Source organism: Haloarcula sp. CBA1131 (assembly GCF_008728975.1).
Lineage (GTDB): Archaea > Halobacteriota > Halobacteria > Halobacteriales > Haloarculaceae > Haloarcula > Haloarcula hispanica.
This window is the reverse complement of the sequence record NZ_RPCY01000001.1, coordinates 2,448,285-2,557,362: the sequence shown is the minus strand read 5'-3', so window position 1 is coordinate 2,557,362 and position 109,078 is coordinate 2,448,285. Positions and strand designations below refer to the sequence as shown.

Below are 109,078 nucleotides of genomic sequence, written 5' to 3'. Positions count from 1 at the left end.
CAATGGATGTCATCGTCATACAACGTATACGCGCGCCAAACCACCCTGAGTTGACTATTGGGGCCGTCGCGCCGGGCGGCTTCTCGTGGATTAACAGCCCGATGATGCGGTTCCTTGACGTGAACTGGGAGTACGTGCAGGAGGCGAAGACGCACGCGAGCGACACTGTTGAGTCACGAGCGGTCAACTACGGCGAGACGTGGGGGCCGCTTGACGTGGCCGGCAAACGGGTTCTGCTGGTCGATGACGGGATTCCGACGGGGGCGGCGATGCGTGTCGCAATTCAGCGTCTGCGAAAGGCAGGTGCGAACGAGGTTATCGCCGCTGCCCCCGTCGCACCGCCGGACGTGCTCGATGAGGTGCGGCGGTGGGCCGACGACGTCGTCGTCCCGCTAAAACCGGCGGCGTTTCAGGCGACTTCGGACTACTACGAGGAGTTCGACAGCGTGACAGACGAAGACGCAACCACAGCGCTCTCTGACCTCGTTCAGCGGCGGTCGGCGTAGGCCAGTCCGTCGGCGAGGCCGTGGCTTAGACCAGCCGTTCGACTGTCTCCCGCACAGCTCGTGCGGCGGTTCGAACTTCCGAGAGCCGGACGTACTCGCGTTTCGAGTGCGCGACAGCACCTGTTTCGTCGCTCAGGTCGCCGGGGCCGAACACCACGGTCGGCCCGTTGCTCGCGAAATACGAAGCTTCCGTCGCGGCCCCGAACTGCCGGACCCCGCCGCCACTTGCTTCCTGCAGCGTGCGGACCAGTTCTGCGTCGGTGTCGGTCGCGAACGCCTCGGGGAACGGCGTATCCGGGCGGATGAGGTCCACGGTGAGGTCCATCGACTCCGGGAGCCACTGTTCGAGGTGGGCCTGCAGGTCGGCACAGAACGATTCGCTCGTCTCCGGCGGGACGCTCCGCCGGTCGAACGTGATGATACACTCTGCCGGGACCTGATTGGTCGCCTCGCCGCCCTCCACCATCGACGGGGTGAGAATGGGGTAACCGAGCGTTTCGTGTTCGCCCGGCCCTTTCTTTTCCTCGTAACTCTCCATCGCCTGCAGTATCGGCGCGGCGGCTCGAATCGCGTTGTGGCCGCTGCCGGGGTCGGCGGCGTGGGCACTCTCGCCGTGGATGGTGACCGTCCCCTCGAACTGGCCGCGGGCGGCCGTACAGACGTCCAGGCCGGTCGGCTCGCCGACGATGTAGCCGTCGGCGTCGATGGTGTCCGCGAGGTGTGCGCCGCCGGTCTGTGTCGTCTCCTCGTCGGTGGAAATCGCCAGCGTGACGCGGCCGTCGTCGGGCGTCACGGTGAGGAACGCATCGAGGAGTGCCGCGAGCGGCCCTTTCGCATCGCAGGCTCCGCGGCCACAGACGATGTCGCCGTCCCCGTCACCGCCAGAGCCATCAATACTCTCGTCTGGCCCCGGCGGCTCCGTCCGCCGCTCGTAGGGCAAATGCGGCGGCACGGTGTCGATGTGCGTGTTGAGCAGGATATGGGTCCCGTCGGTATCGCCACGGGACGCGACGACGTTACCGAGGTCGTCTATCTCCGGGTACTCGCCGGCGTCTTCGAGCGTGTCGACCAGTAACGAGCGCATGTCGTCGACGCGCTCGTGTGACGGCGTCTCGACGGCCTGCCGGTGGAACGAGGGGATGTCGAACGCCATTACCGCTCCATGCGGGTCACGTCCGCCAGCGTCTCGCGCTCGCGGACGACTCGCGTCTCGCCGCCCTCGAAGGCGATCTCCGCCGGCCGCGGCTGGGAGTGGAATTGGTTGGCCAGCTCGTAGCCGTACGCGCCGGCGTTGCCGATGGCGAGCAGGTCAGTCCGCTCGGGTCGAGCGAGCGGTCGGTCAGTGCAGAACACGTCGGCGCTCGTACAGCAGGGACCGCCGACCGACACCGGTTCGGCCTCCCGCTCCGGCGCGGTGACGTTCCGGATCGGGTGGTAGGAGCCGAACATTGCCGGTCGGATGAGTGTTGCCAGCGAGGCGTCGACGCCGACGACAGTTGCCGCCGGCGTCTCCTTGACCGTGTTGACCTCAGTGAGGATGCACTCGGCGTCGGCGACAACGTACCGGCCGGGTTCGAGTTTGACCTGCGCGTCGAGGTCCCCGACCGCCTCGCGGACCTTCTCGCCGACAGTATCCATGTCCAGCGGCTCGATAGTCTCCCTGTAGGGAACGCCGAAGCCGCCGCCGAAGTCGACGAAGTCCAGTTCCGCGCCGTCGGCGATGACTTCTCGGCCCATGTCGGCGACCTTTCCGATGGCCCGACAGTGGTCGTCGAGGTCGTCGTGAAGGACGCCGCTGCCGGCGTGGGCGTGCAGGCCGACGAGGTCGAACCGCTCGCGCACGTCGGCCGCGACCTCGGGCACCTCGTCGTAGGGAATGCCGAACTTGGCGTCCTTGCCGGTGGCGACCTTCTCGTGGTGGCCCGTCCCGATACCGGGATTGATGCGGATGGCGACCCGGCCGTTGTAGCCCCGCTCTTCGAGGCGGTCGAAGGTGTCCCGCGCGCCCCCCGTAATCGTCAGCCCGGGGTGCTCTGCCGCCAGTTCGACGGCACGGTCGAGGTCGCGGTCCGGCGGATTGACGGCCGTGTACTGGAGCGTGTTCGGGTCCGCGCCGGCGTCGATAGCCCGCTGGAGTTCCCCCCAGGCGGCACACTCGATGTCAGCGCCTGTCTCAAGCAGTTTCGACAGGACGGCCTGACCGGTGTGGGCCTTCGCGGCGTACATGACGTGGGCGTCGGGAAACGCCGCGGCGAACCGCTCGTAGTTCTCGGCGACGCGGTCGAGATCAACGACGTACAGCGGCGTGCCGTGCTCGGCAGCCACCGCCTCCAGACGCTCGTGGTCCCAGTCCGCGAGGCGGCGGACCGGCGGCGAGTCGTGGCTCATTGGGGAAACCACGGTGTCGGCGGCTAACAAGGGTTCCGTTTCGATACACACAGCGCCCCAACTGGCCATCTCTCTATCGGGCGACGGTCGGATGCGGACGGTGCTGCGCAACAATCGTCTGTCGGCGCGTGAGGACACACCGGTATGTGAGCCGTGCCTGCCGATTCGAGCCAGCAGTACTGTTCCCGGTTACTCTGTGCGTTCTGCCGACCGTTCTCGAACGTGTACGACACCGTCGTTTGTCACATCAATGCGGAGTGGCACCTGCACCGTGTCCTGCTGAATCGCCCCATCGACGGCGTCATCGATGAGTTGCAACAGATTCGAGGAGCCGTAATTGACCTCCACACCGGCCTCATCACAGGCGGCATACACCGTCGGTGGAATATCGTAGATATCGGTCCCGGCCTCGATGTCAACACAAACGGGTGCGGTCAGGGTGTTTGCGAAGGCGACCGTCTGGCGTGCTTTTTCGACGTTTTCTCTCGCATTGCGCTCGATACTTGAAATATTCGCGCGTGACGTGCCGAGCAACTCCCCGATATCGCTCTGACGGACATCGTTTTCGCGGAGCGCAAGTACCTCCGCTTGCCGGCGCGTTAGCACGCTCTCGTCCGCATCAAAGCCGACAGCAGCGAGCAGTTCGTCCGGGTCGATTCGTTCATCCATAGCCACAGGTCGGTAGCTGGACTGAAAACAACGTTGTTGCCAGCCGCGAGCGGCCATCCCTGGCCGTACTAAGTAAGGTGGACTGACCCTGAGCGACAGCACAGACTGCTGACTGCCGAGTTCACTGTTCGGTAACGGACACAGCGCCTGGCGACTGCCAGCGGGTCACGTCGCCGCTTGGGTGGCGTGCCATGACAATCGACTCGGCGTCGTGTGACCGTGCGAACCGCTTTACCATGGCCGTTTCGGTGAAGTCATCCGGGGCATCGATATACACACGTCTGGTCAGCCCATCTGTATGCAGTGACACCCATCCGGCCAGCGCCAGTTCGGTTTTGGGGTCTCGTGTCCCCGCAGCAGCGTCGGGCACCACTGCCCGGAACAGCCGCTCGTGCATCCCTGACGGGACGACGTATTTCGTCCCGTCGGGGGCGATGGACACGTTGGCGGCTTCAATCTGTCCGGGAGGGACTTGCGGGAACGGGACGCTCACATCAATCGAGTGAAATATTCACCGTCTTCGTCTGCGTGTAATGTTCGATCGTTTCCTCGCCGATCTCTCGACCGATTCCCGACTGCTTGTATCCGCCGAACGGCTGGCCTGCCGGGAAGTCGTTGTAGGTGTTGACCCAGATGTTCCCCGCTTCGATGTCTTTTGCACACTGGTGCGCCTTCGAGAGGTCTTCTGTGAGGACTCCTGCTGCGAGACCGTAGTCGACATCGTTAGCCAGTTCCATCATCTCATCGTACTCGCTCCAGCTGAACACTTCCTGAACCGGGCCGAAGATTTCTTCCTGGACCGGTTTGCTGTCGTGGTCAATCTCGTCAATAAGTGTCGGCGCGACGAAGCAGCCATCCGAAAGGGCTTCGTCGTCCGGCTGACTCCCTCCGGTGACGAAAGCGGCTCCTTCCTGTTCTGCCTCCTCTATGTAGCCCAGCGTCCGCTCGACCTGCTCTGCGGTCACTTTCGGGCCGAGGTCTGTCGCCTCCAGCAGTGGGTCATCTACAGTTAGGTCCTCGGCTGCAGCCGCAAGCTCATTCAGGAACTCGTCTTTGATGTCTTCATGGACGAACAACCGTGACCCGGCACAGCAACACTCACCGGTGTTAAAGAAGATTGCCGTAATCGTCGTCTGGACAGCCTGTTCCAGGTCTGCATCGGGGAACACAATGAGTGGACTCTTTCCGCCCAGTTCCAGCGTCACGTCGGTGATGGTTTCGGCGGCGCTTTGCATCACTTTACTCCCGATTTCTGTCGATCCAGTGAACGCTAGCTTCCGGATGTCAGGGTGTTTCGAGAGCGGCTCCCCTGCCTCCGGACCGAACCCGGTGACGACGTTAACGACGCCGTCGGGAATCACATCTTCCGTAATTTCCATCAGTTTGAGAATACTCAGCGGCGTCTCCTCGGCAGGCTTCAGTACGACGGTGTTACCGGCCGACAGCGCCGGGGCGAGCTTCCAGGCCGCCATCAGCAACGGGAAGTTCCACGGGATTATCTGTCCAACAACCCCATACGGCTCCCGGAGCGTCTGGACGTGCCGGCTGTCGTCAGTTTCAATGGTCCGTCCCTCGCCCGACCGAGCGAGACCTGCGAAATACCGGAAGTGGTCGATAACGAGGTCAATATCGATCCGAGCCTCGCTAATCGGTTTCCCGTTATCTAAACTTTCGAGCTTCGCGAACTCCTCGCTGCGCTCCGCAATGGCATCTGCGATACTATCCAGCATTGCCTGGCGTGCGCCTGTAGACATATCGCTATATGTCTCGTCGTAGGCGTCCCACGCGGCTGCAACCGCGCTATCAATATCCTCGGCTGTGCCGGCTTGCACTTCCGCAAGCGGTTCACCGGTTGTCGGGTCTATCGTTTCGAATGTCTTCCCGGCGCTACTCTGGACCCATTCCCCACCGATGTACAGTTCCCGCCGATCCGGCAGCACCTCGTTTGCCGCCTGTTCGTGACGCTTCTTTATCGCTGACTTCCGCTCGGTTGCGCTCTGCTGCTTGCTGTCACTAGACATATCTACGGCAAATATTTCATGCTATCAATACTTAAAGTTTCAGGGTGGTGTAGCCAGTAGCGATTACAAAAACTCAGAATTCGGCCAAAAAGAAACCACTATAGGTTTCACCCCACCTAATACAGTCCTAATACACGCTCGATATGTCGCCTGTGAGACCGCTGGAGAGCGTCGTCAGGAACCGCTGTCGTCTTATAACTAAAATCACATACCGATACAGAAACGCTCGTTTCGGTCCAGTCCCAGAGGCCGATGTCCACGTTTCGAGGGCCGCTACTCCGCGCACCCCACTCTCTCTGCGTGCGTCTTCTGGCTCCATTGTTTTCAGTGTCTCCTCTCCATCGGCGACGACAACACCGCGGCGCGGACAGACCGCTCGGTCTGGACGAGTGCGGCCCGGCTCACACCGTTCGGGTGGCGTTCTCGCTGCCTGATAATGTTATCACACATTTATCATGTTCCCAATACAATCAAATCGCATGTCTTCCAGACTCGCCAGCGGCGGCCTCCGGGTCGCTACGCTCGCGCTCGTGTCGCTCGTTTTGCTATCGACTGTGGCCGGTACCGTTGCCGCGCAGTCGTATCAGGGAGCAAGCGGAACCATAATCATCGGACCTGACGAGACGTACGACAGCGTTGAGGGGGTCGCCGGGACGGTCATCGTTCGCGGGACGGTGACCGGAGACGTCGAAACCGCGGCAGGGACCGTCCACGTCACCGAGGCCGGTGAGGTGGGTGGGAACATCGAGGCTGCGGCGGGGACTGTCCGTATCGACGGCACTGTCGGCGGCAACGTGAGCGTCGCCGGCGGGACAGTCGAGATCGGCGAGACAGCCCAGATTGGCGGAAACCTCGAAGCAGGTGCTGGCTTCCTCGCGATTCATGGGACGGTCGACGGGACCGTCCGTGCTGGTGCAGAGGAGTTCGTCCTCGGGCCGACGGCGTCGGTCGGCGGCGACGTCCGCTACGACGCAGCCACGTTCACCCGCGATCCCGAGGCCACCGTCGGCGGGAGCGTCGTTCAGGACGAGAGCATCGGCGACAGCGCCGGGCCGGACTCCGGCGAGTTCGCGCTTCCGTCATGGATCGGTGTCGTCTACGGCCTGCTCGTAAACCTCCTGCTGGGTGCGATCCTACTGGCCGCCTTCCCGTCGTTTTCAGCGCGCGTCGCCGGACACGTCGCGGAGCGCCCGGCGAAGTCCGGGGGCGTCGGCCTGCTGACACTCGTCGCCGTGCCCGTCGTCCTCGTCGTTCTCCTGTTCACCATCGTCGGCATCCCGCTCTCGCTGGTCGGTGCCGTCGTTTTCGGCGTCGCGGTGTGGGTCGCCGTCGTCTACGGCCAGTTCGCCGCTGGGTCGTGGGCGCTCTCGCTCGCTGACCGGGAGAACCGCTGGCTCGCGTTGACCGTCGGCCTCATCGGGTTTGCAATTCTCGGTGCGATACCGGTTGTCGGGTGGGTGTTCGAACTGCTTGCGCTTTTACTCGGCCTCGGCGCACTGGCACTCACCCTCAGAGAGTCCTACCAGCGCCGTGGGAACGTCGCAGACGGGCGGCAAACGACGCTTGACGAGGTCGACAGCGATACCACCGCGGCCTGAAGTCCGAGCGACATGCCGCCGTTGGTTCCCCTCCAGTCACTCAGCTTCGATACTCAACAGCTCTTGACCGTGGCGTAGACTGTCTCAACTATCAGTCCGTCCACCAGATGCGCTCGCCGGACGAGGTGATGCCGAGAGCGCTCTCCACGGTCGAAACTCCATTGCTCGCGGGTCACTTCGCTCACCGTTCGCTTTACCGAGGGCCGCGCTTCGCGCGCCCTCGCTACTCCCGAAGCGCGTCTTCTCTCTCCGTCGCTTCCAGCGTCTCCTCCTCGACATCGGTCGCCACCACAGCGGGCTTGTACGCCCCGCCGGGAATCAGGTCGTTCTCGCCGACTGAAGAGTCGACGAAGCGCTGGAAGGCGCGCCGTTCCGGCGGCAGTTCGCCGTACAGTACCTCGTCCTTGACGAGATCGTAGACGGGAATCCGCGGCGTCAGGAGCGTGTTCTCACCGACAATCGAGCCTTCGCCAACGACGAAGCCGCTGGTGACGCGACAGCCAGCGCCCAGCGATACCTCGTCCTCAACGATGACTGGGGCGTTCTCGACCGGTTCGAGGACGCCGCCGATGAGCGTGTTCGCGCCGAGTTTGACGTTCTCGCCGATTTGCGCACAGGAGCCGACGGTGTCACAGGAGTCGACGAGCGTGCCGTCGCCGACGTACGCCCCGACGTTGACGAAGGATGGCGACATCATGATGCAGTCCTCGCCGAGGTACGCGCCGCGGCGGATGGTCGTGCCGTCCGGCGTGTTGCGGGTCCCGCGCTCGCCGAGGTCCGCCGTCTCCCGCAGCGGAAGTACGTCGTGGTAGTCGACGCCGCCGTACTCACGGGCGACGGTTTCGCGCAGGCCGAAGTTCAGTAGAATGCCCTGCTTGACCCAGGCGTTCGCCTCCCACTCGCCGCCGGACTGCTCCGCGGCGCGGACCTCCCCCGCTTCCAGCGCCGCGAGGAATTCATCGAGTACGGCGAGGTGGTCGTCGGTCGTGTCGGCCGCCGAGAGGCCGTCCTGTTTCCGTTGCCAGAGGTCGCCGATATCGGCTTTGAGGCTCATACTTCCCGGTTGCGACGCCGGGGGCTTACCTATCGGGGTTTCGGGATGGGTGTGCTACCATGCCGCATTTTCCGTCTGTCGTTCTCTCAGTCGGACCCGCGGCCGGGGATGTACCCGCATTCCCGGCACATACTGATGCGCGGTGCCGTCGCTTCGAATTCACTGGAACATCGTGGGCAATCGGTCGCTGGTAGTTGTACGTGCTGGTTCGTAGCCATAGACGATACGCGGCAACTCCGACATATAAGGCTGACCGTGGTATTGAGAGAGGTATTCGAGTGTGTATTATCACATATTCATATTTTCCGAATACCGGGTGTCAATATGGTCGCCGCTCACCGATCCGTCGATAGTAACAATTGAAACGATTTACACACTGATCGCACTACAGTCGTCCGATCAGGTGTGCATTGATTTTCAACGGCTACTATAGAACCGCAATCAATTACGGCGAGTAGACCGCTGAAAACCGTTCCGTGTTTCCCTCCGCTTTCCTTCAGGCGTCTACAACGTCGCCGAACTCGTACCAGCCGGCGTCGCGGCCGACGAGCCACGTCGCCGCGTCCAGTGCGCCGGCGGCGAACACACCGCGGTCCTCGGCCCGGTGGGAGAGCGAGAGGACTTCGTCGTTGCCGGCCAACACGAGTTCGTGCTCCCCGCGAATGTCACCGGCTCGCCTGGCGAACACGCCGATTTCGTCGTCATCGCGCGGTGCGTGCCCTTCCCGGCCGTACACCGGCTCTACGTCGCGCTCCTCTTGGATCACGTCGAGGATGCTGTTGGCCGTCCCCGACGGCGCGTCGACCTTGCGGTTGTGGTGGGTCTCCATGAGTTCGAGGTCGTAGTCGTCAAGCGTCCCGACGGCCTCGCTGACGAGGCGCTGGAGGACCTGAATTCCCTGCGAGAAGTTGGTCGCCTTCAGCAGCGGAACCTCCTCACTGGCGTCTCGCAGACTGGCCATCCCGTCCTCGTCGAAGCCGGTGGTTCCGACGACCATCGAGACGCCCGCTTCGACGCAGGCTTCGGCGACGGTCAGCGCGCCCTCGGGGACGGCGAAATCAACCACGACGTCCACGTCGTACTCCCGGAGCGCCTCGGCGGCATCGGCGAGGTCGACGACAGGGACGCCGTCGACCGCGTTGGTATCGCTGGTCGCAAAGCCGACCACGACCTCGCTGTCGGTGGCGGCCTCGATGACAGCGCCACCCATCTGGCCGGTGACGCCGTTGACCGCCACCCGCGTCATCGCTCGGCCTCCGCGTACTCGTCTTCGAGGTCTTCGGTTTCGAGCGTCGCGAGCACGTCACGCAGGTGGTCGAGGTGTTCGTCGGACAGGCGGGTTAGCGGCGAGCGGAGGTACGCCGGGCCGTAGCCTCTGATCCGCATTGCCTCCTTGACCGGGATGGGGTTCGTCTCGACGAACAGTGCGCGGAACAGCGGGCCGAGTTCGTGGTGAATCGCTCTCGCTCGCTCGAAATCGCCGGACAGCGCCGCACCGACCATCGCGCAGGTGCGCTCCGGTTCGATGTTGGCCGAGACGGAGATACAGCCGGTCCCGCCGACCGACAGCATCGGTAGCGTCATCCCGTCGTCGCCGGACAGCACCGCGAAGTCCTCGTCCCGCGTGCGTTCGATGATCTCTGAAATCTGTCCCATGTCGCCGCTCGCAGCCTTGTAGGCCTGGATGTTCGGGTGTGCGGCGAGTTCGACCGCCGTATCCGGGTCGATGTTCTGGCCCGTCCGCGAGGGGACGTTGTAGACGATCTGTGGCAGGTCGACGGCGTCAGCCAGCGTCGTGTAGTGGTCGAGGAACCCCTGCTGTTCGGGCTTGTTGTAGTACGGCGAGATGAGCAACAGCGCGTCAGCGCCGGCCTCGGCGGAGCGCCGGGACAGCTCCAGCGCTTCCTTGGTGTTGTTCGACCCCGAGCCGGCGATGACCGGCACGTCGTCGACGGCGTCGATGACCGCCTCGACGACCTCGATGTGTTCGTCGTGCGAGAGCGTCGCCGATTCACCGGTCGAGCCGACCGGAACGAGGCCGTCGACGCCGGCGGATTCGAGCCGCTGGGCGTCCTCTTGGAGTGTTTCGAAGTCGATACTGCCGTCCTGGTGGAACGGCGTGCACATAGCCGGGAACACGCCGCGGAAGTCGATAGCTGTCATTGCTGAGTGTGTGGTGTCGCTGTGGGTTCGGTTGTCCGGTCGGAAACGGTGCGATAGCCGGCCGATACCGCCGGCTGTTGTGTGTCAAACGTCCTGACCCGAGACGGAGTCGCCACGTCCGCCACGAGTCGCTAAAACGTCGGCTTGCGTTTCGCACGGACGACGCCCTCACCGGGGAGCCACGAGGCGGTTCCGGACTGACGGCGTCGTCGCATGGTCGAGTAACCAAGCGTGACCGACTTAGCTTTTGTGTTCTCGCTGTCGCCTTTCACAGTGCATTCGAAGCCTTATCGAGTCGTCGCATGGAGACGGCGGGACCCCCCATCGTGTGGCAGTACGCCAGCGTTTCCCTCGGCTTGTCTGGGAGACGCTGCTGGAGCAGGCCCGACTGCATTTTGGTATTTGCGTCCTGTCTGAAACAAGCGGTCAGAGGTGTACACATTACATTCTGACAATAACACATAAGTATCGGTCACAAAACACATACTGCAAGGTACATAATATCGGCAGGTATGCGTCGAAGACACTATCTTTTAGCCACCTCCAGCGTCTTCGGATTCGCCGGCTGTTCGAGTACCAGCAGTGATCCGACCGAGACAGCTGCAAAAACGGAAACCGAGAACACTGAGCAACAAACAGCTGGAAATACCGAAGAGATGACAGAGCGTCAACTCAGTGGTCACATTCGGCCAGCTGAGAGTCCTGAGTCCCCGGTAAAAGAACTCTCGTGTGAGAAGGGCAACTTCACTCGCCACCCGCCAATGTATGACGAAGGCTCCGTTCCGTGGGGAGATACCGGGTATGTATCACTACGGATTGATGGGACAGCGTTTGAATACGGTGACACAGCCCAAATTACGCTGACAAACACGTCTGATAGCACCCTCTCTCTGGGTCTTAAGTATCTGTACCAGATCGAACTGCTCACTGAAGATGGCTGGCAAGATGTCCGTGGACAGACCGGGGACGATGAGTTTCAATACGTGGATATGGGTACCGAGGCAGCGCCTGGGCAGGTATTTGAATGGTCGCTCCGTCTGACCGAAGAGGGGGTTGTTCCTGACGAGAAGGATTTTACTGTGTGTCCTGAACTCGTCTCCGGTCGGTATCGGTTCGTCTACTGGACAGTTACTCCGGTAGCAGTTGCGTTCGACCTCCAGAAGTAGGCTGTTTTGCGCTTGTCCGAGTGAAACACAGTGCTCACTAAGTTGACTGCACTCCTCGGTAGTAAGACCGTCTTATTGACATATTCTATCCACGGCTAGAGCTGCTGAAGCGACAACAACTGGTTAGTTGGGGCATAATTACGCCGTTCTTTCACGTTTGTATCCCGAAAGCATATTCGGGCCGATAGCCAATACCTGATATGACAGTTTCCCAGCCGGGACAGCGCGTGGCCGTACTGGCCGACGCGCAAAACCTCTATCACACTGCCCGGAGTCTTTACTCGCGGAACATCGACTACGAGGCACTACTGGAAGAGGCCGTTGACGGCCGCGAACTGACCCGCGCAATCGCCTACGTCATCCGCGCGGATTCGCCCGAAGAGGAGTCGTTTTTCGAAGCGCTCGTCGACATCGGCTTCGAGACGCGCATCAAGGACATCAAGACGTTCCAGGACGGATCGAAGAAGGCCGACTGGGATGTCGGGATGAGTCTCGACGCGGTCTCGCTAGCGAATCACGTCGATACGGTCGTGCTCTGTACCGGCGACGGGGACTTCGCTCGTGTGTGTCGGTATCTCCGCCACGAAGGCTGTCGCGTCGAAGCGATGGGCTTCGAAGAGTCGTCCTCCGAAGACCTCAAAGCGGCCGTTGATGGGTTCATCGACATGAGCGACGATTCCGACCGGTTCCTGCTATAGCCGACCCAGTGTGTGGGCGGTCGCTCCGGCGCTGTCTCCACCACTGGTCCAACCGTAACCGGAATAGCTTCCTGTGGCTCGACGGGCTCAGAGCTACTTGTGCTTGGGTTTCGAAGGAAAAGGCTCTCGGCGGTTAGACCGGGCGACCGTCTTCTGACGTTCCAACGAGGAGGGCTCCGGCGGCCAGCCCAAGTGCAGCCAGCGCTCCGGCAGCGGCCGGGATGCCGATGTCGATTGCCCCTGTACCAAGGATGAGCACGGTGCTGATCGCCAGCAGCGCAGCGCCCAGAATCACTTTTCGCGTGTCTGTAGCCATGTCACCCGTCACTTGGAAGTCATCCGGTATAAATTTCCCCAAAATCGACGGAGGAAAGTATGGTACTAGGAAGCAATGCCCACATCTTTCCTGAGAGACGCCACCGCTCCGGCCCGGCAGAACGGAAATTCCGGCCCACCTGCATAACTGAAGCAGCAAACACATCCCCGTGTAGTTCCCCCGACCAGTTGGGTCACAGAGACGGCGTGTTGCCACATGCTGAGGATAGTCGGTACACCCTCGCGCTCGTCACGGAACTGGCGCGAGATGGAGACCCACTGCAGTTCCAGGCGTCGTGGTCGGATCGCTGACCGCGGATCGGATACAGAGGCACACGCCCCGTGTACTCGGGCCGGGGCGACTGACGGAGCGAACCAATGGCATTCCGGTTCGGGACTCCGTCACCCATAGGGCCGGACCGGTGATTCGGAACGGATTGGGGGAGTGGCATTCACCATCGCCACACGATTTCGGTCGGCCGTGGTTCGGGCAGCCACGGTCGGGCAAACATTTCCTTTCGGACTGCGTCGAACAGTGGCACGGACAGAACCGAAAGGCGGTTTATCACCCGGCATCGAACACGGGCAATGAGTAACGACGAGTTCCGCGGACTCCGGCGCGCGGCCGACTACCAGTTCGGCGGTGGCGGCGGGACAGCGCTGTTCGCCGGCGCTGACGCCCTCGACGTAACACACACCAGCTCCGGCCGTCCGCGGCAGGTCCATGCCACGGATGGCCGGATCGCTACGTACGGCGACGACGGGCGCTTTCGGCTCGGACTCGCCGGCGGGAGCAGACTCCTCGATGCCTTCGACGGGCCGCGACACCGCGTGGTCGTCGGCGACGAGAGCGAGCCCTTCATCCGTGAGGGCCGCAACGCCTTCGCGAAGTTCGTCCAGTCCGCCGACAGCGCTCTCCGTCCGGGCGACGAAGCCCTCGTCGTCCACGAGGACGGCTATCTACTCGCCGTCGGTCGCGCGGAACTGCCCGGCAGCGGCATGGACGACTTCGAGACGGGCATGGCCGTGAAGGTCCGGCAGGGTGCAGAGGACTGACGGGTTTGTGGCGATCACCCGGGGCGTGCCGCCCTCGTGGGTTGGCACTATCCAGGATGGTCGACAAGGATTAGTATGACAGAAAGCATTTGCTGCTCCCTTCGAGACGAGCGATATGCGCCGCCGCACGCTCCTCGCCGCGCTTGCGCTCTCCCCAGTCGCCGGCTGCAGTGCGCCCGGTGACGACACGTCGACGGACGATTCGACACCATCGACAGCCACAACGACGCCACAGGAACAGCCGACAACAGCAGTGACCAGTACACCGCAGGACACGCCGACACCGACACCAACGCCCCCGCCAGACGATCCAATTCTGTTTGTCGTCGACAACGATACCGACAGCGAGCAGACTGTCACGCTCACCATCACGAGAAACGAAACGGCGGTACTGGACGAGACGGCGACGCTGGCTGCCGGCGAGTCGGTCGAGTATGACCCGATGATCGGTGCGACCGGCGAATACACGATCACTGTCGAGGTTCCTGGCGGCCCCAGCCGGACCATCGACCGGCCTATCGGCCGGTTCGCGGTCAGAAACGGCTCGAACCACTTCGTCGACATCACCGCCGAGGAGATACGGATATACTGGGAGGAGTAGTCACAGCACCAGTCCGGACTGCAGCAGCCACACGAGAACCGTCACCGTCACCGCGCTGACGACGGTCGTCAGGAACACGGTCGCGCTGACGAATTCGCCCGGCGAGCAGTCGCCAGTCTGATGGCTGAACGCGCCGACGAGGATGATGGTCGTCACGCCGGTCGGCGTCGCCAACAGGAGCACGACCACCCGCGCGACTGTCTGGTTCTGGAACCCGATTGCGAGCACCGCGGCAAACGCGAGCACTGGCGCCAGCAGGAGTTTCAACGCGCTGGCGATCCCGACCGACCGGAAATCGCTGTCCCCGTCGACGTTCGATAGCTGGATGCCGAGAATGAGCAACATCACCGGAATCGAGGCGTTGCCAAGCAGTTCGAGTGTCTGCATCACCGTCGAGTCTGTGGGCGGCACCGCACCGATCCATCGGAGCGCGAGCGCGACAACGACAGCGTAGACGAGTGGGACACCGAACACGCGGCGCATGTCCGCCAGCGGGCTGCTGCCACTGCCCCGGGCGGCAATGTAGATGCCGAGCGTGTAGAGCATCACGCCCTGCAGCGCGGTCACGAGGACGGCCGTGCTGCGCCCGGTCGCGCCGAAGGCGAAATCCGCCAGTGGAATGCCGTAGTTCCCGGTGTTGGGAAAGATAGACACGAGGACAAACGCGCCCAGCAAGGGTTCCGAGTGGCCCGTGAGGCGACCGACACCCTCTGCGAGGAGGACCATTGCGGCGGTGAACAGCACGACAGCGAGGACGACGCTCAGAATCGTATTGCCGGCCAGCGAGGACGTTGTCAGGCTGTGGACCACCAGCGCGGGCGCGAGAACGTACACCGTGATGGTGTTGAGCGCGTCGGGGTCGGTGCCTTTCACCCGGCCGAGGGCGAAGCCGGCCGCAGCGACGGCGACGACCGGGAGGATGGCCGTAGCGAAGATCGTCAGCAGTGACACGGCGGGGATGGACGGGCGAGCCTTAGAATCGTTACGAAGCCGCGGGAGCGTGCCGGTTTCGGCCGGTCGACAGAACGGTACCGCGACGAACTTCGGCCCGAGCCCGGGTCGCTACGCTTTTCTGCCCTGCCCCGCCAGTCCTACGTATGTTTGGCGGAGGCGGCGGGATGAACCCGCGCAAGATGAAGCAGATGATGGAACAGATGGGCATCGACATGGAGGACATCGATGCGCAGGAAGTAATTATCCGCACACCTGACGAGGAACTCGTCTTCGACGACGCGGAGGTCCAGCTCATGGAAGCGCAGGGCCAGAAAACGTACCAGGTCGTCGGCGAGCCTGAGAGCCGCGAACTCGGCTCCGGCGAGGGCTCGGCCGCGGCGGCTGCGGATGATGCCGACGAGAGCGGTAGCGACTCCGGCGTCGACGAGGACGACGTCGAACTCGTCGCGATGCGGGCGGGCGTCGACGAAGACACTGCGCGAGAAGCGCTGGAAGCCAACGACGGCGACCTCGCCGACGCGGTCGACGAACTGGAGTAACGTGGCGTATCTCTTCGTCCACGAAGACCGCGAGTACCTGCTGGACCCCGGCGAGCGCTTCGAGTCCGACCTCGGTATTCTGGAGGTCCCCGAGGACGTGGAACCGGGCGATGTCGTCGAGACGCATCTAGGCACCGGTTTCACCGTCCGCCGACTGCGCGGCCCGGACCTGTTCACCCACCTCGAACGCACCGGCGCGCCGATGATGCCCCGCGACGTGGGGCTGGTCGTCGGCAAGACCGGCGTGGCAGCGGCGGACCGCGTCCTCGACGCCGGCACCGGGACCGGCATCCTCAGCGCGTACATGGGCCGCATTGGCGCTGACGTGGTCACCTATGAGCAGGACCCGGAGTTCGCCGAGGTGGCGCGACAGAACATGGAGATCGCTGGCGTCGCGGACACCGTCGAGGTTCGGACCGGCGACATCACCGACGACCTCGACGACCTCTCGGGCTTTGACGTGTTGACGCTCGACACCGAGGACGCCCCGACTGTGGTCGAGCGAACGCCGACGCTGCTGGACCGTGGCGGATCGCTGGCGGTGTACTCCCCGTTCGTGGAAAACACGCGCGAGGTCGTGGCGACGGCCACCGAGGTCGGTCTTGACGGCGTCGAGACGCTCGACACCATCCAGCGGGAGATGGACTTCGACGACCGCGGCTCCCGCCCATCGACCGGTGGCGTCGGGCATACCGGCTACCTGACATTCGCGCGGCGGCCCTGACGGCTTCTGTCAGGCTACCCAAACCCCTGTCGTTGGGGTCGACTTTAAACATGTAGTAGCACGTACACTGTACTGCATGAGCGAATCAGAAACGCCGATGGAGACGACAACCTGGCCAGAGCTCGCAATCGGACTCTACGACCGCCTGACCGGGCGCAACGCGGAAATAACGTACGACTTCGACGACATGGAAGTCGACGTCCCGAGCAAGGCCGGCGAGGACGCCGAGCACGCTCGCTGGCGAGTCGATGGCACGCTGACTATCACGACACGCGATAACGACTGACAGTGGTCACCACGGCGAAGGCGGTCGGCGATCTGTTCGACCAGGTCGAGCGAAAGCCGGACCTGCTCGTCGACGCCGACCTGACCGTCGAGCGCGACGGGGTCGCGTTCAGCGTCCGCGGGTACGACGACCTCGTCGCCGTCGACCTACCGTCTTTCGGGGCGGCGCTCACCCTCTGGCGGGACCGACCGGTCGAGGGAAGGGACGCCGCCGCGGCGCTGACTGTGGCCGGACTGACGGCTGAAATCCGCGTTCGTGGTGCGCCCGTGGCCCGCCTCGGCGCGGACGCCGTTCCGAGCTCGCTCGCGAAACGACTCGGTCTCGGGCCGATAGAACTGTTCCTCGACGGCACGCTTCTGGCGCTTACGCCACGGCGCGGATGAGGTCAAGCAGTTCGGACCGGTAGTCCGACGGCGTCCGCCGGAGCGCTTCCGGCGGATTCTCAATATCCAGGAGTGTCGCCAGCGACCGGTCGGGGTACGCGCCGGCGGCGATACGGAACCCCTCGCCGTGCCAAACGCCGACCCAGCCGGTAATCGACAGCGTCGCGTCGGCCGTTTCGAGGTCGAGTTCGGCGCTGTAGGTCCGGAGCCGCGCCCGGTCGCCGCTGTCGACGCGAACCCGCTCGCTCCGCCCGCGTTCGACGGACTCGAACCCTCTGTCGGCCAGTTCGTCGGCGAAGGCCGACTGAGCCTCCGAGCGGACTGTCGGGAGAATCACCGCCTGGCCGATACCCGGCGCGAGCGGCGGGGTAAACGACAGTGCGGTCGCGAAGAAGAACCGCCACTGGTGGTCGAGCCCGACCGCGTCCCGGACGGCTTCGCGTGTCTCGGCGGCGTCGTACACCTTCGTTGCCCCCTCGACGCGGGCCGTCGGCAACTGAAAGACAGTTTCGACGCTCTCGTCGACGAGCTCCCAGCCGCCGTCGCGCAGCCGGTCCGCGGGAACGTCCGGGAACGCGGGGTCAGTGGGCACGGTCCGGCCTCAGTGGTCGTCCTCTCGCCACTTGTGTTCGCACTCGGTACAGGTGAAAAAGCGCGTCTCGGACTCGTCGGCCGCGCGGATCTGTTTCATCTCGTAGAAGGCTCGCTCGTTGCCACACTCGGGACAGCGAGCGCCCGTCGTCGGCCCCATGTCTTCGGCGTCGACCTCGGAGGTGTCGACGACTTCCGACTCCTCCTGGCCCTGCGTGGTGACGGCCATCTCCTGTTCGGTCTCGGCGTTTCGAGCCTTTTCGTAGCCGCAACTACCGCAGACCCAGCGCTCGTCGTCCGTTTTCATCATCGAACCGCATTCGTCGCAAAACTCCATTGTAGTACCACCGTTTGCCTGCCGACCGTGTTAAATACCCGGTTTCGCCCAGGCCGTTCTGTCGGTCCCCATCGCTGTGCAGTGCGGAAGCTTAGCAAAATCGGAGTGCCGACGGTATCAGTCGTTGCGAACCCACGCCGAACAGGGTTCCATGTCGTCCATGACCTCGCCGTGGAACGAACAGTACGGCTCGATATCGCCGTCCTGCATCACGTACTCGAAGTGCCGGCAGTTCCCGCAGTAGGTGTCCGGTTCGCCCTGGTGGACCGCCGTCTCGGTAATCGCGTCGTGCCCCGCCGTCGCCGTGCCACCGTCGGTCGATGTGGACCCTTCCGGGCCGGCCTCAGCTATTCTCGGGTCGAGCGCGTTCTCGGAAGGGCCGGTTCGGTTCGTCCCACGCGACGCGGTGTTTTGATGGCCGGTGTTCGAGCCAGTGGTCGCCCGACGGTCCGACCGTCGCTCTGTCGCTGTGCCGCTGTCCGACCGTCGCTTGGACCGCGTGCTGCGGTCAGACTGCGTGCCGCCCGTCGGCTGTCGACTGCGGCCGTTGGCCGTGCGCGTAGTGCCCGAGTGCTGTCCGGTCCCACCGTCACTGACAGCGCCCTCGTCGGTCGCACTCGCTCGGTTCGTCTGCGTCTCGACCGTGCCGTCCGGGTCCTGTCCGAAAAACCCGATGCCGCCCAGTCCCGGCAGCGTCCGGGCTTCCTCGACGAGACGGATCGTCCCTTCCTCGGTCACTTCCATGCGTGCCGTCCCACCGGGGTCGTTTCGCGTCTTGAACGTCGCAAGCGACGCGAACAGGCACCAGAACGTCGTCACGATACCGGCGAAGTAGACGACGCCGGTGAGCAGTGCCAGCAGCGGGTCGCTGCTGGTCCAGCTGTAGGGATACAGCGACCGGAACAGCACGACGCCGACTGTTGCGACGCCCGTGCCACCGAGGGCGGTCAGCCGGATTCGACGACTGGCCGGTAACACCGCGAACACGCCGAGGATGACCGACGGCAGCCCGAGCCCGGCGATGACGCCGGCGATCCGCCTGGCTGCGTAGGCGTCCAGCCCGTATCTGTTTCCGATGCCGGTCGTTGCGAGCGCGATTGCCCCGACGAGTCCGGCAACACCAACGAGAAACAGGGCTGTCCCGACGAGTTGCTGGCGGCGCGATGCGACGCGCCCAACCTCCCCTTCGTACACGTCGGTGAGACTAGTCATGCAGTATACTACTGCTACATCCGATAAAACTACCCGTCAGACAGATGCATGACGCGGGCACGCGCGTGATTCACCAAGTGCGCGAGCCGTTCCGAAAGCACTAATCGGACCCACGGGAACAGTTCGGGTATGAGCGACGACGAAAGCGAGGACGCGGAGGAGCCGGCTGTCGAACTCGGCGACGGACCCGACGTTGCCGGTGCGCCGCTGGCCCGCGTCTCGGCCCGGCTCACCTGGGGCATCGAACACAGCACTATCGTCGACCGCGAGGGGGACACGACGATTCGGACGCCGGACGGCCCGCAGGAACTCGCAACGGTGCTCGAGGACGTCGACGTTCCGTACTTCGCCGACCGCCAGGAGTTCGAGAACGCGGTCCGGGACGTCATCGGGACCGGCCCCATCCCGACCGAGTGAGGGCGGGAGCGGACTTCTGTGGCACCAGCACGACCCATCCCAGTTACAACTGCTGTGATCTGTGCGGCGTGTGTTATCACCCCCTTATACTCGCGGTCCGATATCGCGTCGAACCACAGGCTTTGATAGCGTCTGTTGCGGAGACAGCGTGTGTTCCACAGAAGTGGCCTCTCCTGGAAAGAGCGTGCCGCCTTCGCTGTCTGGGGACTCGGGGTATTCATCGTCCTCCGGACTCTGTACGACGTATTCGGCGTGGCAGGGCGAGAATTAGCTATCGCGGCTGGTGTCCTGGTTTTTGGCTCGTTCTACGGCGTCTTCATGCCAGTCTGGCGGCGGTTCTCAGCGGAATGACTCACACGAAGAACCGGCGGGACAGACACAGCGGCGTCACCGTTCCGACGCAGTTGGATCCACTATCGTAACGCCACAACGCAACAGTTTGCTACCTGTTACCGCATATTTTCGAGCGCATACACCGTGTCGGAGATGAGCCATTCCGTCTCACAATCGGCGTGCTCGATACTGAGCGCGTTGAAGGTCTCTCGTCCGTCATCAACCGTTATTTCGAACGCTCGGCTACGAAGCGACTCGGGATGGGGACTCGGTGGGGACACACATCTCCATCATAGAGTGGGACCGATAAACGAGTCGATTCGCCGCGACAGGCCCATTACGCGCCGATTGGCCGCCGTCTGGCGATTGGTTATGAATCGCCCGACTCGCTCACTTCGGCTCTGCCGCGGCGCTTGCCGAACAGGTACGCGGCCACGACGAGTGCGAGGGGAACGACGAGAAACATCCCCATCGTGACGAGCATGACGACCATTTCAGTAGTACCGGGCATCCCGGGAAACAGGAGGAGGGCCATACGCCCCGTACATCCGCCTGTCTCAAAAGTCCAACTCAGGGTCCACTGTTTAGCGTCGGGCACGCAGACCGGGAATCGCGTTCTACCACCGGCAGCCCCGCGTTAGACGTGTGGCTCCGGGAGCAGGTCGTCGAATGCCTGTCCGTCCAGCCATTCGCAGAGCCTGACGAGCTGTTCGGTCGCGGCCTCGAACATCTCCGCCCCCTTCTCGGCCGTGGCGTCGGTCTGGTCGCCGAGAACACCATTGCCGGTGTTATCAGCGGCATCGTAGAAGGTCCGCGAACCGTACTTCTTTGTCTCCGCCGCCTCGACGCTCGGAATCCCGCCGTCCCGTGCGTCTTCGAGGCGGTCGTCGTGAACCAGTTCGGCGCGCAAGTGTTGGATCATGGCCGTCTCCTTCGGCCCGCCGTGTGGCCCGTTCTGCTCGAACAGGTCGTCTACGAGGTCCGGAATGCTCTCGTCCCACATCCACTCGATGGCGTACAGCACTTCGTCGTCCCGGAGCCGCCGGCCGACCTCCCGGAGGTGCTCGACGTTCCCGCCGTGGGCGTTCACGTAGATGACCCGGTCGATGCCGTGGTACGCCAGGTTCCGGGTGAACGACTCGACGTAGTCGCGAAACACCGGCGCGTCGACCCACATCGTCCCGTTGAACTGTCTGTGATGGGGGCTCACGCCGACGTTGATGGTCGGGGTGCAGAGGTAGCCAGTCCTGTCGGCGGCTTCTCGGGCGAAGGCTTCCCCGATGAGATGGTCCGTCGCCAGCGGGAGATGCGGCCCATGTTGCTCTGTCGACCCGAGCGGGACGAGCGCGAGCGACTCCGTCTCGAAATAGTCGCCGAGGTCCGGCCAGGTCTCGTCGGCAAGGTACATACCACTGCTGGTGACGGACGCGTCTTGAATCTGTGCTTCGCCACGGCCCCGCGGCGGGATTCAGGTAGTACGAAGGACTCAGTCGAACAGCTCGTAGACGCGAGCCTCGTACGGCGCGAGCGTCACCGTTTCCGGGTTCTGGTCGTCGTGGTCGTAATTGCACTCTCGCAGCGTCGCATCGGCGTACTCGACCGGCAGGTCGAAGGTTTCCGTCGCGTCGTCGAAGTGCAGGACGACGAGGACTTTCTCGGTTCCCGAGTCCGTCGACAACGACCGCGTGAAGGCGAAGACGGTTTCGTGGTCGGGGAGCAGGTCGGTGTAGTCCCCGTACACGAGCACGTCTCTGTCGGAGCGTAACTGGATGAGCCGCTGGTAGTAGCTGTAAACGGAGTCCGGATCGGCCTGCTGGTCGGCCGCGTTGATCTCCCTGTCGTTCGAATTGACCTGAATCCAGGGGTCGCCGTCGGTGAAGCCGGCGTATTCCGAGTCGTCCCACTGCATCGGCGTCCGGGCGTTGTCGCGGGTCCGATAGCCGACCACGTCTTTCACGTCATCGTAGTCGTCGACGCCCTCCCGGTCGAGTAGCTCTCGCGCGTGGTTGATGGCGTCCACGTCGCGGAGGTCGTCCATCGTGTCCCAGTCGGCGTTGGTCATCCCGAGTTCCTGCCCCTGGTAGATGTAGGGCGTGCCACGGAGCGTGAGGAGGAACGTTCCGAGCAGCTTCGCGGATTCCCGGCGGTAGTTCTCGGGGTCGCCGTAGCGGGAGACGCTCCGCGGCTGGTCGTGGTTCTCCCAGTACAGCGTGTTCCAGCCGTCCGCCGCCAGCCCGTCCTGCCAGCGGTCGACGATACGCTTCAGTTCCGGCAGGCTCCAGTCGCCGACCGACCACCGCTCGCCGTCAGCGTAGTCGAGTTTCGTGTGCTGAAAGTGAAACGCCATGTCCAGCGGGCCGTCCGCGCCGGCGTACTCGCGGGCCGACTCGACGGTGAGCTGTGGCATCTCCCCGACGGTCATCACGTTGTAGTTCGACAGCACCTCGTCGTCCATTGCGTCGAGATACGACAGCATCTCCGGCCCGTCGATGAACTGTTCGGACCCGACCCACTCGCTGTCCGGATCGCCGTCGGGCAGCCCCTCGACTTTCGACAGGAGATTGATGACGTCCATCCGGAAGCCGTCGATGCCCTTCTCCAGCCACCACTCGATAGTGTCGAAGACGTCCTGTCGGACGGCGTCGTTGCGCCAGTTCAGGTCCGGCTGTGAGGTGTCGTACAGGTGGAGGAAGTACTCGCCGCGCTCCTCGTCGTACTCCCAGGCGGAGCCCCCGAAGAAGGACTCCCAGTTGTTCGGTGGCGCGGGCTCGCCGTCCTCGTCTGTTCCGCCCTCGCGCCAGATGTAGTAGTCGTCGTACTCCGGGTCGCGCTGGCGGGACTTCCGGAACCATTCGTGTTGGTCCGAGGTGTGATTGACGACGAGATCCATGACGAGCCGCATGTCCCGGTCGTGGACCTCCTCAAGTAGCGCTTCCCAGTCGGCCATCGTCCCGAACTCGTCGTAGATGGCCTGATAATCGCTGATGTCGTAACCGTTGTCCTTCTGCGGGGAGTCGTACACCGGGTTGAGCCAGATGACGTCGACGCCGAGGTCGGCGACGTAGTCCAGGCGCTCGATGATGCCCTGTAAGTCGCCGACGCCATCACCGTCGCTGTCGTTGAAGCTCCGGGGATAGATCTGGTAGACGACTGCCTCCTTCCACCAGGCGCGCTCTGCGGTCATACAGAGGGGTAGCCTGACGTGTTGCTTAAATCTACGGGTTCATACAACACCCGTTGTAAACTCTTAACTCGCCGGCTAGAGATGGCTGCAGTACCGCTACAGTTCCAGCACTGTATGTCGCGGCAGTTCGAGGTCGTAGCCGACTGCCGAGACCGTCTCGGTTGGCCAGTCGCCGGTCGCTGACAGCAGTTCGATGTCGTCGGCCGAGACGAGATAGGTATCCTCGCTCTTCGCGCCGTCGATAGTCGGGTTCCACGCGTACCCATGTGGCAACGCGACCTCGCCCTCGTGTCCGGGCGTGGCGATCCATTCCCGGCCGGCGAAGCCTGTCGCACCACCCTGGTGATGGTTCTGCCACTCGCCTTCCCAGCCGACCTCGGCGTAGGCGTTCTGGATAGCGTCGAACACGTCGCCCGCTGTGCCGCCACCCTGACCGGCCGCCTGTGTCGCGGCCAGCGCAGTGGTCTCGACGCGGGCGGCCTTGTGGGTTCGCTCCATGAGCCACTCCGGCGGGTCGAACGCGACCGCTCGGGTGGCGCTGACGTGGAGACCGTCCCGCTGGACGGTCACCGATATGAGCGCGTAGTCGCCGAGTTCAGTTTCGGTCGAGGTGTAATGGCGGTAGGATTGTGCCCGCTCGGCACTGCCGACGAGTACGACGGGCGTAGCGATGCCTCGGCCTTCGAGTTTCTGTCGGAGCACGGCGGTCACATCGAGTTCGGTGTGGGACGGCTCGACGTTCCGCGCGACTGCTTCGACTGCTTCAGCCGTGTCTCGCGCGAGGTCACGACACTGCTCTATCTGGGCCTCGGTCAGTGGCTGTCGGAGCTGTGTGGCGTCGACTGATTCGAAGCCGGGGACGTCGAAGTCCGCCGCCGCCGGGGTCGGGCTCGCTTCGGCGACAGCCTCGGCCAGCGACTGTGCGTGCCAGTCGAACGTTTCGACGGCCACATCGCTTTCGAGTTCCTCGTCACGTAGCCGCGGCGCTTCGATGTTGTCGGCAACGACCCGTACCTCGTCGCCGTCGTAGCCCGCGGCGGCGACGCCGATGTCGCCCTCCCGGTCGACGACGTTGTCGCCGCCTCCCGTAAGCCACGCGAAGGAGTTCGGTCGGGCGAACCAGACGGCTTCGAGTCCCGCTGCCCGGCGGTACTGGTCGAGACGGTCTGTAAGCGTCATACCCTGACATCCCTCCGGCCCCCAGTAAAAACCAGGGACAACACGCGGCGACAGGACCGGCGCCACAGGTCTCGCACAGCGGCAACTACGACACACACCGTTCGCTACTATCGCGCCCGACACCGCTCCTGATACTGCCGGCTGTAACTATTTCAAGAGATTCGCCACCCCGAAGTGGCGATATTCGTCACAGACGTACAGCCGGCAGTATGACTCACTCGGCGATGCCGCTGTCAGGGTCCCGGGACTGGAGCAGCGAGTACATGACCGACTGGAAGGCGTCGCTGTCGACGGACTCCACGACGTGGGTGTTCGGTTCGCCGTCAGTCACGCCGTTGACGTCGACGCTGGTGTACCCGCGGGTGAGTCCGTCGCGGTCGTCCACCGCGACGTGGTACGTCGACACCGCCTCGCGGAGTTCCGGATACGCCAGCAACGCGGCGGTGACGCTGTCCGGGAGTGCCGTCCATCCGGGATCGTCGGGGCCTTCGCTGTTGAACGCCCGGGCCTGCTCGGTTACCGACTCGAAGAACGACGCCAGTTCCGTATCGAACGCTGATACTGCTTCGAACTCGGAGGAGCCAAACACTGCGTCTCGAAGACACACGCCCCAGTCGACGAGCGTCACCTCGAAGGCGTCGAACACGCGTTTGGCAGCGTCGGGGTCGACCCACAGATTGAATTCCGCGGCAGGAGTGACGTTCCCCTCACAGTTGACGTTCCCGCCCATCACCCACACCTCATCGACAAGCTCCGGAAGTTCAGGCTCGCGGGCGTACGCCAGCGCCAGATTGGTCAGCGGGCCGATGCAGAGCAGCGTGATTTCGCCAGGGGCCGCCCGACAGCGGTCGACGATCTCGTCGGGGCCAAACCCTGCCGCCGACTCGATACCGGTGTCGGGGAACACGTCCCCGCCGAGGCCGTCCTCACCGTGAATGTACGTCGCGTGTTCGAATTCCTTGAGAAGCGGCTGTCTCGCCCCTTCGTAGACGGGCACGTCGAGGGAATCGGCGAGTTCGAGCGTGTACTTCGCGTTCTCGACCTCTCTGTCGAAGGGCACGTTGCCGGCGACGATTGTGACTGCCTCGACGGTAACTCGATCACTGAGACAGGACAGCAAAATTGCCTGTGTGTCGTCGCCCGCGGTGTCCGTATCGATGATGACGCGTCGCATACGCCCTCGTCGTATGGCACATATAAATCGTTCCGGGACACAACTGCGTGCCACAGTTGTCTGTGCGACACTCGATAGCGGTGGGTGAACGGCCAACTGCTACGATACTGCAGACCGCCGGGGTTACACCATTTCGAGGCGGTAGCCGCTGTCGTCACCGAGCGATTCGTACACGATGCGTGCGGCAGCGATGTCCTGAATCGCGAGCCCGGTCGAGTCGAAGACGGTAATCCCGGACAGGTCCTCGCGGCCCGGCGCGTTCCCGACGACGATCTCGCCGAGTTCGGCGTCGATATCCGACTCGTCGATTTCACCCGTGCTCCAGGGGACGTTTATCTCGCCGGAGTGGGTCGTCTGTTCGAAGTCGTCGATGACGAGGGTCGCCTCGCGGATGACCTCCGTGTGGAGTTCCTGCTTCCCTTCGGCGTCGGCACCCATGGCGTTGACGTGGGTGTGTTCCCCGAGGTCCTCAAGCGTGACGATGGGGTCTTCGACCGGCGTCACGGTCGAGAGAACATCACACTGGGCCGCCTCGGAAATCGTGCCGGCTCGCACGTCGAACTCGTCGCCGAAGGTGTCGATGAACCGCTGGACGCGGTCGTCGTCGAGGTCGCTGACGACGACGGATTCAATCGGTCGTACCTGCGAGATGGCCTCCAGTTGCGTGTAGGACTGGACGCCGGCACCGATGATGCCCAGCGAGGACGCGTCCTCGACGGCGAGGTGGTCCGTCGCCACGGCGGCGGCCGCGCCGGTTCGCTTCATCGTCAGCGTCGTGGCGTCCATCACGGCAAGCGGGAAGCCGCTCTCTGGGTCCGTGTACACGAGCGTCCCCATCACGGTCGGCAGGTCGAACTCGTCGGGGTTGTCCGGGTGAACATTCACCCACTTGATGCCCGACGCTTCCCAGTCGTCCGTTTCGAGGTAGGCCGGCATCGACCGGAAGTCACCGTTGTGCTGTGGCAGGTCGATGTAGGATTTCGGCGGCATCTGCGCCGTGTCGTTTTCGTATGCGGCGAACGCGGCCTCGATGGCCGGCACGAGGTCCGCCATCTCGACGGCCGCCTCGATGTCCGTACTGGGGACGATAGTCGTCTGGTTGTCCTGTCGTGCTGTCGAATATAGTGAGTTGCTCATAGTGGTTCGAATCTGTGATATCGGTTTATTCGATCGCGCTATACTGATTCAATGTCCGTCTCGGCGCTCGTTGGCAATCCTAGAACGACCCCTGAGACAGCGTTTTGAGGTGGGTGAGACGGCCGCGGTGCTCCGCGTCGTCGAACGACTCGACCTTCGCGAGGACGCGACAGCCGACGATGTCTGTCTCGCCGTTCTCGAAGTGGAGACGGGTTTCGCCGACCTGTGCGACCAGCTCGCCGGATTCCTCGTCGAGTTCCGTGACGTACACCTCGATCTCCTCGCCCGCCGCGAACGTCGGCGTGGTCGTCCTGAAGGACATCCCAGTGAGGAATTTACTGAATATGCTCATAGACGGGTCACATCCTTGGATTTGCGGTCAGTGGTGTATTCGAGCCCGAAGCCGGTCAGTGCGGAGAGCAGGAACACACCGAACAGGAACCAGCCGTGGAAGACGTACGGCCACACCTGCACGGGGTTGACGACCATCGCACTGGTGAACCACTCGTACTGGTTCGGGAGGCCTTGCAGCGTCGCGAAGCCGATGAGCACGCCGCCGCCCCACGGGAAGATGTACCCGAGCGCCGAGGTGTTCGCGTCGAGGATATTCGCTCGACGGTAGCTGTTGATGTTGTACCGCTGGCCGATGCGGGCGATGTACGGCGCGATCGCGATCTCTGCGGCCGTGTTGATCGTGATCATCGAGTTGACGAGGGCAGTGCCGACTACCATCGTCGTTTCGGCCTTGCGAACGCCCGTTGCGACGTTTTCGAGGAGCCACTCCTGGATCGCCTCGAAGCCACCGCCACGGATCATGATCTCTGACCCGGCGACGATGAGCAACACGAGAACGATTAGCGGGAAGAACCCGGCTGCACCGTTGTAGATCGACCCGGTGACGCCAGCGTTTTGCGGCGCGACCACTTCCGCGATGGGAAGTGAGCCAGCCCAGCTTGCGGCCGAAGACGTTTCCGGGACCTTGAACAGCAACACGGCACTCAGCGGTGCGAGACCGAAGACGATGTTGAAGGCAACGGCGACGACGAGGCCCCACGAGATCGCCTCGACGATGTGTCGGCCCATGACTGCCGTCACAATGACGACGAGCATGGAAATGAGATGCAACAGTCCCGCCGGCTCGCTGTTCTGGACGAACAGGTCCTGTGCCTGCTGGGAGATGTCCAGCCCGGGCATCGCGTTCCCGGCGAAAACGTACGCCGCGAGCGCCAACACCGCAGCGATGATGGCGTACTTGAACCGCGAGGCGACGACGCCGCCGATGTCGGCGTCCTGTGTCACCGCACTCACGATTGTCGTATCACTGACCGGTGCCAGGTTGTCGCCGAAGACAGCCCCTGAGAGAATTGCTCCGAACAACAACACCGGATTCGCACCGAGCAGGATGCCGGCCGGGAAGAACAGCGCCGAGAAGGCGACTGCCGCGCCGTACCCGGTGCCGATACCGGTCGTGAAAAGCGCAGCGAGGATGAAGGTGGCGGCGGGGAACAGCGCGCCCCCGACTTCGGCCGCGTTCGCTGCCCAGACGAGTCCGCCGACGAAGCCACCTGCCTGCAGCGTGTTCGAGAACATCCCTGCCCAGAGCCACGCGACGACTGCCGTCGCGGCGACCCGCTTTGTCATCCCATCGAAGATGGTGTTCGCGTAGTTCTTCCAGTCTCCCTTGGCGAAGAACATCCCGACGATGAGCGCCACGAGCATCCCTGCGACGAGTCCAGTCGTGTCCCCGATACCGAACAGGCCACTCTGGACAATTGCCCACAGGATAAACAACCCTATGGGAATGACGCTCATCCACCGTCCGCCGTAGAACTCGATTGCTTCGACGTCCGGACCAGAGATCTCCTCGATCTCTGTCCCATCGCCACTATCCGTGTCTGACATGCATTCTGTGCCTCGTCAGATACACACGCAAAAGATCATGATAATAACTATCTCTCCGGTAACAAATCACGGGAGCCGCCTCTGGTGAAGTCTTGTCTCGTTCCGGCCGCTGTAGCTATATAAAAGTCCACTTCTATTGGATCCGGGACAGCGTCCTGACCTTATATATCGCACAAATCCCGGAAGACGGACTAATTTCGGGCGTGAGATTGTAAAATATACCTATGGGTAATCACACTCTCAGTAGCTATCACATCTACACATAATATCCACCGAACCAGTTCCACTATGTCCGGACCTTTTTATATCACTATCAAGTCCACAGTGGTATGGACAGCTCTAGCGGTCGTCGTCTCCAGACGACCGAAACCTCCCTTGCGATCATCGATGCGGTAAACGAGCTGGGGGAGGCTCGAATGAGTGAGCTTGCGGACCGGCTGGACCTCTCGACGAGTACCATTCACGTTCACCTCAAGACACTCTTGGATCAGGAGTATCTGGTCAAACGGGGCGAGCAGTACCGACTCGGTATGAAGCTGTTCCACCTCGGAGAGGGCGCTCGGACCCGAAACGAGTGGTACGAGGTCGCCCGTCGCAAAACACACGAACTCGCCGATAGCTGTGGCGAGGAGGTCACGTTCGCCGTCGAGGAGTACGGGCGTGCGATAACGCTGTTCAACGTCGTCGCTAACGTCCCGTCGAAAGGGTTCCAGGTGGGCCGGTACTACTACCTGCACAACTCGGCAGTCGGCAAGGCGATTCTCGCCGCGTTGCCGGAGACCCGAGTCAACGAGATTCTCGACCGGTGGGGGCTGCCCGCCGAGACAGAGTATACAATCACCGACCGCGAAACCCTCATGGAAGACATCGAACGCACGAACGAGCGCGGCTATTCGGTGAACGATCAGGAAGCGGTCGAGGGGCTTCGCTCGGTCGGCGTACCGGTCACCGCCCCACACGGCGGCGTCCTCGGCGCACTGGACATCTCCGGCCCGCTGTATCGGCTGCCGCCGAACGAAGAACTCGCGTCGATGCTGCAAGACGTCGTCGAGGAGTTGGAGTCAGAACTCGGAGTCGAATAGGCATTCGGTTGCGCTCGCGGTCCAGGAGGCGTTCAGCCGCGCTTGGGGTCACAAATGCTGAACAGGGACCGGGACGCTGGCTCTGACAGTACGGACCCGGCAAGGCGAAGCATGGATCGACGCCGTACCGTCGTCAGTACCGGCCAGCGTCTCTCGGGCCGAGAAGCGTGGCCTCGACTTTCCGGAGGTGTTCATGGAACGTCGTCTTCGCGATATCGAGTTCGTCGGCCAACTCGCTCCCGCTTACCGCCCTCGGGTAGTCGTAATAGCCGCGTTTGCGGGCCAGTTCGAACACTTCGCGCTGCTTGTCGGAAAGCTGCCGGACAGCCAATCCATCGCGTTCTCTGCTTCCGGTGGTCGCCGACGTGATCTGTGTGATGGTGATTGTTGCGTCTTTCTGTGCACACACGGCGTCGAGTTTCTCCTGTATCGTCGCCCGCGATTCGTCGATGGCGACCGTCCAGTACTCGGTCCCGTTGCGGATTCGAATCGGCTCCTGGTTCATGAACCCGTGTGAGACCAGCGCGTCGTGGATGCTCTCCTCGGGGCCGTACTCGACGAGCAGCGTGCTCGTCGCTTTGTTTACCGGTGCGGATATGCCGCCGAAGCTGCGACGGGTATCCATCTCTGTGACTGTCTCGGTGTGGTCGGACGCCCGAGTCGCCGCGACGAGTGCGTCGACCGCGTCCGCCGACTCCGCGTATGCGACGACGTGGGCCTTGACCTTCTCGTCGACCAGATACGCGGCGTTGACCAGCAGTCTGGCCGAGGTGGCCGCCGTCACCTCCCGCATCCAGCAGTCGGGATGCTCCAGTTCGAGTGTCAGCTGGAGACCGCCACTGGCCGAGTTAGCGGTCGCATCGGAGCCGTCAGCGCCCATCGTTCTCTCCGGGTCCTGAGACGTGACTGTGCTTGGTTGCGTTTGCTTTCACCACGGGGAATCGTCCTCCAGTGGTCTCACTGAGTGCCACACATGTAAGGCTCTGGTTTGTCAGTCACGTCGGCGATGTACATCAGTATGGACTTGCGGCGAAAATACGACGAAGGCACGCCCGCCGTTGTGCTCGCAGAGGGCGAGTTCGGACAACCGGAAGGCAAGACGGCCAACGGAATCGTCATGCACGGAGAGCTGTTCGACGCGCAGGCCGTCGTGGACTCGACGTGTCCGAGCCCCAACGCCGGAGCGGCCCTCGATTGGCCGGCTGCCGACGACGTGCCGGTCGTCGAAACCGTCACCGAAGCGCTGAACCGAGCCCCGGACGCAGCCGTCCTCGTCATCGGCGTTGCGCCCGCTGGCGGTGACCTTCCGGCGGCCTGGGTCGAGGCTATCCAGCGTGCGATGGAACGGGGCTGTGACGTCGTCTCCGGCCTGCACGTCTTCTTGAGCGAGCGCCCAGCCTGGACCGAGCGCGCACAGCAACACGGTGTCGACCTCGTCGACGTCCGGAAACCGCCGTCCGTCGCCGACCTGACGCTCGGTGACGGCCGCGGGAGCGAAGCCGACGCGGACGTGGTCCTGACGATGGGGACCGACTGTGCGGTCGGGAAGCGAACGACGACCTTCGAACTGTACCGGGCAGCGGCCGACGCCGGGCTCGACGCCGGCTGGGTCGCGACTGGACAGACCGGCATCCTCGTCGGCGCGGACCGCGGTGTCGTCATCGACCGGGTTCCGGCCGACTTCGTTTCGGGCATCGTCGAGGACATGGTGCTCGACGTCGCAGCGGACCACGATATCGTGTTTGTCGAGGGGCAGGCCGCGCTCACGCACACCGCATACGGCGGGGTGACGCTCGGGCTGCTTCACGGGGCGGCCCCCGATGCAGTCGTGCTAGCCGACGACCCTTCTCGGGAGGCCCGGTCCCATTTCGACGACCTCACCGTGGCCGGCGTCGAAGCCGAACGTCGCGCGATTACCGACCTCGCGGATACGACAGTCGCCGCGCTCTCCACCTGGGGCGATCCGGAGGAAGAAGCCGCTCGGACAGGCCTGCCAGCGGCGAACACCTACGACGATGACGGCCCGGAGACACTCCTCACGGCCGTCCTGGAGGCGCTATGACCCGTATCGACCGCATCTCCGTCGAACCGCTCGATCACGAACTCCGCGAACCGTTCGAAATCTCGCTTGGCACTCGGGAGAAAGCGCGGAATCTGGTCGTTACAGTGGAGACAGATTCTGGCGTGGTCGGCCACGGTGAGGGGTCCCCGCTGCCGCCGGTGACCGGCGAGACGCAGGCGGCCGCCGTGGCGACCGCCCGGTCGGTTACATCGCTGCTTGAGGGAGCGTCTCTCGCCGATTACCGCGAACTCGTCAGTGACCTGCGGGCAGCCGTGCCCGGAGGGGTTTCAGCACTGTTCGCCGTCGAGACGGCACTGCTCGACGCCTACTGTCGCGACCGGGGCATCCCGCTCTCGGAGCTGTTCGGCGGAGCGCCGACCACAGTTACGACGGATATCACCGTTCCGATAGTCACGCCCGACGCGGCAGCCGAGCGAGCCACGCGCGCCGCAACTGCGGGCTTCGACCACATCAAGGTCAAAGCCGGCGGAGAGGTCGACGCCGACGTGGCCCGGACTGTCGCAGTCGCGGACGCCGCGCCCGACGCAACGATTACCGTGGACGCGAATCAGGGCTGGACGCCGAAGGCCGCAGCGACGTTTGTCGACGAGGTGACCGCGGCCGGGGTCGACCTCGCCCTGGTCGAACAGCCGACGCCGAAAGACGACATCTGCGGGCTTGCGAGGGCACGCGACAGACTCTCGGTCCCTGTCGCCGCGGACGAGGCCGTGTTCACGCCGGCAGACGCAACGGCCGTGGTTCGCGAAGGGGCTGCCGACGTGATCAACGTCAAACTCGGGAAATCGGGGCTCCTCGGGGCAGCGGCGATTGTGAACATCGCCGAGGCCGCCTCCCTCGACTGTATGCTCGGCTGTATGCTCGAAGGCGCAACCGGGATCGCGACGAGCGCCCACCTCGCCGCTGGGCTCGGTGCCTTCGATTACGTCGACCTGGACGGCCACCTGCTGTTTGACGAGTGTCCGCCGTCAATGTCGTTCGGCCCGCGTATCGATATCGACGGGCCGGGACACGGGGTTTCACCGCCGGCGGCTGTGTGTGACGCGACTGAACGCTGACGCTGTGTGGCGTTTCTCTACGCAAAATAGCGTCCGAGCGGTTACTCTGCCGACTCCGCCGCCTCTTCGACATCGGGACCGTCCTCGGAAGCATCGCTACCGGTTGTCGCTCCGTCTGCATCCCCGCCGTCGGTTGCCGCACTGTCCGCAGTGGCGGGGTCGTCGGCTGCTGCATCGGCCGCCGACTCGCTGTTGTCTGAATCGCTTCGTTCGTCAGCTGGCTCCGTAGTGTCAGTGTCAGCTTCGAGCGATTCGGCCATCTCAGCCATCGCTGCAGCGGATTCGTCCGGCCGGTCCAGCACCGCCTCGGTGTGCATCCGCATCTCCTCGCTGGTCCGGATCGTCCCGTCGACCGTCGCGTTCTCGTGGAGTTCGACGGTCGTCCCCGAGATGTCGCCCCAGATCTTCGCTCCCGGGCCGACACGGACGGTGCCGCTGCGAGTCGTTACGTCCCCTTTGATCTCCGTGCCCCGGCCGACCACGATATCGTCTTTCGCGCGGAGGCTCCCGAAGACGACCGTGTCACGGCCGACTTCGAGGGACTTCGCGCGGATGTTGCCGTGGAGCCGGCAGTCGTCGCCGACCGTTGCCGGCGTCGAGACGCGCCAGGCGTCGTCCGAGACGCTCGCACCGCGTGGAATCAGAACCGGGTCGTGCTCGTCACTGCCGTCGTCTAGCATCTCGTCGATTACTTCCTCGGCCGCGTCTTCCTCGCCGATGCGGAGGAGTTGCGAGAGGTAGACGAACAGGAAGACGATGGTCGGCATCGGATTGCGGATGACGATCCAGCCGTTCGCCTCGAACCCGTTCTCGATGTCCACGTCGTCGCCGATATCAAGGTCGCCCGCGACACGGAGTTCGCCGCCGATGTGTACCCGTTCGCCGATGTAGGCGTCTTCGCCGACGAGGACGTTGTCCGCGACGTCACACCACATGTCCAGCCGACAGTCACCTTCGGCTTCGATGTGGCCGCCAAAGCGGACCCGCTCGTCGGCGATGACTGTCCGCCCGCGTACGCCGAACTCCACGGTCGACTGGCCGCCGACGATGACGTCGCCGTCGGTCACCAGGTCGTGTTCCTCGACGGTCGTCCCGTCGGGAATGTCGAGTTCGGACAGCGGGTCGGAGCCGAGAGGCACGGTTACTATAGCGGTTCCGTTCGTATTAAACCCTCATGACGTGCATGACGGGCGTCTGACGCTGGTCCGACGGGAACGGCATTCCCCTCCGTAGTGCGCTGGTGACGGCGCAGTCAGTAACGGTCTGTTCGAACGTCGATAACAGCGAGAACGTGACAGCTGAACGGCCATAACGAACTAGTTCGCTGATACAGTGGCTCCGGTATGTTACTCGAACGCCGCCACCTCTCGCTTGCACTCGTAATGCTACTGACAGCGTCCGCCGGCTGTAGCGGGCTGCTGGGTACTGATTCGGGCACAGACGGTACGGACGCCGAAGTAACGGCGACGCAGATTGATGCCAACGGCCCCGCCCCCGGGTCGTCCGGGTTCGACGCGGCGGCCGTCGAACGCGGGCACTTCGAGACGCTGTCGAACTCGTCGTTCACCACCTCGCTGTCGTTCCAGCTCTCGACGGTCCGCGACGGCGAGAACCGGTCGGTGTTCATCAACCGGACCGTCGCTATCGACCGCGACAGCGACCGGTCGCTGGCGACGGGCGAACTGGTCCAGGCCAGCGGCGACACGCTGGCGACGACGACCTACACGGCTGACGGGACCACCGCCGAGCGTCGAGTCCTCACCCGCGGTGACGACACGAGGACGGACTACCGCTCGGCATCACCGCCGTACGATGGCCAGGTCCAGCCCGTCAACGAGAGCAGCGTCATCGACCGCTCGCTGCTGCAATCACTAGGGTCGGACATCAACTGGACCTACGCCGGTACCGAGACGGTCGACGGTGACAGCGTCTCGCGGTTCGAAGCAACCGGGAGCGACGTCACCGGCTTCGCTGCCGACGACGCCGTCTCGACGAACGTCTCGGCCAACGGGACGACACAGTCGGCCAGCGCGACCGTTCTCGTCGACGAGGACGGCGTCGTCCGAATGTTCGAGTACAGCGTGACAACTGAGCGGGACGGCCAGCCGGTGACGGTGACGCTGTCGCTCTCCGTCTCGCAGGTCGACGACACCATCGTCGCGGAACCGGACTGGCTGTCAAAGGCAGCGAACTGACGAACGACGGAAAAACTACAGGGACTGGCCGGCGCTGAACTGCCTGGCGACCCACTGTGAACTGTCGAGCGCCTCGACGCCGTCCTGAAGACGCGACAGCCGGTCCCTTGTTTCCGCTTCGTCCAGTTCAAACGCCCGCTCGATGGCGTCCGCAATCGCCTCGATGTCGTGCGGATTGACCGTCAGCGCGCCGTCGAGATGGGTCGCCGCGCCGGCCAGTTCGCTCAGCACGAGCGAGCCGTCGCCGTCGACACAGGCCGCTGGGTACTCGTGGGCGACGAGGTTCATGCCGTCGCGATGGGGCGTCACGACCGCGACTTCTGCGGCCCGGTACAGCCCGGCGAGCGTCTCGTTGTCGAGTTTGGCCTCGGTGTAGACGATGGGCTGCCAGTCGTCGGTCCCGAAGCGGTCGTTGACGCGCTCGACGGCATCGACGACGTCCGCTCTGTAGCGGCGGTAGGCGGCGATCCCCTCCCGGGTTCGGCTCGCCTTCTGGACGTACGTGAATTCTCTTCGCAGGTCCGGCCGCCGGTCCCAGAGGTGTGCCAGCGCCTCGATCCGTTCGGGGATGCCCTTCGAATAGTCGAGCCGTTCGACGCCGAGCGCGAGGCGAATCGACGTGTCCGAGCGGCTGCCGCCCAGCACAGTATCCCGGATACTGGTCACGTCAGCAGCCCGTGCTCGGTCCCGAACCCCCTCGACGTCGATTCCCAGCGGGTTCGCGACGGCTCGTGTCTTGTCACCGCTGCGGGTGACTATTCCGCCGTCCGTGTCGACGGTCGCCGCGGGGAACGCGCTGTCGACGCAGTGCAGGAACTGCTCGACGTACGCTGTCGTGTGAAAGCCGATGACGTCACAGGCCAGCAATCCGTCGAGGAGCGCGTCGCTGTGGGGGCAGTGCCGGAACACCGACGGCGCGGGCCAGGGGATGTGCCAGAACTGCAACAGCGTCGTATCCGGTCGCCGCTGTCGGACCAATCTGGGCGCGAGCGCCAGGTGGTAGTCCTGGAACCAGACCGACTGGTCCGCGTCGGCGACCGCATCGACGGCCTCGGCGAACTGCTCGTTGACGGCGCGGTACTGCTCCCAGTAGGCGGGCTCGGCCCACATTCGGCCCGTGTCTTCGTGACAGAGGGGCCAGAGAACCTGATTGGCGTAGCCGTAGTAGTAACCCTGAACTGCCGCGTCGGAGAGGGGAACGCGTTTCAGGTCGTATGTGGGGGCAGACGGCGGGACTTCGACGATGCCCTCCTCGGCAACGGCCATATCGGCGTCGCCGCTGCCCCAGGCGACCCAGGTGCCGCCCCGTGACTGCATCACCGGGTCGAGTGCGCTCGTCAGCCCACCCGCCGCGGACTGGACCCGTATCTCACCGTCGTCGTCCCGCTCGTGGCTATACGGTTCGCGGTTCGAGACGACCACCAGCGAGTCCGGAACTGCACCGTCTTGCGCGTTTACTGACAGTTCCGGGGCCATTTGCCTGCGGTAAGTGCTTCCCTGCCTTGAGACTGTCGTGGACTACTGACTCGTGTTTCCAACGTAACAAGTCCTCGGGCTTGTGACGCCTGTCCTCCATGTCTGACGGTAAGAGAAAACTTATACCGGAGGCCTCGAAAGAAAGGGGTGAAAGCCGAAAGGGCACCCGGGTAGGGGTACACGGACGTGCCATTTCGGCTCAACTCGGTTTATCTGGACACGAATTCGATAGCGACAGCTACGCTGTGGGACGTTGGTAGTGTGAAAGCGGTATGACTGGCTCGGTGAACAAGACAGAAGCACGTCCACTCCGTGGTGTCTGACAACAGATGGAATTTCACACCTGGGAACCGGTGTACGAGGATATCCTCGACGATTTCGGCTATCCTCGCGATGGCGACGAGCGTGCCCGCGACCGGTTCGGAGACCTGCTCGGCGACGACAGCACGTACGACCCGGCGCGACTCGAACTCGACGGCGCAATGGTTGCCGTCGCCGGGGCCGGCCCATCACTCGAAGCCGAGGCCGACCGGGCAGTCGATGCTGACGTGGTCTTCGCGGCCTCCACGGCCGCCGACCGCCTCCAGACGGAAGGTGTGGCCATCGACTGCATGGTCACAGACCTGGATAAGAACGCCGGTACCGGCCGAGAACTGACCGCCGACGGGACGCCGGTCGTCGCCCACGCCCACGGCGACAACATCCCCGCACTGGAGACACACATTCCGACTTACGACAGCGAGTTCGTCGTGCCGACGACACAGGCGGCCCCCGCCCCGCCGGTCCGCAACTACGGCGGTTTCACCGACGGCGACCGCGCCGCGTTCCTCGCGGACCACTTCGGCGCTGCCGCGCTGGTGTTCCCCGGCTGGGACTTCGACGACCCGTCCGTGACTGCGGAAAAGCGACAGAAACTCCGCTGGGCCGAGCGCCTGCTCCACTGGCTAGAACAGCGCCGCGGCGAGCGCTTCGACGTGCTCGACGGCCGACGTGACGACATTGAGCCAGTCGCTACCGACTGAAAACGACGCCCCGACTCAGGGCGCTAACACGTCGATGGTCGTGTCGATAGTGTCCGGTTCGGCAGCGCGGGGGAACGAGATGTTGATCGCGTCCACGCCATCGATGTCTTCGAACTGTGTGATGTGGTCGCGACAATCCTCGGGCGTACCGGCCACGGCGATGCTGTCCAGTAGCTCGTCGCTGATCGCGTCGACGGCAGCCGCTTTGTCGCCCGATCCCCACTGCTCGGCGATCTCGTAAGCGGTGTCCTCGTACCCCTGGCGGGCCAGCGCGTCGCGGTAGAACGTCCCCATACCGCCGATGTAGAACGCGACGTGCTGACGGGCCAGTTCGCGGGCCTGCTCCCGGTCGTCCATCGCACAGCACGTCAGCGACAGCGTCACCCGCTGGTCTGACCGGTCGCGGTCGCCGAGATCCGCTCCGCGCTCGAAGTCTTCCAGTCGGTCTCGGAGGCCGTCGGCGGTCAGCATCAGCGCGTGCCAGCCGTCGGCGAAGCGACCGGCGAGTTCGACCGATTTCGGGCCGAGGCCGCCGGCGTCTACGGGCGGCGCGGGTTCGGGCGGCTCACAGCGCAGTCGGAACCCGGACAGCGAAAAGATGTCCCCGTCGTAGTCGACGGTCTCCCCGGAGAGCACCAGTTTCATGATGTCGACGGTCTCCCGCGTGTACTTGAGCGGATTCTCGAATTCACGGCCGTGCCAGCCTTCGATGACGATAGGGCCCGACGGGCCGACACCGGCGCGGAAGCGGCCGTCCGAAACCTCCTGCAGCGTCGCCGCAGTCTGGCCGAGCAGCGCCGGCGACCGCGAGTACACGTTCAGAATCGAGGACCCGAGACCGACCGTCGACGTGTGCTCGGCGATGCTAGTCAGCGTCGTCACCGCGTCCCGCCCCCACGTCTCCGGGAGCCAGACCCGGTCGTAGCCACTGTCCTCGGCCTGCTGACTCATCTCGACCAGCGTGTCGACTGACGGCTGTGCCGCGACCGGGAGATACACGTCTCGCGCTGTCATCTGTCGCCCTCCACGCGTCGAGCGATGACTGGCTGGACGCCTGTCAGCGACTGGAACGTACGTACCTGAGACATGGCTCGCAGTGCGGCCGCACGGGAGATAAAGCCACATGAGAGGGGGAGTGTCGCCCGTTGTCCGCGGTTTATTCACGGGACGGTGACCGGGTCGCCACGCCTCAGGAGGGGCTACCCGGTGTCGTCGTCGGCTACGGCCTGGCTTTCTACTTGGTGTCGCTGACGCTCGAAGACCTCCCGGTGCCGTCGGCATCCTGCTCATCATCATCGCCGTGTACTGTGGCAGCGTCCTGTCCGAGATGTCCGTGCACTGAGCGGGGACCGGTCACGTCACATGTGAAGCTGTGAGTGGGCCCGTACCGGACGGCTGGACGCTCGACTCGGCGACCGGCTATATGAGGCCGCCGCTTCTACGGGTGCCTATGCCGTTCGACCCGGACCGCGTGACGACGATTACCTTTGACTCGTACAGCACCATCGTTGATGTCGAAGCGGCGCAAAAGGCCCTCGCCGACCGGGTGGACGACCCCCGGCCGGTGTCCCGGCTCTGGCGCTCCCGTTCGCTGGCGTACACCTTCCTCGCCAACCAGATCGACGCCTACAAGCCGTTCTACGAGATGAATCGCGATGCGCTCCAGTACGCGCTGGACGCCCACGGCGTCGACATCACGACGGAGGAGCGCGACGAGATTCTCGCGGTCTACCACGAACTCGACGTGTTCGACGACGTACGGGACGGCATGAACAGGCTCTACGACGCCGGCTACGACCTCTATGTCGTCTCGAACGGCAACCCCGAGATGCTCGAATCGATGGTCGACTTCGCCGGCATCGGCGGTCTGCTCGAAGACACCGTCAGCGCCGACGAGATCCAGACGTTCAAGCCGGCGGCCGAACTGTACCGTCATGCGGCAGAGAGAACGGGGACCGAAATCGAGGAAATCGCCCACGTCACCGCGGGCTATTTCGACGTGTACGGTGCGATGCACGCCGGGATGCAAGGCGTCTGGGTCAACCGCGATGACGGCCCGTGGGACGCCTTCGCCGGCGAGCCGGACCTGACCATCAGGTCGTTCCACGACCTCCACAACGAACTAGTCTGAGACGGGACAGTACCACTGTGGGGGTCTCTGTGTTGGTTCGCCGATAGAGCGTCAGTTTCCGTATATAACCAGGAAGACCTGAGCGGCGGCCTCTGACAACGTACTATGTTGCTACCCGCGCAGGAGATTCAACACTTCATCGACAACATCGGTTTCGACGGCGAGAATATAGTGCTCGTCAGGTTCCAAAACCGTCTCAGGTCCTGCCAGTTCCGTTCGGTCCGCCGTCGAAATCAGCAGGCTACCGGCCGGGAGAGCGATTTCATCGAGGCGACGCCCAGCAACGGGGGCCGACGGGGAGACGCTCACCTCAATGATATCGAGATCGGCAGTCGGATAGACAAGCGTCCGAATATCCTCGCCGGTCAGTATATCAGCCGCGTGGTCGCCACCGAGATACTCGGGTAGCAGCGTCGCATCCACCACCTCGTCGTACTCCTGCTCCGTCCCCGTCTCTGCCCTCGCAATGGTCCGAATCGACGGAACGTACTGTTGGGCCTCCATACAGATTGCGAGGTTCGTGCCTGGTTCGTCAGTGAGTGCAGCGATAGCGTCGGCATCGGCCAGGTCGGCCTGCTCAAGAATCGACGGGCGTGTGGCGTCGCCGTGGATAACGGGGCCGAGATACGCATCGGACAACGCCGCAACACGCTCCTCGTCAGACTCGATTAGCAGTACGTCGTGACCCTGGTCCGCGAGATTCTCAGCGGTCTGTTTCCCGACACGGCCGCCACCGGCGATGACGAATCGCTTTGTTCGGGTCATTGAGAGATTGTTTAAAACGCGTCATCTTCAATGCCCCGGCGGTTCTAATGGACCGGGAACACAACCTGTCGTGCCGGGGGACAGGCTATCATAAGCCTTTAAGAAATCCATTTACCGTTCTTACAATAGAAGAACTTACCCCGGTAATCAAATGGACCGAAAAGAGTGCATACGGCGTACGATGGATGGCACGCCGAATAAAAACAGGACGCAATGAGTAAGAGCCAGACTCGATCGCCCGAGGCTGAACTCGGGTTACTTGACGCGACGATGATTGGGATGGGAGCGATGATCGGGGCCGGTATCTTTGTGCTGACAGGACTGGCTGCCGAAATCGCTGGTCCGGCAGCGATTCTTGTCTTTGCGTTGAATGGCGTCGTCACAGCGTTCACAGGACTCTCGTATGCGGAACTTGCCGCCTCGATTCCGAAAAGCGGCGGTGGATACGCCTTCGTGCGAGAGATATTCGACGACTTCGCCTCGTTCATCATGGGCTGGATGCTCTGGTTTGCCTACATGATTGCGGGGGCGCTGTATGCGCTGGGTTTTGCACCGAACTTTCTCGAATTGCTGCACGTCTATGGTGTGGTCCCGCCACCGGATCAAGTGGGGGCTGTCGCGGTTCCAGTCATCGACGCGGCGCTCCCGCTGGCCTTCCTGCTGGCGTTCGTGGCGGTACTCGGTTTGGTGGCGCTCAACGCCGTCTCGACGGCCGCCAGCGGCAGTGTCGAGACGATTTTCACCATCATCAAAGTCTCCATTCTGGTGGTGTTCGTCGCGTTCGGACTCGCGTCTCCGATGTTCTCCGGGGCCGAATTCCAGCCGCTGTTTCCACAGAGCAGCGGGGCGGCCGCGGTTCTGCCGGCGATGGGGCTAACCTTCATCGCCTTCGAGGGGTACGACCTCATCACCACCGTCACCGAGGAGGTACAGAACCCGCGTGAAAACATCCCCAAGGCGATATTCATCAGTCTCGCTGTTACGGTTGTCGTCTATCTGGCAGTTGTGACCGTCGCCGTCGGCACGCTCGGGGCTCAAGGACTCGCCGACGCCGGCGAGGCGGGCATCGCCACGGCAGCCACATCGTTCATGCCGACCGGATTACCGATTATCCAGAACGGTGGTGCACTCATTGTTTTCGGGGCCGTGTTCTCGACACTCACCGCCCTCAACGCAGTCGTCATCGCGTCGTCACGCGTGGCGTTCTCGATGGGACGTGAGGGACAGTTGCTCCCGTCGATCGGTCAGATTCACCACCGCTACGGGACGCCGTTCGTCGCAATCCTCGCCAGCGCAGTCGTGATGCTCGGGTCAGTGGCACTGCCGACACAAAGTGCTGGCAACATGTCGAGCCTGTTTTTCCTGTTGTCGTTCGTCATCGTCAACGTCGCCGTCATCAGACTCCGCAGGGAGCGCCCGAACATGAACCGGCCGTACGAGATGCCGTTCTACCCGGCGCCGCCACTGATTGGTATCGCGCTCAATCTGCTTCTAACAGGGGTGCTCGTGGAGTACCTGCTCCGAACAGATCCATTGGCGTTGGCACTCAGCATGGCGTGGATTCTGCTCGGAGCCCTCGTGTATTTCGCGCTTAAACGTGTGAGAGAGCAATCGGACCGCGAACAGGCGGCTGCCGCCACTGAAATAACACCTGAAGCTGAAGACTAACCATGACTAGTGACCTCGACATTATCATCGCTGGCGGTGGACGTGTCGGTTTCCAAACAGCCGAGATACTCGCTGACCGCGGTCACGACGTGACGATAATCGAACGCGATGACCGGATTGTCTCGGATATCGCCGATCAATGGATAGCGACTGTTATCCAGGGTGACGCGACAAATCCGGATATCATCGAACAGGCAGGCCTTGAGCGAGCGGACGTAATTGCCGCGCTTACGGGTGAAACAGGGCTAAATCTCGCGGTCTGTTTAGCTGCTGCAGAGTTGACACCCGACATCCGAACGGTCGCCCGTATCGACCGCACTGGCGGGGAGTCATACACCCGATTTGTCGACGCGGTAGTCTTCCCGGAACGGGCCGGGTCGAGGGTGGCAGCCAACGAAATCATAGGGAGTGATGTCCAGACGCTCGCCGACGTGACTGGCAACCTCGATATCATGCTCATCCGCGTTGCTGACGACGCCCCGGCCGCCGGAAAACCCCTCTCAGATGTCCGCTTTCCCGAGGGAACCCTCGTCGTGTCCGACGCGAACGGTGAGCGAATCGCTCGTGCTGACACGACCCTGACACCGGGGAGCAGCTACGTCGTCGCTGTCGAACCTGCTGTGGTCGATGAGGTCATGCATTTGATGCGTGGCTAGTGACCCGTGGTCGGTCCTATTCCCTGATGGAGAGAGCCGCGTGATTTCCTCGTTCCGATGAACAGCCACCGACGGCCAGTATTGTTGCACCGGACTGTGTGGGCATCGCTGCAGTCGGCCCAGTCGCGCCACCTACACACGCCGCGATAGCGACGCTCGCAACTCGCCGGCGAGTTCGCGGTGGCCGTCTTCGGCGAGGCTGTCGGCGACCACTTTCAGTGCTACCGCGGCGCCGCCGACGTAGAGGCTGCCGCTGTCTTTCTCGACGACTACCACGTCGGTCACCTCAGCGACGGCCCGGAGACTTGCCCGTGCGTCGTCGGTCAGGTCACCGAGCAGGAACGTCAGCGTCGCGCCGTCGTCGGTGCCGCCGGCGACCGTCTCGCCGAGGGCCTGATGCCGGGCCACCTCCCGCAGCGTCACGTCGGTCAGTTCCGCCACGGTGGGGCCGGGCTCAGTTTCGGCACGCGTCGTCCGCTCGTCGCCGAGCGCGTCGGCCACCTTGACCACGTCGTGGGTCTCGCGTGTGTCGTGCGTGCGGATGATGTGCGCCCCGCGTTCGACTTCCATCGTCGCCGCGGCCAGTGACACGGCGAGTTGGTTCTCCGTCTCGGGCTGGTCGGCCAGGTCACCGAGGAAGTCCTCGCGGTTGGTCGCCGTGAGCATCGGCCGGTCGAAGGCGCGGAACTCCCGGAGGCGGCGGAACATCTCCCAGTTGTCCTCGAACTCCTTGCCGTCGTACCAGCCGCCGAATGCCGGGTCGATGATTGTCTTGTCCGTGAACCCGTCCCGCTGGAGCGCCTCGAAGATGTCGTCGATGCTCTTCAGCGCGCCGGGCCGGGCCAGGTCCGGCGGACTGGCCATCTTGACGACCGGCATGTCGTGGTCTTCGACGACACCTTTCATCTCCGGGTCGGCGAAGCCACACACGTCGTTGATAAGGTCAAACCCGTGGCCGATGGCCTCCTCGGCGACCTCTGCGTACCGAGTTTCGAGCGACAGCGGCACGTCGGCGTCGAGTTCGTCGACGAGCGGCGCGACCTCTTCGAGCCGGTCTTTCTCCATCTCGACCGGCTTGGACTCGTACTTGGGGTTGGCCGACTGGAGGCCGACGTCGATGATGTCTGCGCCGGCGGGGACGAGGTTCTCCTCGATTGCGTCGGCGGCTTCCGCGGGGTCCAGATACACGCTCGGCTTGTACCCGGAGTTCGAACTCATGTTCAACACGCTCATGACGCGTGTCGGGTGCCCATCACCCACCGGGAGGCCGTCGATTTCGACCGTTCGCATACCGCTCCCTGAGGACTGTGGATACAAAGGTCCCGCGACATCGGCGGACCGACGACGCTATGCTACGTATCACTGACACGAGATCACCGCGTTTTATATATACGGTTGCATGAATTATACGGGATGGGTGGGGAGTTAATGGTCGCATTCGATCTCGATTCGTTCGAGGCCGTAACACAGCAGTTGATGGCTGCGGAGTCCGAGCGTGAGATATGCGAGATCGCAATGTCGGGGATTTCGTCTGTGTTCGACGTGCCACTCGGAGCGCTGTGGCTGTATGACAGCGACGCATCGGAACTGCAGTTGGCGGCGTCGACGGAGCGGGCGGACGAGGTATTCGACTGGCCGGTCACCTACCGGCCCGGCAACAGTCTCTCGTGGGAGGCGTTCGAGCAGGACGAAGTTCGGACATACTCGGAACTCGACGACGAGCAGCGCCAGTACAACGAGAACTCGCCCGTCAGCAGCGAGATCATCCTGCCGCTTGCCGAGTACGGCGTTATCAACATCGGGTCCCTCGCCCCCGTTACGTTTGACGGCGAAACGCTTCGACTCGCCCGGATGTACGCGACGCACGTCCAGGCAGCACTGCAAAAAGCCGAGCGCGAGCACGACCTCCGCGTCCAGCGCGACCGGATGGAACAGTTCATCGGCGTCGTCTCCCACGACCTCAGAAATCCCCTCCACGTCGTCGAGGGGCGACTCGAACTCGTGCGAGAGACCGGCGACCTGTCCCATCTCGAAGATGCGGAGGAAGGTGTGGCTCGCATGGAAGCGCTCATCGACGACCTGCTGACCCTCGCAAAGAAGGGGTATGCGGTCGAAGACCGAACCGCCATTTCGCTCGATACCATTGTCGAACAGACCTGGGAGATGGCCAGAACGGCTGACGCAACGCTGCGGGTCGAAGGGTCCGCCCCGGTGTTCGGTGACCAGAACCGCCTCAAACAGGTGTTCGAGAACCTCTTTCGGAACGCGGCGGACCACGCGGGCGACGACGTGACCGTCTGGGTCGGTCCGATTCTCGACGACGGGACAGCCGAGATAGACACTGCAGACGAGCGAACCGAGGGCCGCGTGACCGGCTTCTACGTCGCTGATGACGGGCCCGGCATCCCCTCCGATGAACTAGACTCCCTTCTCTCGGTAGACAGCTTTTCAGGGAGTGACACCGGCCTTGGCCTGTCTATCGTAACGCAGATAATCGACGCCCACGGCTGGGACATCTCGGTGACAGAGAGCAGGGCCGGCGGCGCACGATTCGAAGTGACTGACGGGACGAAACCAGTCTCACCGTTCCACTCCTGGTAGCGCGGAGACGGCGACTGACAGCGTCCGAACCGGGTCGACCGACAACGCCCGAATCGGGTATCAGTGCTGTCCACGACGGGATTGACAGATTTATTTGCTCGCCCGCTATATGGTACGCCAGTGCAGACTCCGGAACAGGACATCGAAGCCGTGCTGACAGAGTCGGGCCCGGATTACGAGGGGTTTCAGTTCGAGACACCGGGTGGGGGCCACCAGAGCGATGTCTACATGGTAACGCTACGCCACAAGGGCGAGGCGTACGAGGTGGTCGTGAAATTCAAGCCACAGGGCGATGTCCCGTTCGCCGTCGAACCCTGTCTCCACGACTTCGTCGCCGCCCGGACCGACGTCCCTGTTCCACGCATCCTCGTCTACGAGGACGACCCCGACGCCGACGTGCCGCCGTATTTTGTCACCGAACGCATCCACGGCGAGAACCTGGCCGAAGAGTTCGCCGGGCTTTCGACCGAGGACCGACGGCGGGTGCTAGCCCAGTCCGGTCGGATTCTCGGCGATATGCACTCTGAGATCGGATTCGAGGCGTTCGGCCGACTCACGCTCCACGACGACCGGATCATCGTGAGTGACTGGATGGGTAACTGGCGGGAGTACTTCGAGAGTCTCACCAGATCCCACCTCTCTCATCTCGACGGGACGCCCTTCGAGGACATGACAGACCGGGCGTGGGACTGTATCGAACCGGCCCTGAGTATGGTGCCCGAGGACGGCGTTCCGCGGCTGGTACACGACGATTTCAGGCCGGCGAACCTGATGTTCGAACAGACGGAGGAATCGCCGATTACAGCTGTCCTCGACTGGCAGGACGTACTCGCAGCGCTGCCGGAGTACAACCTCGCACAGACCGAATTCCTCTTCATCGACTCGTCGTTTCAGGACCCGGAGCTGCGCGATTCGCTTCGGACGGTGTTCCACGAGGGGTATCAGGAGATGCGCCCGATGGAGTTCGACGAGGGCTACGAGCGGCGACGGCCCCTCTACCAGCTCTCGACGCTCCTGTGGCGGATGGCCGGCTTCGAGGCGGTCTTCGCCGACGAGTCCGGCCTCGCCGCCGCTCGTGCCGAAGCCCAGTACCGCCAGCAGTTCGAGCGGCTCGTCGAGGAGATACAGGCGGATTAGGCCGTCTCGGGCGATTGCCCGCTGTCGACAAGCTCCCACACAGACTCCCAGTCGAGTGTCGTCTGTGCGCCGGGTGACTGCGCTGCGAGCGCGCCACAGGCGTTGGCGACTGCGAGCGCCCGTTCCGGATTGGTCTCCTCTGCACTGGCGAGAAGGTACCCGGCGGCGAACGCGTCCCCCGCGCCTGCGGTGTCCACAGATTCTATGGGATACCCGGCGTTCGTGACTGTCCGGTCGTCGATATAGGCTGTCGCGCCGCAGTCCCCGTGTTTGACGACGACCGTCGGCACTGTGTCGAAAAGGCCGCTGTCCTCGGCGTGGTCGGCCTCCCGGTCGTTGCAAAACAGGAGATCCGCGTGTGAGAGCACCGCCGAGTAATCGCGGTATGGGAGCCGACGGCCGGGGTCGAAGCTCACCGGGACGTCCGCGGCCACGGCGTCGCGGGCGAGCGTCGCAGCCGTCGCGGGGTCCTGGCCGGTCAGATGGAGGTGGTCTGCCTCGGCCAGGGTCTCGGCCGGGAGATCCGACGCACAGAACGCCTCGTTGGCCCCGTCGTTTCCAAGCACCGCGACGCCGCCGTTCTCGTCCACGATGAGGTATTTCACCGCCGTCGGTTCGTCCGACTCGACCAGTAGCGTCTCGACGCCGGCCGCCGCCAGTTCGCGCCGAGCCATGGTACCGTGGTCATCCCGGCCGACGCTCCCGAGGACCAGCGGGTCCGCATCAAGCCCGGCGAGTGCGACGGCCGCATTCGACGCGCTCCCTCCGCTGGACTGTGACCGGTCGGTGATGCGCCCCTCGCCGTCGGGCTTCGGGAAGTGGTCGACGTGGAGCGTCACGTCCCAGTTGACGTGGCCGGCACAGATGACGCGCATGTCCACCGCTGGGGGTGGCGTTGTGATAGCAGTTTCCCACTGATACGGGCTGGTGTCGCCCCTTCCCACTCCCGGGAGGGACATAGCGACACCAGCCCGTACGAGAGATATGCAGCATATTTAACATCGACCGGAACAGACCGGCGCACATGGTAATGGTCCCCGATAGCATCCTCCCGAGGAGTGGTTGGACCGGCATACGACTACTGCAGGTAGAGGTGACTGCGTGATGCGCCACGGTGTGGCTGTACTCGCCTGCTTAGTCGTCGTCGGCTCGCTTCCGCTTTCAGTCGCCGGCGCGAGCGTCAACGCGTCGATATCGAACGTCGAGGTGTCGCCGTCGTCACCAGCACCGGGTGAAACCGTCACGTTCGACACGACTGTCCGAAACCTAGAGAGTAGCGACGCGCCCCTCGAAATCAACGACATCGCGATCCGGAAGTCGGGCGGCAGAGGAATCACAGAATACGAGCGCGTCTCGAATCTGGGCTCGATTGCGCCGGGCAGTACGCTGGAAGTACCCCTGACTGCATCGTTTGATTCGTCCGGCAGCAAAGACCTCCGCGTCATCGTGTACGGCCGTGACCGCGGGACGGGCGAGAACGTCGAACTCAGATACCCGGTGAAGCTAAACGTCAAAGAGCGTCACCCGCAGGTAGATATCACGGCCAACGACTCCGTCGCGGGCGTCGAATCGACCGGTGAAGTCACTGTCGCCAACGGGCTCGACACCCAGATAACGAACGTCGAAGTCGTCGTCGAGGGCGACGGCGTCGAGATGACAAAGAGCCGGACGGTCCGGTCCAGCGTCGCACAGAACGGGTCGATTACAGCCCCGTTCCGGTTCCGACCTGAATCCGCCGGCGAACACTCGCTGACTGCAACGATCAGCTACACCGTTGACGGGGATACCACTCGCAACACGACTCGGACGACAGTCATCGAGTCGGACCCGCTCCGGAACAGCGTGGAACTCGATACGACCGCGGTCGGTAGCGGCACCGACCGCGCGCTACGGGTCGCCGTCTCCAACGGGGGCAACGCTCCGCTCTCGGATGTCATGATCAGTGCAACGTCCGAGAACGCGTCGTTCCAGCGCGTGTTGCTTGAGAACATCTCGGCCAGTACGACCCGGCAGGTGCGACTGAACGCCACGATGGACGAGCCCCGGGCGGACGTCACCGTCACGGCCAACTACGAACTCGGAACCGAAACGGAGCAGACGACTACCGAAACGACGCTCCGGTCCGTCCCGGGAACGATAGATCTCACCGGTCTGGACGTGGTCAGACAGGGCGGTCGACTGCAGATTTCCGGAAGTGCAAGCAACGTCGGGTCGACGGATGCGGACAGCGTCCTCGTCAGTGTCGTCGATACTGAAAACGTCACTCCGGCGACGCCGAACCGCGACTACTTCGTTGGGACGGTCCCGGCCAGCGACTTCGTCTCCTTCGACGTGTACGCACGGACGGAGGGGAACGTCACGTCGGTGCCACTGGAAGTGACGTACCTCGTCGACGACACGCGGAAGCGACAGACGTTCGACGTCGATCTCGACCGGTTGGGCAGTATGGCACCACAGCCGGAGCAGGACGGTGACAGCGAAGGTGGTGACCAGAACAGCATGCTGCCGGTGTTCGTCGCCGGTGGTCTGGCGCTACTGGTCGTCGTCGGTGTCCTCGTGCGTCGCTACCGCCGCGGTGACGACGATATCGAGGTATGACGGTCATCGACGCACAGGGACTGGTCAAGCGCTACCGTACCGGCGGCCAGACCCTCTACGCACTGGCGGGTATCGACTTCGCCCTCGAAGCCGGCGAGTTCGTCTCGATTATGGGGCCCAGCGGCAGTGGCAAAACGACCCTACTGAACATCCTCGGACTACTTGATACGCCGACGGAAGGGACCGTCTTGCTGGAGGGGCAGGACGTGACCGGACTCGGCGACAGCAAGCGGACCGCGCTCCGCAAGCGAACGATCGGGTTCGTGTTCCAGCACTTCTATCTCCTACCGACGCTGACTGCCGTCGAGAACGTCGAGGTGCCCCTGCTGTTGGACAGCGACCCGAAAGTCACGAAACGGGCTAGAACCCTCCTGGAGCGGCTTGGACTCGGTGACCGACTCGACCACAAGCCCGACGAACTCTCCGGCGGCCAGAAACAACGCGTCGCCATCGCGCGCTCGCTCATCAACAGCCCAAAGGTCGTTCTCGCCGACGAACCGACGGGCAATCTCGACAGCGAAACCGGGCGACAGATACTCGACGAGTTCCGCCGCATCGCTGACGAGGACGACGTGGCAATCGTCGCAGTCACCCACGACGACCTGGTCAACGAATACGTCGACCGGACCGTCCATCTGGTCGACGGCACCATCGGGAGGGAACGGAAGAATGGCGGGTAGGTTCTTCCCGGCCGCGCTGATGGCGCGGCGCAACCTCACGCGGACGAAGATGCGGTCGTTGCTGGCGTCGCTGGGTATCGTCATCGGCGTCGTTGCCATCGCTTCGCTGGGGATGTTCGGCGTCGCGCTCCAGTACTCGTTTACCCAGAACCTCGGCAACGTCGGCAACCAGCTCACGGTGTACCCGAACTCAGGCGAAAACATCACTGAACTCACCGAACGCGATATCCGTACGATCCGCAGAGAGGCAAGCCCGACAGCGACTGTCTCGCCGGTAAAGACTCGCATTGAGCCGGTGTCGTACAACCGCGAGGACGCAGTCAGGGAACAAATATACGGCGTCGAGGACCCGGCGGCGTTGTACGAGGCCAAGGAGGGACGGGTCTCGCCGTTCCGGTCCGGTGCCCTCGTCGGGTCAGACGTCGCGGAGGAGCACGACCTGCATCCCGGGAGCCAGATCACTGTCAACGGGACCAGCGTCCGTATCCGGGCCGTGCTCGAAGAGGGCGACCCGTTCTCCTCGACGAACCCCGACAACCGAATCATCATGCCGGCTACGTCGTTCAGCCAGCGTGGCTACTCGGAAGTGTACGTTATCGAGTCCACTGGGACGCAGGCCAACGAAACAGCCATGGGGATACGTAACTCTCTCAACGACCGCGAGCAGCGGGTCTTCGTTCAGGAACTGGGCTCTCTCGTCGATACCATCGAGGAGCAGTTCCAGATAATCAACACCGTCCTCGCCGGCATCGCATCGATCTCGCTGCTCGTCGCCGGTATCTCGATTCTCAACGTCATGCTGATGTCCACCGTCGAACGCCGGGAGGAAATCGGCGTCCTCAGAGCGGTCGGCTACCAGAAGCGGGACGTCCTCAAAGTGATGTTGATGGAAGCGACGCTGCTCGGATTCTTCGGTGGCGTCGCTGGCGTCATTCTGAGTGTCGGAGCCGGGCTGGCGATAAACCACTACGCCGTCGGCGACGCGATGGCCGTCTTCAGGCTGCCAAACGCGTGGTACGTCGGCGCAGCGTTCACCTTTGGGGTGCTGACGAGCATCGTCAGCGGCCTGTATCCGGCCTGGAAAGCAGCGAGCGAAGAACCGGTCGACGCGCTACGCGGTTAAATCGTCGCGTCGACACCCGGTTCCAGCAACGGGTCGGTTCGGTCGACCGACAGCGAGTCGAACTGTGCAAGCCAGTGCTCGTCGCCGCGCTCGAAGGCCTCCAGCGCGTCACCGACGGTGTAGGTCCGTTCGTTGTCCGAACACGGGAACACGCCCTCCAGGTCGTCGCCGTCGTAGATCGCCAGCGAGACGACTGGGAACACGACGACGTCGTCGACGCGGTCCATCCCGACGTAGCTCCGATTCCGTCGTTCGAAGGCCGGTTCGAGCGAGTGGCCGTTCTGGCCTGCCCAGTCTGTGAACTCCTCGTAAGTCTGGATGGCTTCCGACCGCTTGTCCTCCGCCATCGTCCTGATCCGCTGCCACTCACCGGCGACCATCGACTCGCTGAACACGCCATTGGCCTCCAGTCGCTTGACCCGATTGAGCACCTGCTGTTGAGCGTCGAACGTGCCGTAGGTATCTCCACGAAGATACAGTTCCGCCCGAAGATGTGTGTCCCCTGTCATAGCTTTCACATCGCTAGCTTCTCCAGAGACCCTCAAAACTCTTTCCCAGACTTACATGCTAGCATATAACATAATCTTGGAATAGAGAATCAGTGGTATGAGTGTCTCTATATACATAATATGGGGTATCTACCTGAATACGGAAGCCCCTTATATTATTAGTACGTCAACAATTATTTTCCTCTTAGGTCGATGTTAGTTTCGATATCTGTCGAACAAATTAGTGGCCTGTTCCTTTCAGTTGTGACGATCAATTCACAAATTTATAAGGAATCGTATACTTGTCTATTCGGGACTTTGGTGTTCAAGCATTCCCGTGATGACCTGTTCGAGGGCTCGCTGGCCAGAGGTTCCACATGTCTTGCTCGATCCCGCACCGGGGATGGTCGCATACGTGTCCGCTACATTTGCCGGTTCCGTGACCGGTGCGCCTGAGAATATTCGATAGCTGCCGAAATCGCAGCCCACCTTCGTCGAAAATACGGGTAGTCGCGTCCACGCCGCATTTGGACTCCTGTTGACCGCTCCAACCGCGCTGCTCGCGGGTCGCTACGTTCACGGCTCCGCCGTTCATTTTCGAGGCGCAGTGCGCCTCGCTCTCCCCGCTCGCTATTCGAGAGCCCTCACTACGTTCGGCCTCTCGCTGTTCGCGGCTCACCCCGTTCGCCGCTCACGTCTCGCAGTTTTCGCTTCCGCTGGTCGCTCAAACCGCGCTGCTCGCGGTTTCACCGCTCGCTATCCGAGATTCTCGCTCCGCTCGAATCTCGCTAGTCGTCAGCGTGCGCTTCCGCACCACTCGCAACGACCTCTAGCTCGCCGGCGTCCAGCTCTTCTTCGATTTCGCGAGCCGCCTGCACCATGTTCTCCATCTTGCCGCGGGCGACCTCGCGGGGCAGGAGCTTCACGCCGCAGTCCGGCGAAACGGTGAGTCGCTCCGGCGGGACGACCTCCAGCCCCTTCTTGATGTTCTCCTTGATCTCCTCGACGGACTCTACTTCGGCGGTGTGTGCGTCTAGGACGCCCATCGCGAAGTCCTTCGTGAACTCGTGCTCTTTGAACACGTCGAGCTGGTCGTAGTCGCCGTTGGCGAGTTCCAGGTCGTACTCGTGGACCGGGTAGTCCAGAATCTCGGGGTAGATGCGCGAGTAGTCGCCGTAACAGACGTGCAGGCCCAGCCGCACATCGTCGGGGATCTCGTCGACGATGCGCTCCAGACACTCGCCGACGATAGCGTGGTCGTCCGGCGTCGTGGCCAGTGCGGGCTCGTCGATCTGGATGTAGCGAGCGCCGGCTTCGACCAGCGCCTCGATCTCCTCGTTGACGAGGTCAGCCAGTTCGTAGGCCAGCTGTTCCTCGCTGTCGTACACTTCGTTGAACGACCAGTTCGCAAGGGTGTACGGGCCCGTAATCGGAACCTTGACGGGGCGTTCGGCGACCTCGTCGGTGAACTCGAATTCCTCGACGAGCCACTGCTCGCCGTACTCGACCTCGTCGGCGACGCTTGGCTTGTCGAAGTAGTTGTGGCCCCACACTTTCACGCGGCCGTTAAACTCGTAGCCGTCGATACGGTGGGCGAAGTACTCTACCATCTCGTTGCGGCGCATCTCGCCGTCACAGATGACGTCGAGACCCGCGCGCTCGTGTTCGTGGGTGATGAGCCGCGAGGCGTCGTCTTTCGATTCCTCCCACTCGTCCTCGCCGAAGTCGGCGTCCTCGTCCTCGAACAGCTCGCGGGCACGGTCGTGCCACTTGGGTTTGGGGTAGGAGCCGACGACGGTCGTCAGCAGGAAGTGGTCGTTCGGGTGGTCCGCCGGTTTGAACTGGTCTCGTGGTCCTGTCATCGTTTTATGCCTCCGCCGCCTCCAGATCCGCGGCGTTTGCGAGCGCTTCGAGCTTATCTTCGAACTTGTTCACCGGGAGATAGAACGTTTCCGTGTTCGCCGTCGCGTAGACGGTGTCGTAAGCAGTGTTGGTCTGCTGTTCGAACCAGTCGATGCGGTCCCGAATCGTCTCGGGGGCCTCGACCAGCGTGTTCTGGCCGTCGACGACGCCAAGCGCCACGTCGTCCTTGGTGCCGTACTCCTGCACGTTGTAGACGGTCTGGTCGTGGTTCGCAACGAGGTCGAAGCCGATGGCATCCACGTCAGCGTCCATCAGGTGCGCGTAGGCCTTCTCCTCGATTGCGCCCCAGTAGGTGTGGGCGACGACATCGGCGTCGGCGGCCGAGGCGACGGCGTCGATTGCCTCGGCAGCACGTTCGTCCTCGCCGTCGGCGGGCGTGTTCTCGACGAGCGACGGCTCAAGCAGGAACAGCGTCTCAATATCGGAGAACGCGGTCACTTCCTCGGCGAGGAAGTCGGCGATGGCGTCGAGGAACTCGGCGTCGTCGCCGTAGTGCTCGTCGGTCGCCAGGTCCGCAAGCGAGTACGGGCCAGGGAGCACAGCCTGCAGGCCGTCGTCGACGTGGTCGGCTGCGGCACCGAGGTCTGCGGCGACGTCGCCGCCGTCAGCACCGAGGTCGCCCTGCACGACCGGCTCTCGGTAGAAGTTGTTGTTGTCGTAGTAGCGGACGATACCTTTGGTCTCCACATTGTCGTGGACCGCGAGCGGGTGCGCGAGCATATCATCCCAGCGGAACTGGCCCTCGACGATGCGGTCGAGCCCGGCGTCCTGCTGGATGGAGATGACTTCCTCGCGCGCTTGGTCGTAGGCCGCGACGACCTCGCCGGACTCGTCGCCCGAGATGAGGTCGGTCTTCTGATGGCCTTTCAGATCTGCCAGTTCGTCCTTGGCCCAGTCCGGGAGCGGAAAGAGCCCAGGGGTCGTGGCGATTACCTGTGTCATTGCCGTGGAGTAGGAAATGACGGGCTTTAATATTTCCTATTCGATTAAATGCTCAGAAGTAATCAATCACGATAGAATCGCAGGACGACGAGCGCTTCGTATGGGTGTTTCTCACTCGCAAGCTGTTCGCTCGCCAGGCCGTATTCGCCCGCGTACTCTCGCACCGCCTCGGGGTCCGTGAGACTGCTGACGAGCATGAGCGCTTCGCCGGCCGGAGCTAGCACGCGCTCGACGGTTTCGAGAAACGGGTCGACGAGTCGGCGACCGTCGTCGCCGCCCGACAGCGCGTGTTCCATCCAGTCGTCCCACTCCTGTTCGGACGGCGTCGGCAAGTAGGGCGGATTGAACGCTACGAGGTCGAAGGCGTCCGTCCGGAACGGCTCGACGAGGTCGCCACGAACGACCGGGACGCCGTTTTCTGCCGCTTCTTGACAGGCCAGCGGGCTCACGTCGACGCCGACCGCCCGCGCTCCGGCGTCGGCGAGCGTCGCGGCGACGTAGCCGGAGCCCGTCCCCACGTCGAGGACGGTGTCGCCCGCTTCGACTCGTTCGCGGGCCGTCCGGGCCAGCAGGTCCGAGTCCTCTGCGGGCTGGTACACCGATTCGACGCCGCGCTGGTTGGCCAGCGACGGGCGTTCGGTGCCGCTCTCCTCGGCTGTCTCTCCCGCTCCTCCGGCGTCGGACTCCTCACCCATCTCAGACCTCCGGCTGGCCGACTTCGTAGGCGAGTGTCGCCAGCGTAGCGAAGTCGGCCGGCGTGAGCTTCCCGGCACGGGCACTCATAAGCTCCTCATCGGCGGCTTCGACTACCGCGTCGGGGTCGCCCAGCCCGGAGATGTGGGCCGTGTTTCGGACGGCGTTGCGCATCGTCTTCCGGCGCTGGGTGAACACTGCCTTCAGGAAGTCCATGAAGAACTCGTCACTGGGGACGGTGTAGTCGGGTTGCCTCGGCGTCGTCCGGACGAGCGCGCTGGTGACGCGGGGTTGCGGGTCGAACGCTTCCGGCGGCACTGTCTCAACAATCTCCGCGTCGGCGTAGTGGCCTGCTGTGACCGAGAGCCGCCCGTAGTCGTCCGTCGCGGGGTCGGCGGCCATCCGCTCGGCGAACTCCCGCTGGAACATCAACAGGAGCGGGCGCTGCTCGGGCAGCAGTCGGAAGGCGATCTCTGAGGACGCGCCGTAGGGTAGATTCGAGATGCTGGCGGTGAACTCAGGCAGGCCGATATCGAGCGCGTCGCCCTCGACGACGGTGAGGCGGTCCGCCGCGATTTCCTCGGCGAACTCCTCGTGGAGATGGGCCGCGAAGTCCGGGTCCCGCTCGATTGCGGTCACCGTCTCGGCCGCCGCGAGCAATCGGTCCGTTAGCGCACCCGGGCCTGCACCGATCTCCAGTACATGCGAGAGGTCAACGTCCGCGTCTGTCGCGTATTGCGGAATGCGGTCCAGTACCCGGTCGTCGACGAGAAAGTGCTGGTCCTGCCGGGTATCGGCCCGCTTGCCGGCCCGCCGGACGAGCGCGTCGGGGTCCCGAGCCCCTGTCTCGGTCGTGGTCATTAGCTGGCCGTAGCGGGTCGCGGTAGAAAAGGGTCGCCTTATACTGGTGGCTGTCAGCTTCGCTGCTTGCAGCCGACAGTGTTACGAGGACTGCTCCTCGCGCCGGACGAACAGCCGGTACTTCAGGTCGTCGTCCTGTAGCTCTTCGAGTATCCGCTCGACAAGTGTCTCTTTGGGGCTGTGGAGGCCGCTGACGCGCTCTTCGAGGTCTTCAAAGCTCTCGAAAGGCTTTCGCTTCCGCTCGTCGAGAAGCGTGTTCCGGAGCTTCTTCCCGATACCCGGCAGGAGGTTCAGCTGGTGGAGCCGCAGCGTGATCGGCTGGGCGTCGTTGTAGAAGTCGACGAACCGCTGTTCGTTCGCTTCGACGATTTCCTCGACGGCGTAGTCAAGCTCCGAGCGGGCACCGCTCGGGATATCCTCGAACTCGACTTCCGTCACGCGGCCGAACTCCGTCAGGTCGACGCGGTCACCGAATGCAATATCAACGTCCTTGTCGTCGAGCTGGAGCTCGTAAATGTAGAACTCCTCGACGTCGAGCGCGTACGCGAGCGGCTCCTTCTGGTGCTGTGGCCGGTCGTCTCCGGGCCGCCCGTGTGGGAGGACATCGAGGACAGCCGCCATCATAGAGTCGCCGCCGCTCTCCGATTCAGTCATGCCAGGCAGTACGACCACAGCACACTTAATGCCGGTGGATGCCCCGAACCGCGACACGGAGCGCCGTCGCTATTTTCGCTTCGGTCCAGCGGCAGCGGAAACTAGATCTCGACCGCGTAGCTGGTCGTCCGTGAAAGTAGGGATAGAGCGGCGAAGAGCCGAACTGACGATTGTCCTCGCTACGCGTACTGCTTGACGATGTTGAGAATCTCGTCGAGTTCGTCGCCATCGAGCGTGTACCGCTCCTTGGCGAACACGGCGCGGAGCTCGTCGCGGTCCAGCGGCCGCAGGTTCGCGATCTTGTAGGCCGTCGGCGTGTCGACCTTTTCGAGTTCTTCGAGGTCTTCGACCAGCTGCAGCGACTCCTCGGGGTCGAGGACGGCAAAGCGGTTGACGTGCTCGATAGCCCGCTTGAGCTCGTAGCGCATCTCGCGGTCCTCCTCGGCCGCCCGCTCCATCTCGAGGTCTTCGAGTATCTCCTTGGTCTCCGCGACCGTCAGGAACTCCTCACTGACCTTCTCTTTGAATATCGTCATTCTTGCCGGCGCAGGTGCGCAGCGGTGACGATGATGGTCTTCGCCTTGCCACCGTCGACGATGTCGACCTTGTACGCGTCACCCTGCTTCCCTTCGACGGTTCCGGTCTGGCCGTCGAACCGCGGGTGGAAGCGGCCGTTCGGCACTGACGGGTCGATCTTGAGGTGGACTTTCTCGCCGTCGTCGAACTCTTCGACGGCGCGCTGTGGCGGCGAGGTGCCGCGGTCGCGGGGCTTGTTCTTGAGCTTGTCTCGTGTTCCTTCGAGGGGTCCGTTTGAACTAGGCATTCTTGCTCCTCGCTAATCCGGTCGCCCTAATAAAACGTGCGTTCCGCGACCGTCGCTGGTCACGCTCTTGCAGTCGCTACAGACCCGAGTGGAAAACTACAGCGGTGAGTCGATTACAGGCGGCCGGTGCTCTCGACGGAGACCGACTCGACGTCATCGACGTTCGCAAAGGCCTCTTCGACGGCTTCCGTCCCGCCGGTGTCGTCAGGGACGATGACTGTCGGCGTCAGCGCGACGAGGCCGAACGCGACGTCCTCGCGCTCGAACCCGTTGATCTTCGTTCCTTCCGGAAGCACGCCCTCGAGACGCTCCTGCAGGTCGTCGAGGTCGACTTCGGGGCTTTCCGGCATGACCTTGATCTTGGCTGCTACTTTCCCCATTGTTATGGCCCCATGAAGCCGCAGTCCGGGCATTTGTAGAGGTTGCTCTGCTTCCGGCAGGTGGCACAGCGGTAGATCTGCTGTCCACAGTCCGGGCACTTGAACGCGGCGGCGTTCGTGCCGGCGATGTTGATGCCACACGAGACGCACTTGCGCGCCTGTTTCTGTTGGCTCTCGCTCATACCACTCCGTATCCGACCGCGGCTTTTAACGATTGCCAAACGCGACCGCCACCGCGAGTGACTGCCATGGCCCTAGTTCCCGGGCAGGATGTCCCCGAGCGCAGCGCCGATTGCCATGGGGACGAACGCCACGGCACAGATGCAGGCCGACTCGTAGACGACCGCAGGCTCGGTCGACCACTCGACCAGCCCCCAGCCAGTAAGCAGCGCGACGGAGACGACGAGTGCCGTCCCGGTGACGCCGACGAGTCGCCGCGGGATGAATCCGAAAATCGGGTTCGCCACCCGAACGTCCTGAAACTCGGCCACGTACAGAATGGAGATGACTAGCCCGACAGCGATAGCGACTGTCGCGGCGAGATACAGCGGGTGCTGGGCGATGTGTAGCCCGGCGTCGACTGTCCCGCCCTCGACAGCCATGGGAATCCCGAACAGCAGCGAGCCGAGCAGCGCCTCCGCGAGGTCGGACCGGCCGAAGCCCCAGACGACCCGGCCGAAGGTCGCTGGCTCGTGGTCCTGGGAATCCGCGGCCGCGCGCATCGCGTCCCGGACCTGCCGTCGCTCGTCTTCGGAGTCGACGAGCTGTTCCAGCTCCTGAAGTTCGTCGAACAGGGCCGCAAATTCGTCGTCATCTCCATCCGGTTCGACCGGAGGGCGGTTCGACTGGCTCATCTGAACTCGGGCTCGCTATCTCGCGTTGGGACGTCCGGGTCCGGTTCGGCACCGGCCGTCGGGGTACCGTCTTCCCAGACGTAGAACCCCTCGCCGGCGACAGCGCCTCGCTGTCCGTCCTCGACCTTCCGGCGGAGCAACGCTGGTGGTTCGAACCGCTCGTCGAGCCGGTCGGCGAGGTCTTCGAGCGCGGTTAGCACTGTTTCCAGCCCGTGGCGGTCGGCCCGGACGAGTGGCCCGTCGCGGTCTGAATCGCCACGCTCGAACGTGCGGTCGATATCTCGAATCCCCGCGACGCCGTCCTCGACCATCCGAACAGCTTCGGCAATGGTAGCGAGTTCGAGGCGTAGCGCGGCAAATCCCGGCGTGTCGCGGACGACGACCGGCGACGCGTCCAGGCTCTCGACGAAGTCGGTGACTCGGTCGCGGGTCGCCGCCGTCGTCTGTTCGGCGATGACCACCTCGACAATAGCGCCGTCCGGCGGGTCAGCGAGGTTGAGGCCGACGGCCCGGTTCGGGCTCCGCAGGCCGGTCGCGACTGCGGTCACCGACATCGACGTGTCGCTGACGGCGATGAGCGTCTCATCCTCGACCATCGTCTCAGTTTCGGCGACCACTTCTCGGTGGCTGTCCGTCCCACCGTCGGTCGCGTCGATGACGATACCGCTGCCGCTGACGGCGCTTTCGAGTCCCGTGGTTCCGTCGATACCGGCCGAAACATCCCCGTTGAGTGCGTGCCGGATCTCGTCGACGCGGTCCATCACGTCCGTCGCATCCGTCCCCCGTAGACGTACCTCGTGGCCCGCACGGACACATCGCTGTGCGATATCCCGCCCTCGTCGTCCGGTACCGAGTACGGCCACAATCATGACTAAACCACTGTACGCTCCGGGTTAAGCCTTTACGCCACCGTCTGTCATGGTCCCGTCTCCGGTCCGTGTCGCTTGCTGACCAGACAGGTGGGCCGTGGGGCCGGCGGTACGTTTTTTTACAACACCGGTTGTATCGCCGGCCATGGATATCGGTGTACTGACGGTTCCACTGGGCGGACAGTCGCTTGACGAGGCGCTGGCGTACCTCGGCGACCTGGGCGTTGATGCGGTCGAACTGGGCTGTGGTGGCTGGCCCGGCGACGACCACCTCGACAGGCAAGCGTATCTCGACAACGAGGACAAACAGGCCGAACTGCACGACCTGCTCGACGAGCACGACCTTCGGGTGAGCGCGCTGGCGACCCACAACAATCCGCTCCATCCCGACGACGACCAGGCCGCCGAGGCCGACCGGGAACTCCGGGAAGCGATCCGGCTGGCCGACCAGCTCGACGTGAACACCGTTACGGGGTTCTCTGGCCTGCCTGCCGGCGGCCCGAACGACGAGGTGCCGAACTGGATCACCGCGCCGTGGCCGACCGAACACGCCGACGCCCACGAGTACCAGTGGCGCGTCGCCGACGAGTACTGGTCGGACCTCGCGGCCCACGCCGGCGCACACGACGTGGACATCGCCATCGAGATGCATCCCAATATGCTGGTGTACGAACCCCGCGGGCTGCTCGAACTCCGCAGGCGGACGAACGACCGAATCGGCGCGAACTTCGACCCGTCGCATCTATACTGGCAGGGCATCGATGTGACCGAGGCCATCCGCCTGCTCGGCGAGCACGACGCCATCCACCACTTCCACGCCAAGGACACGAAGGTGTACGAGTCAAACGCCCGGGAGAAGGGCGTGCTAGACACCGCGCCGTACACAGACGAAGCGGACCGGTCGTGGCTGTTCCGCTCTATCGGCTATGGTCACGGCGAATCCCACTGGAAGGATGTGGTGTCGACGCTGCGGATGGTCGGCTACGACGGTGCGCTCTCCATCGAACACGAGGACTCACTCACTAGCGCACGCGAGGGACTGGAGAAGGCCGTCGACGTGCTCGACCGCGCCGTCTTCGAGACCCAGCCCGGCGACGCCTACTGGGCGGAGTAGCCGATACGGCCACCAGCACGACCGTTTCTGGCACTTACGCTTATATAGTGTCTGTGTGACACTACGACTGGACTACCGTATCCAGTGACACTTCATGGACATCGAACTCACACACAAGCCCTCGTACACGCACGTCCGCGTTGCGCTCGACAGCGGCGAATCGATACTCGCGGAACCTGGCGCGATGGTCAGCCACTCGCCGACCATCGAGATCGAGACGACGACCAGCCGGGACGGCCTCCTCAGCTCCGCGAAGTCGATGCTCGGCGGTGAGTCGCTCCTGGCGAACGAGTTCACCGCGCAGGGCGGTTCGGGCACCCTGACCCTCGCGCCGCCGACACCGGGCGACGTACACCATCACGAACTCACTGGCGAGACGCTGTACGCCGTCGACGGGGCGTTCCTCGCAGCCGACCCGGATATCGACATCGATTCGGAGTTCGGCGGCATCAAGTCGATGCTGGCCGGCGCGAGCATCACGCCGCTGGCGCTGAAAGGGACCGGAAACGTCCTCATCGAGGCCTTCGGCGGGCTGGAAACCGTCGAACTCGACGCCGGCGAGTCCTACACAATCGACAACGACCACGTCGTCGCCTGGGAGGAGTCAGTCAACTTTGACGCCCACCGCGTCGGCGGGCTGAAGTCGACGCTGCTCAGCGGCGAGGGCCTCGTGATGGATTTCACCGGCCCCGGAACGGTCTGGTATCAGACGCGCGGCCTCGGCTCGTTTACCTCGGCTATCGCTGACGCGCTGCCCGGAACGGGTGACAACGACGGTGATGCGTCCGGTCTTGACGACTTCATCTGACTGTCGGAAGTCCGCTGGAGAACAGCCGCGTTCAGGAGAGTGCTTGCGTGATATCCGTCGACGACACCATGCCGACGTAGTCCTGATGCTCGTCGATGACGGGGAGGTGCTTGATGTCGTAGGTCGTCATCATCGCTGCGGCCTCGCCGAGTTCGAGAGAGGTCGTCACCCGCTCGACTGGCGACGTCATCACGTCGCCGACGGTCGCCGACGAGAGGTCCTTCCCGCTTGCGACGGCATCAACGATGTCGGTGGTGGTGATGATACCCGCCTCTGCCCCCGGCACGAAGATGCCGTTGATGTTCTGCGCTTGCATCTGCGTCGCGGCCGCTTTGACGGTTTCGTCGGCAGAAATCGTCTCTAACGGCGTCGACATGATATCCTCGATACGAACGGTCGTTTCAGTGGCCATGGAGTATCAACACGGGCATCCGGTTTTGGCTTTTCCCTCGGGGCGGCCCGCTGCCCTGCCGTCACCATGAGCGTTATTTCGGCTCCGAGTGAACAGCCGGCTATGACCCTCGATATCGGTATGCTCGGCTACCGCTTCATGGGCAAGGCCCACGCAAACGCGCTGGACCGCCTGCCCATGTTCTTCCCCGAAGCGCCCGCCGTCAACAAGGACGTGCTCGTCGGCCGCGACGAGGACGCGCTGGCCGACGCGGCCGACCAGTTCGGCTTCGACCGGACCGCGACCGACTGGCAGGACGTCGTCGACGAGGTGGACGTGTTTTACAATCTCGGCCCGAACCACGTCCACGCCGAACCGTCTATCGCAGCGCTGGAGGCCGGGACGCCGACGTTCTGTGAGAAACCGCTCGCGCCCACGCTCGATATGGCCGAAGAAATGGCCGAGACCGCCGCGGACGCCAGCGTGCCCGCGGGCGCGGCGTTCAACTACCGCTTCGTCCCGGCCATCCAGTACGCGAAGGGGCTCATCGCCGACGGCGAACTCGGCGAGATTCACCACTTCCGCGGGCAGTACCTCCAGGACTGGCTGGTCGATCCCGACGCGCCGTGGTCCTGGCGCAACGACGAGGAGATGGCTGGCAGCGGGGCGCTCGGCGACCTCGGGTCGCACACGGTCGATCTAGCCCGGTTCCTGCTCGGCGACGCCGCCGGCGAGATAACGGACGTGAGCGGTCACCTCCGGACGTTTACCGAAGAACGCCCCGTAGAAGGGAGCGACGAGACGCGCCCGGTGACCGTCGACGACGCCTACAGCGCCCAGATCGCGTTCGAGAACGGCGCGATGGGAACGCTGGAGGCGTCTCGCGTCGCCAACGGCCACAAGAACGCCCACACCGTCGAAATCGAGGGGTCGAAGGGCGCAATCAAGTTCGACCTCGAACGGCTGAACGAACTGCAGGTGCTCACCGAGGGTGACCGCGGCTTCCAGCAGGTGCTTATCACCGACGAGGATGACCCCTACGTCGACCACTGGTGGCCCCCCGGCCACGTCATCGGCTGGGAGCACACGTTCGTCCACGAGAATTACGAGTTCCTCTCAGCCGTGGCCGATGGCAGGCAACAGGAGCCGTCCTTCGCCGACGGCCTCGCCGCACAGCGAGTCCTCGACGCCATCGAACAAAGTGACGACCGCGGCGAGCGGGTCAGCCTGTAGGGCCGCGAACCGAAACCCCCTTTCGGCGGCCACTGGTAGGTCCTGCCATGCTCTCTATCGCGCTGGCCGGGAAGCCGAACGCCGGCAAGTCTACTTTCTACAAGGCGGCCACGATGGCCGACGTCGACGTCGGAAACTACCCGTTCACGACCATCGACGCCAACCGCGGCGTCAGCCACGTCCGAACGGACTGCCCCTGTCTCGACCGGGAGGAACGCTGTGGTGACGATAACTGCCGGGACGGCAAGCGCTACGTCCCGGTGGAGCTCATCGACGTGGCCGGCCTCGTCCCCGGCGCACACGAGGGCCGCGGCCTCGGCAACCAGTTCCTCGACGAGCTGTCGACCGCCGACGTAATTCTCAACGTCGTCGACGCCTCCGGCGGGACCGACGCCGAGGGCGAACCGGTCGAGGTCGGCGAGCACGACCCCGTCGAGGACGTGCACTTCGTCGAGGCGGAGATGGACCTGTGGCTCGCCAGCATCGTCAAGCGAAACTGGGAGTCCATCGAACGCCAGTCCCGCTCGCCGGATTTCAAGCTCGACGAGTCGCTCGTGGACATGCTGGCCGGCGTCGGGGCCTCTGAACTCGACGTGGCCCGCACCCTGCGGGACCTGGAGTACCCCGAGGACCCCATCGCCTGGACCGACGAGCACCGCGAAGCACTGGCGACAGAGATACGCCAGCGGACGAAGCCGCTCGTCGTCGTCGCGAACAAGGCCGATATCGCTCCGGAGGGAAACATCGAAGCCCTGCAGGAAGCCGCCGACGTGGTCGTGCCCGCGACCGCCGACGGCGAACTCGCGTTGCGCAACGCCGCACAGGCTGGCGTCATCGACTACGACCCGGGCGACCCGGACTTCGACATTGTCGGCGACGTGAGCGACCAGCAACGCGAGGGGCTGAACCGCATCCGCGGCGTCATGGAGGAGTACGGCGGCACCGGCGTCCAGGGCTCCCTTGACACCGCCGTCTACGATCTGCTCAACCATCTGACGGCCTACCCCGTCCAGAACGAAACGCACTGGACCGACGGCCAGGAGAACGTCCTCCCCGACGCGTTCCTGCTGCGCCAGGGCGCAACGCCCAAAGACCTCGCCTACGCCGTCCACTCCGACATCGGCGACGGCTACATCCACGCCGTCGACGCCCGCGAGAACCGGCGCATCAGCGATGAGACGGAACTTGAGGAGGGAGCGGTCATCAAAATCGTCAGCGACGCGAACTGAGGGGTCTAGCCCACGACTGCTCTCTCGCTTTACTCTGGCAGCAGGTCCCGCAACGTCGCCCGAATATCCTCGCTGCCGGGGCTCTGTGGCACCTGCCCGAGTACGTCCCGGCCGAGCCGGTCCGTCGCTGCCGCGACCGAAAGCTCGTCCAGCAGATTTCCGTACTTCAGCGCCAGCCGCGGCGACACGTCGAACAGGAGGTCGCGCTTGCCGATGAGCGAGTGGGTGATCGACAGAACTTCGACGGCGCGGTCGACGTACTGCTGTCTCGCGTCGTCGTCGCCGCATTCGTCGAGGGCAGCCAGCAGGAACTGCTCCAGTTCGGCCTCGCGGTCGTGGAGCGCCGGCGGGTCCGAGAGCATCGTCGTCCCGTCGGGCCGCTCCGGGAGCATGCTCCGGCGGGGCGCATACGAGAGGACCGCGCCGGTGGTCGGCGTGGTCGCGGCGGGCAGTGGTACTGCCAGCCGCTTCGAGGGGGTCGTATCGGTGAAGACGACGTGGAGGTTCGCCGGCTCGCCGCGCACCGGCTCGTCCCAGCCGTCTGGGCTGTGTTCGTAGCCGCGCCGGAGTGCCTCCCGAAGCGTGCGTACAATCCGCCCGCCTTCGCCCTGGAGTTCCAGATGGAGCACGACGGGACCGTCGCCGCTCTCGTCGATGAGAGACCACAGGGCCGGAAGCGCGTCCGCAGCGCCGGCGGAGAGTTCGTAGCAGGCCGCGCCCTGCTCTGCGGCTAGCAGTCGGGCGAGCGTACTGCCGCGCCAGCCAGTCAGGTCGGCCACGTAGAACCACGGGAGCGTGTGTATCGGGCCGACTGCGGCGTCGCCGGCCGCCGTGTCGATAGTTGGCGGGACCGTTTCGAGATAGCTATCAATAGTCGCTAGTTCGGGGGCGAAATATTCGGTCGTCGCCGGAGGGAGGTCGGTTGTCCGGCGACGATGGTCGTCGACTGAAGCCATAGTCTGTGTAGGCCCGAGTACCGGAAAACGGTGACGAGAGAGCGACTGACAGTGAGTCGAACATTCGCGACAGGCATGTGCGTCCCGACAGCCTCTGATTCTGAAGTCACTCTTGCCCGACGAATCGGTCCCTCTCTCCCGCACTCCGCTCTATTGCCGTTGCCGGCCGACGAAGGGAAACCCGTTTTTTGCCCCGTCCCGAATCAGGCGTATGAACGTACGGACGATAGCTGACCTTGGTCCCGACGAACGGGCCGCTTTCTTCGACCGCGACGCCGGTGTCGACGCTGTTAGAGATGATGTACGCGATATTGTCTCGCAGGTCCACGAGGAGGGCGACGTGGCGCTGCGGCGCTTCGCCGAAGAATTCGACGATGTGTCGGTGGGCAACATCGACATCACCGACGCCGCAGAGCGAGCCTACGAGGAAATTGACGACGACGTGCGCGAGGCCATCGAAGACGCCGCGGCGAACATCCGCGCGTTCCACGAGCGACAGGTCCCCGAGGACTGGCGCGACGACTTCGAGGGGCGTGAACTGGGCCGCCGATTCCGCCCGCTCGACAGCGCTGGGGTGTACGCCCCCGGTGGCACGGCGGCCTACCCCTCCAGCGTGCTGATGGGCGTCATCCCGGCGAAGGTCGCTGGCGTCGAGCACGTCGCCGTCGCTACCCCGCCAGCCGAGGAGGTCAACCCCGTAACGCTGGCCGCTATCCACGTCGCCGGTGCTGACGCCGTCTATCAGGTCGGCGGCGCACAGGCCATCGCAGCACTGGCCTACGGGACCGAAACCGTCAGCGCGACGGATATCGTCGTCGGCCCCGGCAACCGCTGGGTCACAGCAGCGAAGGCCGAGGTCCGTGGCGACGTGGCAATCGACTTCTTGGCCGGCCCCTCCGAAGTTATGGTCGTCGCCGACGGCGACGCGGACCCGGAACTGGTCGCGGCAGACCTCGTCGCACAGGCCGAACACGACGAGAACGCCTCTGTCGTCGCCGTCACCGACGACGCGGACCTCGCCGAGCAGGTCGTCGATGCCGTTGACGAGCAGGCTGACGGCCGGGAGCGCGAGGCAGTCATCCGCGCCGCACTGGACAACGACGCATCTGGCGTCCTCCTCGCTCGTTCGATGAGCGAAGCCGTCCTCTTCGCCGAGGAGTACGCCGCCGAACACCTCTCGATTCAGGCCGCTGACGACGAATCGCTCCTCGAACGGATTCCCTCCGCCGGGTCCGTGTTCCTCGGCCCGTACAGCCCCGTTGCAGCCGGCGACTACGCGACCGGGACGAACCACGTCTTGCCGACCGGCGGCAACGCGCGGGTCACCGGCGGTCTCTCCGTAGACACGTTCGTCCGGTCGACGACTGTCCAGCGCCTCTCGGAGGACTCGCTGAGCGATATTTCGGACACGATCACGACTCTCGCCGAAGCCGAAGGGCTGGAAGCCCACGCCGAGAGCGTCCGCAAACGGTTCGAGGAGTAAAGCGGTTCCTGGGACTTTCTCGCAGGTCAACTCAGGACGTATCCCTCCGAGCGGTCCTATCGGCGTCACTGTTAACACGTTCGGGCGTCCACGTAAGTGTATGAGCAGCACAGCGGACGACGGCGATCCGAACCTCGGAGGCGAGGACGTAGCCGTCACCGAGCAGGCAGCGGGCGAGGCACTGGACCTCCTCGAAAGCGAGGGAATGGACGTCGAAGAATCCGGGCTTCGCCTGTACGTCCAGCAGGGCGGCTGTGCCGGACTCTCCTACGGGATGCGATTCGAACACGCACCTGAGGAAGACGACGAAGTGTTCGAGCGAAACGGGCTCCGCGTGTTCGTCGACGACGCCAGCATCGACTACATCGAGGGGTCGGTACTGGACTACGAGGGCGGCCTGCAGGGGGCCGGGTTCCACGTCCAGAACCCGAACGTGGTCAGCGAATGCGGTTGTGGCGAGTCCTTCCGGACGTAGCTACTCTTCGAGTTCGAACGCCACGACGACTTCGGCCTGGTACTCGCGGCCCTCGACGCCGGCGATCTCGACGCCGAGTTCCTCCACCTCGACCCACTTGAGATTGTCAAGTGTCGCCTCCGCGCGTTCGATGGCGTCGTCAGCGGCTTTGTCGAAGCTTTCCGAACTGGTCCCGATCAGCGTGATTTTCTTGAAAACCATATGCGTGAGATTGATTCACACGTCCATGTCATAAAAGTACGGACAGGTCACTGAGACTGCCGGTCGAGCAACGTCTCGACGTGACCGACCACGCCGGTGAGGTGTGCGGTCCCCCAGATTGCCACGATGATGGCACCGATAGCGTCGAACACGAGGTCGAGCATCGTGTCGCTGAGACCGAACTGTGTCAGAATCGTGTCGTTCCCGGTCGCCGACGCGGCGAGCGTAATCGAGAACTCGATGACCTCCCAGAGCACGCCGAAGGCCATCACGAACAGGAGGAGGAACACGAACATGAACCGCGAGGGAATCGATATCTCGTCGGTGTGCTCGTCGAGCGCACGGACCGTCGTGTATCCGACCGCGGCGACGACCGACGACGAGAGGGCGTGGGTGAAGTGGTCCCACCACCAGATGGTGACGTAGAAGTTCTCTTCGGACCCAGGCAACCCGACAGTTCCGAGTGCGTGAAAGAACGCCGCCGACGTAATCCACAGCGTCAGCGCGGGGTCGAGCGTGATGCCGTAGTCCCGTTCCAGCAGCGCCGGGAGTTGTGTGACGAGGATTGCGACGCCCGAATTGACGATGATGCCGACGTTGCCCCGCTCGATACCGACCGCCAGGAGCCCGATGAGTGCGAGTGACAGGGCTCGCGAGAGCAGTTGTTGTGTCGCCGGACTGATTCGGAGGCGGTCACGGACCTTCATACGTCCGGCTGGACCTCCTCGGGGACGCGACTGGTCCCGGCCTGCTGTCGGACGTAGTACGCGAAAACCACGCCAGCGCCGATACCGGCGATGGTCGACGCGACGAACTCCCACATCACCGCTTCCTCGATGGCGTGTTCTGACACCGTCGGATCGAGGATGAAGGTGGTCCCGAAGAACTGGTCGGCCACCCAGCGGACGACCGCCCAGACGCCGGCGGTGGCCATCGTGGTGATGGCGACGAAGACGACGGCGAACCGGGGCGTCATCCGGACGGGGGTAAAGAGCTGGAGTTCGACGGCGAGGATGAGCGCGATGGCGGCGACCGAGAGGTAGGTCGCGAGATTACCGGTCAGCGAGAGCGTCGCAAACAGACGGCCAACGACGGGCGACGCCGCCAACAGGAGGATTTCCCAGGGGAGCATGGCGTCCCGGTTACGCAATAGAACCGGCGGAAACAGCGCCAGTGCCGCGACGGCAGCCGCGAACCCGGCCCACAGCACGTCGGCCTGAACAGCACTCGTCACAGAAACGGCGGCGAGCATGGCGACGATGCACCACGCCGCGAGGGCGTTGACGCGCCTGTCCCGGAGCAACCGCGCTACGTCTCGGCTCATAGTGTCAGGTGAGCCGCGACTCGAAAAACCCTATCGACCGATGCCGGCGGCGTGGGCTGTTCAGATAGCCCCATACGCCATGGCATACGCGAGCGCAGCGATGGTCACCGCCGCCAGCCCCGTCACGACGGTCTCCAGCCAGTCGACGCCGTCACTGAACGGCCGGGTCGGCGCTCCGACGACGCCCAGTGCGAGGACGCTGAACACGAAGTGCGCCGACCGTTCGAGCGTCGGTGCGGGCAAGAACAGGACGGCCGCCCCGTAGCCGATTCCCAGCGCTGCCCGGGGGCGGACGAGTTCGGTCAGCGTGTATCCACGGAGGTGGACGTAGGTCCACACGGCGAGCCAGACCGTCGCCAGTTCGATAGCGAACGCCGCCAGGAGGTGCGTGGTCGGGTCGGGGTGGAGTATCACCCGCTCGGCGACGAGGGTCACGTCGAAGGGGTAGAAGAACGGGGGCGGGCCGCCAGTGAAGAGGTCACCGAACGGGTGGGTGAGCAGTCCAAGTAGGGCCAGCCCGGCCACCGTTTGGGGGCTGATATCGCGGGACTGTGCGACCGTGGCGACACCGAGCACGGCCAGGACGAACACGAGCATCACGAGTCCCGCGATGGGACCGCTGAGTACGCCTGTGAGAACAGTCGCTGCGACGCCGATTGCCAGCGATGCAATTCGGGCGGGCCGTGATTCGGTCGCCCAGAGACCGGCCGCGACAGCGAGTGCCGCCCCAGCAGGAGCGAGTGCGTCGGCCCGCGGTGGACGACGTTCGCGGTCTCCCAGAAGCCGTCCGCCGTCAGATTCTCGGCGGCCCCGACGAGCAGCCCGAAGGGGGCGTAGACGATGTCGACGTCGGGAACCGCGGCGAACAGGCCAGCGATGACGCCCAACTGGACCGCACGCTCGCGGGAGAGTCCAAGCCACCACGCGGCGAGGCCTCCGAGGGCGAACGCGAACAGCGCGTGCCCGACGAACATACGCCGAGTACGACGGCAATACTCTTAAACTCCATGTGTGACGGGATAGCGCGGGACTCGGCCCGCTCAGGACCCGGAATCGACTTTCGTCCAGCGTTCTTCGATGGCCGCATTGGCCCTGACGACAGTGTCACCGTCGACCCGGAACCGCGTCTTCCGGAGTTCGATGGCGGCCACCTCGCCGGTGGTGTCGCCGGTTTTGATGGTGTCGCCGGGGTTGAAGTCGGGGTCGCGGAGGAGGTAGACGCCGGCGACGGCGTCCTTGATCATCTCCGAGAGCGCGTAGGAGACGCCGAGCGCGAGGAAGCCGGTCGCCGTGCCCAGCGACGCGGCGATGACGGTCAGGCCGACGATAGAGAGGAAGGAGAGCGCCACGCCGAACCACAGGAACACGAGCACGATGACCCCGAGAAACTGTCGATAGACGGGTGACTCGCCGGGCAGCGACCGCTTCAGAACCGCCCGTACGACGACCATGATGGCTTTGATTCCCACTGCGGCGATTACGAGAAAGACGAACCCAGTTATGAGACGCGGGAGCGCGTCGACGACGTTCGTGACTAGCTGTTCGAGCGCTCGATTGATGACACCGACTTGCACGCCGGATGGTGGACGGAGAGCCCCCTAAGTGTTGGCGTCAGCCGACATTGTTGTGTCGCCGGGGTGACGGACCACCTCGTAGTCACCGTCCTCGGTAATACCGATGACAGCCCAGTCATAGGATACGTCTCGTCGAGTGAGACGGCGGCTGAGGTGCGTTGCCTCGCCCGTTCGTGTGACGAAACAGCGCAAGTCGCCGCTCTCGGGTATCGGGTCCTGCGAGTCGAGCACTGAGACAGTGACGACGCGCCAGTCGCGTTCCGCTCGCAGTTCGGTGCCAGTGCGCGACACGGTGTATCCGAGGTCGTCGAATATCGACCGGGCCTGCTCGTCGAGTGATGTGGTAACGGCCCCCATCTGAGAGTCAGTACCACCGGCTATCTGATAAACGTTCCCACTAGCTATGTGGCTGACAGTTCGGCCGGCGACACAGCCGTCGAAAAACGCGGAACAGCACGGGTCTGTCACCCGGACCCGACTGTTACTCGTGGGCCGCGTCCCACTCCTCAGCCTTGCGGAGGTTCGAGCAGTCGTTACAGCGGATGCGGCCCATCGAGTCCATCGCGTTGTTGAACGTCTCACAGTTGCTACAGAAGTAGCCCCAGCGACGCTCGCGGTCGGCGTCGCGGTAGACGACGTGAAACGCGCCTTTCGTGCCGATGTCGCCGTCGCTCCTGTCGACGTACAGCGTCTCGCCGTCGGGACCTTCGAGTGCGTCCATACGTACGCATGACGGGCCAGCGGCTAAATCACTGCGGAAACCATTAATGACTGGTTCCCCTGAACTGTGGGTGTGAGTCCCCGGATCATCCAGTACTCCGACGTGGAGAAAGCGTACGATACACCCGAGCGAATCGGGCGATTTGCGGGGACAGTGGCCGCCGCTGACGGCCCGGATGCGCTGGTGGTCGGCACTGGGGACAACACCGGTCCGGGGGTGCTATCGCTGGTCACCGATGGCGAGCAGTCGCTGGACCTCTTTACTGCGCTGACACCCGCGTTCGAGACGCTTGGCAACCACGACTTCGACCACGGGCTCGACGCGACGCGGGACATCATCGCCAGGTCGCCCCAGACGTGGCTGACTGCGAACGTCGAACAGGACGGCGAGCGGTTCGCCCGACGACTGACCCGGCCGTGGGCGAGCCGGACCGTCGACGGGAAACAGCTCGGCTTCGTCGGCGTGACCGACCCCGACACGGCCGCAGCTAATCCACAGGCGACGACGCTGACGTTCACGGACCCGCTCGAAGCCGTCGCCGAGGCGGCCACCGCGCTTCGAGTGGACGGGGCCGACGTTATTGTCGTGCTCTCACATCTAGGCCGGACCGACGAGGAACTGGCCCGCACCTGCGACGTGGACGCCATTCTCGGCGGGCACGTCCACGAGCGCCGCATCGACCGCGTCGCCGGCACGCTGCTCACCAGACCGGGAGCCAACGGCAAGACCGTCGTCGAGGTCGACCTCGGTGGGCCGGAACCGACTGCGCAGTTCCGCGAGACTGCCGACGGTCCCATCGACGACCGCGTCGCGGAGGCTATCGAGGACAGACTCTCTGCGGCAGGACTCGACGAGGTCGTCGGGCACGTCGAGGAACCGCTGGACCGGAGCAGGGCGACGACCTACGGCGGCGAGTGCCGCCTCGGCAACCTCGTCGCGGACGCGTACCGATGGGCGACGGGCGCGGACGTGGGCCTCCAGAACAGCGGCGGCCTCCGGAACGACACGGTCCCGCTGGACGGGGCGCTGACGGTCGGCGATATGGTCTCGGTCGTCCCCTTCGAGGAACCCCTGACAGTCGCTGAACTGACGGGTTCGGAACTCCGGACGCTGTGTCGACAGGGCAGCGGGAGACAGGTCGAGTTCGGAGAACCGGACTGGTGGCACGCCCACCTCAGCGGCGTCGAACTGATCTGGAACGACGACACGCAGACTATCGAGCGACTGCGGGTGGACGGGCGACCGGTCCGCGAGGCCGAGACGTACACGCTCGCGACGAGCAACTACCTCTACTACACTGAGCGGGAGTTCCCGGTCCTGACCGAGTCCCACCGTGTCAGCGTCGCCGACGTGCAGTACGAGGCGCTGGCCGATTACGTCCGCCAGACGGATATCGCCCCGACCGTCGACGGGCGACTCACTCGTCGCTAGCGATTTAAACCTCGGCACGGTACATCTCGCCGATGCCACAGGTCGTCGTCCCAGTCAGATACCCGCTCTCGGAGAACTCCCGAGCCACGCTTGCGGAGGCCATTCAGATCGCCGACGAGGAGGACGCGGACCTCACCGTCTTACACGTTAATCTCTACCAGAACAGCCACCGGGTCGACCGGACGGAACTCAAACGTGCCGTCGAGCAGTCGTTCGGCCACGTCCCGCGGACGCGGTACGTCGTCCGGTCGGGGATGCTCGTCGAAGAGACGATTCTCGATGAGGTCGCCGCACAGGACGCCGACATTGTCGTCATCGGGAGCAAACAGGCGAGTCGCTGGCGACAGATGATCCGTCGGTTGGTTGACGACCCCGATGTCGAACAGTTCCTTCGCGAGGAACTCGACTGCGAAATCGTCACCGTCGAGCCGGATACCCCGTCTAGCCGTCACTCGTCGGCGAGGTCGTCGGGGTCCTGACGCGGCGGGACGGGAGAGTCACCAGTGGCCGTGTGGCTCCGGCCACCGTTGTTCAGTCCGCTCAGTCCGTCGTTGAGTGAGACGTTCATCTCCCCGCTGGTGTCGTCGAAGTACAGGTGCGAGTGCGGGTAGGCGATTTCGACGTTTGCGTCTTCGAGCCGTCGCCAGACGTTCGTCTGGACCCTCGAACGTGCGGCGAGCAGTTTGTACGGTTCAGTCACCCAGTACCGGAGCGTCAGCAACACGCCGTGGTCTGCGAAGTTGTTGATGTACACAGTCGGCGAGGCGGGGTATCGAGCCGCGCCGACGCGGATGTCCGGCCCGCCGGAGATAACGTTGTCAACTTCCCGAGCCGCCGCTTCGATGAGGGTCCGCGCGGCGGCGATGTCACTCTCGTACGTGACTAGGACGTCGAGTGACAGCCGTGTCCGTGAGTCCTCCGCCGAGTAATTGATAACGTCCCGCTGGCGGATCTCCCCGTTGGGGATGACGAGAAACGTATTGTCGAGCGTGAACATCTTCGTGTGTCTGAGCGTGATGTCCTCGACGAAGCCTCGCTGGCCAGTGTCGGCGAGTTCGATCATATCACCGATCTCGTAGGGCTGGTCGGCCAGCAGGAACATGCCGGAGATGTAACTGCCGAGGATCGGGGCGAGCACGACACCAACCACGGCCGAGAAGATAGCGACGGACAGACCGATATCCGTTAGCCGCAAGCCGTAGATGTTCAGAATGGTCAACAACGCGAAGATATACACACTGGCACGGATGCCGCGCAGTGCCGTTCGGGTGAGACTTGGCCGCCGGAACTGCTGGGCGACACGTCGCCCGAGTAGGCGGACGAGAAGCCTTGAAACGACGATTGCCAGCCCGACGACGATCAGGGACTCCCCGATGTTCACCACCCACATCGGAATATCGAAGGGCAACAGCCCACCGATGTCGGTAGCCACTTCGGTCGCGGTTTCGGTCGGTGTCGGAGTGGGTGTCTGCAAGGGCCAGACAGGGCCAAAACGCATGCCATGGAATCGACACCGCCCCGAGAAAAGGGTTCCCCTCCCGAACTACTTATACTGTCAGCTGTAACTATTTCAAGACATCCGCTACCCCGAGGTGGCGAAATTCTTCACAGACGTACAGCCGACAGTATTACCCCGCGCGGCCCGTCTGAAAAAACATGTCTTCCGATGACATCTCGGTGGTCCTCTCGGACGACCGACCACCGGTCGATACGCTGGCAGTCGGCGTCTCGGAGTACGGTCTGGCCGGCCTCACAGCCGTCGATTATCTCGCCGACCAGCATTCGATGCGCGAAGTCGGCCATCTGCGGACGCCGGAACCGCCGTTCATCACCCCATTCGAGAACGGAACGCCGAGACATCACACGCGGCTGTATGTCGACGAAGCAGCATCGTTTGCCGTCTTAGTCGGTGAGCGGTTCGTGCCGCCGGCCCAGGCTGGGTCGCTCGCTGAGGCAATCGTGACGGCTGGGCAAAAACTGGACGCTTCGAACATGACGATGCTCACCGGTGTCCCCATCGCACACGGCCCGGACGACCACGCCCCATTCTACATCGCAACGCCGGCGTACCAGGAAACGTATCTCGACGACACCGCCATCAGACCGATGGGGAACGGGTTCCTCGACGGATTGAGTGCGGAGCTTGTCACCCGAGGTATCGATGAGTCGTTTCCGACAGGCGTGTTCACGACGCCGACGCATCCGCAAGCGCCCGACGCCGCGGCCGCGATCAGACTGCTCACCGCGCTGAAAGAGACCCATGCAATCCAGATCGACACCGGCCCGCTGGAGGCCTTTGCCGCGAATATCGAAGCCCACTATCAGGCACTCGCAGAACGGCTGGACGCTGCCGATACCGACCTACTTCCGGATGACCGAATGTATATGTAATTGCTAAAATTTGGAACGTTCGTCCATATTCCCATGGATTAAAACTATATCAATTCCACATTGTGCGTGAACAATAAAACATTTCGCCGACACCTTTTTCAGCGTACAGCGCGTTCCTTTCCTTGATGACCTCCACCGAAATCTATACGACTAGCGCGGTCGACTCAGACCCACCGCCACAGACGCGGTCCAAGACATCGCTGTTTTGCCCCAACTGCGGCCACGAGAGCGCAGTAACGGGCGACTGGACAGCCGAAGCAACGGAACACAGTCTACAGCTCCGGTGTCCGGACTGTGACACCGTCGTCCAACAGCGGTAGGACCACTACGTAATTACTCCTCATCCTCTGTAGACGAGGAGCCGTCAAGACTCTCAGCGGGCGGATTCACTTTGATGAACTCAACGACGAGATACACCACTGAGACGACGGCCAGTATGAGCAAGAAACCCGCTTCTGAAGAACTCTGCAGACTCACTCCAAGGGTGGCGAGCGTTGCAACGAGTACGGCGGTACACCGACGGATCGTCTGGCGGAGGAGGGCAGTGTCGTCCATACGTGGCTTCTTCACTGCCAGCAACAAGAACCTTCGACCCCGATTTCCGTTGCCGGGGACTCGCCTTGCCGGATGCGGAAAACAGTAGTCCGCCTCATACTGTTGGCTGTGACTATTTTAAGATATTCGCCACCCCGGGTGGCGAAATTCTTCACAGACTTACAGCCGACAGTATCAGTACTCGTGGATTCCGTCGTCAGTGACGACCGTATCAAGCAGGTGCGTCGGCGTGGCGTCGTAGGCCGGGTTTGCGACCTCGAACCCCTCCGCGGGTTCCCGGAGTACCTCAGATGGTGACCGGATCTCGTTTTCGAAGGCGAAGGCCCCGTCGACGTACTTCGCGGCGGCCCCGACGACCGTCACCGGCACGTCGTTGTCCGCCGCCGCCGTCGCAATCGGATAGGTGCCGATGCGGTTGTACAGCGTGTCGTCGACGATGCAGTCCATGCCGACGAGCACGCGGTCGACCTCTGGCATGAAGTGCCCGGCGGCGCTGTCGACGATGAGCGTGACGTCGACGCCGTCTCGGTCAGAGAGGTGGCGGGTCATCTTTCGACCGAGGAAGCGTGGTCGCGACTCCGTCACGTACACCTCGAAGCTGTGGCCGGCCTCGATGGCGTCGTCGATGGCCGCAAGGACCGTCGAGGAGAAGTCGTGGGTCAACAGCACGTCGTCGTCAGCGATCTCCGACACGGCGCGTGCAGCGGCGCGGTCTTTCGACGACTCCACCGACTCGACAACGTCGTCGATAGCCTCGGTAGTCAGTTCCTTGGCAGTCGCCACATCGTCGGGGTCCGCATCCGAGACAGTGGTCACGATTTTGTGCTGAGTGGTATGGAGGGAGGCATGGGAGGGGTTCGCCCGCCGGAGGGCGCTGCTGTTCCGGTCGAGCGAGCGGAGGTAGTCCTCGACCGTCGGGTACTCCCTGTCAGTCAGGTCCCGGAGCGCCTGGGCGGCTTTGACTGCGACCACGGAGGAACTGTGGGTCTGCATCTCCGAGATCTCCTCGACAGTCTCGTCTATCATACCGGTGGCTGTGAGTTGAACCGATATGTGTCTTCCCCTCGCCGTCGAACAGCATTTAACGCCGTCTCACATTAGGGGTGATAGACGGTCATGGGACGGTTCAGCACTGACACAGCCGGAATGACAGAGGGCATCGGCGTCGCCGTACTCATCGGACTGACACTACTCGTGACGGCTATCGTCGGGCTGAACGTCCTCGTCATCGAGGACGACGACAGCGGTGGCCCGCAGGCGAATTTCAGCTACGACTACGTCGAGGACAACGAACTGCTCATCGTCACACACGCTCGCGGCGACGAGTTCGAGGCGGGGAACGTCGAATTCGAAGGGCCGAGCAGAACGGTCACCTGGGCGCAGGTGGCGAACCGGGAGCCCGACGCGATGATTGGCCGGGGCGATATCGCACAGTTAAGCAGCGGGAACGCCTACGAGCGGCGGGTGGGTGCCCGGGACACGATTACGATATACCACAACGCGAGCGGGAACCGGACCCAGCTAGACCAGTGGGACGGCGCGAACTGACGGCGGTACTGCTGTAGACCAGTCAGTCCGCCGAAGCGACGGTCTCACGGTCGCTCTGTGCTGGCCGACCGAACCAGTCGTCGAAGGAGAGCGGCCCGGCACCCATCGTAAACACCGCCGAGGCCATTCCGAACAGCGTGATGTGTGCGAGTACCGGGTCGTCAGGCAGGCCGAACAGCGTCGTGGTGAACAGGACAAAGGAGACGGCCGCGGCCCCACGAGTCATGAACCCGAAGATCAAGACCAGACCGACCAGCATCTCGGTCAGGCCGGCCCCGAGCACCCACATCCCGGGGTCGACGGGGACGACGGCGGTGAGGTCGTACTTTTCGACGACCAGGAGCGCCTGGCCGGGGTCGGCGAGTTTCTGGAACAGTCCGAGGTAGATGAACGTCACACCCATGCCGACCCGGACGATGACCGGGACGTACTCGCGGTACGGTGCCGTCGCCGAGTCGAGAAAGCCCTTGAGATAGTGGACCGGGTCGACACGGCCGTAGTAGGTCCCGTCGGTGCTGGCGACCTGCTGGAGCATGTGGTCGGCGCTCGGGCGACCACCGCCCAGAATCAACAGTGCCAGAAAGGCCGGGACGTACTCCATAGCGAGAACGACGCCTGGGTCGACGGTCAGTGCCCACCCGTAAGTCAATAGCCCGATAGTCGTGACGATACGGGTCGCGAGCCCGAACAGGAGTGTGAACCCCAGCCCGATAAACAGGGCACGGACGAGCGGGTTCGTGGTCGGGTCAAACGTTACTGTGGGAGCGAACAGGTATCCCTGGAAGCCAGCGCCGACGAGCGGCAGCCCCACGCTGAGTCGGAGCATCCACGGGACGAGGTCCGCGTAGCCGACGAGTACGTCCCGGAGGATGACGATGTCCGCAATCGTCGGCCGAACCCAGAGGTACGTCGCGAGTCCGACGGTCACGGCCACGCCCGAGATGACGAAAACGGCCGCGTTCACCGGGTTCGACAGCACGGATATCGCAAACGCCACCGCGTCGAGGGCCTCCCCCGGCCCCCCGGTCACGTAGTCGACGTGCGCCGCCGCGGGTCGCGAAAAGAGAGTGAGAACGAGCGCGACAGTTCCGGCGAGACTCGGGATACGCGTCTTCATGCCTGACAATTCGTGGGCTAGCTACCTAATCCTTCGTTCGTTCCCTGCCGGTTCGACAGCCCACCTCTGTAGGCGGTGGAATTATATCTACGCCTCCACTACTTATACGGCAGTGAGCGTCAACATCGAGACACAGATCGTCGAACGCGGGGACGACGAACACGTCGACGCGGCGTGGCGGCTCAAGGAAAACATCCGCGAATCCGACGGGGTCCTGCGACAGCGGCGGGGGTTCTTTCGCGACGCCTACCGACGGTCGACCACCTATCTCTACATCGACCGGTCCAAGGACCGCCTCATCGGCTTCGCCGCGGTTCGACGCGACGGCTACATTCTCTTTCTCGCAGTCGACGACGAGTACAGGGGCCACGGCTTCGGCAAGCGACTCGTCGCCCGCGTCGCCGAGGACTACGGCAGCGTGACCTGCCACGCCCGGGCGACGAATCGGGAGGCTATCGGCTTCTACAAACACATCGGCTTCGAGATCCGGCGGCGCATCGACAACTACTACGAGGACGGCGGCGACGCCTACTACCTCAAGCTCGGCGAGGACTCGATTACGGACAAACTGTCGAAGTTCCTGCGTAGCTAAGCGAACGCTTTTCAAGGGACCTCCCCAACGAGGTAGCCGATGGAAGAGCGGACCCGCGCGTACCTCCGTGGCCGGTTCGGCGATCACTACCGACAGGCGTCCGTAACGCCGCCGCCGGCCGCGAACGAACGTGAATGGGGGTTCATTCCCTGGACCGACGGCCCCGGCGAGACGATGGTCCGCCATCGCTCGCTGCTGGACCTCGGCGAGATCGAGGACTTCCTCGGCCGCCGGAAGCCCCGCCACGTCTACTTCTCCGCGGGCCGCTACGACGAACCGAGCGCCTCGACGATGTCGGACAAGGGCTGGCGCTCCTCGGACCTCGTGTTCGACCTCGACGCCGACCACCTGCCCTCCGTGGTGCTTGGCGAGGACAGCTACGCCGAGATGCTCGCTAAGTGCAAGGACGCACTACTCAGGCTGCTCGACTTTCTGGAGGACGATTTCGGGTTTGAAGACCTGACGGTCGTGTTCTCCGGCGGTCGTGGCTACCACGTCCACGTCCGCGACGAGCGCATCCGTCACCTCGAACGGGACGCGCGCCGGGAGATCGTCGACTACGTCCGCGGTATCGGCCTGGAGTTCGACGAACTGGTCGACGAGGAGTCCGTCGCCGGCACGGCCGGCCGGTCCAGTCCGGCACAGAAGCGGACGCTCTCGACGGAGGGCGGCTGGAGCGCCCGCGCGCACCGCCACATGCTCGCTGTCGTCGACGACCTCCTCGCGATGGAGGAGGCGGACGCGCTCGAACAACTGCAGGAGTACGACGGCATCGGCGAGGGGAAGGCGACCGCGGCGCTGAACGCGGCCCGGTCGAACTACGAACAACTGGAGGCCGGCAACATCGACGTCCACCCCGCGTTCTACCAGCTGGCGAAGATTCTCCTGCACGAAGTTGTCGCGGCGGACAACGCGCCGATAGACGAACCGGTGACGACGGACACGAACCGGCTCATCCGCCTGCCCGGCTCGCTGCACGGCGGCAGCGGGCTGGAGGTTCAACGAATCGACCGCGACGACCTCGATGCGTTCGACCCGCTGGTCGACCCTGTCCCGGAGACGTTCCGGGGCCACGATATCACCGTTGAGGTGACCGACGGCGGCCTCGTCGAACTGGATGGCGATAGCTTTACACTGGAGGCGGGTAATCAGACTGTACCAGAGCACGTGGGCGTGTTTCTCATGGCCCGCGGGCGTGCTGAGAAGGGGAAGGAATGAACGTAGACGAACTCCAGTCCGTCCAATCGCGGGAACGCCAGACCGACCAGCTCCAGCAGCTGCGCGAGACGTTCTACGAGGACGCCGGGCAGTTCATTCAACAGCTTCGGTCGGAGCGCGACCGCGCGGCCGAGCGCGCCGAGGACCCGTTCGACTCGCCCGAGGTCAACCGCCTGACTGACGATATTAAGACTGCCGAACAGACCGTCGAAGCCGTCTACGAACGGCGCGTCGGCAAGATCGTGAAGATGGCGTCGCTGGCCGCGGCGGACATGCCGACCGAGGACGACGGCCTCACACGCGAGGAGCGGGACCTGTTCGAGACGATGGTCGAGGCTATCGAGTCCAACCGGGGCCACGTCCTTGACGTCATCGCGGGGGAAGCCCCGACCGGCGCGGTCGGCGACGAGCCGAAATCCGACGAGCGACAGGCCCCCGACCCGGAGCCACGCCAAACGGCGAACGAACCGGCAGCCGACACGGCCGACACGGCCGACCCGCCCGAGCCGCCATCGACGCCAGACACGGGTGTCGACGCGGCTGACATGATGGGCGGCGGCGGGGACCAGTCGGAGCCCGCGGAGGAACCCGACACACCGACGCCGCCGCCCGACCTGGATACGGGCAGCAATCCCACTGCCGACAGTCAGCCCGACCAAGCAGACGTGCCGGCCGCCGGTGACGACGTGCCAGTTCCTCCGGCCGAGCCCGGCGTTGAGTCCGACCCCGGCCCGGCGGCGGACCCGGCGCACGCCGACAGCGGACCGCAGTCACCAGCCGGTTCAGACACCGCTGGGACCGCCGACGTGGACCGACGGACGGTCCGCATCACGGACGACGTGGGCGAGATATTCGGCGTCGACCAGCGTGAGTACGACCTCTCGACGGACGACGTGGTGACGCTGCCGGCCGACAACGCCGACCCGCTGGTCGAACAGGACGCCGCCGAACCGTTAGAATAAGCCGACGCGATGGGCTGGAACAGGCCGCTGTGCGAAGTACCGCCCGACACTCTGTTCTGTGACAGCGATGGACTATTTGTGGACAGTCGTACAGTTGATACGTATGAACACGCACGTCCGCATCGTCGTCGCGCTGCTCCTCGGCGTCCTTGCGTTTGCCGTCACGACCGTCTCGGTGACCGCCGGCTTCGAACCGCAGATAGAGTTCTCACTGCTCATCGGCCTCCCGGTAGGCGTGTCGGCCGGTCTGACCGGACTGTTCGCCGGCTATGTCCTGCTGTGGCACCGCGACCGAGCGGCGGCGGGCGAACTCTCCGACCGCGCGGCCCGCCTCCGACTGGCCGCGTTGGCGACCATCGCGGACTTCGTCGTGGTCACTGCGGCCGGCGTTGCGCTCTACGTGTTCGGCAATAGGGGCCTCGGTATCAGCCTGCTCGTCGCGGGGCTCCCGGTGACACTGCCCCTCGCTGCCGCCGTCAGCTACGTCCTGGCCGGTGGCAGCCGTAACGAACAGGGCGGGCTCCGGACGCGGTAACCACGGTCGGAGCAGCAGATTCGGCCGCCGACGCTCGTTACGGCTCCGGGCGCGAGCCGAGCGTGAGTTCGACCGTTTCCTGTGTCCCGTCGCGCTCGATCAGTACGTCGACCGTCTCGCCGGGGCTGGTCTCTAGCGCGAGGAAGCTTCCAAGCGCCTGCCGCGTCGGCGTCGGCGTGTCGTTCATCTGTCTGACCACGTCACCGCCAGTGGGAATCTCCGTCCCCGAAATCGTCGTCTCCCCGTCGCTTCCTTGTAGGACGCCCGCCGCTGGCCCACCACTGACGACACGGGTGATGTACACCCCGGACCCGGGGTCTAAGTTGTTCGCCTCGGCGATCCGCGGCGACACGCTCTGGAGGCCAACACCCATGTACGGATGGTCGTAGTCGCCGGTCTGGATGAGCGACGGCACGACACGCTGGGCGAGCGGGGCCGAGATGGCAAAGGCGACGTTGTCGCCGCCGCCGGAGTTGATGACACCGACCACGTCGCCCTCAAGCGTGACCAGCGGCCCGCCGCTGTTCCCCGGGTTGACCGGTGCGTCGGTCTGGACCGCGTCCGCGATGGAGAAGTTGTTCGCGCTCTGGAGCGTGCGGTCGACGCCGCTGACGATGCCCGCGGACACCGAGCCGGAGAGGCCAAACGGGTTCCCGATAGCGACGACTTCGGTCCCGACTGTCGGTTCGGTCTCCACAAACGAGAGAGGTGTCACGTCCGGTGTCGCGCCGATACGGAGGACCGCCAGGTCGCTGTACACGTCCGCGCCGACGACGGAAGCGGAACGCCAGCCGGTGTCGGCAAAGCGGACGTAGTACTCGTCCCCGCCCGCGACGACGTGTTCGTTTGTGACGATGTGTTCGTCGTCGATGAGGAAGCCGCTCCCCTGCCCACCACGCGAGTCTTCGGCGTACACCCTGATCGAGACGACGGCATCAGCGACCTCTTGATAGACGTCGGTGTAGACGCTGTCGGACTGCACGACCGCGTCGGCCGCCCCCGACTGGTCGGGGGCGGTACCGTCCGAATTGCTGCTGGTCCCGGGGCTCTGACAGCCAGCCGTGGCCGCGACGGCCGTCCCGAGGGCCCCTAACATCGCCCGGCGCGTGAAAGACTGTTTCATACTGGGGCGTAGGCCTGGGCTGCGAAAAAGGCACGGTCGGGTCTCTCTACCGCACCCGGGTGCTCGATTGCGGTGTGTCGTGACTTTCAGTTCGGCCCCGAAGACGGGCACAAACTACAATCGTCCCGATAGCATACGGGGGGGCATGGCAGAGGATTCATCGGGAACGAAAACGCCGACGCCGGGGTTCGTGTTGCCCGGTCTGCGATGTGGTGTCGAGATGGCACTCGTCGGGACAATCGTACTGCTCATCGGCCTCCCGACCGAGGAGCCGATACGGCTGGGAATCGTCTTCCTGTCGGCCCTACTGGCGATGACTGTGGTACTGTTCTGGGCGGTCGGCCGACATATGCGACGCTGGATCCGCTACGCACAGGGAAAGCCGACCCGGACGACGCCGTTCGACTGAGGGAAGTGTCTGAGCCAGGCCGGCCAACAGTGCGGCCGATGCCGGCTAGGTTAATAACAAAACTGGATTCATTTATTAATCAATCCCACTTAACGCGCAGGTTTTAGCAGTTGAATTAATAAGAACGGGTAGCCTAGCACCGGTAATGACGGAGTCCGGCGGCTGTTCGGATGGCGATGGATGTAGTTGCTCGAATGCCGATAATCACCCGACAGCAACGGACTCGCACGATGGGAGCCACATCGCACAGCTGTCCGTTCCGGAGATGGACTGTCCCTCCTGTGCGGGAAAGGTAGAGTCGAGCGTCCGCGAACTGGCGGGCATCGAGGCCGTCGACCCGCAGGTAGCGACGGGTCGGCTCACCGTCGAGTACGACGAGGCCGAGACGGACGTGGACGCGATAGCGGCGCGCGTCGAGGCGGCGGGCTACAGCGTCGCAGACGACGGCGGCGAGACGCTCCGGTTCGGCGTCCCGGAGATGGACTGTGCATCCTGTGCCGGCAAGGTCGAAAGCGCGCTGGGGAGGGTTGACGGTCTCAGAGCCGTCGAAACGCGTCCGACTACCGGGACGGCCGTCGTCACGTACGACCGGAACGCGACGACGGAGGGCGACCTCGTGGCGGCAATCGAGAGCGCCGGGTACGAGGTCACGGAGACGACAGGCGAGGACGACACGGCGACCGGGCAGACGGACGAAAACGGCTCGCTCTGGACCAGTTCGCGGGCGCTGAAGACGTGGGTCAGCGGCGTGTTCGTCGCCGTCGGCCTCCTCTTCGAGTTCCTGCTGGCCGGCGCGAACACGCAGGTCGGAAGCGTCTTCGGGTCGCCACTGCACGTCGCCGACGTTCTGTTTCTCATCGCGGTCGCGACGGGCGGCCAGGAAATCCTGCGTGGCGGCTACTACTCACTGCGCAACCGGAACCTGGACATCGACCTGCTGATGTCCATCGCCATCCTGGGCGCGCTCACCGCCAGTCTGGCCTTCGGCGAGGCGCTGTACTTCGAGGCCGCGACGCTTGCGTTCCTGTTCAGCGTCGCGGAACTGCTGGAGCGCTACTCGATGGACCGCGCCCGAAACTCGCTTGCGGAACTGATGGATCTCTCGCCCGACGAGGCGACGGTCCTGCGGGACGGCGAGGAGGTGACGGTCTCCGTCGACGAGGTGCGGGTCGGCGATGTCGTCGTCATCAGGCCCGGCGAGAAGATACCGATGGACGGCGAGGTCATCGACGGGACCAGCGCGGTCAATCAGGCACCGATCACCGGCGAGAGCGTCCCAGTCGACAAGACCGAGGGCGACGAGGTGTACGCCGGGACAATCAACGAGGAGGGATATCTGGAAGTACAGGTCACGGCGGCGGCCAGCGACAATACCCTCTCACGCATCGTCCAGATGGTCGAGGACGCCCAGTCGAACAAGACCGAGCGCGAGCAGTTTGTCGAGCGCTTCTCGGCGTACTACACGCCGGTCGTCGTCGCCTTCGCCGTCCTCGTGACGCTGACCAGCCCCGCCGTGCTCGGCGTGGCGTGGTCGACCGCCGTCGTGTACGGCCTGACCCTGCTTGTGCTGGCCTGTCCCTGCGCGTTCGTCATCTCGACGCCCGTTTCGGTCGTCTCGGGCATCACCAGCGCCGCGAAGAACGGCGTGCTCATCAAGGGCGGCAATCACCTCGAAGCGATGGGCGCGGTCGACGTGGTCGCGTTCGACAAGACGGGCACGCTGACGAAAGGTGAACTGACCGTCACCGACGTGGTTCCGCTGAACGGGAACACCGAGGATGAAGTCCTGCAGTGTGCCCGTGGGCTCGAACAGCGGAGCGAACATCCCATCGGCGAGGCCATCGTCGCGGAGGCGGGAGCGACCGGCGTCGAAAGCGCCGAGGTCGATGACTTCGAGAGTATCACTGGCAAGGGCGTCCGGGCAGACATCGACGGGACGCCCCACTACGCCGGGAAGCCGGGGCTGTTTGACGACCTCGGCTTCGATCTCTCACACGTCCACGCCACTACCGATGGCGGTGTCGTCACGAAAACGGCCCAGCAGCTCTGTGAGCGCAACAACTGCATAGACTTGCTGGAAGACACTGTTCCCGAACTCCAGGCCGAGGGGAAGACGGTCGTCATCGTTGGCACGGAAGACGAGATCGAGGGGATCATCGCCGTCGCCGACGAGGTGCGCCCGGAAGCGGAGGCCACAGTCTCCCGGCTCCGCGACCTGGGCGTCGAACGGACGGTGATGCTCACCGGCGACAACGAGCGCACTGCTGGGGCTATCGCTCGGGAAGTGGGTGTCGACGACTACCGGGCGGAACTCCTGCCGGACGAGAAAGTCGCCGCTATCGACGGCCTCGTCGAGGAGTACGAGGAGGGGGTAGCGATGATCGGAGACGGTATCAACGACGCCCCGGCGCTGGCGAGCGCGACCGTCGGCGTCGCGATGGGGGCCGCCGGAACAGACACGGCCCTCGAAACGGCTGATATCGCCCTCATGAGCGACGACCTCTCGAAGCTCCCGTACCTGTACGAACTGGCCAACGACGCCAACGGCGTCATCCGCCAGAACATCTGGGCCAGTCTCGCGGTCAAGGCCGGCCTTGCACTCGCTGTACCGTTCGGCCTCGTCCCCATCTGGGTCGCCGTGCTCGCGGGCGACGCCGGCATGACGACGGCCGTGACCGGGAACGCGATGCGGCTCTCGCGAATCCGCCCGGACGAAAACGACGAATCCTAGCCCGGCCCGGTGTACTATTAAGTATGCGCCGGGAGTAGCGTGCATCCGACATGGAACTCACATGGTACGGCCATTCGACGTGGCACGTAACAGTCGACGACACCGAATTGCTCATCGACCCGTTCTTCGATAACCCCAAGACGGACACGGACCCCGAGGAACTGGACCCGGACTACGTGTTGCTGACCCACGGCCACGCCGACCACATCGGCGACGTGGACCGCTACGAGGGCTGTGGGCTCGTGGCCACGCCGGAAATCGTCGAGTACTGCGAGGACAACTTCGGTGACTTCGACGCCGTCGGTGGCATGGGGATGAACCTCGGCGGCACCGTCGAAATCGGCGACGCGTTCGTCACGATGCACCGGGCTGACCACACGAACGGCATGGAAACCAGCTACGGCGCGAGCGGCGGGATGCCGGGCGGGTTCATCATCTCCGATACGAAGCCGACACAGGTCAGCGACGCGGAGTCGACGACGTTCTACCACGCCGGCGACACCGGTCTCATGACGGAGATGCGCGACGTCATCGGGCCGTTCCTCGAACCGGACGCTGCGGCGGTGCCGGTCGGCGACCACTTCACGATGGGGCCGATGCAGGCCGCCGTCGCCGTCGACTGGCTGGACGTCGACCACGCGTTCCCGATGCACTACGACACGTTCCCACCAATCGAAATCGAAACGCAAGACTTCGTGAACGAGGTCAAAGGCACCGGTAGCGACGCCGAGGTCCACGTCCTCGACGGCGACGAAACGTTCGAACTCTAGTCCGGTCGTTCCACGTCGGTCACGGTAAACCGCGCGCCGCCCGCCTCGCTGTCATCGACGGACAGCGACCAGCCGTGTTCTTTCGCGATCCGGTTGGCGATGTAGAGCCCGAACCCGCTGTTTTGTTTCTCTGATGCGTACCCCGCTTCGAGCACCCGCTCCGGTGGCGAGACGTCGACACCAGGCCCGTCGTCCGCGACGAAAAAGCCCGAAGACGTGGCACCGACGCGAATCGCGACGTCGGGGCCGCCGTGTTCGACGGCGTTCGAGAGCAGAATCTCGAGAAACAGGCGCATCGACTCCGCGTCCGCCAGCAGTCTCCTGTCCGATGTCACTTCGAGCGATGCGGCTTCGAGCGATAGCGAACTCCACACGTCCCAGACGACCGTCGAGAGCCACTGTTGTTCGGGCTCGAACGCTGGCGAGTCGCTCGACGCCAGCGAGACGACCTTGTCGACGATACCGGAGAGCTGGTCGATAGAACGCTCCACAGCGTCGATGTGTTCGTCGTCGGCCTCGACCTGCGAGAGATGGCCGGTCGACACCTGGAGTTCGTTTCGGAGTTCGTGTGCGGCCAGCAGCGCCACCTTCCGGAGACGTTCGTTCTGTTGTCTGAGGAGACGTTCGCGCTCTTTCTGGTCGGTGATATCCTGCGTGATACCGATGAGGCCGATTAGCTCGTCGGTCTCGTCGTACCAGGGGATCTTCGACGTTTGGAGGTGTTTCCCCATCGACGGCGAGAACTCGTGGACGTCGAGGACGTCGGCCCCGTCGTTGATGACTTGCAGGTCGTCGCCGCGTGCTGCATCCAGATACGTCGCCCCGGCGGGGAGTCCGTCTTCGTCCCGCCGGCCGAGCAGTTCCGGCGGGGCGTACGACGAATCGTTGAGCAACAGATAGTGCCGGTCATCGTCTTTCACGTACAGGTGCTCGGAGTACCGTTCGAACATCGTGGCGAGAATCGTCTCCGGCCGGGAAGCCGGTCGGGCGGCCATCGTCTCACTGTCTTCGAGTGCTGCACCGACTGCGGCTGCCAGTTCCGGCGACCCAAGATCGCCGTCGACCGTCCGAATGTGGTCACCACGGTCCGCCTCACTGCCGTACATGATCACCGGGAGGTTCGGGTAGAGCCCGGTGGCTGCCGCCGCCAGATGACCGCCCGCCATCCCTCCACACGTCACCGGGACGACGAGGCAGTCAACCGCGGTACGTAGCAGTGTCGTATCGACGCATTCGGGCTCTGTCGTCTCGACCGTTGCGTCGATTGCTGCCTGTTCAAGTGCCGCCCGTAACTGCTCTCCGGCAGTAGTCTCGGCAGCGATGAGGAGGACTGTCGGCGGGGACATCAACACGCCCATGATTTGTCCCGGGATTGTAAATAAGTTTAGCAGTCATGTTGAAAATAAAACAGGATACAACAGCGGAACGACCCCTCCGGCCGATACTGGACACCGCTGCCCGAAGCAACCAGCCGACTTCCGGATTGCCCCGTTACGTGAACTGAAATGCTCGCTATAGGCCCATCTCATGTCACGATGGTTGTCTCCCGACCAGAGAACAGTGGCGTGATATTCGAGACAACGGGCCGTTGACGGGGCAGTCGATAGTCAATACTGACACACACTTGAAAGGATTCACAACATCCGAGTATCCGGGCGGCGTATAGTCAGGTGTGTCCGAAACGTACGTGTGCGCCCGATGCCAGGACGCCGTCGAGCGGAACTTCGAGGTTCGGTCGATCATCAGGACCTGCAGCGAGTGCGGCGAGAACGGTCGGTTCCTCCACAGGTCGCTGGTCGAGTCACTTTCCGAGATCGCCACAGAGGACCAGCCGGACGGCTGGGACCAGATGACACTGGACGAGCGGTTCGAAGCGGCGCTCAAAGAGGGGCTCATCACGGTCACACGGACGTAAGTCTGTGCCGCCACGCTGACGACTCCGTTCGGTTCTGACGGCGCCTAGTTCTGCCAGCGACCTGCTTCGGCGGCGTTCGTCAGTCGACCCGCTACCCGACGTCACTGTCGTCGGTTTCTCACACTGTTGGCTGTGACTACTGTACGATGTTCGTGGTGGCGAAATTCGGGACAGTCTCAGTCCCACTTCGCGCCGGGGTTCGTCACCGCGCCGTTCGCCGCGGAGCCGAAGTCGCTGTGGTACTTCGCCAGCACGCCGCTGTCGTACGTCGGTTCAGGGTCGTAGTCTTCGAGGCGCTGCTCGATCTCCTCGTCGGTGAGGTCGACCGACAGTTCGTGGTCGTCGATGTCGATGGTGACGGTATCGCCGTCCTCCAGCGCGGCGATGGGGCCGCCGACGAACGCCTCGGGGGCGACGTGGCCGATAGAGAAGCCCCGAGTCGCGCCGGAGAAGCGGCCGTCGGTGAACAGCGCCACGTCTTCGGCGTGACCCTGGCCGGCGACGGCTGAGGTCACGCCCAGCATCTCGCGCATGCCGGGGCCGCCCTGTGGCCCCTCGTTGCGGATACAGATCACGTCGCCGGACTCGACGCGGCCTTCCTGCACGTACTCCATAGCCCCCTCCTCCTGTTCGAACACCCGGACCGGTCCCTCGTGGTGGAGGTGGTCTTCGCCGGTAATCTTGATAACCGCGCCGTCTGGCGCGAGGTTGCCCGAGAGGATGCGAATCGCGCCGCGCTCGTGGATCGGGTCGTCGACTGTGTTGAGATAGTCCACATCGAGGTCCTCGACAGTTGGCGGATCGATCTGTTCGAGTTCCTCCGCGATGGTGTTGCCCGTGACGGTGAGTGCGTCGCCGTGGAGCAGGCCGGCGTCGTTCAGCGCCTTCAGCACGACCGGGACGCCGCCGACCTCGTGGAGGTCGTTCATGACCTTCTCGCCGCCGGGCTGGAGGTCGGCGATCTTGGGCGTCCGGGCGCTGATCTCGTTGAACGTCTCGATGTCGAGGTCGATGCCGGCCTCCGCCGCGAGCGCGAGCAGGTGGAGAACGGCGTTGGTCGACCCGCCGACCGCGACCTGCAGGGCGATGGCGTTCTCGAAGGACTCGCGGGTGAGGAAATCCGAGGGGCTGCGGCGTTCCTGCACCACCTCGACGGCGAGTTCGCCGGCCCGGCGGGCCTCCTCGTAGCGGGACTCGTGTTCGGCCGGCGGAGAGGCCGACCCCAGCGGCGCGAAGCCGAGCGCTTCGGAGATAGACGCCATCGTGTTGGCGGTGAACATCCCGCCACAGGAGCCCGCACCGGGGCAGGCGTGGCGTTCCATCTCGTCGAGTTCGCCCTCGCTCATCTCTCCGTCGGCGACCGCGCCCACGCCTTCGAAGACGTTCTGGATAGTGACCTCGCGGCCGTCGTGCTCGCCGGGCATGATAGAGCCGCCGTAGAGGAAGACGCTGGGCAGGTCCGTCCGGATTGCGGCCATCATCATCCCGGGCATGTTCTTGTCACAGCCGCCGATGGTGACGATACCGTCCATGCGCTCGCCGAAGGTGACGAGTTCGACGGAGTCTGCGATTATCTCGCGGGAGATGAGCGACGCCTTCATCCCCTCGGTCCCCATCGAGATGGCATCGGAGATTGTGATGGTCCCGAACTCGATCGGCATCCCTTCGGTGTCGTCGATACCCTCGTAGGCAGCGTCAGCCACGTCGTCGAGATGGACGTTACATGGCGTGATGTCGGCGGCGGGGTTCGCGATGCCGATCATCGGCGAGGAGAGGTCCTCGTCGTCGTAGCCCATCGCGCGGAACATCGCGCGGTGGGGGGCTTTCTCGTATCCCTCCGTCACCTCGGTACTCCGCAGGTCCGGGTCTTTTTCCGGACGTTCTTGCCGCTCCTGATTGCTCATATTTCACCGAGGCCATGGGCAACCTTAAATAACTTGTACTCACGCTAACGTCCCACATGAGAGCACGGCGAAACCCACCGGTGACAGCAGGTTCTTTTCCGTCGGGAACTTCCGCCGCGGTATGTCGACGGTCACGACCGCCGCGCGACTCCACTTCGGGTTTCAGAACCTCTCGCTCGCCCACGAGCGCCTCTACGGCGGCGTCGGGCTTGCCCTCGACGAGCCGCGGCTGACCGTCGAGGCGACACGAGCCGACACGGTCCAGTGTGACGACCCGGCGACCGAACCGTACGTCCGACGCGTCGTCGACGCGCTCGGCGTCCCCGGCGCTGCTGTCTCCGTCGAGGAGCGGTTCCCGCGACACGTCGGCCTCGGGAGCGGCACACAGCTCTCGCTGGCGACGCTCATCGCCGTCGTTCGGGCCTACGACCGGACCGCTGACGCACGGACATACGCGCCGCAACTGGGCCGGGGCGGCCGGAGCGGCGTCGGCGTGGCCGCGTTTGAATCGGGTGGGTTCGTCATCGACGGCGGGCACCCAACGGAGCGGTTCACGGCCGAACCCCCAGCAGAAGGTGACTGGGACGTGCCGCCGGTGCTGGCCCATCACCACGTCCCCGCACACTGGCGCTTTGTCATCGTCGTCCCGGACACCGACCCCGGCCAGAGCGGAGCAGCAGAGGACCAGAGCATGCGGCAGGCCGTCGAGCGCGCCGACCCCGGCATCGCCGACGAGATCTCGACGCTGTTGACCCGGCGGCTGCTCCCCGCGATTGCCACCAGAGACCACGACGACTTCGGGCAGGCCGCGGCGCGGCTGGGCCGACTCAACGGCGCGTGGTACGCTGACGAACAGGGCGGCGTCTACCGCCCGCCAGCCGGCGCACTCGTCGAGTCACTGGCGAGCGCCCCGGTCATCTCCGGGGCCGGCCAGAGCTCTTGGGGGCCAACCGTCTGGGGACTGACGACAGCGGACTACGAATCGGAGGCCCGTGACGCGGGTGTGCTGGCACTCGATGCGGCCGATGTCGACGGAACGGTTCGCGTTGTCGCGCCCCGGAACACCGGTGCGTCGCTGACTGAATAGGGACCAAGCGGCGGGCCGTTCAGTACCAGTCGCCAGAACTAACGACGATGCTTGCAGCCGCCAGTGCGGTTATCAGTCTCGGCAGCAAACCCCCGTCGATGACTGCACTGTTCTCACCGCTGGAACTCCGCGAGACGACAGTCCCGAATCGCGTCATGGTCTCTCCAATGTGCCAGTACTCCTGTGAGGCCCGCGACGGCCTCGCCACCGACTGGCACCGCACCCACCTCGGCTCTCGTGCCGTCGGCGGTGCAGGTCTGGTCATGACTGAAGCGACCGCCGTCGAAGCTCGCGGCCGTATCTCGCCGGAGGACCTGGGTATCTGGAGCGACGAGCACGCGGCGGCGCTGGAACCGATTACAGAGTTCATCACTGAACAGGACAGCGTGCCGGGCATCCAGTTGGCCCACGCCGGGCGGAAAGCCTCTATCGAACGACCGTGGGACGGCCACGACCCGCTCCAACCCGACGACGGCGGCTGGGAAGTCGTCGGACCGAGTGACGACCCCTGGCCGTACGAAGACGGTGAGGCTCCGCCGACAACAGCGCTCGATCAGGACGGCATCGAGGCGGTCATCGACTCGTTCCGCGCCGCCGCCGAGCACGCGCTCGACGCCGGCTTCGAGGTCGCAGAGGTCCACGCCGCCCACGGCTACCTCTTGCATCAGTTCCTCTCGCCGGTGACGAACCACCGCGAGGACGACTACGGCGGCGACTTCGAGGGCCGCACGCGACTGGTCCGTGAAATCACGACCGCCGTCCGCGAGGTCTGGCCCGACGACAAGCCGGTGTTCGTCCGTATTTCCGCGACGGACTGGCTTCCCGACCGCAATTCCTGGACCGTCGAGGACTCCGTGCGACTGTCGGACCGACTCGCCGACATCGGCGTGGACCTCATCGACGTGAGCGACGGCGGCATCCACCCCGAATCCCGCCCCGACTACGCCGGCCCGAACTACCAGCTCCGGTACGCCGAGCGGATCCGAGAGGAAACGAAGTCGGACATCGCCGTCGGCGCTGTCGGCGGCATCACGACCCCCGAACAGGCCGAAGCCGTTATCGCTAACGACCGGGCCGATATGGCTATCGTCGGCCGCGAGCACCTCCGGGACCCGTACTTCACGATGAATGCCGCGAGGGAACTCGACGCGACCGACGAGATAGAGGGGCCGCCGCAGTACCGCCGCGCCTGGGGCTTCTGAACCTGTTTAGATCTTATCCAGGTCGAGGTCGACGGCGTACCAGTCGAGCGCGAGCAGGAAGGCCGCGCCGATAGCGGCGGCAGCGACGAACGCGATGAGAACGTCCGTCGAGAAGCCGACTTCACTCCGGACCTTCACGACCGGAGCGCGGAGTGCGCCGACGACGAGCGCGACGAGGAAGGCCAGCGTTGCCCGGCGGTTGTACTCCAGTGCCCGACGGACGACGCGTGCGATGGTGAACAGGCCGACCAGCCCGCCGACGATGAACGTCACGACCGGCACGGCGGTCGTTGTCACGTCTTCGGCTGGCCCGCCGGTGGCGAGCGCAATGAGCGCGTCCACGAAGTCGGCGAGCGCCATTGACATCCTGTCGTACTGCCCGAGGATGACGAGCAACAGCGATCCCGAGATGCCGGGCAGAATCATCGCGCTGACGCCGATCATGCCGGCGATGAAGACGAGTGCGAGACTGCCGCCGTCGGCGGCGGTGTTCGAGACGCCGGACACGTAGAACGCAAGCAGAAACCCGAGGACGCCGGCCCCTATCTGGAACGGCGACTCGACCGTGAGACTGCGCAGCAACACCACCGCGGAGGCGGCGATGAGGCCGAAGAAGAAGCCGAAAAGCAACGCCGGCGTCTCCTGGCTGGCGACGGTGACGATGTGTGTTACGATGACGACGGCGGTGCCGACGCCGGCGACCAGCGCGAGGAGGAACCAGATGTCGAGTTCGAGGAGTTCGGCAAACGCGCCGCGCAAATCAACACCGCCGTCTAGCGGTGTGAGAGCGCGAACGAACCGTATTACGCGGCCCGGCGTAACGGCGGTAATCGCGGCGATGAGTCGCTCGTAGACCCCGGCGATGAGCGCGATTGTGCCCCCGGAAACACCGGGGACCCCGTCCGCGCTGCCCATACAGAGGCCGATGAGAAACGTTCGAATCCACGCACGAAGCGGTGGCACCGAGCCCAGAACCGTCGGCGGGTCCTGGTCGGGAGGGGTGGTCATCACTGAACGCTTCCAGCATCACGCTCAAATTCCTTGTGGAGTCACGTCGTATTGTGCTGCTGTCACAACTGCGAGACTGCGGCTGAACAAGTGGCCCGCGACAGCGCTAGCTCCGCTTCGATAGCGTGAGCACGCCGTTCCTGAGTGTCTGGACCGCGCCGGCGGCCGGCAGGTCGACGTCGAACTCCGTCTGGAGGTGCGGGGCGTCGACGGCAACGATGGCTTCCGTCCCGATGATATCGACTGTCACATGGTCGTCGCTGACCTGAAGCGAGTCGAGGTCGACGGCGACCGTCCAGCCGTCGTCGTGGTCGGTGTGCGAGACGTGTAGCGGCGACCGTTCAGTTTGTGCGTCCATTCGTCAATCATGGGTATGTGTTACACACATAAAGGTCCACGTTCGGCGCGTGCCAAAGCTCGGTCAGACAGGAACGCTATCCTGCACGTCGCTACACAGCAGGGCCGAGATAGCCCCATGCCTGCAGGCGGTCCCCGTCGCCCTCTATCCACCGCTCGCCGATGTCGTCGCGGTAGTAACAGTTCGGAATGAGGATATCGTCGACGCGCCCGTAAGCCTGCTCCCGCGCCCCCTGCATCGTATCGCCTTTGCCCGTGACGACCAGCGGCATCCCGCTCTCGCCAGCCACGCGCCACTGCCCGTCGACCGCCGCTCCTGACTCGCTTCTCTCGCCGGTCGCGCGGTCCGTGCCCTCGACGGGCACGCGCTTCGCGTCCTCGATGTGGATGCCCTCGCGGCTGTCGGATCCGAAGACGACCGCGGCGTTGCGGGAGTTCTCGTCGTACGTCTTCTGGTCGTCGAACGGGAACGGCGGGAGGACGACCCGAACCGCGACCTGATACCCGCGGTGGACCTCCAGTTCGGGGTCGCGCCCGTTCGCCAGATCGAGGAAGAACTGGCCTGTTTCTGATTCGAACGACTCCTCTTGGAGCGTGATTGTGGGGTACCCGAACCGCGGCGTGAACTCCAGCGGATAGATACCGTCCTCGTTGACGATGCAGTTGATGTCGATGCTGCCGACGTACCCCTCGTCGGCGAGCCAGCCTTCCACCTTGCCGAGTGTCTCCGCGAACAGTTCGTTCCGGCCGGCCCAGAACATCGAAGTACCCATCTCGCCGGTCGAGGGACCGATGTTGCCCGGAAACAGCTTCTTGTGCTCGAAGTTGAAGTTGGTCGGTTCAACGAACGACTCGCCGTTGAAGAAACCACAGACGGCGATTTCGACGCCCTCGACCTTCCGCTGGAGCTGGAACCCTTTCATCCGGTGACCCCACGCCTTCTTGTACGCTCGAAGCACATCGACGATGTCGCTGCCGTCATCCTCGTTCCCGACGTAGAGCAGTCGCTTGACGTTCTGGACTTCCCCGAGCGGTTTGATGACGTACGGCGCAGGGTTCTCCTGGACGTGCTTGATGCCGGCGTCGAAGTCCTCGAAGACGTGATGCTCGATAGTGTTGACACCGTGGTCTTCGAGGACCTCCATCGCGTAGCCGCGGTCCTCTTCGAGCGCATCTGTGTTGGGTGTCCCGCCAACGACGGCGTGGCCTTCGGCCCGGAGTTCCCGTGTGAGTTCACCGGTGCCGATGTCGCCGCCGACCCAGATGTCGTCGAAGACGACGACATCGGCCCAGCCGAGGTCGCCCCGCCAGTCGTCGGTCTTCGGTACGAACCCGTCGGCGATCTCCTGATCGCTGTCGGCTTCGATGTAGTACCGGACGTCGTGTCCCTCCCGGCTGACCTGCCAGGCGATGTCACCGATGAGCGCCGCGTCCAACGAACAAAAGAGGAAATTCGCCATGGCGCGTTTGCGGGCGGGTGCGGGGTAAACGTTTCCTGTCCTGTCGACCACAGGTCATCGCTATCGCGATGGCAGCGAACCGGCCAGTCATGCCCGGTTGCTCGATGCCCACTGATCTATTTAAATAAGCCCACTTCCGTAAGCCGAACCGTTTTAGTCCCCATCTGTAAATCCCCACGTATGACACGCGACGAACTCGCGTCCGCGAGTGAACTGCTCGAATCAGCGGCCGAAGACACTGACAGCGACGAGGCGAGCGAGCGCCTCGCCGAACTCGCTGCCCAGCTCGACTCCCTCGCAACCGACGAACGCGGCCCGGACCACGGCCGACTCGCCCGCATCCAGTCGGCGCTCAACGACCTCAGCAGTGGCGACGCGGAAGACGTGACCGAAGCCATCGACGACGCCGACGACCAGATCAACGAGTACCGGTCCGACCTCGAAGGGGTCTGAGGCGGCGCTCCTGCGCCAACACACGGCTGTCCGGTGACTTTCTGCGACGGAAAGACGGCTTTCGAACCGATGAGTCGCTACGACTCGGTCGCGGTTTCCTCGTCGACCGGCTTGATCCGGTGTGTCGCGTCGTTGTTATCGTCCGGGGCCCGCAGATGATACGTGACTTCACGCGGCTCCGTATCGTCGACGTACGGTGTCTTAGCGTCGTGCGTGATACCCGCTGTTTCTCCTGGCTCCAGTACCCTATCAAATCGGCCGACAGGCGCGTAGGCGACGCGTGGGCCGGTTCGGTTGAGTGCGAGGACGTACCGACCTGCGGTGTCGCCCGTGTTCGTGACTGTTATCTCAAGCGTCGGCATGGCTGGCTCAGTGACACGCTCCGGTCCGTCGAGAGTAACGTCGAACGACGGCAACGGTGCTTCGAGTCTGTTCTGAACTGTCTTCGGCATCGTCCACTCCCCGCCGGGCCAAGACAGTCGGGCGTCGCTAGCTGAGCCGGTTTCGGGCAGGTCGAAGACCAGCGGCCCACCGGCCTCGGTGAACTGTCGGCCCCACTCGCCGTCGCGATACAGACCGTTCCTGAACGTCTCGGGGCTGTACGTCGACCCATCGACTCTGAGCGAGAATGCACTCGGGTCTACCCCCGAGCCCTCGACAGTCGTCGTGAGCACGAGGAACTGGCCGGCTGTCGGTTCAACGCTGATGGAGTCAGTGCGGGGAATCACGACGCCCGGTGCCACCGCGGCGTCCGTGACCGTCACACTGGGCGGCGACCCAGTGTCAGTCTCGCTGACGGCCGGTGACGGGACTGGTGTCACTGTTTCGGTGTCGTCAGTCCTACCCTGACATCCTGCACCGCTGATTGCCAGTCCGCAGAGTGCCAGAACGCGACGGCGGTACATGGCTCTGCGTTGCCCTGCCCCCGATAAATGCTTTCAGAAGGCACGGGTTCAGTTTTGACCGACTGTTTCCAGTTCGGCCCGGAATAGACCTGTCTCCTCGATCTGGGTCGTCTGTGTCGCTGATGAGGCAGGCGATGTCAGATTAAATAACATCTTAATTAATGTTTGTGACTAACCAAAAGCTTTTGACAATTCCATTGGTTTCAGTCAAATGTGTATCAGGTTGGGGGATCGGGTGGAGGTACCATCCCTACGTGGTGATATCAATGAGCAAATCAACGAATGGCCGAACGGCCCCTAAATCGATGCGTCACAAGCAAATACTCGATGTAGCGGCTGAGAACCCCGAGGCATCCATCGCAGAGCTTGCGGCCGAAGTACCGAGTGCGACAGCGGAACTGGTCGAGCGAGTTCTTGAGGAACACGGCGACCCGGCTGAGGCCGACGAGACGGAAACGGCCGACCAGTCACAGAGTGAACCGTCAGCCGAGTCGCAGTCGTACCCCGCCCCTGCGGACCTCTCATCGACAGAACGTGAGACGATCCGAGCAATCCAGAAACACCCCACCGCATCCCAGCGAGACCTCGCGGAGAAGCTCGGCGTCACCGCTTCGACGGTGAGCAACCGCGTCAACGGAATCGACGGGTTCGACTGGGCGAACCGAGAAGCGTTCGCAAACGCTGTGTTCAGCGACGGAGAAGCCGAACCAGCGACGATATCGGACGATTCAGCAACCCAGGCACCCGATACCCAATCGCCGGAGTCAACAGACAACCCCGACGGAGCCAACAGTCAAGCGTCAGGCCCTGATACTGCGTCCGACGACGGCGACCGCTCGCCAACGGAAGTCGAGACAGCGGCCGGCGAAGTGAACACCACGCTGACTACGTTCCAGTCGACTGTCGAGGACCTCTCCGAGCAACTGGCCGAACTCGAAGGCCAGGTCGAAACCGTCACCGACGGCGGCGGCTCGCCACAGCCGTTTCAGGACCCCGAACTCGTCCACAAGGTCGTCCACGCGTGTATGGACTCCGACAAGATATCCGAGGAGGAAGAGCTCCGGATTCTGGATTCGCTGCTCTAGTTGTACTCACGCCATCGGTGGCCACACTCTTGGCACTTGAAAAAGCGCGTCGGCGGTTCGTCGGCTGACCCGGTCTGTTTGATCGTGTACCACGCTTTCCCGTGTCCGCATTCCTCACAGGTCACGTCGTCAGCCGTCGGCTTGCCCTCGAAGTTCGAACCCTCCTCGGTCTCTATCAGTTCGTCGCCGCTCTGTTCGTCCGTGCTGACGAACTCGGCCGCGCGGTCCTCGTCTTTCGCGACCCGCGCGCCACAGGACTGACAGACCATCTCGTCACCGTCGGCGTGCATCATCGAACCACAGTCGTCGCAGAACTGCATACACGCCCGTCGGACACCGAGGCAAAAAGCCGTTACTGCTCGTCCTCGATCTCGTGTTGCTCGGCGACGACCGGACAGTCCAGTAGCCGGACCGTCTCCATGTCGAGGAACTCCATGATCTCGGTCCCCTCGTTCGTGCAGTGCGCGTTCGGCGGTGCGGAGAAGTGTTCACACTGCTCGCAGTAGCGGTGTTTCGATACCTCCGCGTAGCGGCTCTCGGGTGTAGTCTTGTCATCGCCGTCCCCGGCGATTTCCGCCCACACCTTGTCCGCGTCGATGTGATCGACGTCGACCCGCTCGAACGCGCTCTCGCCGCTCCCGAAGGGGTCCTCGCCGCGCTCGTCCATTCCCGAGAAGGGGTCGTCCGGGTCGGGTGATGACCCCGAAAGGTGACTGTCCGATTCAGGTGCCGAATCTGAACGGAACTCTTCCGTGTCGACAGCCGAGAGCAGGTCGTCAGCATCGGTTGCATCGGGTTCCGCCTCGGACGCACCGTCGGCCGGTTCGTCGCTCGATTCGCTGCCCGGCCAACCGTCGTCGGGTGGCTGGCGTGCGTCTGCCGAGCCGTCCGCGTCGTCAGGCCCCGCACCGAGGCGCTCGAACGGGTCGCCCTCGCGGTCGTCATCCGGGTCGAGCTCTTCGAAGGGGTCTCGCTCGTCGTCACTCATTGGTCTCTCCCGGTTCAAGCTGTGCTGCGGCCACTAGCCGCGCCTTCGAGCGGATAATGCCGCCCTCGGGCCGGACGTCCGACACCGTCGTGTTGCAGTGTGGACACTGGGGTTCGGTCAACAGTCCGATCTCGACCTGCTCGTCACAGTTCGAACAGCGTGCCGTCGAGATGTTCTCCTGGGCCGCGGCGCGTTTCAGCCGGTCGACCGCTTTCTGATTCTGGTCCCGGCCGCCCTGGTCGTCGCGGAGGTCGCTGACGACCCAGGCGACGCGGGTGAGTTTGTCTTCGACATCGTCGAGTCGGCTGTCGATGTCAGCGACTCGCTCGTTCTCTGTTTCGAGCGACTCGGTCACGTCGCCCCGAAGCGCGGCGAGTTCCGCCTCGATATCTTCGATCTCTTGTGTGAGTGCATCGATGCGGTCGAACTCTTCGTGGCCGTGGTCGGCCGGCGCTTTCGCGTCGGCCTCCCGTTTGACCTGCACGACGCGCTCGCGGACGTCTTCGATCTTCGTCTGAAAGTCCGCTTCGAGCGCGTCGAACCGCTCTGCGAGTTGGCGTTCCACCGTGTCGACGATATCGGGGAGCTGGGAACTGACAGCGCTCTCGGTCGCTGCTTCGACTGAGCCGTTCAGCTTCTCGTCCACGGTCGCGGCGACGACGGCATCCAACTCGTCCGCCGATGGCTGAATGAGGTCGTCCATCCCATCGTCCGAGTCGGCCGCTGTCATATATGCGGCCAGCAGTTGCTCCATGACGGCGTCGCGAGGCACGCCGAGCGTCTCGGCCTGCTCGGTCAGCCACTCGTCTAGATCTGCAGATAGCTCGACGTACACTCCTCCGTCATCAGTCGACTCGGAGGACATTACGACACCCTTGACGAACAAGACTGATAAGGGTTTGTCGCCGATTTCAGATACCGAGAGCGGGAGCGAACCGTCAGCACGCGGCTCGTTGTCTTTTTCCGACAGTTACGGGCATCTCTGCTGCCGACTATCGCTACCGAATCTTGCGCACGTCGCTGATATCGAAGCCGGCATCGCCCAGTTCGGTCTCGAACTGCACGATGTCCTCGTCCTCTATCTGCGAGAGAACGCCGCGGAACTGCTGGACGACGAGGGTCCGGGCCCGGGTGGAACCGCCGGACTCCCACGCGAACTCCATCGTGCCGTGGGATGCGTCGACGAGCTGCCCGTGTCGGGTCGACGATATCGTCTCCGGATTGACGTGCAAGAGGATAAGGCCCCCCCACTGGTGGGCTGCCTTCTGGATTCCCTGGACGAGCGAGCTGACGTCCGACCAGCTGACTTCCTCGTCCGTCGCGCTAACGAGGTCAGACAGCGAGTCGATGACGACGAGATTGTTCGCCGCCACGTCGTTCAATACCATCCCGAGCGTGCCGAGCAGGTCATCCCGCTCGTGGCGCGCCCGGAGGTCGGTGATTGACGCGGTCTCCCTGGCGTACCACTCTCGCGGCACCGGACTGATGTGGAAGTACCGCTCCGAGAGGTCGTGAAACTCGACCGCCTGGCTTCCCTTGTCGACCACGTCGTCGTCCATCGCCAGCCGCATCTCGCTGACCAGTTGCGACTCGCTTGTTGTAAAGGAGATGTAGTGGACTTCGTCCGGGGCAACAGCGTCGGCCGAGCGGTCGCCGTAGTAGAGGTCGTGCAACTCCCCGTCCACCTGTTCGAGCCCGTTGATGAGTGCGCTCGTATGCATGAACTCCCGGGAGCCAGCGCCGGCCTCGCCGGACAGCAGGACGACGCTCCCGGCGGGCGCTCCACCGTTGATGATGGAGTCGAGCTGCCGGATTCCGAACGGGATTCGCTCCATACGTCCACCTACCTACGCGGTCGCTTAAACGCTTGGCCTGTCTCACTGTCGTGGTCGGGAGAGCGACAGCGAGCCCGGAGGTTACCGCCAGACGGCCCGACCGAGCCGCGTCTCCGAGAGGTCGAAGTCGAAGCGGTCCGTCCACAGCAGGCCGGCCCCCAGCAGCGCGGCCAGGCCGACAGGCACCCAGTTCGCATAAAAGAGGTTGATACCGCCCCACAGCAGGACGAAGCTCACCAGGTCGTCGAGCATGAACGGGCAATCCCGGAGTCGCTGTCGGAGCCCCGCACGGTCGAACCCGAGGTCGAACAGCAGGACGGCGACCGATCCAGAGAGGAGCCAGCCGGTGTAGTTCTGCCACGGGACGCCGTAGAACTGGGGCATCTCGTAGGTCCAGAAACCGATTGCCACGGCACCCGGATCGAGCACGAGGTCGACGAGCATGACCGTCGCCAGCGTCGCCAGCAGCCGAACCGCGGTTGACGCCGCCCTGTTGCCGAGCAACAGCAGGACGAGCAGGTAGGCGTTCAGGACCAGCGGGAAGAAGAAGACCGGGAGCCCGAACGGCACCTCGCCCAGCAGCATCGGGCCAAGGTCGACGCCGTACGTGAACTCGCCGTAGGGCCAGCCGGTCCGGACACCGACGAGTTCGATGCCGTAGGAGTAGAGCGTCAGCGCGACCAGCGCCAGCCCGGCCCGGCGGTCCACGAGCGGAAAGACACCGGCCACGAGAGGCAACCGCATCACGAACGTTCCGAACAGGACGAAGTAGGGGTTGAACGCGAGCGGGTCGGGCAACAGTCCCTCGGCGCTGGCAAGCAGGGTGACAGCGCCGACGAGCGGGAAAACGACGGCGATGGTAAAGCGGTTCTCGGTGACGAACTGGTCGAACTGCGCGGTCGCGTCGGTCCTTGTCTCGGGGAGCGTCCAGCCCGCTATGGTCCGGTCCTCGCCGCTACCCATACAGCATCACCCACAGCGCGATGAGTGTGAACACCATGCCGACGACGGTGTTGATCGCAGGATACCACCAGTACGCCTCGTCGATGTCGACGCCGATGCCGAGAATCCCGAAGACGAGGCCGGGGTAGACGAGCAGTAGCAGGCCGAATACCCAGTGCGTGTAGGTGAATACGAACGCGGCCGTGAGCCAGCACATCACGCAGTAGTAGTAGGTGTTTGACTCCCCGAGGAACGTCGCCGTCGTCTGGATACCGGCCTCGCGGTCGGGTTCGATGTCCGGAATCGCCGAGAAGGTGTGCATCCCCATCGCCCAGAGCCACGCGCCGGCGACGGCGGTCGCTGGCGGGGCCGCTCCTTCGATAGCGGCGTAGCCGATGACGCCGGGCAGGATGTAGAGCCCGTTCGAGATGGAATCAAGGAACGGCGTCGTCTTGAACCGCAACGGCGGGGCCGAGTACTCCACCGAGAGCGCGACCCAGGCGAGCAGGGCCACGACCCCGAGCATCGGCAGCCCGAGGACGAACACCAACGCGAGCGCGCCGCTTGCGACGACGATGGCTGTGACGGCGCTGTCACCGCGGTAGCTGACCTCTCGGCCCTCGTCTTTCTTGGGATTGTGCTCGTCGATGTCGGCATCGAAGATGTCGTTGACCCCGTAGAGAAACACGTTTCCGGGAATGGTGAAGTACAGAAACAGCGCGATAGCCAGCGGCGAGAACAGTTCGCCCGGGCCGTCGGCCGCGTAGCTGACGCCGACGATGACCGGGCCGCCGAGGTACAGCCAGAACCGCGGCCGGGAGAGCCGCAACAGGTACCCCACCAGCGTCTCCTCCGGCGGAATGACGGCGGTGATGCGGTCGGTCGGGAGTTCGGGCATTACTCAGGCGATATCCTCGATGAGCGCCTCTGCGGTGTGTTCGCCGCTGATGAGACACATCGGCACGCCGATGCCGGGCGTCGTGAACGACCCCGTGAAGTAGAGGCCGTCGACGGCCGACGAGCGGTTGTTGGGTCGCAGCAGGGCGGTCTGGCGGAGTGTGTGTGCCAGCCCGAGAGCTGTGCCCTCCGTGGCGTTGTACCGCTCGCCGAAGTCGGAGACGGCGAACTGCTTCTCGTAGACGATGCGGTCGCGCAGGTCGACGCCGGTGTTGTCAGCGATGTCGGCAAGCACCTTCTCGCGGTACTCCTCGCGGATCTCGTCGCCGTCGTGCAGGCCCGGCGCGATTGGGACCAGAACGAACAGGTTCGAGTGCCCGTCTGGGGCGACGGTGTCGTCGGTTTTCGAGGGCACACAGAGGTAGTACGCCGGGTCATCGGGCCACGCGGGCTCGTCGAAGATGTCGTCGAAGTGGGGGTCCCAGTCCGTCGGCAGGACGAGCGTGTGGTGCTTCAGGGGCTCCACGTCGCCCTCGACACCCATGTACATGAGGAAGGCGGACGGTGCGTACGTTTTGTCGTCCCAGTAATCGTCGTCGTACTGGCGCTCGTGGTCGGGCAGGAGTTCCCGCTCGGCGTGAGCGTAGTCGGCGTTGACGACCACTTCGTCGGGATGGGTCGTGTCGCCGTGGACTGTCTCCACGAGGAATCCATCCTTCCGCCGGGAAATCTCGTCGACTTCGGCGTCGGTCTCGTAGGTGACGCCGAGTTCCTCGCCGAGTTCGACGAGGCCGTCGACGACCGCGCCGACGCCGCCGTCGGGGTAGTAGACGCCGAGGTTGAAATCGACGTGGCTCATCATGTTGTACAGCGCTGGCGTCGTCCGGGGCGAACCGCCGAGGAAGACGAGCGTGTACTGCATTATTTGCTGGAGCTTCGGGTGCTCGAAGTAGTCCTCGACGTGGCTCTGCATCGTGCCGATGAGCTGGAGGCCGACCGGCGCGGCAGTCATCACATCGAGGTCAATCCAGTCGCGCAGCTCCGAGCGGTCCTCGTAGACGAACTTGTTCATCGCCGTCTCGTAGTGACGTTCGCTCGTCGCGAGGTAGTCTTCGAACGCCTCGCCCGCGCCGGGTTCGTACTCCTCGAACTTCCGGGCCATCTCGACGTTGTCGCCGGTCACGTCGATCCGGTCGCCGTCCTTGAAGAAGATGCGGTAGTGCGGGTCGAGCCGCTGGAGGTCGTAGTAATCGCGTGGCTCTTTCCCGAAGTACGCGAAGAACCGCTCGAACACGTCGGGCATCAGATACCACGACGGACCCATGTCGAACCGGAACCCGTCCACCTCCAGCCGGGAGGCGCGGCCCCCGAGTTGCTCGTTTTTCTCCAGTAGCGAGACGTCCGCGCCTGCGTCCGCCAGATAGCACGCGGCGGAGAGGCCACCGATGCCGCCACCGACGACAGTTACGTCTTCACCGGACAAGTCACTCATTACTAGTATTGAGGGGCTGGACCGTCAATAAATGAGCGGCCAAACTGCATCGGTATGCCATTCGTGGCCATATGTCGGGCCGCCGAGCGGCTCAGTGGGAGACGTATATGGGGATGGGGGCCAGACTGACACGTATGGAACCTGACCTCGCAGCACTGGACGCATATCTCGATGACGCCGGCGTCGACGGCTACCTCCTCGATGCGGATTCCGAGGTGTCAGACCAGTACTACCTCTCTGGCTTCGACGCGCCGGACCCGTTCATCACGCTGTACGACGGCGACACACATCTCCTCTTCCCGCGGAGTCTGGAGTTCGGTCGCGCCAAGCGTGAATCGCGAGCCGAGACCGTCGAACGGTACGTGGACTTCGACCACCAGAAGAAGGTCGAGGAGTACGGTCCCGACGAGGCAGTCTCGCACGTCCTCGCGGATTTCCTCGCGGCCTACGATGTGGACAGCGTGGCCGTACCCCCGCGGTTCCCGCTCCGGACTGCGGACGGCCTGCGCGAACGTGGTGTCGACGTGACGGCCGACACCGACGGCATCGTCACGGAGATCCGCGCGACGAAGACCGAGACCGAAGTCGACTACGTCCGGACGGCACAGCGGGCCAACGAGGCGGCGATGCAGGCGGCCGAATCGCTGCTTGAGGCGTCAGAGATTGCCGAGGACGACACGCTCGAAATTGACGGCGAGACGCTGACGAGCGAGCGGGTGAAAGAGGAGATCGAGGTGACGCTGCTCCGGCACGGCTGTTCACTGGACGAGACTATCGTCGCCTGCGGGGCGGACGCTGCGGACCCTCACGACTCTGGGAGCGGGCCGCTCGTCGCCCACGAGCCGGTTATCATCGACATCTTCCCGAAGGACAAGGCGACGAAGTACCACGCCGACATGACGCGGACGTTCGTCAAAGGCGAGCCAAGCGAGACGGTGCGGGAGTGGTACGACCTCACCGAGCGGGCGATGGAAGCGGCGTTCGATGCGCTGGAACCCGGTGCGACCGGCAAAGACGTACACGACGCTGTCTGTGACGTGTACGAGGACGCCGGCGAGCCGACGTTGCGTGACGACGACCGAACGGAGACAGGGTTCATCCACAGCACGGGCCACGGCGTCGGGCTGGACGTCCACGAGCTTCCACGGCTGGCACCGAATGGCGGCGAACTCGAACCGGGACACATCGTCACTATCGAGCCCGGCCTCTATGACCCCGATGTCGGCGGGGTCAGAATCGAAGATATCGCCGTCGTCACTGCCGATGGCTACGAGAACCTGACTGAGTACGAGATTCAGTTCGTCGTCTGAGCCGGTCGTTTCAGCGCCGTTCCATCTGGCCGCCACAGGACAGACAGGCCACGTTAGCGTCTCCAGTCTGGGAAGCAGTTTTATCCTGGCCTCCGTTGGTGACTGCGTTATCTTCTATCAAGATGTTCGTTACCATGATACATTATATTCCGCGGCTCCATCATGAACATTTATTATGGATGGGGCAAAAGGTGGTGATACTCAATGCTTGTATCCGATGTACGCCCCTCACGCGACCCTCACACTGCACTGCCCACAAACCACAGACGCCGGCCGACACGACCCCCAGGATGACAACACGAATCACGACCCCCCGAAACGACGACTCGTACCCGACAACCACGCTGCCCTTCGACGACGCGGAGAGCAAGTCCCGCCGCGCGCCGAAGATGTTCTCGCCGACCAATCACGCCACGATGGGCCAGTTCGACACTGAGGCCACGGACCCGCGGTAAGCTGGGACACAACGCATATCCCGCCGGCACGCTTCCGTGCCGATATGTCCGATTACACCACAGTATCGATTCCGAAGGACCTCGCGGAGCGCGTCGAAGAGACAATCGAAGGGACGAGTTTCTCCAGCACCTCTGACCTCGTTCGGTTCCTGCTCCGGAGTATCGTCGTCCAGCACCAGCGGGAAGGCGAACTGACCGAAGCGCAGTTCCAGGATATCACCGACCAGTTGCGGGACCTGGGCTACTTGGAGTAACCGCTCCGGAGACGGAACGCTACTGCGGATACTTTTCCGGAGGCTCGACGTCGAGAACCGTGACCTCCTGTTCCTGCCCGGATCTGTCGAAGGCTCCGAAGGCGTCGATATCCCACGGCGGGATGCCGACGAAGATCACCTCGTGCAGGTCGTCGGTCTTGCTGACGCCCATGTACCCGTCGGGGTGGGAAACGAATCGGCCCTGTGTCTGGCCGGCCGGCGTTCCAAGGTCGACGCCGAACACCGCCTTCACCGAGGCCCCGGCTGAGGGGAGATAGAAGTCAGTGAACACCGGTGCCTCGTCCGGTAAGTCAGCATCCGGGAGTTCTCCGGCCGGCGTGACGGCCAGCGAAATCGTCACGTCGTCAGGTTCGGCCTCGCTGGCGAGCCGTAACAGCGTCTCGACGAGTCCGCGTGTGACGTAGACCACGCCACACCTTCGCACGGGCCGGGTAAAACAGCGTCGCTTCCGTCGGTTTAGCCGAGCACGAGCGACTTGAGGTTCTTCGCGTACAGGCCCGGCGTCCGGCCTCGCGACCCGCGGAGCGCGTACGCGATGTCCTCGGCGGCACCTTCCATCACACCCTCTCCGTGACCGACCAGGACCCGCTCGGGGTCCAGCCGGGAGAGTTTCTTCGGGGGAACAGGCGCAACATTGGGTGGACACCGAGTCGCTCGTCACCGGCGAGGAAGTAGTCCGCCGCCCCGACTGCCTCGGGGACGACCAGCGTATCGTCCTCGTCGCCATACAGCGCGGCCTCTTGCCAGAACGTGTTCTTGATAATCTTGTGGACGCCGTAGTCCGTGCCCGGCAGTTGTCGGTGCATGCGTTCGACCGGCGCGTCGATGTCTTCCTCGACACCCGACATCCACTCGGGGATGTACACCGACACGTCGTGTCGGTTCGCAACGGCGGCGCTGTCGCGTTTGTGCCGGTCTAACAGGATGACGACGCCGGCCACGTCGCCGAACTCGGCGAACAGGTCGTCGATACCGTCGACGTCTATCGGGTCGACGACGAACACGCCGGCATCCGTCTTGAGGACGTGACTCGCCCGGACCATCATTTCGTCGGGATACGGAATGTAGCTCACGCCGCGCTCCCAGCGGTTCGTCTCCAGCCACGCCGCCGTTTCGTCCTGCGTGTTGGTTGGCATACGCCTCAGTACGGGCCTGACGTGAATAAATGGTCGAGAACGGGAAACTCGCGTGCTGGGGTTGTTTCGCCTCCGAAACGTCGTCCACAGCGGCTTTGTCGGTGGCGACCGAAGTGCCGATATGCTCTCCTCGCCCGCCTGGCTCACACTGGAGGTGAAGTATCCGGACCGTGCAACGGCGTTCTACGAGGCCTTTCTGGAACTCGACGTACTCTCAGAGAGCCCAGACGAGGCCGTGCTCGCGGCCGGCGACACCGAACTCAGGCTCCGCGCGCCGGGGACGGTTCCGCGCGGCGGGCTCCACACCCACTACGCACTGACCATTCCCGAGCGGGAGTACGACGACTGGTACGGCCGGCTGGACGAGCGCTTCGACCTGGTCGAACACACCTTCGGGGACGCGCGCTCGCTGTACTTCTACGACCCACAGGGCAACTGCGTGGAACTCGGCGAGCGGGCGGTCGACGGCGATGGCGTCACCGGCCTGTTCGAACTCGTCCTCGAAGTCGAGGACCTGTCCTCGGCCGTGGCGTTCTACACCTCGCTGGGGTTCGACATGGTCGACGACGGCCGCGACGAAGGCCGCGTTCGGCTCTCGACCGGCGACCTCGACCTGGAACTGTGGTCACCGCGGCTCGGCATCGCTGACGCCCGCGGCGGCGTTCACGTCGACTTCGGTGTCGTCGCCGAAGACCCGAAATCGACGGCCAGGGAAGTCGCTGACGACGCGCTTTCGGTCACCTCGGTCGAGGACGGCGTCCGAATCAGGGACCGGGACGGCCACTACCTGACGCTGGTGTCGGCGTAGACAACCGCCGGTGTCGGCGTAGCGGGCCAGTGGTACCGGGGGTGAATCCGCCGGAAGCGAATATAATGACTACCCCCGTATTAGTAGCTGTATAGACACCTCATAGGCAGGTTCTTTTCGTGTCGGCGGCCACGTTTCACCCGAGGATGTCCCCGACTGACTCCCGGGCCGAACAGGAAGCCCCTGCGAAGGCGACGCTGTTCTGTCCGGACTGTGGGCACCGGAGCAGGTACGACGGCGACTGGATGGTGGTCGAGCACCACGGCGGCACGCACTACCGCTGTCCGGACTGCCACGCCCAGATCACGACCCGACCGAGCCACACTGACAGGGGTTCGCCCCGGTTCTTCGACACCTACTGGCAAGCGTGGGACCGGGGTATCCGCGTGTGGCATGGACTGCTGCAGCGATTTCTCCCTCCGTGAGCGGCCTGGCCAGATATTGCGGCGTCAGGAAAACCGTTCCTCCCGCTATTTCCCATAGAACCGTATCGCCCAGAATAGGGCTGTCCAGAGGCCACAGCGCGTTCTGCGGCTCAATCCAGCCGCTCGGAGTCGATACTGACGCCCGGCGGCGTCACAACCAGAAAGCCGCGGAAGTGCATCAGTTCGCCGCCGGCCTCCCGGACCGGCCGGGCGAACCCGGCGGCGAGTTCGTTCAGGTCGCCTTCGACGTTGAGAACCAGGACCGACCCGTTTTCGATGGTGTTGATCCACTGCTCGGGCGGTTCCGACCCGTCGAGGACGCCCAGCACGACGCGGTTGCTGCCGGCCCCGTCACGGTCCTCGTCCATCTGGTCCTCCACGGCCTGCAGGTCCAGCCCCTCGAAATCGCTCATAGCCACATCCATGCGCGGACGGAGCAAAAATCCTCCCCAAACCGTCTGACGCGCGGCAGTCGCACCGGCGGCGGTCGTGACCGTGTGTCGTGTGCACATATCACCGCCCTATGGACAAGTATAAATAGTGGAAGCATCCAGTTACGGGTGCTTATGTCCAACAACGAGGGCACGTCGGAATCTCCGGCGGATCGAGTTCTTCCAGGGCACACTGGATTCCACGTCTGAGATAACAGACGCACGGATTTTCGACACCACGCTGCGCGATGGTGAGCAGTCACCACGCACGTCGTTCAACTACGAGGACAAACGCGAGATAGCTGCGCTGCTCGACGAGATGGGCACCCACGTCATCGAAGCCGGGTTCCCCGTCAACTCCGACGCGGAGTTCGAGGCAGTACGCGACATCGCCGAGTCCACGCGAGTGACGACCTGCGGACTGGCGCGTGTGGTCGAGAAAGACATCGAGGCGGCTCTGGATTCCGGTGT

Annotated in this window: 123 protein-coding genes and 3 pseudogenes (2 of these 126 only partly in view); 55 read left to right on the top strand and 71 right to left on the bottom strand. The window is 63.9% G+C overall.

Translation table 11 applies throughout. The annotated features are described in order from the left end of the window. On the top strand, window positions 1-506 hold the 3' portion of the coding sequence (locus Har1131_RS13005) for a phosphoribosyltransferase (protein WP_004962999.1). The gene continues 139 nt to the left of window position 1, outside the view; 506 of the gene's 645 nt are visible here — the last part of the coding sequence; its start codon lies off the left edge, out of view; it ends in the stop codon at window positions 504-506. A 25-nt stretch (window positions 507-531) separates the two neighbouring features. Here the strand turns inward: Har1131_RS13005 and Har1131_RS13000 are convergent, their stop codons facing one another. From Har1131_RS13000 to Har1131_RS12980, 5 genes are all read right to left on the bottom strand, one after another. After that, window positions 532-1,659: a M20 family metallopeptidase gene (locus Har1131_RS13000; protein ID WP_151146747.1), complete on the bottom strand. Its 1,128-nt coding sequence runs from the start codon at window positions 1,657-1,659 to the stop codon at window positions 532-534. Beyond that, the gene (gene lysA / locus Har1131_RS12995; RefSeq protein ID WP_050037736.1) at window positions 1,659-2,894 is read right to left on the bottom strand and encodes a diaminopimelate decarboxylase; all 1,236 of its coding nucleotides are present in this window, start codon (window positions 2,892-2,894) and stop codon (window positions 1,659-1,661) included. Before lysA ends, Har1131_RS13000 begins: the two co-directional genes overlap by 1 nt. Before the next feature lie 189 nt (window positions 2,895-3,083). Beyond that, window positions 3,084-3,563, bottom strand: a complete 480-nt coding sequence (locus Har1131_RS12990; protein ID WP_370455088.1) for a Tfx family DNA-binding protein — start codon at window positions 3,561-3,563, stop codon at window positions 3,084-3,086. A 121-nt stretch (window positions 3,564-3,684) separates the two neighbouring features. Continuing rightward, a complete protein-coding gene (locus Har1131_RS12985) occupies window positions 3,685-4,056 on the bottom strand; it encodes a hypothetical protein (RefSeq protein ID WP_014039866.1) in 372 nt (123 codons plus the stop codon). Window position 4,057: 1 nt separating this feature from the next. Further along, entirely contained in the window at window positions 4,058-5,584 is a 1,527-nt protein-coding gene (locus tag Har1131_RS12980) for an aldehyde dehydrogenase (protein WP_014039867.1), read from the bottom strand. A gap of 479 nt (window positions 5,585-6,063) precedes the next feature. Between Har1131_RS12980 and Har1131_RS12975 the strand changes: the two genes are divergently transcribed. After that, a complete protein-coding gene (locus Har1131_RS12975) occupies window positions 6,064-7,182 on the top strand; it encodes a polymer-forming cytoskeletal protein (RefSeq protein WP_151146744.1) in 1,119 nt (372 codons plus the stop codon). A 223-nt stretch (window positions 7,183-7,405) separates the two neighbouring features. Here the strand turns inward: Har1131_RS12975 and Har1131_RS12970 are convergent, their stop codons facing one another. The 3 genes from Har1131_RS12970 to dapA all read right to left on the bottom strand — a co-directional run bounded on the left by Har1131_RS12970 (window position 7,406) and on the right by dapA (window position 10,399). After that, on the bottom strand, window positions 7,406-8,236 hold the full coding sequence (locus tag Har1131_RS12970) for a 2,3,4,5-tetrahydropyridine-2,6-dicarboxylate N-succinyltransferase (protein ID WP_151146741.1): 831 nt from the start codon (window positions 8,234-8,236) through the stop codon (window positions 7,406-7,408). Window positions 8,237-8,732: 496 nt separating this feature from the next. Continuing rightward, window positions 8,733-9,482, bottom strand: coding sequence for a 4-hydroxy-tetrahydrodipicolinate reductase (dapB, locus tag Har1131_RS12960; RefSeq protein ID WP_050037740.1), 750 nt, complete (start codon window positions 9,480-9,482; stop codon window positions 8,733-8,735). Next, the gene (gene dapA, locus Har1131_RS12955) at window positions 9,479-10,399 is read right to left on the bottom strand and encodes a 4-hydroxy-tetrahydrodipicolinate synthase (RefSeq protein ID WP_151146738.1); all 921 of its coding nucleotides are present in this window, start codon (window positions 10,397-10,399) and stop codon (window positions 9,479-9,481) included. The genes dapB and dapA overlap by 4 nt, the downstream gene beginning before the upstream one ends. 512 nt (window positions 10,400-10,911) lie before the next feature. On the opposite strand from dapA, the gene Har1131_RS12950 reads away from it, so the two are divergent. Then, a complete protein-coding gene (locus Har1131_RS12950; protein WP_151146735.1) occupies window positions 10,912-11,565 on the top strand; it encodes a hypothetical protein in 654 nt (217 codons plus the stop codon). Window positions 11,566-11,765: 200 nt separating this feature from the next. Continuing rightward, window positions 11,766-12,263 (top strand): NYN domain-containing protein, encoded by a 498-nt coding sequence (locus Har1131_RS12945; RefSeq protein ID WP_004516675.1) that lies wholly within the window; start codon window positions 11,766-11,768, stop codon window positions 12,261-12,263. A gap of 133 nt (window positions 12,264-12,396) precedes the next feature. Here the strand turns inward: Har1131_RS12945 and Har1131_RS12940 are convergent, their stop codons facing one another. Next, window positions 12,397-12,579, bottom strand: a complete 183-nt coding sequence (locus Har1131_RS12940) for a hypothetical protein (protein WP_008310160.1) — start codon at window positions 12,577-12,579, stop codon at window positions 12,397-12,399. A 587-nt stretch (window positions 12,580-13,166) separates the two neighbouring features. Between Har1131_RS12940 and Har1131_RS12935 the strand changes: the two genes are divergently transcribed. Further along, entirely contained in the window at window positions 13,167-13,634 is a 468-nt protein-coding gene (locus Har1131_RS12935; RefSeq protein WP_050037743.1) for a PUA domain-containing protein, read from the top strand. Window positions 13,635-13,749: 115 nt separating this feature from the next. Then, entirely contained in the window at window positions 13,750-14,235 is a 486-nt protein-coding gene (locus tag Har1131_RS12930) for a hypothetical protein (RefSeq protein ID WP_050006881.1), read from the top strand. Here Har1131_RS12930 and Har1131_RS12925 read toward each other — a convergent pair whose 3' ends face one another. Further along, window positions 14,236-15,186, bottom strand: a complete 951-nt coding sequence (locus Har1131_RS12925) for an AEC family transporter (RefSeq protein WP_050037744.1) — start codon at window positions 15,184-15,186, stop codon at window positions 14,236-14,238. A gap of 146 nt (window positions 15,187-15,332) precedes the next feature. On the opposite strand from Har1131_RS12925, the gene Har1131_RS12920 reads away from it, so the two are divergent. The 4 genes from Har1131_RS12920 to Har1131_RS12905 all read left to right on the top strand — a co-directional run bounded on the left by Har1131_RS12920 (window position 15,333) and on the right by Har1131_RS12905 (window position 17,121). Further along, window positions 15,333-15,728, top strand: a complete 396-nt coding sequence (locus tag Har1131_RS12920) for a nascent polypeptide-associated complex protein (protein WP_008310152.1) — start codon at window positions 15,333-15,335, stop codon at window positions 15,726-15,728. 1 nt (window position 15,729) lies between these two features. Then, entirely contained in the window at window positions 15,730-16,452 is a 723-nt protein-coding gene (locus Har1131_RS12915; RefSeq protein ID WP_004962944.1) for a methyltransferase domain-containing protein, read from the top strand. A gap of 76 nt (window positions 16,453-16,528) precedes the next feature. Beyond that, window positions 16,529-16,738, top strand: coding sequence for a hypothetical protein (locus Har1131_RS12910; RefSeq protein WP_014039877.1), 210 nt, complete (start codon window positions 16,529-16,531; stop codon window positions 16,736-16,738). A 2-nt stretch (window positions 16,739-16,740) separates the two neighbouring features. After that, a complete protein-coding gene (locus Har1131_RS12905) occupies window positions 16,741-17,121 on the top strand; it encodes a hypothetical protein (protein WP_014039878.1) in 381 nt (126 codons plus the stop codon). Here Har1131_RS12905 and Har1131_RS12900 read toward each other — a convergent pair. From Har1131_RS12900 to Har1131_RS12890, 3 genes are all read right to left on the bottom strand, one after another. Next, the gene (locus tag Har1131_RS12900) at window positions 17,102-17,713 is read right to left on the bottom strand and encodes a hypothetical protein (protein WP_014039879.1); all 612 of its coding nucleotides are present in this window, start codon (window positions 17,711-17,713) and stop codon (window positions 17,102-17,104) included. The genes Har1131_RS12905 and Har1131_RS12900 overlap by 20 nt on opposite strands. 9 nt (window positions 17,714-17,722) lie before the next feature. Continuing rightward, window positions 17,723-18,049 (bottom strand): transcription factor S, encoded by a 327-nt coding sequence (locus Har1131_RS12895; protein ID WP_005535365.1) that lies wholly within the window; start codon window positions 18,047-18,049, stop codon window positions 17,723-17,725. A gap of 117 nt (window positions 18,050-18,166) precedes the next feature. Then, window positions 18,167-19,261: a hypothetical protein gene (locus Har1131_RS12890; protein ID WP_151146732.1), complete on the bottom strand. Its 1,095-nt coding sequence runs from the start codon at window positions 19,259-19,261 to the stop codon at window positions 18,167-18,169. Window positions 19,262-19,390: 129 nt separating this feature from the next. Between Har1131_RS12890 and Har1131_RS12885 the strand changes: the two genes are divergently transcribed. Both Har1131_RS12885 and Har1131_RS12880 read left to right on the top strand, forming a co-directional pair. Continuing rightward, window positions 19,391-19,678, top strand: coding sequence for a DUF5789 family protein (locus Har1131_RS12885; RefSeq protein ID WP_014039881.1), 288 nt, complete (start codon window positions 19,391-19,393; stop codon window positions 19,676-19,678). A 150-nt stretch (window positions 19,679-19,828) separates the two neighbouring features. Next, window positions 19,829-20,029, top strand: a complete 201-nt coding sequence (locus tag Har1131_RS12880) for a hypothetical protein (protein WP_008310143.1) — start codon at window positions 19,829-19,831, stop codon at window positions 20,027-20,029. Between the two features lie 98 nt (window positions 20,030-20,127). On the opposite strand, the gene Har1131_RS21805 is transcribed toward Har1131_RS12880, so the two are convergent. The 9 genes from Har1131_RS21805 to Har1131_RS12845 all read right to left on the bottom strand — a co-directional run bounded on the left by Har1131_RS21805 (window position 20,128) and on the right by Har1131_RS12845 (window position 28,587). Beyond that, entirely contained in the window at window positions 20,128-20,292 is a 165-nt protein-coding gene (locus tag Har1131_RS21805) for a hypothetical protein (protein ID WP_023843175.1), read from the bottom strand. 89 nt (window positions 20,293-20,381) lie between these two features. Continuing rightward, a complete protein-coding gene (locus tag Har1131_RS21800) occupies window positions 20,382-20,546 on the bottom strand; it encodes a hypothetical protein (protein ID WP_165353747.1) in 165 nt (54 codons plus the stop codon). Window positions 20,547-20,648: 102 nt separating this feature from the next. Next, a complete protein-coding gene (locus tag Har1131_RS12875; RefSeq protein ID WP_014039884.1) occupies window positions 20,649-21,419 on the bottom strand; it encodes a creatininase family protein in 771 nt (256 codons plus the stop codon). A 78-nt stretch (window positions 21,420-21,497) separates the two neighbouring features. Then, the gene (locus Har1131_RS12870) at window positions 21,498-23,195 is read right to left on the bottom strand and encodes an alpha-glucosidase (RefSeq protein WP_151146729.1); all 1,698 of its coding nucleotides are present in this window, start codon (window positions 23,193-23,195) and stop codon (window positions 21,498-21,500) included. 96 nt (window positions 23,196-23,291) lie between these two features. After that, complete coding sequence (locus Har1131_RS12865; protein ID WP_151103111.1) at window positions 23,292-24,374, bottom strand: Xaa-Pro peptidase family protein; 1,083 nt, start codon at window positions 24,372-24,374, stop codon at window positions 23,292-23,294. A 214-nt stretch (window positions 24,375-24,588) separates the two neighbouring features. After that, entirely contained in the window at window positions 24,589-25,548 is a 960-nt protein-coding gene (locus Har1131_RS12860; protein ID WP_151146726.1) for a nucleoside hydrolase, read from the bottom strand. Window positions 25,549-25,671: 123 nt separating this feature from the next. Next, window positions 25,672-26,685 (bottom strand): alanine dehydrogenase, encoded by a 1,014-nt coding sequence (locus tag Har1131_RS12855; RefSeq protein ID WP_014039888.1) that lies wholly within the window; start codon window positions 26,683-26,685, stop codon window positions 25,672-25,674. 79 nt (window positions 26,686-26,764) lie between these two features. Beyond that, window positions 26,765-27,037 (bottom strand): hypothetical protein, encoded by a 273-nt coding sequence (locus Har1131_RS12850; protein WP_050037749.1) that lies wholly within the window; start codon window positions 27,035-27,037, stop codon window positions 26,765-26,767. Beyond that, a complete protein-coding gene (locus tag Har1131_RS12845) occupies window positions 27,034-28,587 on the bottom strand; it encodes a Na+/H+ antiporter NhaC family protein (protein WP_014039890.1) in 1,554 nt (517 codons plus the stop codon). The genes Har1131_RS12850 and Har1131_RS12845 overlap by 4 nt, the downstream gene beginning before the upstream one ends. Before the next feature lie 329 nt (window positions 28,588-28,916). On the opposite strand from Har1131_RS12845, the gene Har1131_RS12840 reads away from it, so the two are divergent. Next, complete coding sequence (locus Har1131_RS12840; RefSeq protein ID WP_050037750.1) at window positions 28,917-29,669, top strand: IclR family transcriptional regulator; 753 nt, start codon at window positions 28,917-28,919, stop codon at window positions 29,667-29,669. Window positions 29,670-29,802: 133 nt separating this feature from the next. Here the strand turns inward: Har1131_RS12840 and Har1131_RS12835 are convergent, their stop codons facing one another. Then, window positions 29,803-30,549 (bottom strand): helix-turn-helix domain-containing protein, encoded by a 747-nt coding sequence (locus tag Har1131_RS12835; protein ID WP_050037751.1) that lies wholly within the window; start codon window positions 30,547-30,549, stop codon window positions 29,803-29,805. A gap of 138 nt (window positions 30,550-30,687) precedes the next feature. Here Har1131_RS12835 and Har1131_RS12830 point away from each other — a divergent pair, with 138 nt between their 5' ends. Beyond that, window positions 30,688-31,731 (top strand): DUF1611 domain-containing protein, encoded by a 1,044-nt coding sequence (locus Har1131_RS12830; protein ID WP_129754952.1) that lies wholly within the window; start codon window positions 30,688-30,690, stop codon window positions 31,729-31,731. After that, on the top strand, window positions 31,728-32,807 hold the full coding sequence (locus tag Har1131_RS12825; protein WP_050037752.1) for a dipeptide epimerase: 1,080 nt from the start codon (window positions 31,728-31,730) through the stop codon (window positions 32,805-32,807). Before Har1131_RS12830 ends, Har1131_RS12825 begins: the two co-directional genes overlap by 4 nt. 41 nt (window positions 32,808-32,848) lie before the next feature. Here Har1131_RS12825 and Har1131_RS12820 read toward each other — a convergent pair whose 3' ends face one another. After that, on the bottom strand, window positions 32,849-33,946 hold the full coding sequence (locus Har1131_RS12820; protein WP_014039895.1) for a polymer-forming cytoskeletal protein: 1,098 nt from the start codon (window positions 33,944-33,946) through the stop codon (window positions 32,849-32,851). Between the two features lie 204 nt (window positions 33,947-34,150). On the opposite strand from Har1131_RS12820, the gene Har1131_RS12815 reads away from it, so the two are divergent. After that, entirely contained in the window at window positions 34,151-35,002 is an 852-nt protein-coding gene (locus Har1131_RS12815; RefSeq protein WP_050037753.1) for a hypothetical protein, read from the top strand. A 15-nt stretch (window positions 35,003-35,017) separates the two neighbouring features. Here the strand turns inward: Har1131_RS12815 and Har1131_RS12810 are convergent, their stop codons facing one another. After that, window positions 35,018-36,478, bottom strand: a complete 1,461-nt coding sequence (locus tag Har1131_RS12810; RefSeq protein ID WP_151146723.1) for a trehalose-6-phosphate synthase — start codon at window positions 36,476-36,478, stop codon at window positions 35,018-35,020. A 329-nt stretch (window positions 36,479-36,807) separates the two neighbouring features. Here Har1131_RS12810 and Har1131_RS12805 point away from each other — a divergent pair, with 329 nt between their 5' ends. Next, window positions 36,808-37,500 (top strand): 6-hydroxymethylpterin diphosphokinase MptE-like protein, encoded by a 693-nt coding sequence (locus Har1131_RS12805; protein ID WP_064288420.1) that lies wholly within the window; start codon window positions 36,808-36,810, stop codon window positions 37,498-37,500. Window positions 37,501-37,515: 15 nt separating this feature from the next. On the opposite strand, the gene Har1131_RS12800 is transcribed toward Har1131_RS12805, so the two are convergent. Beyond that, entirely contained in the window at window positions 37,516-38,514 is a 999-nt protein-coding gene (locus tag Har1131_RS12800; protein WP_008310112.1) for a TIGR04024 family LLM class F420-dependent oxidoreductase, read from the bottom strand. A gap of 191 nt (window positions 38,515-38,705) precedes the next feature. On the opposite strand from Har1131_RS12800, the pseudogene Har1131_RS22715 reads away from it, so the two are divergent. Continuing rightward, a pseudogene (locus Har1131_RS22715) lies at window positions 38,706-38,842 on the top strand (QacE family quaternary ammonium compound efflux SMR transporter); the annotation flags it as partial. Window positions 38,843-38,950: 108 nt separating this feature from the next. Then, window positions 38,951-39,631: a haloacid dehalogenase type II gene (locus Har1131_RS12790; protein ID WP_151146720.1), complete on the top strand. Its 681-nt coding sequence runs from the start codon at window positions 38,951-38,953 to the stop codon at window positions 39,629-39,631. A 111-nt stretch (window positions 39,632-39,742) separates the two neighbouring features. On the opposite strand, the gene Har1131_RS12785 is transcribed toward Har1131_RS12790, so the two are convergent. After that, on the bottom strand, window positions 39,743-40,396 hold the full coding sequence (locus tag Har1131_RS12785; protein ID WP_129754958.1) for a TrkA family potassium uptake protein: 654 nt from the start codon (window positions 40,394-40,396) through the stop codon (window positions 39,743-39,745). A gap of 213 nt (window positions 40,397-40,609) precedes the next feature. Between Har1131_RS12785 and Har1131_RS12780 the strand changes: the two genes are divergently transcribed. Next, the gene (locus Har1131_RS12780) at window positions 40,610-42,064 is read left to right on the top strand and encodes an APC family permease (RefSeq protein WP_023843179.1); all 1,455 of its coding nucleotides are present in this window, start codon (window positions 40,610-40,612) and stop codon (window positions 42,062-42,064) included. A 2-nt stretch (window positions 42,065-42,066) separates the two neighbouring features. Continuing rightward, window positions 42,067-42,720 carry a TrkA family potassium uptake protein gene (locus Har1131_RS12775; protein WP_050037758.1) on the top strand — a complete coding sequence of 218 codons (654 nt, stop codon included), beginning with the start codon at window positions 42,067-42,069 and terminating at the stop codon, window positions 42,718-42,720. Window positions 42,721-42,852: 132 nt separating this feature from the next. On the opposite strand, the gene Har1131_RS12770 is transcribed toward Har1131_RS12775, so the two are convergent. Beyond that, window positions 42,853-44,010 (bottom strand): dihydropteroate synthase, encoded by a 1,158-nt coding sequence (locus Har1131_RS12770; RefSeq protein ID WP_014039903.1) that lies wholly within the window; start codon window positions 44,008-44,010, stop codon window positions 42,853-42,855. A gap of 138 nt (window positions 44,011-44,148) precedes the next feature. Between Har1131_RS12770 and Har1131_RS12765 the strand changes: the two genes are divergently transcribed. Together Har1131_RS12765 and Har1131_RS12760 are read left to right on the top strand one after the other, a co-directional pair. Next, on the top strand, window positions 44,149-45,321 hold the full coding sequence (locus tag Har1131_RS12765; RefSeq protein WP_014039904.1) for a HAMP domain-containing sensor histidine kinase: 1,173 nt from the start codon (window positions 44,149-44,151) through the stop codon (window positions 45,319-45,321). A 120-nt stretch (window positions 45,322-45,441) separates the two neighbouring features. Continuing rightward, window positions 45,442-46,458, top strand: a complete 1,017-nt coding sequence (locus Har1131_RS12760) for a phosphotransferase family protein (protein WP_014039905.1) — start codon at window positions 45,442-45,444, stop codon at window positions 46,456-46,458. Here the strand turns inward: Har1131_RS12760 and Har1131_RS12755 are convergent. Then, a complete protein-coding gene (locus Har1131_RS12755; RefSeq protein ID WP_151146717.1) occupies window positions 46,455-47,333 on the bottom strand; it encodes a carbohydrate kinase family protein in 879 nt (292 codons plus the stop codon). The two genes, Har1131_RS12760 and Har1131_RS12755, sit on opposite strands and share 4 nt — an antisense overlap. A gap of 229 nt (window positions 47,334-47,562) precedes the next feature. On the opposite strand from Har1131_RS12755, the gene Har1131_RS12750 reads away from it, so the two are divergent. From Har1131_RS12750 to Har1131_RS12740, 3 genes are read left to right on the top strand one after another with little or no spacing between them, the layout of a single operon-like run. Beyond that, on the top strand, window positions 47,563-49,056 hold the full coding sequence (locus Har1131_RS12750; protein ID WP_151146714.1) for a hypothetical protein: 1,494 nt from the start codon (window positions 47,563-47,565) through the stop codon (window positions 49,054-49,056). Next, window positions 49,053-49,736 carry an ABC transporter ATP-binding protein gene (locus tag Har1131_RS12745; RefSeq protein WP_014039908.1) on the top strand — a complete coding sequence of 228 codons (684 nt, stop codon included), beginning with the start codon at window positions 49,053-49,055 and terminating at the stop codon, window positions 49,734-49,736. The genes Har1131_RS12750 and Har1131_RS12745 overlap by 4 nt, the downstream gene beginning before the upstream one ends. Further along, window positions 49,726-50,859 carry an ABC transporter permease gene (locus Har1131_RS12740; protein ID WP_151146711.1) on the top strand — a complete coding sequence of 378 codons (1,134 nt, stop codon included), beginning with the start codon at window positions 49,726-49,728 and terminating at the stop codon, window positions 50,857-50,859. The genes Har1131_RS12745 and Har1131_RS12740 overlap by 11 nt, the downstream gene beginning before the upstream one ends. On the opposite strand, the gene Har1131_RS12735 is transcribed toward Har1131_RS12740, so the two are convergent. The 12 genes from Har1131_RS12735 to Har1131_RS12680 all read right to left on the bottom strand — a co-directional run bounded on the left by Har1131_RS12735 (window position 50,856) and on the right by Har1131_RS12680 (window position 59,346). Continuing rightward, window positions 50,856-51,368 (bottom strand): HTH domain-containing protein, encoded by a 513-nt coding sequence (locus tag Har1131_RS12735; protein WP_014039910.1) that lies wholly within the window; start codon window positions 51,366-51,368, stop codon window positions 50,856-50,858. The genes Har1131_RS12740 and Har1131_RS12735 overlap by 4 nt on opposite strands. 767 nt (window positions 51,369-52,135) lie before the next feature. Further along, window positions 52,136-53,209, bottom strand: a complete 1,074-nt coding sequence (locus Har1131_RS12730) for a methionine synthase (protein ID WP_008310097.1) — start codon at window positions 53,207-53,209, stop codon at window positions 52,136-52,138. Window positions 53,210-53,213: 4 nt separating this feature from the next. Continuing rightward, window positions 53,214-54,212, bottom strand: a complete 999-nt coding sequence (locus tag Har1131_RS12725) for a 5-methyltetrahydropteroyltriglutamate--homocysteine methyltransferase (protein WP_050037761.1) — start codon at window positions 54,210-54,212, stop codon at window positions 53,214-53,216. A gap of 62 nt (window positions 54,213-54,274) precedes the next feature. Continuing rightward, window positions 54,275-54,907 (bottom strand): HemK2/MTQ2 family protein methyltransferase, encoded by a 633-nt coding sequence (locus tag Har1131_RS12720; RefSeq protein WP_050037762.1) that lies wholly within the window; start codon window positions 54,905-54,907, stop codon window positions 54,275-54,277. Window position 54,908: 1 nt separating this feature from the next. Further along, entirely contained in the window at window positions 54,909-55,766 is an 858-nt protein-coding gene (locus tag Har1131_RS12715; RefSeq protein ID WP_151146708.1) for a 16S ribosomal RNA methyltransferase A, read from the bottom strand. Between the two features lie 81 nt (window positions 55,767-55,847). Then, window positions 55,848-56,420, bottom strand: a complete 573-nt coding sequence (locus Har1131_RS12710; protein WP_008310088.1) for a DUF655 domain-containing protein — start codon at window positions 56,418-56,420, stop codon at window positions 55,848-55,850. Window positions 56,421-56,599: 179 nt separating this feature from the next. Continuing rightward, the gene (locus Har1131_RS12705) at window positions 56,600-56,956 is read right to left on the bottom strand and encodes an RNA polymerase Rpb4 family protein (RefSeq protein WP_008310086.1); all 357 of its coding nucleotides are present in this window, start codon (window positions 56,954-56,956) and stop codon (window positions 56,600-56,602) included. Beyond that, window positions 56,953-57,243 (bottom strand): 50S ribosomal protein L21e, encoded by a 291-nt coding sequence (locus tag Har1131_RS12700; protein ID WP_004593356.1) that lies wholly within the window; start codon window positions 57,241-57,243, stop codon window positions 56,953-56,955. Before Har1131_RS12700 ends, Har1131_RS12705 begins: the two co-directional genes overlap by 4 nt. A gap of 113 nt (window positions 57,244-57,356) precedes the next feature. Further along, entirely contained in the window at window positions 57,357-57,623 is a 267-nt protein-coding gene (locus Har1131_RS12695; protein ID WP_004593354.1) for an elongation factor 1-beta, read from the bottom strand. A 2-nt stretch (window positions 57,624-57,625) separates the two neighbouring features. After that, window positions 57,626-57,805, bottom strand: coding sequence for an HVO_2753 family zinc finger protein (locus tag Har1131_RS12690; protein ID WP_004516620.1), 180 nt, complete (start codon window positions 57,803-57,805; stop codon window positions 57,626-57,628). Between the two features lie 72 nt (window positions 57,806-57,877). After that, window positions 57,878-58,477: a hypothetical protein gene (locus Har1131_RS12685; protein ID WP_014039916.1), complete on the bottom strand. Its 600-nt coding sequence runs from the start codon at window positions 58,475-58,477 to the stop codon at window positions 57,878-57,880. Beyond that, entirely contained in the window at window positions 58,474-59,346 is an 873-nt protein-coding gene (locus tag Har1131_RS12680; RefSeq protein WP_050037763.1) for a 3-hydroxyacyl-CoA dehydrogenase family protein, read from the bottom strand. Before Har1131_RS12680 ends, Har1131_RS12685 begins: the two co-directional genes overlap by 4 nt. Window positions 59,347-59,491: 145 nt before the next feature. On the opposite strand from Har1131_RS12680, the gene Har1131_RS12675 reads away from it, so the two are divergent. Continuing rightward, window positions 59,492-60,460, top strand: a complete 969-nt coding sequence (locus tag Har1131_RS12675; RefSeq protein ID WP_151146705.1) for a sugar phosphate isomerase/epimerase — start codon at window positions 59,492-59,494, stop codon at window positions 60,458-60,460. A gap of 94 nt (window positions 60,461-60,554) precedes the next feature. Further along, window positions 60,555-61,268 (top strand): TIGR00266 family protein, encoded by a 714-nt coding sequence (locus Har1131_RS12670; RefSeq protein ID WP_050037765.1) that lies wholly within the window; start codon window positions 60,555-60,557, stop codon window positions 61,266-61,268. Between the two features lie 31 nt (window positions 61,269-61,299). On the opposite strand, the gene Har1131_RS12665 is transcribed toward Har1131_RS12670, so the two are convergent. After that, window positions 61,300-61,680 (bottom strand): cyclic nucleotide-binding/CBS domain-containing protein, encoded by a 381-nt coding sequence (locus Har1131_RS12665; protein WP_004962786.1) that lies wholly within the window; start codon window positions 61,678-61,680, stop codon window positions 61,300-61,302. A gap of 102 nt (window positions 61,681-61,782) precedes the next feature. On the opposite strand from Har1131_RS12665, the gene Har1131_RS12660 reads away from it, so the two are divergent. Both Har1131_RS12660 and Har1131_RS12655 read left to right on the top strand, forming a co-directional pair. Beyond that, a complete protein-coding gene (locus tag Har1131_RS12660; RefSeq protein ID WP_151146702.1) occupies window positions 61,783-62,892 on the top strand; it encodes a Gfo/Idh/MocA family protein in 1,110 nt (369 codons plus the stop codon). A 47-nt stretch (window positions 62,893-62,939) separates the two neighbouring features. Continuing rightward, on the top strand, window positions 62,940-64,121 hold the full coding sequence (locus Har1131_RS12655) for a redox-regulated ATPase YchF (protein ID WP_050037767.1): 1,182 nt from the start codon (window positions 62,940-62,942) through the stop codon (window positions 64,119-64,121). A 29-nt stretch (window positions 64,122-64,150) separates the two neighbouring features. Here Har1131_RS12655 and Har1131_RS12650 read toward each other — a convergent pair whose 3' ends face one another. After that, entirely contained in the window at window positions 64,151-65,077 is a 927-nt protein-coding gene (locus Har1131_RS12650; RefSeq protein WP_151146699.1) for a hypothetical protein, read from the bottom strand. A 211-nt stretch (window positions 65,078-65,288) separates the two neighbouring features. Between Har1131_RS12650 and hisD the strand changes: the two genes are divergently transcribed. Together hisD and Har1131_RS12640 are read left to right on the top strand one after the other, a co-directional pair. After that, entirely contained in the window at window positions 65,289-66,560 is a 1,272-nt protein-coding gene (gene hisD / locus Har1131_RS12645; RefSeq protein WP_151146696.1) for a histidinol dehydrogenase, read from the top strand. Window positions 66,561-66,660: 100 nt separating this feature from the next. Then, window positions 66,661-67,035: an iron-sulfur cluster assembly accessory protein gene (locus Har1131_RS12640; protein WP_004516609.1), complete on the top strand. Its 375-nt coding sequence runs from the start codon at window positions 66,661-66,663 to the stop codon at window positions 67,033-67,035. Here Har1131_RS12640 and Har1131_RS12635 read toward each other — a convergent pair whose 3' ends face one another. The 7 genes and pseudogenes from Har1131_RS12635 to Har1131_RS12605 form a co-directional block, all read right to left on the bottom strand. Beyond that, window positions 67,036-67,236, bottom strand: a complete 201-nt coding sequence (locus Har1131_RS12635; protein WP_004593332.1) for a dodecin — start codon at window positions 67,234-67,236, stop codon at window positions 67,036-67,038. 47 nt (window positions 67,237-67,283) lie between these two features. After that, window positions 67,284-67,943: a hypothetical protein gene (locus Har1131_RS12630; RefSeq protein WP_014039924.1), complete on the bottom strand. Its 660-nt coding sequence runs from the start codon at window positions 67,941-67,943 to the stop codon at window positions 67,284-67,286. Then, the gene (locus tag Har1131_RS12625; RefSeq protein ID WP_050037770.1) at window positions 67,940-68,560 is read right to left on the bottom strand and encodes a hypothetical protein; all 621 of its coding nucleotides are present in this window, start codon (window positions 68,558-68,560) and stop codon (window positions 67,940-67,942) included. Before Har1131_RS12625 ends, Har1131_RS12630 begins: the two co-directional genes overlap by 4 nt. 60 nt (window positions 68,561-68,620) lie before the next feature. Beyond that, window positions 68,621-69,534, bottom strand: a pseudogene (locus tag Har1131_RS22710) (metal-dependent hydrolase). Window positions 69,535-69,600: 66 nt separating this feature from the next. Next, window positions 69,601-70,134 (bottom strand): mechanosensitive ion channel domain-containing protein, encoded by a 534-nt coding sequence (locus tag Har1131_RS12615; protein WP_151146693.1) that lies wholly within the window; start codon window positions 70,132-70,134, stop codon window positions 69,601-69,603. Window positions 70,135-70,158: 24 nt separating this feature from the next. After that, window positions 70,159-70,491: a hypothetical protein gene (locus Har1131_RS12610; protein ID WP_050006866.1), complete on the bottom strand. Its 333-nt coding sequence runs from the start codon at window positions 70,489-70,491 to the stop codon at window positions 70,159-70,161. A 124-nt stretch (window positions 70,492-70,615) separates the two neighbouring features. Further along, window positions 70,616-70,855, bottom strand: coding sequence for a DUF5816 domain-containing protein (locus Har1131_RS12605; protein WP_014039929.1), 240 nt, complete (start codon window positions 70,853-70,855; stop codon window positions 70,616-70,618). Between the two features lie 72 nt (window positions 70,856-70,927). On the opposite strand from Har1131_RS12605, the gene Har1131_RS12600 reads away from it, so the two are divergent. Together Har1131_RS12600 and Har1131_RS12595 are read left to right on the top strand one after the other, a co-directional pair. Next, a complete protein-coding gene (locus Har1131_RS12600; protein ID WP_050037773.1) occupies window positions 70,928-72,286 on the top strand; it encodes a bifunctional UDP-sugar hydrolase/5'-nucleotidase in 1,359 nt (452 codons plus the stop codon). A gap of 32 nt (window positions 72,287-72,318) precedes the next feature. Then, on the top strand, window positions 72,319-72,765 hold the full coding sequence (locus tag Har1131_RS12595) for a universal stress protein (protein WP_014039931.1): 447 nt from the start codon (window positions 72,319-72,321) through the stop codon (window positions 72,763-72,765). Here Har1131_RS12595 and Har1131_RS12590 read toward each other — a convergent pair. Further along, complete coding sequence (locus Har1131_RS12590; RefSeq protein WP_050037774.1) at window positions 72,735-73,784, bottom strand: mechanosensitive ion channel family protein; 1,050 nt, start codon at window positions 73,782-73,784, stop codon at window positions 72,735-72,737. The two genes, Har1131_RS12595 and Har1131_RS12590, sit on opposite strands and share 31 nt — an antisense overlap. Window positions 73,785-73,942: 158 nt before the next feature. Here Har1131_RS12590 and Har1131_RS12585 point away from each other — a divergent pair, with 158 nt between their 5' ends. Further along, the gene (locus Har1131_RS12585) at window positions 73,943-74,677 is read left to right on the top strand and encodes a proteasome assembly chaperone family protein (protein WP_050037775.1); all 735 of its coding nucleotides are present in this window, start codon (window positions 73,943-73,945) and stop codon (window positions 74,675-74,677) included. A 125-nt stretch (window positions 74,678-74,802) separates the two neighbouring features. Next, entirely contained in the window at window positions 74,803-74,997 is a 195-nt protein-coding gene (locus Har1131_RS12580) for a hypothetical protein (protein ID WP_014039934.1), read from the top strand. A 13-nt stretch (window positions 74,998-75,010) separates the two neighbouring features. Here Har1131_RS12580 and Har1131_RS12575 read toward each other — a convergent pair whose 3' ends face one another. Next, window positions 75,011-75,232 carry a hypothetical protein gene (locus tag Har1131_RS12575; protein ID WP_014039935.1) on the bottom strand — a complete coding sequence of 74 codons (222 nt, stop codon included), beginning with the start codon at window positions 75,230-75,232 and terminating at the stop codon, window positions 75,011-75,013. A 174-nt stretch (window positions 75,233-75,406) separates the two neighbouring features. Then, the gene (locus Har1131_RS12570; protein WP_064288437.1) at window positions 75,407-76,258 is read right to left on the bottom strand and encodes a translation initiation factor eIF-2B; all 852 of its coding nucleotides are present in this window, start codon (window positions 76,256-76,258) and stop codon (window positions 75,407-75,409) included. A 90-nt stretch (window positions 76,259-76,348) separates the two neighbouring features. Between Har1131_RS12570 and Har1131_RS12565 the strand changes: the two genes are divergently transcribed. Next, window positions 76,349-76,780 carry a type IV pilin gene (locus Har1131_RS12565; protein ID WP_023843188.1) on the top strand — a complete coding sequence of 144 codons (432 nt, stop codon included), beginning with the start codon at window positions 76,349-76,351 and terminating at the stop codon, window positions 76,778-76,780. Window positions 76,781-76,802: 22 nt separating this feature from the next. Here the strand turns inward: Har1131_RS12565 and Har1131_RS12560 are convergent, their stop codons facing one another. After that, a complete protein-coding gene (locus Har1131_RS12560) occupies window positions 76,803-77,897 on the bottom strand; it encodes a DoxX family protein (protein WP_050037777.1) in 1,095 nt (364 codons plus the stop codon). 112 nt (window positions 77,898-78,009) lie between these two features. Between Har1131_RS12560 and Har1131_RS12555 the strand changes: the two genes are divergently transcribed. The 4 genes from Har1131_RS12555 to Har1131_RS12540 all read left to right on the top strand — a co-directional run bounded on the left by Har1131_RS12555 (window position 78,010) and on the right by Har1131_RS12540 (window position 81,204). Continuing rightward, window positions 78,010-78,489, top strand: a complete 480-nt coding sequence (locus Har1131_RS12555; RefSeq protein ID WP_008310038.1) for an N-acetyltransferase — start codon at window positions 78,010-78,012, stop codon at window positions 78,487-78,489. Window positions 78,490-78,528: 39 nt separating this feature from the next. Continuing rightward, the gene (gene priS / locus Har1131_RS12550; RefSeq protein WP_050037778.1) at window positions 78,529-79,707 is read left to right on the top strand and encodes a DNA primase small subunit PriS; all 1,179 of its coding nucleotides are present in this window, start codon (window positions 78,529-78,531) and stop codon (window positions 79,705-79,707) included. Beyond that, window positions 79,704-80,669 carry a hypothetical protein gene (locus Har1131_RS12545; protein WP_050006863.1) on the top strand — a complete coding sequence of 322 codons (966 nt, stop codon included), beginning with the start codon at window positions 79,704-79,706 and terminating at the stop codon, window positions 80,667-80,669. Before priS ends, Har1131_RS12545 begins: the two co-directional genes overlap by 4 nt. 103 nt (window positions 80,670-80,772) lie before the next feature. Continuing rightward, window positions 80,773-81,204: a hypothetical protein gene (locus tag Har1131_RS12540; RefSeq protein ID WP_044951753.1), complete on the top strand. Its 432-nt coding sequence runs from the start codon at window positions 80,773-80,775 to the stop codon at window positions 81,202-81,204. Between the two features lie 37 nt (window positions 81,205-81,241). Here the strand turns inward: Har1131_RS12540 and Har1131_RS12535 are convergent, their stop codons facing one another. Then, window positions 81,242-82,327, bottom strand: coding sequence for a S1C family serine protease (locus Har1131_RS12535; RefSeq protein WP_151146690.1), 1,086 nt, complete (start codon window positions 82,325-82,327; stop codon window positions 81,242-81,244). A gap of 145 nt (window positions 82,328-82,472) precedes the next feature. Here Har1131_RS12535 and Har1131_RS12530 point away from each other — a divergent pair, with 145 nt between their 5' ends. The 3 genes from Har1131_RS12530 (at window position 82,473) to Har1131_RS12520 (ending at window position 86,237) form a co-directional block, all read left to right on the top strand. Next, entirely contained in the window at window positions 82,473-82,736 is a 264-nt protein-coding gene (locus Har1131_RS12530; RefSeq protein ID WP_014039944.1) for a hypothetical protein, read from the top strand. Window positions 82,737-82,881: 145 nt separating this feature from the next. Further along, the gene (locus tag Har1131_RS12525) at window positions 82,882-85,467 is read left to right on the top strand and encodes a heavy metal translocating P-type ATPase (protein ID WP_151146687.1); all 2,586 of its coding nucleotides are present in this window, start codon (window positions 82,882-82,884) and stop codon (window positions 85,465-85,467) included. Window positions 85,468-85,517: 50 nt separating this feature from the next. Beyond that, window positions 85,518-86,237: a metal-dependent hydrolase gene (locus Har1131_RS12520; RefSeq protein WP_014039946.1), complete on the top strand. Its 720-nt coding sequence runs from the start codon at window positions 85,518-85,520 to the stop codon at window positions 86,235-86,237. Here the strand turns inward: Har1131_RS12520 and Har1131_RS12515 are convergent. Next, complete coding sequence (locus Har1131_RS12515) at window positions 86,234-87,583, bottom strand: PAS domain-containing sensor histidine kinase (protein WP_044952180.1); 1,350 nt, start codon at window positions 87,581-87,583, stop codon at window positions 86,234-86,236. The two genes, Har1131_RS12520 and Har1131_RS12515, sit on opposite strands and share 4 nt — an antisense overlap. 326 nt (window positions 87,584-87,909) lie before the next feature. Here Har1131_RS12515 and Har1131_RS12510 point away from each other — a divergent pair, with 326 nt between their 5' ends. Then, window positions 87,910-88,152: a hypothetical protein gene (locus Har1131_RS12510; RefSeq protein ID WP_023843189.1), complete on the top strand. Its 243-nt coding sequence runs from the start codon at window positions 87,910-87,912 to the stop codon at window positions 88,150-88,152. Window positions 88,153-88,328: 176 nt separating this feature from the next. Here the strand turns inward: Har1131_RS12510 and ilvD are convergent, their stop codons facing one another. Continuing rightward, a complete protein-coding gene (ilvD, locus tag Har1131_RS12505) occupies window positions 88,329-90,056 on the bottom strand; it encodes a dihydroxy-acid dehydratase (protein ID WP_151146684.1) in 1,728 nt (575 codons plus the stop codon). 121 nt (window positions 90,057-90,177) lie between these two features. Between ilvD and Har1131_RS12500 the strand changes: the two genes are divergently transcribed. Then, window positions 90,178-91,143 (top strand): beta-ribofuranosylaminobenzene 5'-phosphate synthase family protein, encoded by a 966-nt coding sequence (locus Har1131_RS12500; RefSeq protein WP_050037781.1) that lies wholly within the window; start codon window positions 90,178-90,180, stop codon window positions 91,141-91,143. Window positions 91,144-91,241: 98 nt separating this feature from the next. Continuing rightward, on the top strand, window positions 91,242-92,345 hold the full coding sequence (locus tag Har1131_RS12495; RefSeq protein WP_151146681.1) for an NADH:flavin oxidoreductase/NADH oxidase: 1,104 nt from the start codon (window positions 91,242-91,244) through the stop codon (window positions 92,343-92,345). Window positions 92,346-92,351: 6 nt separating this feature from the next. Here Har1131_RS12495 and Har1131_RS12490 read toward each other — a convergent pair whose 3' ends face one another. The 3 genes from Har1131_RS12490 to Har1131_RS12480 all read right to left on the bottom strand — a co-directional run bounded on the left by Har1131_RS12490 (window position 92,352) and on the right by Har1131_RS12480 (window position 95,170). After that, the gene (locus tag Har1131_RS12490) at window positions 92,352-93,353 is read right to left on the bottom strand and encodes a DUF368 domain-containing protein (protein ID WP_014039952.1); all 1,002 of its coding nucleotides are present in this window, start codon (window positions 93,351-93,353) and stop codon (window positions 92,352-92,354) included. 106 nt (window positions 93,354-93,459) lie between these two features. Continuing rightward, the gene (locus Har1131_RS12485) at window positions 93,460-93,711 is read right to left on the bottom strand and encodes a hypothetical protein (protein ID WP_008310015.1); all 252 of its coding nucleotides are present in this window, start codon (window positions 93,709-93,711) and stop codon (window positions 93,460-93,462) included. A gap of 91 nt (window positions 93,712-93,802) precedes the next feature. After that, on the bottom strand, window positions 93,803-95,170 hold the full coding sequence (locus tag Har1131_RS12480) for a phosphoribosylamine--glycine ligase (RefSeq protein WP_151146678.1): 1,368 nt from the start codon (window positions 95,168-95,170) through the stop codon (window positions 93,803-93,805). Between the two features lie 180 nt (window positions 95,171-95,350). Here Har1131_RS12480 and Har1131_RS12475 point away from each other — a divergent pair, with 180 nt between their 5' ends. Next, entirely contained in the window at window positions 95,351-95,623 is a 273-nt protein-coding gene (locus Har1131_RS12475) for a hypothetical protein (RefSeq protein ID WP_008310011.1), read from the top strand. A gap of 77 nt (window positions 95,624-95,700) precedes the next feature. Here the strand turns inward: Har1131_RS12475 and Har1131_RS12470 are convergent, their stop codons facing one another. Beyond that, window positions 95,701-96,528 (bottom strand): hypothetical protein, encoded by an 828-nt coding sequence (locus tag Har1131_RS12470; RefSeq protein WP_151146675.1) that lies wholly within the window; start codon window positions 96,526-96,528, stop codon window positions 95,701-95,703. A 305-nt stretch (window positions 96,529-96,833) separates the two neighbouring features. Between Har1131_RS12470 and Har1131_RS12465 the strand changes: the two genes are divergently transcribed. Continuing rightward, on the top strand, window positions 96,834-97,613 hold the full coding sequence (locus tag Har1131_RS12465) for a winged helix-turn-helix domain-containing protein (protein WP_008310006.1): 780 nt from the start codon (window positions 96,834-96,836) through the stop codon (window positions 97,611-97,613). Here the strand turns inward: Har1131_RS12465 and Har1131_RS12460 are convergent. The 7 genes from Har1131_RS12460 to crtD all read right to left on the bottom strand — a co-directional run bounded on the left by Har1131_RS12460 (window position 97,610) and on the right by crtD (window position 103,767). Continuing rightward, window positions 97,610-97,933, bottom strand: a complete 324-nt coding sequence (locus Har1131_RS12460) for a transcription factor S (protein WP_151146672.1) — start codon at window positions 97,931-97,933, stop codon at window positions 97,610-97,612. The two genes, Har1131_RS12465 and Har1131_RS12460, sit on opposite strands and share 4 nt — an antisense overlap. A 32-nt stretch (window positions 97,934-97,965) precedes the next feature. Then, entirely contained in the window at window positions 97,966-98,601 is a 636-nt protein-coding gene (locus Har1131_RS12455) for a hypothetical protein (protein ID WP_064288446.1), read from the bottom strand. Then, entirely contained in the window at window positions 98,594-99,466 is an 873-nt protein-coding gene (locus Har1131_RS12450; RefSeq protein ID WP_129754984.1) for a hypothetical protein, read from the bottom strand. The genes Har1131_RS12455 and Har1131_RS12450 overlap by 8 nt, the downstream gene beginning before the upstream one ends. A gap of 133 nt (window positions 99,467-99,599) precedes the next feature. Then, the gene (locus Har1131_RS12445) at window positions 99,600-100,436 is read right to left on the bottom strand and encodes an HTR-like protein (protein WP_014039960.1); all 837 of its coding nucleotides are present in this window, start codon (window positions 100,434-100,436) and stop codon (window positions 99,600-99,602) included. 81 nt (window positions 100,437-100,517) lie between these two features. Beyond that, window positions 100,518-101,399 carry a bisanhydrobacterioruberin hydratase gene (gene cruF / locus Har1131_RS12440; RefSeq protein WP_014039961.1) on the bottom strand — a complete coding sequence of 294 codons (882 nt, stop codon included), beginning with the start codon at window positions 101,397-101,399 and terminating at the stop codon, window positions 100,518-100,520. Beyond that, a complete protein-coding gene (locus Har1131_RS12435) occupies window positions 101,392-102,276 on the bottom strand; it encodes a prenyltransferase (RefSeq protein ID WP_014039962.1) in 885 nt (294 codons plus the stop codon). The genes cruF and Har1131_RS12435 overlap by 8 nt, the downstream gene beginning before the upstream one ends. Before the next feature lie 3 nt (window positions 102,277-102,279). After that, window positions 102,280-103,767, bottom strand: coding sequence for a carotenoid 3,4-desaturase (gene crtD / locus Har1131_RS12430; RefSeq protein ID WP_151103166.1), 1,488 nt, complete (start codon window positions 103,765-103,767; stop codon window positions 102,280-102,282). Window positions 103,768-103,901: 134 nt separating this feature from the next. Here crtD and Har1131_RS12425 point away from each other — a divergent pair, with 134 nt between their 5' ends. The 3 genes from Har1131_RS12425 (at window position 103,902) to Har1131_RS12420 (ending at window position 105,786) form a co-directional block, all read left to right on the top strand. Then, complete coding sequence (locus tag Har1131_RS12425) at window positions 103,902-105,077, top strand: Xaa-Pro peptidase family protein (protein WP_151103168.1); 1,176 nt, start codon at window positions 103,902-103,904, stop codon at window positions 105,075-105,077. A gap of 290 nt (window positions 105,078-105,367) precedes the next feature. Next, window positions 105,368-105,532: a hypothetical protein gene (locus tag Har1131_RS21795; RefSeq protein ID WP_008309989.1), complete on the top strand. Its 165-nt coding sequence runs from the start codon at window positions 105,368-105,370 to the stop codon at window positions 105,530-105,532. 44 nt (window positions 105,533-105,576) lie between these two features. After that, window positions 105,577-105,786, top strand: a complete 210-nt coding sequence (locus tag Har1131_RS12420; RefSeq protein WP_008309988.1) for a ribbon-helix-helix domain-containing protein — start codon at window positions 105,577-105,579, stop codon at window positions 105,784-105,786. 19 nt (window positions 105,787-105,805) lie between these two features. Here the strand turns inward: Har1131_RS12420 and Har1131_RS12415 are convergent, their stop codons facing one another. Further along, on the bottom strand, window positions 105,806-106,216 hold the full coding sequence (locus Har1131_RS12415) for a hypothetical protein (RefSeq protein ID WP_151103170.1): 411 nt from the start codon (window positions 106,214-106,216) through the stop codon (window positions 105,806-105,808). Between the two features lie 47 nt (window positions 106,217-106,263). Continuing rightward, window positions 106,264-106,943 (bottom strand): annotated as a pseudogene (locus Har1131_RS12410) (hypothetical protein). A gap of 121 nt (window positions 106,944-107,064) precedes the next feature. Between Har1131_RS12410 and Har1131_RS12405 the strand changes: the two are divergent. Both Har1131_RS12405 and Har1131_RS12400 read left to right on the top strand, forming a co-directional pair. Then, the gene (locus Har1131_RS12405; RefSeq protein WP_044952185.1) at window positions 107,065-107,751 is read left to right on the top strand and encodes a VOC family protein; all 687 of its coding nucleotides are present in this window, start codon (window positions 107,065-107,067) and stop codon (window positions 107,749-107,751) included. A gap of 146 nt (window positions 107,752-107,897) precedes the next feature. Continuing rightward, complete coding sequence (locus Har1131_RS12400) at window positions 107,898-108,176, top strand: hypothetical protein (protein ID WP_014039968.1); 279 nt, start codon at window positions 107,898-107,900, stop codon at window positions 108,174-108,176. A 110-nt stretch (window positions 108,177-108,286) separates the two neighbouring features. Here the strand turns inward: Har1131_RS12400 and Har1131_RS12395 are convergent, their stop codons facing one another. After that, on the bottom strand, window positions 108,287-108,589 hold the full coding sequence (locus Har1131_RS12395) for a DUF5779 family protein (RefSeq protein ID WP_044951757.1): 303 nt from the start codon (window positions 108,587-108,589) through the stop codon (window positions 108,287-108,289). A gap of 127 nt (window positions 108,590-108,716) precedes the next feature. On the opposite strand from Har1131_RS12395, the gene Har1131_RS12390 reads away from it, so the two are divergent. Beyond that, window positions 108,717-109,078, top strand: the beginning of a protein-coding gene (locus tag Har1131_RS12390; RefSeq protein ID WP_014039970.1) for a LeuA family protein. It continues 883 nt past the right edge of the window; 362 of the gene's 1,245 nt are visible here — the first part of the coding sequence; it begins with the start codon at window positions 108,717-108,719; its stop codon lies beyond the right edge, outside the window.

Excerpts from the sequence above, each read along its gene's own strand:
- Har1131_RS12775 (WP_050037758.1), top strand. The coding sequence starts at position 42,067 with ATGACTAGTGACCTCGACATTATCATCGCTGGCGGTGGACGTGTCGGT.
- Har1131_RS12870 (WP_151146729.1), bottom strand. The coding sequence starts at position 23,195 with ATGACCGCAGAGCGCGCCTGGTGGAAGGAGGCAGTCGTCTACCAGATC.
- Har1131_RS12680 (WP_050037763.1), bottom strand. The coding sequence starts at position 59,346 with ATGATTGTGGCCGTACTCGGTACCGGACGACGAGGGCGGGATATCGCA.
- Har1131_RS12610 (WP_050006866.1), bottom strand. The coding sequence starts at position 70,491 with ATGGGGGCCGTTACCACATCACTCGACGAGCAGGCCCGGTCGATATTC.
- cruF (WP_014039961.1), bottom strand. The coding sequence starts at position 101,399 with ATGGGTAGCGGCGAGGACCGGACCATAGCGGGCTGGACGCTCCCCGAG.
- dapA (WP_151146738.1), bottom strand. The coding sequence starts at position 10,399 with ATGACAGCTATCGACTTCCGCGGCGTGTTCCCGGCTATGTGCACGCCG.
- Har1131_RS12455 (WP_064288446.1), bottom strand. The coding sequence starts at position 98,601 with ATGAGTGACGACGAGCGAGACCCCTTCGAAGAGCTCGACCCGGATGAC.
- ilvD (WP_151146684.1), bottom strand. The coding sequence starts at position 90,056 with ATGAGCAATCAGGAGCGGCAAGAACGTCCGGAAAAAGACCCGGACCTG.
- Har1131_RS12545 (WP_050006863.1), top strand. The coding sequence starts at position 79,704 with ATGAACGTAGACGAACTCCAGTCCGTCCAATCGCGGGAACGCCAGACC.
- Har1131_RS12720 (WP_050037762.1), bottom strand. The coding sequence starts at position 54,907 with ATGGGTGAGGAGTCCGACGCCGGAGGAGCGGGAGAGACAGCCGAGGAG.
- Har1131_RS12590 (WP_050037774.1), bottom strand. The coding sequence starts at position 73,784 with ATGCGTTTTGGCCCTGTCTGGCCCTTGCAGACACCCACTCCGACACCG.
- Har1131_RS12830 (WP_129754952.1), top strand. The coding sequence starts at position 30,688 with ATGGACTTGCGGCGAAAATACGACGAAGGCACGCCCGCCGTTGTGCTC.
- Har1131_RS12595 (WP_014039931.1), top strand. The coding sequence starts at position 72,319 with ATGCCACAGGTCGTCGTCCCAGTCAGATACCCGCTCTCGGAGAACTCC.
- Har1131_RS12840 (WP_050037750.1), top strand. The coding sequence starts at position 28,917 with ATGGACAGCTCTAGCGGTCGTCGTCTCCAGACGACCGAAACCTCCCTT.
- Har1131_RS12480 (WP_151146678.1), bottom strand. The coding sequence starts at position 95,170 with ATGGCGAATTTCCTCTTTTGTTCGTTGGACGCGGCGCTCATCGGTGAC.
- Har1131_RS12920 (WP_008310152.1), top strand. The coding sequence starts at position 15,333 with ATGTTTGGCGGAGGCGGCGGGATGAACCCGCGCAAGATGAAGCAGATG.
- Har1131_RS21800 (WP_165353747.1), bottom strand. The coding sequence starts at position 20,546 with ATGGCCCTCCTCCTGTTTCCCGGGATGCCCGGTACTACTGAAATGGTC.
- Har1131_RS12975 (WP_151146744.1), top strand. The coding sequence starts at position 6,064 with ATGTCTTCCAGACTCGCCAGCGGCGGCCTCCGGGTCGCTACGCTCGCG.
- Har1131_RS12695 (WP_004593354.1), bottom strand. The coding sequence starts at position 57,623 with ATGGGGAAAGTAGCAGCCAAGATCAAGGTCATGCCGGAAAGCCCCGAA.
- lysA (WP_050037736.1), bottom strand. The coding sequence starts at position 2,894 with ATGAGCCACGACTCGCCGCCGGTCCGCCGCCTCGCGGACTGGGACCAC.
- Har1131_RS21795 (WP_008309989.1), top strand. The coding sequence starts at position 105,368 with ATGACAACACGAATCACGACCCCCCGAAACGACGACTCGTACCCGACA.
- Har1131_RS12890 (WP_151146732.1), bottom strand. The coding sequence starts at position 19,261 with ATGACTAGTCTCACCGACGTGTACGAAGGGGAGGTTGGGCGCGTCGCA.
- Har1131_RS12705 (WP_008310086.1), bottom strand. The coding sequence starts at position 56,956 with ATGACGATATTCAAAGAGAAGGTCAGTGAGGAGTTCCTGACGGTCGCG.
- Har1131_RS12540 (WP_044951753.1), top strand. The coding sequence starts at position 80,773 with ATGAACACGCACGTCCGCATCGTCGTCGCGCTGCTCCTCGGCGTCCTT.
- Har1131_RS12735 (WP_014039910.1), bottom strand. The coding sequence starts at position 51,368 with ATGACAGGGGACACACATCTTCGGGCGGAACTGTATCTTCGTGGAGAT.
- Har1131_RS12425 (WP_151103168.1), top strand. The coding sequence starts at position 103,902 with ATGGAACCTGACCTCGCAGCACTGGACGCATATCTCGATGACGCCGGC.
- Har1131_RS12825 (WP_050037752.1), top strand. The coding sequence starts at position 31,728 with ATGACCCGTATCGACCGCATCTCCGTCGAACCGCTCGATCACGAACTC.
- Har1131_RS12530 (WP_014039944.1), top strand. The coding sequence starts at position 82,473 with ATGGCAGAGGATTCATCGGGAACGAAAACGCCGACGCCGGGGTTCGTG.
- Har1131_RS12710 (WP_008310088.1), bottom strand. The coding sequence starts at position 56,420 with ATGACTGAATCGGAGAGCGGCGGCGACTCTATGATGGCGGCTGTCCTC.
- Har1131_RS12450 (WP_129754984.1), bottom strand. The coding sequence starts at position 99,466 with ATGTCCTCCGAGTCGACTGATGACGGAGGAGTGTACGTCGAGCTATCT.
- Har1131_RS12420 (WP_008309988.1), top strand. The coding sequence starts at position 105,577 with ATGTCCGATTACACCACAGTATCGATTCCGAAGGACCTCGCGGAGCGC.
- Har1131_RS12945 (WP_004516675.1), top strand. The coding sequence starts at position 11,766 with ATGACAGTTTCCCAGCCGGGACAGCGCGTGGCCGTACTGGCCGACGCG.
- Har1131_RS12605 (WP_014039929.1), bottom strand. The coding sequence starts at position 70,855 with ATGGACGCACTCGAAGGTCCCGACGGCGAGACGCTGTACGTCGACAGG.
- Har1131_RS12940 (WP_008310160.1), bottom strand. The coding sequence starts at position 12,579 with ATGGCTACAGACACGCGAAAAGTGATTCTGGGCGCTGCGCTGCTGGCG.
- Har1131_RS12725 (WP_050037761.1), bottom strand. The coding sequence starts at position 54,212 with ATGACACAGGTAATCGCCACGACCCCTGGGCTCTTTCCGCTCCCGGAC.
- Har1131_RS12745 (WP_014039908.1), top strand. The coding sequence starts at position 49,053 with ATGACGGTCATCGACGCACAGGGACTGGTCAAGCGCTACCGTACCGGC.
- Har1131_RS12635 (WP_004593332.1), bottom strand. The coding sequence starts at position 67,236 with ATGGTTTTCAAGAAAATCACGCTGATCGGGACCAGTTCGGAAAGCTTC.
- Har1131_RS12910 (WP_014039877.1), top strand. The coding sequence starts at position 16,529 with ATGAGCGAATCAGAAACGCCGATGGAGACGACAACCTGGCCAGAGCTC.
- Har1131_RS12685 (WP_014039916.1), bottom strand. The coding sequence starts at position 58,477 with ATGAGCCAGTCGAACCGCCCTCCGGTCGAACCGGATGGAGATGACGAC.
- Har1131_RS12805 (WP_064288420.1), top strand. The coding sequence starts at position 36,808 with ATGGAATTTCACACCTGGGAACCGGTGTACGAGGATATCCTCGACGAT.
- Har1131_RS12435 (WP_014039962.1), bottom strand. The coding sequence starts at position 102,276 with ATGCCCGAACTCCCGACCGACCGCATCACCGCCGTCATTCCGCCGGAG.
- Har1131_RS12660 (WP_151146702.1), top strand. The coding sequence starts at position 61,783 with ATGACCCTCGATATCGGTATGCTCGGCTACCGCTTCATGGGCAAGGCC.
- Har1131_RS12815 (WP_050037753.1), top strand. The coding sequence starts at position 34,151 with ATGTTACTCGAACGCCGCCACCTCTCGCTTGCACTCGTAATGCTACTG.
- Har1131_RS12810 (WP_151146723.1), bottom strand. The coding sequence starts at position 36,478 with ATGGCCCCGGAACTGTCAGTAAACGCGCAAGACGGTGCAGTTCCGGAC.
- Har1131_RS12525 (WP_151146687.1), top strand. The coding sequence starts at position 82,882 with ATGACGGAGTCCGGCGGCTGTTCGGATGGCGATGGATGTAGTTGCTCG.
- Har1131_RS12585 (WP_050037775.1), top strand. The coding sequence starts at position 73,943 with ATGTCTTCCGATGACATCTCGGTGGTCCTCTCGGACGACCGACCACCG.
- Har1131_RS12405 (WP_044952185.1), top strand. The coding sequence starts at position 107,065 with ATGCTCTCCTCGCCCGCCTGGCTCACACTGGAGGTGAAGTATCCGGAC.
- Har1131_RS12935 (WP_050037743.1), top strand. The coding sequence starts at position 13,167 with ATGAGTAACGACGAGTTCCGCGGACTCCGGCGCGCGGCCGACTACCAG.
- Har1131_RS12850 (WP_050037749.1), bottom strand. The coding sequence starts at position 27,037 with ATGAGCATATTCAGTAAATTCCTCACTGGGATGTCCTTCAGGACGACC.
- Har1131_RS12930 (WP_050006881.1), top strand. The coding sequence starts at position 13,750 with ATGCGCCGCCGCACGCTCCTCGCCGCGCTTGCGCTCTCCCCAGTCGCC.
- Har1131_RS12395 (WP_044951757.1), bottom strand. The coding sequence starts at position 108,589 with ATGAGCGATTTCGAGGGGCTGGACCTGCAGGCCGTGGAGGACCAGATG.
- Har1131_RS12835 (WP_050037751.1), bottom strand. The coding sequence starts at position 30,549 with ATGGGCGCTGACGGCTCCGATGCGACCGCTAACTCGGCCAGTGGCGGT.
- Har1131_RS12690 (WP_004516620.1), bottom strand. The coding sequence starts at position 57,805 with ATGAGCGAGAGCCAACAGAAACAGGCGCGCAAGTGCGTCTCGTGTGGC.
- Har1131_RS12845 (WP_014039890.1), bottom strand. The coding sequence starts at position 28,587 with ATGTCAGACACGGATAGTGGCGATGGGACAGAGATCGAGGAGATCTCT.
- crtD (WP_151103166.1), bottom strand. The coding sequence starts at position 103,767 with ATGAGTGACTTGTCCGGTGAAGACGTAACTGTCGTCGGTGGCGGCATC.
- Har1131_RS12515 (WP_044952180.1), bottom strand. The coding sequence starts at position 87,583 with ATGTCCCCGCCGACAGTCCTCCTCATCGCTGCCGAGACTACTGCCGGA.
- Har1131_RS12740 (WP_151146711.1), top strand. The coding sequence starts at position 49,726 with ATGGCGGGTAGGTTCTTCCCGGCCGCGCTGATGGCGCGGCGCAACCTC.
- Har1131_RS12470 (WP_151146675.1), bottom strand. The coding sequence starts at position 96,528 with ATGTACCGCCGTCGCGTTCTGGCACTCTGCGGACTGGCAATCAGCGGT.
- Har1131_RS12950 (WP_151146735.1), top strand. The coding sequence starts at position 10,912 with ATGCGTCGAAGACACTATCTTTTAGCCACCTCCAGCGTCTTCGGATTC.
- Har1131_RS12575 (WP_014039935.1), bottom strand. The coding sequence starts at position 75,232 with ATGGACGACACTGCCCTCCTCCGCCAGACGATCCGTCGGTGTACCGCC.
- Har1131_RS12670 (WP_050037765.1), top strand. The coding sequence starts at position 60,555 with ATGGACATCGAACTCACACACAAGCCCTCGTACACGCACGTCCGCGTT.
- Har1131_RS12640 (WP_004516609.1), top strand. The coding sequence starts at position 66,661 with ATGAGCAGCACAGCGGACGACGGCGATCCGAACCTCGGAGGCGAGGAC.
- Har1131_RS12790 (WP_151146720.1), top strand. The coding sequence starts at position 38,951 with ATGCCGTTCGACCCGGACCGCGTGACGACGATTACCTTTGACTCGTAC.
- Har1131_RS12675 (WP_151146705.1), top strand. The coding sequence starts at position 59,492 with ATGGATATCGGTGTACTGACGGTTCCACTGGGCGGACAGTCGCTTGAC.
- Har1131_RS12535 (WP_151146690.1), bottom strand. The coding sequence starts at position 82,327 with ATGAAACAGTCTTTCACGCGCCGGGCGATGTTAGGGGCCCTCGGGACG.
- Har1131_RS12875 (WP_014039884.1), bottom strand. The coding sequence starts at position 21,419 with ATGTACCTTGCCGACGAGACCTGGCCGGACCTCGGCGACTATTTCGAG.
- Har1131_RS12860 (WP_151146726.1), bottom strand. The coding sequence starts at position 25,548 with ATGCGACGCGTCATCATCGATACGGACACCGCGGGCGACGACACACAG.
- Har1131_RS12460 (WP_151146672.1), bottom strand. The coding sequence starts at position 97,933 with ATGCAGTTCTGCGACGACTGTGGTTCGATGATGCACGCCGACGGTGAC.
- Har1131_RS12570 (WP_064288437.1), bottom strand. The coding sequence starts at position 76,258 with ATGATAGACGAGACTGTCGAGGAGATCTCGGAGATGCAGACCCACAGT.
- hisD (WP_151146696.1), top strand. The coding sequence starts at position 65,289 with ATGAACGTACGGACGATAGCTGACCTTGGTCCCGACGAACGGGCCGCT.
- priS (WP_050037778.1), top strand. The coding sequence starts at position 78,529 with ATGGAAGAGCGGACCCGCGCGTACCTCCGTGGCCGGTTCGGCGATCAC.
- Har1131_RS12520 (WP_014039946.1), top strand. The coding sequence starts at position 85,518 with ATGGAACTCACATGGTACGGCCATTCGACGTGGCACGTAACAGTCGAC.
- Har1131_RS12400 (WP_014039968.1), top strand. The coding sequence starts at position 107,898 with ATGTCCCCGACTGACTCCCGGGCCGAACAGGAAGCCCCTGCGAAGGCG.
- Har1131_RS12780 (WP_023843179.1), top strand. The coding sequence starts at position 40,610 with ATGAGTAAGAGCCAGACTCGATCGCCCGAGGCTGAACTCGGGTTACTT.
- Har1131_RS12895 (WP_005535365.1), bottom strand. The coding sequence starts at position 18,049 with ATGGAGTTTTGCGACGAATGCGGTTCGATGATGAAAACGGACGACGAG.
- Har1131_RS12665 (WP_004962786.1), bottom strand. The coding sequence starts at position 61,680 with ATGGCCACTGAAACGACCGTTCGTATCGAGGATATCATGTCGACGCCG.
- Har1131_RS12490 (WP_014039952.1), bottom strand. The coding sequence starts at position 93,353 with ATGACCACCCCTCCCGACCAGGACCCGCCGACGGTTCTGGGCTCGGTG.
- Har1131_RS12495 (WP_151146681.1), top strand. The coding sequence starts at position 91,242 with ATGACTGCACTGTTCTCACCGCTGGAACTCCGCGAGACGACAGTCCCG.
- Har1131_RS12730 (WP_008310097.1), bottom strand. The coding sequence starts at position 53,209 with ATGACAGGACCACGAGACCAGTTCAAACCGGCGGACCACCCGAACGAC.
- Har1131_RS12865 (WP_151103111.1), bottom strand. The coding sequence starts at position 24,374 with ATGACGCTTACAGACCGTCTCGACCAGTACCGCCGGGCAGCGGGACTC.
- Har1131_RS12765 (WP_014039904.1), top strand. The coding sequence starts at position 44,149 with ATGGTCGCATTCGATCTCGATTCGTTCGAGGCCGTAACACAGCAGTTG.
- Har1131_RS12755 (WP_151146717.1), bottom strand. The coding sequence starts at position 47,333 with ATGCGCGTCATCTGTGCCGGCCACGTCAACTGGGACGTGACGCTCCAC.
- Har1131_RS12650 (WP_151146699.1), bottom strand. The coding sequence starts at position 65,077 with ATGGCTTCAGTCGACGACCATCGTCGCCGGACAACCGACCTCCCTCCG.
- Har1131_RS12980 (WP_014039867.1), bottom strand. The coding sequence starts at position 5,584 with ATGTCTAGTGACAGCAAGCAGCAGAGCGCAACCGAGCGGAAGTCAGCG.
- Har1131_RS12445 (WP_014039960.1), bottom strand. The coding sequence starts at position 100,436 with ATGGAGCGAATCCCGTTCGGAATCCGGCAGCTCGACTCCATCATCAAC.
- Har1131_RS12625 (WP_050037770.1), bottom strand. The coding sequence starts at position 68,560 with ATGAGCCGAGACGTAGCGCGGTTGCTCCGGGACAGGCGCGTCAACGCC.
- Har1131_RS12855 (WP_014039888.1), bottom strand. The coding sequence starts at position 26,685 with ATGAGCAACTCACTATATTCGACAGCACGACAGGACAACCAGACGACT.
- Har1131_RS12700 (WP_004593356.1), bottom strand. The coding sequence starts at position 57,243 with ATGCCTAGTTCAAACGGACCCCTCGAAGGAACACGAGACAAGCTCAAG.
- Har1131_RS12565 (WP_023843188.1), top strand. The coding sequence starts at position 76,349 with ATGGGACGGTTCAGCACTGACACAGCCGGAATGACAGAGGGCATCGGC.
- Har1131_RS12655 (WP_050037767.1), top strand. The coding sequence starts at position 62,940 with ATGCTCTCTATCGCGCTGGCCGGGAAGCCGAACGCCGGCAAGTCTACT.
- Har1131_RS12970 (WP_151146741.1), bottom strand. The coding sequence starts at position 8,236 with ATGAGCCTCAAAGCCGATATCGGCGACCTCTGGCAACGGAAACAGGAC.
- Har1131_RS12465 (WP_008310006.1), top strand. The coding sequence starts at position 96,834 with ATGCGTCACAAGCAAATACTCGATGTAGCGGCTGAGAACCCCGAGGCA.
- dapB (WP_050037740.1), bottom strand. The coding sequence starts at position 9,482 with ATGACGCGGGTGGCGGTCAACGGCGTCACCGGCCAGATGGGTGGCGCT.
- Har1131_RS12475 (WP_008310011.1), top strand. The coding sequence starts at position 95,351 with ATGACACGCGACGAACTCGCGTCCGCGAGTGAACTGCTCGAATCAGCG.
- Har1131_RS12885 (WP_014039881.1), top strand. The coding sequence starts at position 19,391 with ATGAGCGACGACGAAAGCGAGGACGCGGAGGAGCCGGCTGTCGAACTC.
- Har1131_RS12800 (WP_008310112.1), bottom strand. The coding sequence starts at position 38,514 with ATGACAGCGCGAGACGTGTATCTCCCGGTCGCGGCACAGCCGTCAGTC.
- Har1131_RS12750 (WP_151146714.1), top strand. The coding sequence starts at position 47,563 with ATGCGCCACGGTGTGGCTGTACTCGCCTGCTTAGTCGTCGTCGGCTCG.
- Har1131_RS12785 (WP_129754958.1), bottom strand. The coding sequence starts at position 40,396 with ATGACCCGAACAAAGCGATTCGTCATCGCCGGTGGCGGCCGTGTCGGG.
- Har1131_RS12770 (WP_014039903.1), bottom strand. The coding sequence starts at position 44,010 with ATGCGAACGGTCGAAATCGACGGCCTCCCGGTGGGTGATGGGCACCCG.
- Har1131_RS12560 (WP_050037777.1), bottom strand. The coding sequence starts at position 77,897 with ATGAAGACGCGTATCCCGAGTCTCGCCGGAACTGTCGCGCTCGTTCTC.
- Har1131_RS12715 (WP_151146708.1), bottom strand. The coding sequence starts at position 55,766 with ATGACCACGACCGAGACAGGGGCTCGGGACCCCGACGCGCTCGTCCGG.
- Har1131_RS13000 (WP_151146747.1), bottom strand. The coding sequence starts at position 1,659 with ATGGCGTTCGACATCCCCTCGTTCCACCGGCAGGCCGTCGAGACGCCG.
- Har1131_RS12485 (WP_008310015.1), bottom strand. The coding sequence starts at position 93,711 with ATGGACGCACAAACTGAACGGTCGCCGCTACACGTCTCGCACACCGAC.
- Har1131_RS12990 (WP_370455088.1), bottom strand. The coding sequence starts at position 3,563 with ATGGATGAACGAATCGACCCGGACGAACTGCTCGCTGCTGTCGGCTTT.
- Har1131_RS12630 (WP_014039924.1), bottom strand. The coding sequence starts at position 67,943 with ATGAAGGTCCGTGACCGCCTCCGAATCAGTCCGGCGACACAACAACTG.
- Har1131_RS12580 (WP_014039934.1), top strand. The coding sequence starts at position 74,803 with ATGACCTCCACCGAAATCTATACGACTAGCGCGGTCGACTCAGACCCA.
- Har1131_RS12500 (WP_050037781.1), top strand. The coding sequence starts at position 90,178 with ATGTCGACGGTCACGACCGCCGCGCGACTCCACTTCGGGTTTCAGAAC.